General features: G+C 71.3%; 98 protein-coding genes, 1 tRNA gene, 2 pseudogenes and 1 riboswitch (2 of these 102 only partly in view). Of the genes and pseudogenes, 53 read left to right on the forward strand and 48 right to left on the reverse strand.

The features are described from left to right. The 3 genes in view from OG272_RS13975 to OG272_RS13985 are tightly spaced (each overlapping or abutting the next) and all read right to left on the reverse strand, a layout consistent with a single transcriptional unit that may run on beyond the window. Window positions 1-1058: the 5' portion of a prenyltransferase gene (locus OG272_RS13975; RefSeq protein ID WP_327729987.1), read on the reverse strand. Its footprint begins 22 nt before the window's first position; only the first 1058 of its 1080 coding nucleotides appear in the window; its start codon is at window positions 1056-1058; the stop codon falls past the left edge of the window. Then, window positions 1055-1819 (reverse strand): class I SAM-dependent methyltransferase, encoded by a 765-nt coding sequence (locus OG272_RS13980; RefSeq protein WP_326583190.1) that lies wholly within the window; start codon window positions 1817-1819, stop codon window positions 1055-1057. The genes OG272_RS13975 and OG272_RS13980 overlap by 4 nt, the downstream gene beginning before the upstream one ends. Continuing rightward, entirely contained in the window at window positions 1813-3261 is a 1449-nt protein-coding gene (locus tag OG272_RS13985) for a glycosyltransferase family 4 protein (protein WP_328222890.1), read from the reverse strand. Before OG272_RS13985 ends, OG272_RS13980 begins: the two co-directional genes overlap by 7 nt. A 217-nt stretch (window positions 3262-3478) precedes the next feature. Between OG272_RS13985 and OG272_RS13990 the strand changes: the two genes are divergently transcribed. Beyond that, window positions 3479-4114: a TetR family transcriptional regulator gene (locus OG272_RS13990; RefSeq protein ID WP_327729985.1), complete on the forward strand. Its 636-nt coding sequence runs from the start codon at window positions 3479-3481 to the stop codon at window positions 4112-4114. A gap of 345 nt (window positions 4115-4459) precedes the next feature. Here OG272_RS13990 and OG272_RS13995 read toward each other — a convergent pair whose 3' ends face one another. The 3 genes from OG272_RS13995 to OG272_RS14005 form a co-directional block, all read right to left on the reverse strand. After that, the gene (locus tag OG272_RS13995; protein ID WP_327729984.1) at window positions 4460-5326 is read right to left on the reverse strand and encodes a tetratricopeptide repeat protein; all 867 of its coding nucleotides are present in this window, start codon (window positions 5324-5326) and stop codon (window positions 4460-4462) included. A gap of 69 nt (window positions 5327-5395) precedes the next feature. After that, the gene (locus OG272_RS14000) at window positions 5396-5629 is read right to left on the reverse strand and encodes a ferredoxin (protein WP_326583186.1); all 234 of its coding nucleotides are present in this window, start codon (window positions 5627-5629) and stop codon (window positions 5396-5398) included. A 2-nt stretch (window positions 5630-5631) separates the two neighbouring features. Further along, complete coding sequence (locus OG272_RS14005) at window positions 5632-7182, reverse strand: aldehyde dehydrogenase (RefSeq protein ID WP_405893494.1); 1551 nt, start codon at window positions 7180-7182, stop codon at window positions 5632-5634. Between the two features lie 203 nt (window positions 7183-7385). Between OG272_RS14005 and OG272_RS14010 the strand changes: the two genes are divergently transcribed. Continuing rightward, window positions 7386-8414: an MBL fold metallo-hydrolase gene (locus OG272_RS14010; RefSeq protein WP_328222894.1), complete on the forward strand. Its 1029-nt coding sequence runs from the start codon at window positions 7386-7388 to the stop codon at window positions 8412-8414. 166 nt (window positions 8415-8580) lie between these two features. On the opposite strand, the gene OG272_RS14015 is transcribed toward OG272_RS14010, so the two are convergent. Then, window positions 8581-9735 (reverse strand): phosphotransferase family protein, encoded by a 1155-nt coding sequence (locus tag OG272_RS14015; protein ID WP_405893497.1) that lies wholly within the window; start codon window positions 9733-9735, stop codon window positions 8581-8583. Window positions 9736-9783: 48 nt separating this feature from the next. Next, window positions 9784-9918: riboswitch (cobalamin riboswitch) on the forward strand. A gap of 116 nt (window positions 9919-10034) precedes the next feature. On the opposite strand from OG272_RS14015, the gene OG272_RS14020 reads away from it, so the two are divergent. From OG272_RS14020 to OG272_RS14050, 7 genes are all read left to right on the forward strand, one after another. Then, a complete protein-coding gene (locus OG272_RS14020) occupies window positions 10035-11474 on the forward strand; it encodes a prenyltransferase/squalene oxidase repeat-containing protein (protein WP_405893499.1) in 1440 nt (479 codons plus the stop codon). A gap of 119 nt (window positions 11475-11593) precedes the next feature. Further along, window positions 11594-12481 (forward strand): SCO2322 family protein, encoded by an 888-nt coding sequence (locus OG272_RS14025; protein WP_405893501.1) that lies wholly within the window; start codon window positions 11594-11596, stop codon window positions 12479-12481. A 372-nt stretch (window positions 12482-12853) separates the two neighbouring features. Beyond that, complete coding sequence (locus OG272_RS14030) at window positions 12854-14029, forward strand: energy-coupling factor transporter transmembrane component T (protein ID WP_405893503.1); 1176 nt, start codon at window positions 12854-12856, stop codon at window positions 14027-14029. Beyond that, window positions 14026-15858 (forward strand): ATP-binding cassette domain-containing protein, encoded by a 1833-nt coding sequence (locus OG272_RS14035; RefSeq protein WP_327729977.1) that lies wholly within the window; start codon window positions 14026-14028, stop codon window positions 15856-15858. Before OG272_RS14030 ends, OG272_RS14035 begins: the two co-directional genes overlap by 4 nt. Next, window positions 15855-16664, forward strand: a complete 810-nt coding sequence (locus OG272_RS14040; protein ID WP_326583179.1) for an ECF transporter S component — start codon at window positions 15855-15857, stop codon at window positions 16662-16664. Before OG272_RS14035 ends, OG272_RS14040 begins: the two co-directional genes overlap by 4 nt. 311 nt (window positions 16665-16975) lie before the next feature. After that, window positions 16976-17425 (forward strand): transglycosylase SLT domain-containing protein, encoded by a 450-nt coding sequence (locus tag OG272_RS14045; protein ID WP_326583178.1) that lies wholly within the window; start codon window positions 16976-16978, stop codon window positions 17423-17425. 253 nt (window positions 17426-17678) lie between these two features. Next, window positions 17679-18407 carry a hypothetical protein gene (locus OG272_RS14050; protein WP_405893506.1) on the forward strand — a complete coding sequence of 243 codons (729 nt, stop codon included), beginning with the start codon at window positions 17679-17681 and terminating at the stop codon, window positions 18405-18407. Between the two features lie 73 nt (window positions 18408-18480). Here the strand turns inward: OG272_RS14050 and OG272_RS14055 are convergent, their stop codons facing one another. Further along, window positions 18481-20928, reverse strand: coding sequence for a PQQ-binding-like beta-propeller repeat protein (locus tag OG272_RS14055; RefSeq protein ID WP_405893508.1), 2448 nt, complete (start codon window positions 20926-20928; stop codon window positions 18481-18483). A 460-nt stretch (window positions 20929-21388) separates the two neighbouring features. On the opposite strand from OG272_RS14055, the gene OG272_RS14060 reads away from it, so the two are divergent. Both OG272_RS14060 and OG272_RS14065 read left to right on the forward strand, forming a co-directional pair. Next, window positions 21389-22237, forward strand: a complete 849-nt coding sequence (locus OG272_RS14060; RefSeq protein WP_326583174.1) for a helix-turn-helix transcriptional regulator — start codon at window positions 21389-21391, stop codon at window positions 22235-22237. Beyond that, window positions 22197-22418 carry a DUF397 domain-containing protein gene (locus tag OG272_RS14065; RefSeq protein WP_405893510.1) on the forward strand — a complete coding sequence of 74 codons (222 nt, stop codon included), beginning with the start codon at window positions 22197-22199 and terminating at the stop codon, window positions 22416-22418. Before OG272_RS14060 ends, OG272_RS14065 begins: the two co-directional genes overlap by 41 nt. Here the strand turns inward: OG272_RS14065 and OG272_RS14070 are convergent. Continuing rightward, complete coding sequence (locus OG272_RS14070; RefSeq protein ID WP_327729973.1) at window positions 22401-26171, reverse strand: helix-turn-helix domain-containing protein; 3771 nt, start codon at window positions 26169-26171, stop codon at window positions 22401-22403. The two genes, OG272_RS14065 and OG272_RS14070, sit on opposite strands and share 18 nt — an antisense overlap. 510 nt (window positions 26172-26681) lie before the next feature. Further along, window positions 26682-27851: a steroid 3-ketoacyl-CoA thiolase gene (locus OG272_RS14075; protein WP_326583171.1), complete on the reverse strand. Its 1170-nt coding sequence runs from the start codon at window positions 27849-27851 to the stop codon at window positions 26682-26684. A gap of 248 nt (window positions 27852-28099) precedes the next feature. Between OG272_RS14075 and OG272_RS14080 the strand changes: the two genes are divergently transcribed. Next, complete coding sequence (locus OG272_RS14080; RefSeq protein ID WP_328222903.1) at window positions 28100-29335, forward strand: cytochrome P450; 1236 nt, start codon at window positions 28100-28102, stop codon at window positions 29333-29335. A 179-nt stretch (window positions 29336-29514) separates the two neighbouring features. Here the strand turns inward: OG272_RS14080 and OG272_RS14085 are convergent, their stop codons facing one another. Then, a complete protein-coding gene (locus OG272_RS14085) occupies window positions 29515-31560 on the reverse strand; it encodes a bifunctional glycosyltransferase 87/phosphatase PAP2 family protein (protein ID WP_328222904.1) in 2046 nt (681 codons plus the stop codon). A gap of 271 nt (window positions 31561-31831) precedes the next feature. Between OG272_RS14085 and OG272_RS14090 the strand changes: the two genes are divergently transcribed. Both OG272_RS14090 and OG272_RS14095 read left to right on the forward strand, forming a co-directional pair. Next, the gene (locus tag OG272_RS14090; protein ID WP_405893512.1) at window positions 31832-33160 is read left to right on the forward strand and encodes a DUF2330 domain-containing protein; all 1329 of its coding nucleotides are present in this window, start codon (window positions 31832-31834) and stop codon (window positions 33158-33160) included. Between the two features lie 113 nt (window positions 33161-33273). Next, entirely contained in the window at window positions 33274-33945 is a 672-nt protein-coding gene (locus OG272_RS14095; protein ID WP_326583162.1) for an O-methyltransferase, read from the forward strand. 27 nt (window positions 33946-33972) lie between these two features. Here the strand turns inward: OG272_RS14095 and OG272_RS14100 are convergent, their stop codons facing one another. Further along, the gene (locus tag OG272_RS14100; RefSeq protein ID WP_326583161.1) at window positions 33973-34368 is read right to left on the reverse strand and encodes a hypothetical protein; all 396 of its coding nucleotides are present in this window, start codon (window positions 34366-34368) and stop codon (window positions 33973-33975) included. 118 nt (window positions 34369-34486) lie between these two features. Between OG272_RS14100 and OG272_RS14105 the strand changes: the two genes are divergently transcribed. Beyond that, window positions 34487-34900 (forward strand): DUF1992 domain-containing protein, encoded by a 414-nt coding sequence (locus OG272_RS14105; RefSeq protein ID WP_326583160.1) that lies wholly within the window; start codon window positions 34487-34489, stop codon window positions 34898-34900. A 191-nt stretch (window positions 34901-35091) separates the two neighbouring features. Here OG272_RS14105 and OG272_RS14110 read toward each other — a convergent pair whose 3' ends face one another. Both OG272_RS14110 and OG272_RS14115 read right to left on the reverse strand, forming a co-directional pair. After that, on the reverse strand, window positions 35092-35697 hold the full coding sequence (locus OG272_RS14110; RefSeq protein ID WP_326583159.1) for a hypothetical protein: 606 nt from the start codon (window positions 35695-35697) through the stop codon (window positions 35092-35094). A 5-nt stretch (window positions 35698-35702) separates the two neighbouring features. Further along, on the reverse strand, window positions 35703-36461 hold the full coding sequence (locus OG272_RS14115; RefSeq protein ID WP_405893513.1) for a hypothetical protein: 759 nt from the start codon (window positions 36459-36461) through the stop codon (window positions 35703-35705). A gap of 156 nt (window positions 36462-36617) precedes the next feature. Here OG272_RS14115 and OG272_RS14120 point away from each other — a divergent pair, with 156 nt between their 5' ends. After that, window positions 36618-37130, forward strand: coding sequence for a GNAT family N-acetyltransferase (locus OG272_RS14120; RefSeq protein WP_326583157.1), 513 nt, complete (start codon window positions 36618-36620; stop codon window positions 37128-37130). Here the strand turns inward: OG272_RS14120 and OG272_RS14125 are convergent. Then, window positions 37105-39291, reverse strand: a complete 2187-nt coding sequence (locus OG272_RS14125) for a DHA2 family efflux MFS transporter permease subunit (protein ID WP_405893514.1) — start codon at window positions 39289-39291, stop codon at window positions 37105-37107. The two genes, OG272_RS14120 and OG272_RS14125, sit on opposite strands and share 26 nt — an antisense overlap. Window positions 39292-39503: 212 nt before the next feature. Next, window positions 39504-40187, reverse strand: a complete 684-nt coding sequence (locus OG272_RS14130; RefSeq protein ID WP_405893515.1) for a hypothetical protein — start codon at window positions 40185-40187, stop codon at window positions 39504-39506. Between the two features lie 13 nt (window positions 40188-40200). Here OG272_RS14130 and OG272_RS14135 point away from each other — a divergent pair, with 13 nt between their 5' ends. Both OG272_RS14135 and OG272_RS14140 read left to right on the forward strand, forming a co-directional pair. Beyond that, window positions 40201-40956 carry a peptidoglycan-binding protein gene (locus tag OG272_RS14135; RefSeq protein ID WP_405893516.1) on the forward strand — a complete coding sequence of 252 codons (756 nt, stop codon included), beginning with the start codon at window positions 40201-40203 and terminating at the stop codon, window positions 40954-40956. 129 nt (window positions 40957-41085) lie between these two features. Further along, complete coding sequence (locus OG272_RS14140) at window positions 41086-41406, forward strand: antibiotic biosynthesis monooxygenase (protein ID WP_326583154.1); 321 nt, start codon at window positions 41086-41088, stop codon at window positions 41404-41406. A gap of 337 nt (window positions 41407-41743) precedes the next feature. On the opposite strand, the gene OG272_RS14145 is transcribed toward OG272_RS14140, so the two are convergent. Then, window positions 41744-42118: a helix-turn-helix domain-containing protein gene (locus tag OG272_RS14145; RefSeq protein WP_328222911.1), complete on the reverse strand. Its 375-nt coding sequence runs from the start codon at window positions 42116-42118 to the stop codon at window positions 41744-41746. Window positions 42119-42188: 70 nt separating this feature from the next. Here OG272_RS14145 and OG272_RS14150 point away from each other — a divergent pair, with 70 nt between their 5' ends. Next, complete coding sequence (locus tag OG272_RS14150) at window positions 42189-43109, forward strand: NAD(P)-dependent oxidoreductase (RefSeq protein WP_405893517.1); 921 nt, start codon at window positions 42189-42191, stop codon at window positions 43107-43109. A gap of 198 nt (window positions 43110-43307) precedes the next feature. Here OG272_RS14150 and OG272_RS14155 read toward each other — a convergent pair whose 3' ends face one another. Both OG272_RS14155 and OG272_RS14160 read right to left on the reverse strand, forming a co-directional pair. Continuing rightward, window positions 43308-43976: an HAD family hydrolase gene (locus OG272_RS14155; RefSeq protein ID WP_328222913.1), complete on the reverse strand. Its 669-nt coding sequence runs from the start codon at window positions 43974-43976 to the stop codon at window positions 43308-43310. A gap of 165 nt (window positions 43977-44141) precedes the next feature. Further along, entirely contained in the window at window positions 44142-44729 is a 588-nt protein-coding gene (locus OG272_RS14160; RefSeq protein WP_405893518.1) for a TMEM165/GDT1 family protein, read from the reverse strand. Window positions 44730-45360: 631 nt separating this feature from the next. On the opposite strand from OG272_RS14160, the gene OG272_RS14165 reads away from it, so the two are divergent. From OG272_RS14165 to OG272_RS14185, 5 genes are all read left to right on the forward strand, one after another. Then, complete coding sequence (locus tag OG272_RS14165) at window positions 45361-46005, forward strand: HNH endonuclease family protein (RefSeq protein ID WP_326583149.1); 645 nt, start codon at window positions 45361-45363, stop codon at window positions 46003-46005. 86 nt (window positions 46006-46091) lie between these two features. Next, entirely contained in the window at window positions 46092-47741 is a 1650-nt protein-coding gene (locus OG272_RS14170; protein WP_328222915.1) for an alkaline phosphatase D family protein, read from the forward strand. Window positions 47742-48312: 571 nt separating this feature from the next. After that, window positions 48313-50310, forward strand: a complete 1998-nt coding sequence (locus OG272_RS14175; RefSeq protein WP_405893519.1) for an FAD/NAD(P)-binding protein — start codon at window positions 48313-48315, stop codon at window positions 50308-50310. Window positions 50311-50396: 86 nt separating this feature from the next. After that, window positions 50397-50852 (forward strand): DoxX family protein, encoded by a 456-nt coding sequence (locus tag OG272_RS14180; protein WP_326583146.1) that lies wholly within the window; start codon window positions 50397-50399, stop codon window positions 50850-50852. Between the two features lie 288 nt (window positions 50853-51140). Continuing rightward, complete coding sequence (locus tag OG272_RS14185) at window positions 51141-51752, forward strand: VTT domain-containing protein (protein ID WP_326583145.1); 612 nt, start codon at window positions 51141-51143, stop codon at window positions 51750-51752. 205 nt (window positions 51753-51957) lie between these two features. Here OG272_RS14185 and OG272_RS14190 read toward each other — a convergent pair whose 3' ends face one another. Beyond that, entirely contained in the window at window positions 51958-52185 is a 228-nt protein-coding gene (locus tag OG272_RS14190; RefSeq protein ID WP_326583144.1) for a DUF2277 domain-containing protein, read from the reverse strand. A gap of 186 nt (window positions 52186-52371) precedes the next feature. Here OG272_RS14190 and OG272_RS14195 point away from each other — a divergent pair, with 186 nt between their 5' ends. Beyond that, complete coding sequence (locus tag OG272_RS14195) at window positions 52372-53298, forward strand: ketopantoate reductase family protein (protein WP_405893520.1); 927 nt, start codon at window positions 52372-52374, stop codon at window positions 53296-53298. A 356-nt stretch (window positions 53299-53654) separates the two neighbouring features. Here the strand turns inward: OG272_RS14195 and OG272_RS14200 are convergent, their stop codons facing one another. Next, a complete protein-coding gene (locus OG272_RS14200; RefSeq protein WP_326583142.1) occupies window positions 53655-54581 on the reverse strand; it encodes a LysR family transcriptional regulator in 927 nt (308 codons plus the stop codon). A gap of 145 nt (window positions 54582-54726) precedes the next feature. Between OG272_RS14200 and OG272_RS14205 the strand changes: the two genes are divergently transcribed. Beyond that, window positions 54727-55053, forward strand: a complete 327-nt coding sequence (locus OG272_RS14205; RefSeq protein ID WP_326583141.1) for a hypothetical protein — start codon at window positions 54727-54729, stop codon at window positions 55051-55053. A gap of 63 nt (window positions 55054-55116) precedes the next feature. On the opposite strand, the gene OG272_RS14210 is transcribed toward OG272_RS14205, so the two are convergent. After that, window positions 55117-55188: transfer RNA gene (locus OG272_RS14210), tRNA-Val, on the reverse strand. A gap of 329 nt (window positions 55189-55517) precedes the next feature. Between OG272_RS14210 and OG272_RS14215 the strand changes: the two genes are divergently transcribed. The 3 genes from OG272_RS14215 (at window position 55518) to OG272_RS14225 (ending at window position 58711) form a co-directional block, all read left to right on the forward strand. Further along, window positions 55518-56258, forward strand: a complete 741-nt coding sequence (locus OG272_RS14215; protein ID WP_327729957.1) for a DUF4097 family beta strand repeat-containing protein — start codon at window positions 55518-55520, stop codon at window positions 56256-56258. 447 nt (window positions 56259-56705) lie between these two features. Continuing rightward, window positions 56706-57974 (forward strand): hypothetical protein, encoded by a 1269-nt coding sequence (locus OG272_RS14220; protein WP_326583139.1) that lies wholly within the window; start codon window positions 56706-56708, stop codon window positions 57972-57974. A 92-nt stretch (window positions 57975-58066) separates the two neighbouring features. After that, window positions 58067-58711 (forward strand): DUF4383 domain-containing protein, encoded by a 645-nt coding sequence (locus tag OG272_RS14225; RefSeq protein WP_326583138.1) that lies wholly within the window; start codon window positions 58067-58069, stop codon window positions 58709-58711. Window positions 58712-58739: 28 nt separating this feature from the next. Here OG272_RS14225 and OG272_RS14230 read toward each other — a convergent pair whose 3' ends face one another. The 3 genes from OG272_RS14230 to OG272_RS14240 all read right to left on the reverse strand — a co-directional run bounded on the left by OG272_RS14230 (window position 58740) and on the right by OG272_RS14240 (window position 63449). Then, entirely contained in the window at window positions 58740-59882 is a 1143-nt protein-coding gene (locus tag OG272_RS14230) for an amidase domain-containing protein (RefSeq protein WP_405893521.1), read from the reverse strand. A 106-nt stretch (window positions 59883-59988) separates the two neighbouring features. Next, window positions 59989-61275 (reverse strand): hypothetical protein, encoded by a 1287-nt coding sequence (locus OG272_RS14235; RefSeq protein WP_405893522.1) that lies wholly within the window; start codon window positions 61273-61275, stop codon window positions 59989-59991. A 47-nt stretch (window positions 61276-61322) separates the two neighbouring features. Next, on the reverse strand, window positions 61323-63449 hold the full coding sequence (locus OG272_RS14240) for a transglycosylase domain-containing protein (protein WP_405896019.1): 2127 nt from the start codon (window positions 63447-63449) through the stop codon (window positions 61323-61325). 470 nt (window positions 63450-63919) lie between these two features. Between OG272_RS14240 and OG272_RS14245 the strand changes: the two genes are divergently transcribed. Further along, a complete protein-coding gene (locus OG272_RS14245) occupies window positions 63920-64141 on the forward strand; it encodes a zinc ribbon domain-containing protein (RefSeq protein WP_328222921.1) in 222 nt (73 codons plus the stop codon). A gap of 156 nt (window positions 64142-64297) precedes the next feature. Next, window positions 64298-65005, forward strand: coding sequence for a DedA family protein (locus OG272_RS14250; protein WP_405896020.1), 708 nt, complete (start codon window positions 64298-64300; stop codon window positions 65003-65005). A 19-nt stretch (window positions 65006-65024) separates the two neighbouring features. On the opposite strand, the gene OG272_RS14255 is transcribed toward OG272_RS14250, so the two are convergent. The 3 genes from OG272_RS14255 to OG272_RS14265 all read right to left on the reverse strand — a co-directional run bounded on the left by OG272_RS14255 (window position 65025) and on the right by OG272_RS14265 (window position 69761). Then, a complete protein-coding gene (locus OG272_RS14255) occupies window positions 65025-65843 on the reverse strand; it encodes an HAD family hydrolase (protein ID WP_326583133.1) in 819 nt (272 codons plus the stop codon). Then, complete coding sequence (locus OG272_RS14260) at window positions 65843-68533, reverse strand: phosphoribosyltransferase (protein WP_405893524.1); 2691 nt, start codon at window positions 68531-68533, stop codon at window positions 65843-65845. Before OG272_RS14260 ends, OG272_RS14255 begins: the two co-directional genes overlap by 1 nt. A 61-nt stretch (window positions 68534-68594) precedes the next feature. Further along, window positions 68595-69761: an HpcH/HpaI aldolase/citrate lyase family protein gene (locus OG272_RS14265; RefSeq protein ID WP_328507337.1), complete on the reverse strand. Its 1167-nt coding sequence runs from the start codon at window positions 69759-69761 to the stop codon at window positions 68595-68597. Window positions 69762-69951: 190 nt separating this feature from the next. On the opposite strand from OG272_RS14265, the gene OG272_RS14270 reads away from it, so the two are divergent. Further along, window positions 69952-70785, forward strand: a complete 834-nt coding sequence (locus OG272_RS14270) for a TerD family protein (protein ID WP_327729951.1) — start codon at window positions 69952-69954, stop codon at window positions 70783-70785. Between the two features lie 154 nt (window positions 70786-70939). On the opposite strand, the gene OG272_RS14275 is transcribed toward OG272_RS14270, so the two are convergent. The 6 genes from OG272_RS14275 to OG272_RS14300 form a co-directional block, all read right to left on the reverse strand. Next, window positions 70940-71677 (reverse strand): Tellurium resistance, encoded by a 738-nt coding sequence (locus tag OG272_RS14275; RefSeq protein ID WP_326583129.1) that lies wholly within the window; start codon window positions 71675-71677, stop codon window positions 70940-70942. Window positions 71678-71786: 109 nt separating this feature from the next. Beyond that, window positions 71787-72932: a DUF475 domain-containing protein gene (locus tag OG272_RS14280; RefSeq protein WP_326583128.1), complete on the reverse strand. Its 1146-nt coding sequence runs from the start codon at window positions 72930-72932 to the stop codon at window positions 71787-71789. Between the two features lie 125 nt (window positions 72933-73057). Continuing rightward, window positions 73058-73633: a TerD family protein gene (locus OG272_RS14285; RefSeq protein ID WP_033527290.1), complete on the reverse strand. Its 576-nt coding sequence runs from the start codon at window positions 73631-73633 to the stop codon at window positions 73058-73060. Between the two features lie 140 nt (window positions 73634-73773). Then, window positions 73774-74349, reverse strand: coding sequence for a calcium homeostasis/redox stress adaptation protein (locus OG272_RS14290; protein WP_326583127.1), 576 nt, complete (start codon window positions 74347-74349; stop codon window positions 73774-73776). Window positions 74350-74462: 113 nt separating this feature from the next. Next, a complete protein-coding gene (locus OG272_RS14295; protein WP_405896021.1) occupies window positions 74463-74921 on the reverse strand; it encodes a peroxiredoxin in 459 nt (152 codons plus the stop codon). A gap of 175 nt (window positions 74922-75096) precedes the next feature. Next, window positions 75097-75534: a DUF3052 domain-containing protein gene (locus OG272_RS14300; RefSeq protein WP_326583126.1), complete on the reverse strand. Its 438-nt coding sequence runs from the start codon at window positions 75532-75534 to the stop codon at window positions 75097-75099. Window positions 75535-75948: 414 nt separating this feature from the next. Here OG272_RS14300 and aceE point away from each other — a divergent pair, with 414 nt between their 5' ends. After that, window positions 75949-78696 (forward strand): pyruvate dehydrogenase (acetyl-transferring), homodimeric type, encoded by a 2748-nt coding sequence (gene aceE, locus OG272_RS14305; protein ID WP_326583125.1) that lies wholly within the window; start codon window positions 75949-75951, stop codon window positions 78694-78696. A gap of 97 nt (window positions 78697-78793) precedes the next feature. Next, entirely contained in the window at window positions 78794-79549 is a 756-nt protein-coding gene (locus OG272_RS14310) for a potassium channel family protein (protein WP_326583124.1), read from the forward strand. Window positions 79550-79725: 176 nt separating this feature from the next. Here the strand turns inward: OG272_RS14310 and OG272_RS14315 are convergent, their stop codons facing one another. Both OG272_RS14315 and OG272_RS14320 read right to left on the reverse strand, forming a co-directional pair. Further along, on the reverse strand, window positions 79726-80031 hold the full coding sequence (locus OG272_RS14315) for a small hydrophobic protein (protein WP_327729950.1): 306 nt from the start codon (window positions 80029-80031) through the stop codon (window positions 79726-79728). Window positions 80032-80417: 386 nt separating this feature from the next. Next, window positions 80418-82065, reverse strand: a pseudogene (locus OG272_RS14320) (MFS transporter); the annotation flags it as partial. Window positions 82066-82165: 100 nt separating this feature from the next. Between OG272_RS14320 and OG272_RS14325 the strand changes: the two are divergent. The 3 genes from OG272_RS14325 to OG272_RS14335 all read left to right on the forward strand — a co-directional run bounded on the left by OG272_RS14325 (window position 82166) and on the right by OG272_RS14335 (window position 85091). Further along, a complete protein-coding gene (locus OG272_RS14325; protein WP_326583121.1) occupies window positions 82166-82837 on the forward strand; it encodes a TetR family transcriptional regulator in 672 nt (223 codons plus the stop codon). 115 nt (window positions 82838-82952) lie between these two features. Further along, window positions 82953-84161: an alpha/beta hydrolase gene (locus tag OG272_RS14330; RefSeq protein WP_326583120.1), complete on the forward strand. Its 1209-nt coding sequence runs from the start codon at window positions 82953-82955 to the stop codon at window positions 84159-84161. 75 nt (window positions 84162-84236) lie between these two features. Then, entirely contained in the window at window positions 84237-85091 is an 855-nt protein-coding gene (locus OG272_RS14335) for a DUF4429 domain-containing protein (RefSeq protein ID WP_326583119.1), read from the forward strand. A gap of 186 nt (window positions 85092-85277) precedes the next feature. Here OG272_RS14335 and OG272_RS14340 read toward each other — a convergent pair whose 3' ends face one another. Both OG272_RS14340 and OG272_RS14345 read right to left on the reverse strand, forming a co-directional pair. Beyond that, window positions 85278-86291 (reverse strand): aldo/keto reductase, encoded by a 1014-nt coding sequence (locus tag OG272_RS14340; protein ID WP_405893530.1) that lies wholly within the window; start codon window positions 86289-86291, stop codon window positions 85278-85280. After that, window positions 86288-86782: a MerR family transcriptional regulator gene (locus OG272_RS14345; RefSeq protein WP_405893531.1), complete on the reverse strand. Its 495-nt coding sequence runs from the start codon at window positions 86780-86782 to the stop codon at window positions 86288-86290. Before OG272_RS14345 ends, OG272_RS14340 begins: the two co-directional genes overlap by 4 nt. Before the next feature lie 96 nt (window positions 86783-86878). Here OG272_RS14345 and OG272_RS14350 point away from each other — a divergent pair, with 96 nt between their 5' ends. The 3 genes from OG272_RS14350 (at window position 86879) to OG272_RS14360 (ending at window position 90218) form a co-directional block, all read left to right on the forward strand. Further along, window positions 86879-87355 carry a GNAT family N-acetyltransferase gene (locus tag OG272_RS14350; RefSeq protein ID WP_328507333.1) on the forward strand — a complete coding sequence of 159 codons (477 nt, stop codon included), beginning with the start codon at window positions 86879-86881 and terminating at the stop codon, window positions 87353-87355. Window positions 87356-87374: 19 nt separating this feature from the next. Then, window positions 87375-88202, forward strand: coding sequence for a serine hydrolase domain-containing protein (locus OG272_RS14355; RefSeq protein ID WP_326583116.1), 828 nt, complete (start codon window positions 87375-87377; stop codon window positions 88200-88202). Between the two features lie 126 nt (window positions 88203-88328). Next, the gene (locus OG272_RS14360; protein WP_405893533.1) at window positions 88329-90218 is read left to right on the forward strand and encodes a protein kinase domain-containing protein; all 1890 of its coding nucleotides are present in this window, start codon (window positions 88329-88331) and stop codon (window positions 90216-90218) included. Between the two features lie 7 nt (window positions 90219-90225). On the opposite strand, the gene OG272_RS14365 is transcribed toward OG272_RS14360, so the two are convergent. Beyond that, window positions 90226-90885 (reverse strand): pirin family protein, encoded by a 660-nt coding sequence (locus OG272_RS14365; protein ID WP_405896022.1) that lies wholly within the window; start codon window positions 90883-90885, stop codon window positions 90226-90228. A gap of 173 nt (window positions 90886-91058) precedes the next feature. On the opposite strand from OG272_RS14365, the gene fasR reads away from it, so the two are divergent. From fasR to fabF, 5 genes are all read left to right on the forward strand, one after another. Continuing rightward, window positions 91059-92261, forward strand: coding sequence for a fatty acid biosynthesis transcriptional regulator FasR (fasR, locus tag OG272_RS14370; RefSeq protein WP_326583114.1), 1203 nt, complete (start codon window positions 91059-91061; stop codon window positions 92259-92261). A gap of 89 nt (window positions 92262-92350) precedes the next feature. Further along, the gene (locus OG272_RS14375) at window positions 92351-93265 is read left to right on the forward strand and encodes an ACP S-malonyltransferase (RefSeq protein WP_326583113.1); all 915 of its coding nucleotides are present in this window, start codon (window positions 92351-92353) and stop codon (window positions 93263-93265) included. A 13-nt stretch (window positions 93266-93278) separates the two neighbouring features. After that, window positions 93279-94310: a ketoacyl-ACP synthase III gene (locus OG272_RS14380; protein WP_326583112.1), complete on the forward strand. Its 1032-nt coding sequence runs from the start codon at window positions 93279-93281 to the stop codon at window positions 94308-94310. A 102-nt stretch (window positions 94311-94412) separates the two neighbouring features. Further along, window positions 94413-94661, forward strand: coding sequence for an acyl carrier protein (locus OG272_RS14385; RefSeq protein WP_152168415.1), 249 nt, complete (start codon window positions 94413-94415; stop codon window positions 94659-94661). Between the two features lie 102 nt (window positions 94662-94763). Then, window positions 94764-96035, forward strand: coding sequence for a beta-ketoacyl-ACP synthase II (gene fabF / locus OG272_RS14390; protein WP_327729940.1), 1272 nt, complete (start codon window positions 94764-94766; stop codon window positions 96033-96035). A 73-nt stretch (window positions 96036-96108) separates the two neighbouring features. Here the strand turns inward: fabF and OG272_RS14395 are convergent, their stop codons facing one another. Next, a complete protein-coding gene (locus OG272_RS14395; protein ID WP_326583110.1) occupies window positions 96109-96603 on the reverse strand; it encodes a DUF3145 domain-containing protein in 495 nt (164 codons plus the stop codon). Between the two features lie 285 nt (window positions 96604-96888). On the opposite strand from OG272_RS14395, the gene OG272_RS14400 reads away from it, so the two are divergent. Then, on the forward strand, window positions 96889-97788 hold the full coding sequence (locus tag OG272_RS14400; protein ID WP_326583109.1) for an SGNH/GDSL hydrolase family protein: 900 nt from the start codon (window positions 96889-96891) through the stop codon (window positions 97786-97788). Window positions 97789-97851: 63 nt separating this feature from the next. Further along, a complete protein-coding gene (locus OG272_RS14405; RefSeq protein WP_405893534.1) occupies window positions 97852-98847 on the forward strand; it encodes an aldose epimerase family protein in 996 nt (331 codons plus the stop codon). Between the two features lie 43 nt (window positions 98848-98890). Here the strand turns inward: OG272_RS14405 and OG272_RS14410 are convergent, their stop codons facing one another. Further along, a complete protein-coding gene (locus OG272_RS14410; protein WP_405893535.1) occupies window positions 98891-101356 on the reverse strand; it encodes a glycoside hydrolase family 3 protein in 2466 nt (821 codons plus the stop codon). A gap of 111 nt (window positions 101357-101467) precedes the next feature. Here OG272_RS14410 and OG272_RS14415 point away from each other — a divergent pair, with 111 nt between their 5' ends. After that, entirely contained in the window at window positions 101468-102076 is a 609-nt protein-coding gene (locus OG272_RS14415) for a TetR/AcrR family transcriptional regulator (RefSeq protein ID WP_405893536.1), read from the forward strand. 3 nt (window positions 102077-102079) lie between these two features. On the opposite strand, the gene OG272_RS14420 is transcribed toward OG272_RS14415, so the two are convergent. Further along, window positions 102080-102469, reverse strand: coding sequence for a RidA family protein (locus OG272_RS14420; RefSeq protein ID WP_405893537.1), 390 nt, complete (start codon window positions 102467-102469; stop codon window positions 102080-102082). A gap of 58 nt (window positions 102470-102527) precedes the next feature. Here OG272_RS14420 and OG272_RS14425 point away from each other — a divergent pair, with 58 nt between their 5' ends. Both OG272_RS14425 and OG272_RS14430 read left to right on the forward strand, forming a co-directional pair. Next, a complete protein-coding gene (locus OG272_RS14425; RefSeq protein WP_405893538.1) occupies window positions 102528-103607 on the forward strand; it encodes a LysR family transcriptional regulator in 1080 nt (359 codons plus the stop codon). 207 nt (window positions 103608-103814) lie between these two features. Further along, a complete protein-coding gene (locus tag OG272_RS14430; protein WP_405893539.1) occupies window positions 103815-105059 on the forward strand; it encodes a pyroglutamyl peptidase in 1245 nt (414 codons plus the stop codon). A gap of 39 nt (window positions 105060-105098) precedes the next feature. On the opposite strand, the gene OG272_RS14435 is transcribed toward OG272_RS14430, so the two are convergent. Both OG272_RS14435 and OG272_RS14440 read right to left on the reverse strand, forming a co-directional pair. Next, on the reverse strand, window positions 105099-105926 hold the full coding sequence (locus tag OG272_RS14435; protein WP_327729936.1) for an EI24 domain-containing protein: 828 nt from the start codon (window positions 105924-105926) through the stop codon (window positions 105099-105101). 93 nt (window positions 105927-106019) lie between these two features. Beyond that, window positions 106020-107222: a GDSL-type esterase/lipase family protein gene (locus OG272_RS14440; protein ID WP_405893540.1), complete on the reverse strand. Its 1203-nt coding sequence runs from the start codon at window positions 107220-107222 to the stop codon at window positions 106020-106022. Window positions 107223-107445: 223 nt separating this feature from the next. Here OG272_RS14440 and OG272_RS14445 point away from each other — a divergent pair, with 223 nt between their 5' ends. Continuing rightward, window positions 107446-109077 (forward strand): IS200/IS605 family accessory protein TnpB-related protein, encoded by a 1632-nt coding sequence (locus OG272_RS14445; RefSeq protein WP_405893541.1) that lies wholly within the window; start codon window positions 107446-107448, stop codon window positions 109075-109077. Between the two features lie 46 nt (window positions 109078-109123). Here the strand turns inward: OG272_RS14445 and OG272_RS14450 are convergent, their stop codons facing one another. Both OG272_RS14450 and OG272_RS14455 read right to left on the reverse strand, forming a co-directional pair. Beyond that, on the reverse strand, window positions 109124-109702 hold the full coding sequence (locus OG272_RS14450; RefSeq protein ID WP_327729933.1) for a WHG domain-containing protein: 579 nt from the start codon (window positions 109700-109702) through the stop codon (window positions 109124-109126). A gap of 82 nt (window positions 109703-109784) precedes the next feature. Next, a complete protein-coding gene (locus tag OG272_RS14455; protein WP_327729932.1) occupies window positions 109785-110864 on the reverse strand; it encodes a protein kinase family protein in 1080 nt (359 codons plus the stop codon). Window positions 110865-111253: 389 nt separating this feature from the next. On the opposite strand from OG272_RS14455, the gene OG272_RS14460 reads away from it, so the two are divergent. Further along, window positions 111254-112432 carry a Cmx/CmrA family chloramphenicol efflux MFS transporter gene (locus OG272_RS14460; protein ID WP_327729931.1) on the forward strand — a complete coding sequence of 393 codons (1179 nt, stop codon included), beginning with the start codon at window positions 111254-111256 and terminating at the stop codon, window positions 112430-112432. Next, window positions 112429-112848, forward strand: a pseudogene (locus tag OG272_RS14465) (helix-turn-helix domain-containing protein); the annotation flags it as partial. The gene OG272_RS14460 and the pseudogene OG272_RS14465, both read left to right, overlap by 4 nt. A gap of 249 nt (window positions 112849-113097) precedes the next feature. Here the strand turns inward: OG272_RS14465 and OG272_RS14470 are convergent. Together OG272_RS14470 and OG272_RS14475 are read right to left on the reverse strand one after the other, a co-directional pair. After that, window positions 113098-113637, reverse strand: coding sequence for a GNAT family N-acetyltransferase (locus OG272_RS14470; protein WP_405893543.1), 540 nt, complete (start codon window positions 113635-113637; stop codon window positions 113098-113100). Continuing rightward, on the reverse strand, window positions 113622-114778 hold the 3' portion of the coding sequence (locus tag OG272_RS14475; RefSeq protein WP_327729929.1) for a helix-turn-helix transcriptional regulator. The gene runs 106 nt beyond the window's last position; 1157 of the gene's 1263 nt are visible here — the last part of the coding sequence; its start codon lies off the right edge, out of view — the gene reads right to left on this strand; it ends in the stop codon at window positions 113622-113624. Before OG272_RS14475 ends, OG272_RS14470 begins: the two co-directional genes overlap by 16 nt.

Here is a 114778-nt window from a genome sequence, read left to right on the forward strand (position 1 = left end):
AAGTCGTCCAGCCCGCGCGGCAGGCGCTCCCCGCCGAAGACCGCGCATGTCGCCTCGTCGCCGCCCAGCGCGGCGACGGCCAGCAACAGGGATCCCGCGGTCCAGGAGGTGAGTTCCTCGGGCCAGACGGCCTGGTCCTCGAAGACGTACCCCGTCCAGTACAGGCCGGAGTCCGCGTCGCGGAGGTGCTGGATCGACTGGAGGATCTCCAGGGCGCGGTCGGACTCGCCCATCGCCCAGAGGGCCAGGGCCAGTTCGGCCGACTCGCCGCCCGTCACCCACGGGTTGGGGATCACGCAGCGGACACCGAAGCCGGGCACGACGAACCGGTCCCACCCTTCCTCGACACGGGACTTGGCCTCGGTGCCGGTGAGCGCGCCGCCGAGCACCGGGTAGTACCAGTCCATCGAGTAGCGGTCCTTGTCGAGGAACCGCTCGGGGTGCCGGCGTATCGCGTGCCGCAGCGCGCCGACCGCCAACTCCCAGTCCGGCTGCGGCTCTTCGCGCTGATCGGCGATCGCGAGCGCACAGCGCAGCGCGTGATGGATCGACGAACTGCCCGTGAGCAGGGCGTCGTTCACCGGCGTGCCGTCGTCCTCGCGCTTCCAGCCGATCTGGCCGCCCGGCTGCTGGAGCCGCAGGACGCACTCGATCGCCGCGTGGACGGCGGGCCACATGCGGTCGAGGAAGGTGTCGTCGCCGGTGGCGAGGTAGTGGTGCCAGACCCCGACGGCGATGTACGCGACGAAGTTGGTCTCGCGGCCCCGGTCGGTGACCTCGGCGGCGTCCCCGTCGGCGTACGCGGCGTACCAGGAGCCGTCCTCGTTCTGGTGCCGGCGCAGCCACTCGTAGGCGCGCTCGGCGGCCTCGTGCTCGCCGGCCGCGTCCAGGGCCATGGCGGCCTCGGTGTGGTCCCACGGGTCGAGGTGGTGCCCGCGGAACCACGGGATGGCACCGTCCGCCCGCTGCACCGCGAGGATGCCGCGCACGGTGGCGGCGGCCTGCTCGGCGGTGAGGACCCCGGGCAGGACCAGGTGTTCTGTCCGGGGCGTCGTCACTTGGTGTCCGCCCCGGCCTTGGTCCCGGCTTCCCCGGAGATCCGGGGAAGGTGCGGTTTGGTCGCGTAGGCCACGAAGCTCTTGCCGATCAGCGGGTTCAGCGCCTCCTCGGCGACCCGGGTGGCCAGCGGCTTCTTCATGATGTCCCAGACCAGCAGCTTGTGGTACGCCCGCACGGGCAGCGCCTTGTCGTTGTCGACGCCGAACGCGCACTTCAGCCACCAGTACGGCGAGTGCAGGGCGTGCGCGTGGTGGGTGCCGTACGGCTTGAGGCCCGCTTCGCGGATCTTGCCCAGCAGTTCGTCCGCCTTGTAGATGCGGATGTGGCCGCCCTCGACCTCGTGGTACGCGTCGGAGAGCGCCCAGCAGACCTTCTCGGGGCCGTAGCGCGGGACGGTGATGGCTATGCGGCCGCCGGGCTTCAACACCCGGACCATCTCGGCGAGTACGCCCTTGTCGTCGGGGATGTGCTCCATCACCTCGGAGATGATGACGACGTCGAAGGACTCGTCGGGGAAGGGCAGTGCGAGGGCGTCGCCCTCCATCGCGGTGGCGGTCGCGCCCTCCGGGGCCTCCCCGGCCTCCTTCATCGCCGCGAACCACTTGGCGACCTCGCGGATCTCCTCGCCGTTCTGGTCGAGGGCCACGACCTGGGCGCCGCGCCGGTAGCACTCGAAGGCGTGCCGGCCCGCTCCACAGCCGAGATCCAGGACCCGGTCCCCCGGGGCGAGCGGGAACCGGGAGAAGTCGACGGTCAGCACGTGGCCCTGCTTTCGCGGTTGGTTTCGCGGTTTGCTTCAACTGCTTCTTCGACGGCGTCGACAGCCTCGTGGGCCGCTTCGGCGTCATGGGCTGGAAGGGTCCGGTCGGCCGCCGGGCGCCCTTCGGCGCGGGCGATCGCCTCGCGGTAGTGGGCCACCGTGCCCTCGGCGGCCCGGGCCCAGGTGAACCGCTGGAGCACCCGCTCGCGTCCCGCGCGGCCGAGCCGCCGCCGGAGTGCGGGGTCACCGAGGAGCCGGCTGAGCCCGGCGGCCAGGGCGCCCGGGTCGCCCGGGGGCACCGCGAGGCAGGTCTCGCCGTCGGGTCCGGCGACCTCCGGTATGGCCCCGCCGGTCGTGGCGACCAGCGGCGTACCGGTGGCCATGGCCTCGGCGGCGGGCAGCGAGAACCCCTCGTACAGCGAGGGGACGCAGGCGACCTCGGCCGAGCGGACCAGGTCGACCAGTTCGGCGTCCGAGATGCCCTTGACGAAGTCGACGGCGCCTTCGAGGCCGTACCGCTCGACGGCCTGGGCGACCGGGCCCTCGGTGGGCCGCTTGCCGACGACGACCAGGTGGGCGGTGGGGTGCTCGGTGCGCACCTTGGCGAGCGCCTCGACGAGGAAGACGAGCCCCTTGAGCGGCACGTCGGCGCTGGAGGTGGTGACGATCCGGCCCGGCACCTGGGCCACGGCCGGATTCGGCGAGAAGAGGTCGGTGTCGGCGCCGATGTGCACGACGTGCATACGGTCGTCGCGTACGCCGAGGTGGTCGACGATCTCCTGGCGGGAGGTGCCGGAGACGGTGAGCACGGACGGCAGTCGCCGCGCGACCCGCTTCTGCATGCGGGTGAACGCGTACCAGCGGCGTACGGACATCCGTCGCTGCCAGCCCTCGGCCGCGTCCAGCTCCAACTGCCGGTCGACGGTGATGGGGTGGTGGATGGTGGTGACGAGGGGCGCGCCCACGTCCCCCAACAGCCCGTAGCCGAGGGTCTGGTTGTCGTGGACGACGTCGAACTCGCCGCGCCGGGCGCGCAGATGGCGGCGGGCGCGGAGGGAGAAGGTCAGGGGCTCGGGGAAGCCGCCGGTCCACATCGTCGCCACTTCGAGGGCGTCGACCCAGTCGCGGTACTCGTCCCGCTTGGGGGTGCGGAAGGGGTCGGGCTGCCGGTAGAGGTCGAGGCTGGGCAGTTCGGTGAGCGTGATCCCGCCCGGGCCGTCGGCCGGGACGGCGTCGTCGTCGAGCACCGGGTAGGGCTGGGAGCCGATCACCTCGACCCGATGGCCGAGCCGTGCCAGCTCGCGCGAGAGATGCCGTACGTAGACGCCCTGTCCCCCGCAGAACGGGTTCCCTTTATAGGTGAGGAGCGCGATGTCGAGCGGTCGCCCGCCGTCCGCAGCGAGGTCATGCCGAGACCCCGCCTGACTGGCCTCAGCGGTCACTCCTGGCCCCCTTCTCACTGCGATTTCCCGTGAGATTACGACGAGACGGTAATCTAGAACAAGTTTCAGAGTTGATCGTTCAAGAGGCTCTGAATCTACCGGCTGGTAGAACCGCTGTGAGGGGTGGATCAGGTGATTCACGCCACGGCAGGCGCCCTGGCATGCTATTTGATCGCATACCCTCACCGACCGTCACGACTGTCACGGAACGAGACCCATGCCTGCGGAAGTCAAGGTGGAAGCCAGCACCGCGCGGGCGGACTCACCGCCCCTCACGGAGCGGCAGGAGGCCCGTCGGCGCCGCATCCTGCACGCGAGCGCCCAGCTGGCCAGCAGGGGCGGTTTCGACGCCGTACAGATGCGTGAGGTCGCCGAGTCCTCGCAGGTCGCCCTCGGCACGCTCTACCGCTACTTCCCCTCCAAGATCCACCTGCTGGTCGCCACCATGCAGGACCAGCTGGAGCACATGCACGGCACGCTCCGCAAGAAGCCCCCGACCGGGGAGACGGCCGCCGAGCGCGTGGCCGAGACCCTGATGCGCGCCTTCCGCGCCCTCCAGCGCGAGCCCCACCTCGCCGACGCCATGGTCCGCGCGCTCACCTTCGCCGACCGCAGTGTCAGCCCCGAGGTCGACCAGGTCTCCCACCAGACCACCGCGATCATCCTCGACGCCATGGGTCTGGAGAACCCGACCGCGGAGCAGCTGTCGGCGGTCCGCGTCATCGAGCACACCTGGCACTCGGCCCTGATCACCTGGCTCTCCGGCCGCGCCTCGATCGCCCAGGTGAAGATCGACATCGAGACGGTGTGCCGGCTGATCGACCTGACGGCTCCGGACCGGCAAGCGATCTGACGCACCCGGACCGGCAAGCGACCTGACGACCCCGGACCGACAGAAGAACGCGGGCCCCGATCGGGGCCCGCGCACACGAAAAGACCTACGAGACGGGTTCCCTGCGCCGGCATTACCCGGATCAGGTGCTGGGGTCGCCGTCCGGCCCTGTCCTGCTGCCTTCCGGCCTCTCAGCCCGACCGTCGACGTCGGCACCGGCGGATCTGCTACCTCGCGCCCATGTCGGCTACTCCGGTCGGCTCCCTCACTCGCCTCGTAGGCTGATTTCTACGATAGAACACTCATACGGGAACACAACCCCCTGAAGGGAATTTTTTTCGCGTATCGGACAGCCGGGGGGTGCCTCTAGCCCATGACCTCCAGGCCGCTCCAGCTCCGTCCGATCGCTTTCTCCCCCGCCCACCGGTCGAGCAGACCCCGGGCCTCGTCCTCCGGGGCCGCCAGACAGACGCGCTGGGCGCCCTCGTGGGCGGTGCGGGGCTCCTTGTGGAGGGTGCCCTCGCTGCAGCAGGCGCAGTGCGTCGTCAGGCCGCTCGCGGGCTCCGCGCCGAAGTCGTGATCGGCGAACAGGGCGATGAGGGCTTCCAGGTCGGCCGGTTCGCCGGCCGCGACCGTCACCTGGAGCGTGGGCAGCTCGGACGGTTCGAAGAGGAGCAGTTCGTCGAAGACGGGGTAGGTCGAGCCGTCGACGACGCGTTCGCCGTTGGGCTGGCCGTCGTGCAGGACGATCTCACCGTAGCGGCGGCCGCCGGTCACGGGGACGTTCACCACCCGGCCGCGCGTCGGGCACAGCCGCTCGATCCACACCACCTCGCGTTGGCCGTGGGTGTCGAGGCGCACGCAGGCGTGGCCGAAGCGGCCGTCGATCTCGCCCTCACCGGCCGGGAGTTCGAGGCCGAAGCCGGTCCAGGCGTCGCGGGCGACGGCCCAGTCGCGGCGGATCGTGGCCGCTATGCCGAGGTTCCAGTACGCGGGGTCGCCCTCGCCGCGCGGTGCGCGGGCGGCGGCCTGGACGCCGAGCTCGTACGCCTTGTCCCAGTTGCGCAGGAACTTGTGGCCGAGCGCGGCGTCATACCACCACTCCGCGCTCGGCTTCTCGTCCGGGAAGTGGGCGAGCACCTGTTCGTAGAGGTCGGCGGCGCGCTGCCACTCCTCGGCCTCCCAGGCCGCGTACGCCTGGTTGATCAGCTCCTTGGCCTCGGACTTCCGCACGTTCCCCGCCCTGCTCTCCCGATCGTCGTTCCGCCGATCGTTCCTACGCCGAGCGCAGAGCGTAAACCCCTACTCCTCCGGCGGGAACACCGGCTCCCCGCTGCCCAGCAGGGCGATCGCGATCGCCTCCACCGGGCAGCCCTCGGCCGCCTTCAGGATGCGTTCGTGGGCGTCGGTGTCGGGGGCGACGGGGTGGGACTGCATCGCGGAGTCGAGGCGGAAGGCGTCCGGTGCGAGGTGGGTGCACTGGGCGGAACCGATGCAGAGGGCGCGGTCGACCTCCACGTGCCAGCGGTCGCCCATGCCTACGCCTCCCCGGCCGCGGATCCGTCCGCCGTCCCCGCCGCCGTTCCCGCCGCCGTTCCCGCCGCCGTTCCCGTCCCTCCGGCCGCCGCGACGGGGGGCTCGTACCCGGCCGGGAGATGGATCATCTTGTGCTCCAGGTACTCGCCGTAGCCCTCGGGGCCGAACTCGCGCCCCAGGCCGGAGTTCTTGTAGCCGCCGAAGGGGCCGAACATGTCGAGGCTGAAGGTGTTGACGGAGTAGGTGCCGGTGCGGACCTGGCGGGCGATGTCGATGCCGTGCTCGTCGTCGGCGGTCCAGACGCTGCCGCTGAGACCGTAGTCGGAGTCGTTGGCGATGCGTACGGCCTCGGCCTCGTCGCCGTACGGGAGGAGGCAGATCACCGGGCCGAAGATCTCCTCGCGGGCGATGCGCATGGAGTTGTCGACGTCGCCGAAGAGGGTCGGTTCGACGTACCAGCCGCGCTCCAGACCGGCGGGACGGCCGCCGCCGGTGAGGATCTTGGCGCCCTCCTCCTGGCCGATGCGGATGTAGTCGAGGCTGCGGCGCTGCTGGCGCTGGGCGACCAGGGGGCCGAGTTCGGTGGCCGGGTCGAGGGGGTCGCCGACCTTCAGCGCGGAGGCGGCCGCCGCGAAGGCCTCGGCGAACTCGTCGTAGCGGGAGCGGGGGACGAGGATGCGGGTCTGGGCGACACAGGCCTGGCCGTTGATCATCCAGGCGAAGGGGGAGATGCCGTCGACGGCCGTCCGCGCGTCCGCGTCCGGCAGGATCACGGCCGCCGACTTGCCGCCCAGCTCCAGCGTGACGCGGGTCAGGTTGCGGGCGGCGACCTCCATGACCCGTTTGCCGGCCGCGACCGAGCCGGTGAAGGAGACCTTGTCGACGCCCGGGTGCCCGACCAGGTACTCGCTGACCTCGCGGTCGGCGGGAAGGATGGACAGTACCCCTTCGGGTAGGCCGGCCTCGGCGGCGATCTCCGCCAACAGGTAGGCGTCCAGGGGGGTTTCGGGTGACACCTTGAGGATCGCCGGGCAGCCGGAGAGGAGGGCGGGGGCGAGCTTCGCGGCGGCGGTGAACTGCGGGACGTTCCAGGGGACGACCGCCGCGACCACCCCGACCGGCTCGCGCCGGACGAGGATCTTGCCCAGCACACCGTCCCGCCGCTCCTCGTACGTGAAGCCGCGCGCGGTCGTGATCGCCGCGTCCCACACCATCATCGACGCGAGCGCCTGCACCATCACGCTGGAGGTGAACGGGGTGCCGTTCTCGGAGCTGATGATCCGGGCGAACTCCTCGTGGCGTACGGCGAAGGCGTCCTTGATCCGGGTGACGACCTCGATGCGTTCGTCGAGGGTCATGCGGGGCCAGGGCCCTTCGTCGAACGCCTTCCGCGCGGCGGCCACGGCCCGGTCGACGTCCGCCCGCGAGGCGTGCGGGACGCGGCCGATGACCTCCTCCGTGTGCGGCGAGACCACCTCGATGACGTCCGTGCCCAGGGGGTCGGTCAACTCCCCGCCGATGAACAACTGTCCGTGTTCCACGAGTTCGGTCATGGCCGACTGCCTCCCGGAGCCAGTTCTCTTCGCCGGCAAGTTCTCTGACGATCCATCAGATTGATTGGGACAGGGAACTGATACCAGTTCCGGTGAGAGGAGTCCACGGAACGCACACCGATCGTCCCGACCTCCCGGTGGAACTCGTTCTAGTTATAGTGGGCGGAGCGCGGCGATCGGGGCATCGACGACAAGGGGAACGCATGACACAGGTGCACGATCACGGCGGAGGCGTACGGTCCGTCGAGGTCCCCATCCCGGACAACCCGCTCGGCCACACGCTCGTGTACGTCGTCGACACCGACCGCGGACCGGTCCTCGTCGACACCGGCTGGGACGACCCGTCCTCGTGGGACACGCTCGCGGCGGGCCTGACGGCGTGCGGTACGTCGGTCGCGGAGATCCACGGGGTCGTGATCACGCACCACCACCCCGACCACCACGGTCTGTCGGGCGCGGTGCGGGAGGCGTCCGGGGCGTGGATCGCGATGCACGCGGCGGACACGGCGATCGTCCGGCGCACCCGTGGGACCGGCCCGGACCGCTGGTTCTCCTACATGACGGACAAACTCACGGCCGCGGGCGCCCCCGAGGAACACCTCGCCTCTCTCCGCACCCCTCGCCGCCCCCGCGCCCTGCCGGGTTTCTCCCCCGCGCTCCCCGACCGGGAGATCGTCCCCGGCGAACTCCTCGGCCTCCCCGGCCGCCGCGTCCGCGCGATCTGGACGCCGGGGCACACGCCCGGCCACGTCTGCCTCCACCTGGAGGAGGCGCATCCCTCCCGACTCCCGGGCCACGGACGCCTGTTCTCCGGGGACCACCTCCTCCCCGAGATCAGTCCGCACATCGGCCTCTACGAGGACCCGGACGACGACACGGTCACCGACCCTCTCGGCGACTACCTCGACTCCCTGGAACGCGTCGGCCGTCTCGCCCCCGCCGAGGTCCTCCCGGCCCACCAGTACGCGTTCACCGACGCCGCCGCCCGCGTACGGGAGTTGCTGGCCCACCACGAGTCCCGCCTCGCCGACCTGCTCGCCCTCCTCGCCTCGCCCCTCACCCCCTGGCAACTCGCCGAACGCATGGAGTGGAACCGCCCCTGGCCCGACATTCCCTTCACCTCCCGCAACATCGCGGTCTCCGAGGCGGAGGCGCATCTACGGCGGCTGGTGAAGCTGGGTCGGGCGGAGGCGGTGGAAGGGAGCAACCCCGTTACGTATGTGGCGGTGTGAGGGGGCGTTCATCGGGACTGGCGTCCTGGGGGTGGTGACGCTGTCGCGGGCGCGTGCGGTGCGCAGGCATCCGGCCGGCCGTGCCCTCAGGCCGTCGTCGCCTCAGGCTGTCGTCGCCTCAGGCCGTCGTGCCCTCAGGCCGTCGTGCCCTCAGGCCGTCGTGCCCTCAGGCCGTCGGCCCCGGATCCGTGAGGGAACGGATCAACTCCTCCGCGACTCCCATGAGTTCCACTTCGCGCATGGTCATCGTCGGGTTGGCCGCCCGGCGTCGCCTCGCCTCGACGAGGCCCTCTTCCGTCAGGGCGGAGGGGCCGTCGTGCTGGTGGGCGAGGAGGGAGACGAGGGTGGCGCGGGCCATCTCCGCGCGGAAGTCGGCGGAGTCGACGGCGACTTGGGCGAGGATCATCGCGGAGATGCCCCAGTCAAGGCCGGGCGGCCCCTCCTCGGCGGTGCTCCAGTCGATGACCTGGGGACCCTGGGGCGTGACGATGACGTTCTCGGGGTGCAGATCCAGGTGGAGGACGCGGGTGGCCGGGGCGCGGGGCGACGTGGAGGGGGTGTCGTCGTCGCGGGGCGACACGGAGGGGGTGTCGTCGTCGCGGAGTGCGGAGGGGGCGTCGTCGTCGCGGGGCGCCGAGGTGGCGTGGCCGTCGCGGGGCGCCGAGGGGGCGTGGCCGTCGCGGGGCGCCGAGGGGGCGTGGCCGTCGCGGGGCGGGAGGGCGTGGAGGGCGTGGAGGAGGCGGGCCAGGGTGGCGCCGGTCTGCGCCGGGTCCAGCAGGCCGGCGGCGACGGCCTCCAGCATGGTCGGGCCGGACAGCCGCTCCAGCACCATCTCCGTACGGGTCGCCGAGCGCACGCGCGGAACGGGGTAACCGTGGCTCCGCACGTACTCCATGACCTCGGCCTCGGCAGCCGCGTCACCCCAGTCGTCACGGTAACGCCGCAGCACCCAGGCCGCGGTGGGGCCGCCCGGCCGCCCGGGGCCGTCGACTCCGAGGCGGTTGCCAGGGCCTCCGGGACCGCCGGGGCCGTCGACTCCGGCACGGCTGCCCGGACCTCCGGGACCGCCGACTCCGGCACGGCTGCCCGGACCTCCGGGACCGCCGACTCCGGCACGGCTGCCAGGGCCGCCGGTGACGTCGCGTCGGCCGGGTTCGGTAGGGCTGTCGGTTGCGTCACGGGCGTCCCGTACGGCGAGGGCACCGGCGGTGCCCTCGCCGGTGACGGCGACGGGCGCTTCCGTCGCGGACTCGCCTTCGTCGGCGTGGAGTTCGTACACGTCGGCCGTGCGCCCCGACCCGAGCAGTCTCCCCGTACGCATGGCGCGAACCTATCCCGGCGCACAGACGGCCCTCAGGCTTTTGGCTACCGACAGGTAGAGTGACCGGGTCGTCATCACACCCGTACAGGGGGAAGCCGGTGCAAATCCGGCGCTGACCCGCAACCGTGAGCCGACCCCGGCAAGGGGGCGGCGAGTCGGACTGCCCTGTGCGGAACCGTGACCGGCTCGCATCACCGGCGGCCCGCCGGTGTACGGCACCGTCGAGGAATACGGAGCCGAGCCGCCCGGCGCTTCGCCGTGCCGCCCGGCTCCCCGTCAGGGAGAGGCAGCCGCCGATCATGAATGTCCGCCGCAGCGCAGCGGTAGTCGCCGTACTGGCCGTCACAACCGGGCTCGGTACGGGACTCGGTACGGGACTCGGTACCGGCTTCGCGCCGGTGGCCCTCGCCAATGACGCGACCTCCGCATCTCCTGACGCGACTTCCGCATCTTCTGAGGCGGCTTCCGATGTCTCCGCCGCTCCCTCCGCCTCGGCGTCGCAGGCGACCCCCACCGGTCTGTACGGCTCCACCGACCCCACGTACGACGGTGTCTGGCGGCAGTCCCTCGCCCTGCTCGCGCTGGACACCGTGGGGGAGAAGCCGGGTGCCGGGGCGGTGGAGTGGCTCGTCGGGCAGCAGTGCGCGAGCGGGGCGTTCGCGGCGTACCGGGCCGACGCCACCGCGCCGTGCGACGCCAAGACTGCCGTCGACACCAACAGCACGGCCGCCGCGGTGCAGGCGCTCGCCGCGGTCGGCGGGCGGGACGCCGAGGCCGGGCGGGCCGTGCGGTGGCTGAAGGAGAACCAGAACAAGGACGGCGGCTGGGGCTACACCGCCGGCGGGCCCAGCGACGCGAACTCGACGTCCGTCGTGATCGGCGCGCTGACCGCCGTGGGCGGCGCCCCCGAGAAGCAGGAGAGGAACGGCAACTCCCCCTACGACGCCCTCCGCGCCCTCGCCCTCCCCTGCGGGGATGGGAAGGACGGGGAGGACGGGGAGAAGAAGGGCCGGGGTGGCGCGGATGGCGCGGATGGCGCGGATGGCAAGGGTGAGGGGAAGGACGCCGGCGCCTTCGCCTACCAGCCCGACAAGAAGGGTGGTCTCGCCGCGAACGCCGATGCCACGGCTGCCGCCGTGCTCGGCAGCCTGGGTGAGGGCTTCGTGGCCGAGGGAGAGAGTGCGGCGGGGACTCGGGCGGCTTTCGCCGGGGAGTGCGTCGCGGGTGACTCCCCCGAGGATCTGGCCCACAACGGGGCCGTCCACCTGGCCGGTGTCCTCGCCGCCGACGGTTACCTGAAGTCCGCGCTCGCGGGGGCGGAGGATCAGCCCGACCACGGCAACACCGCCGACGCGGTCGTCGCGCTCGCCGCCGCCGGGGATGCGGACGCGACCGAGAAGCCGCTCGCCTGGCTGGAGAAGAACTACGGTGCCTGGGCTGCCAAGGCCGGGCCGGCCGCGTACGCCCAGCTCGTCTTCGCCGCGCATGCCTCCGGCGAGGATCCGCGCGACTTCGGCGGCGCCGACCTCGTGGCCCAGCTGAAGGACACCGGTCCGGCGCGTGACGTGGACGACTACTCCTCCGTGCCGCACGACGACGCGGCCGCCGGGGAGGAGGACGGCGACGGTCTCGGTGCGGGTGCGGGTGCGTGGTGGGCGATCGGGCTCGGGCTCGCCGCCGTCGTCGCCGTCGCTGTGGGGGTCGTCGGGGTCGTGCTGAGGAAGCGGCGGCAGGCGTGACCGGCCGCCGGAGGGCCGCCGCGCGGCGGTCGACTGCCGTGGCGACGGGCGCGATGTCGGTGGGCCCGACTTCGATGGGCCTGACTTCGATGGGCCCGACTTCGATGGGCCCGACTTCGATGGGCCCGACTTCGGTGGACGCGTGGCCGTTGAGCCCGTCGGCGCCGAGTGCGATGCCGGCGGGCGCGGTGCGGTCGGCGGCGCTTCCGCTCCCGTCCGCCGCGTTGCCGTGGAGCGCGCCGTCGACGGACGCGAGGTCGTCGGTCTCGGCGCTCGCGCCCCGGCCGCGCGGTGTGTTGCTCCTGCTCTGCGGCGTCCTGCTCGTGCTGGGGAGCGTGGGGCTGGCCCATGCAGCCGCCTACCGCTACTGGTCCTTCTGGGAGCGGGACGGTTCGGCCTGGGCGTTTGCCACGCAGGGGCCGTCGACCGCGCGGCCGTCCGACGGGGACGTGCAGGGGTTCCGGTTCGCCGTCAGCCGGGACTCCGCGGATGCGGCGCGACCGCGTGGAGCGGCCGACTTCGCCGCGATCTGCGGCGGTACGGCCGCGCGGGGCGGGGAGAAGCGGGTCGCGCTGGTCATCGACTTCGGTACGGCGGCGGACGCGCCGGCCGGTGAGACGCCTCCGGCGGCGCGTACGGCCTGTGCGCGGGTGCCGGACGACGCGACCACGGCCGAGGCGTTGGCCTCTGTCGCGAAGCCGCTCCGGTACGACACGAACGCGCTGCTCTGCGCCATCGTCGGCTATCCGGGGAAGGGGTGTGGTGAGGCGGTCGCCGTCGACGGCGGCACCGATACCGATACCGAGCCCACCGCCGACGCCCGTACCGACGCCCCGAGTTCGCCGCCCGCAGCCGCCTCCGACGAGGGAGCCAAGGGAGCCGAGGGAGCCGAGGGAGCCGAGGGAGCCGAGGGAGAGGGGCCGTCCGTCGGGCTGTTCGTGGGCGTGGGGGTGGTCGCCGCGCTGGGAGCCGCGGCGGTGTGGCAGGCGCGGCGGCGCCGGGGGTAGGGCGCAATGCGGTGGTTCACAGGGCGCCCGAGGGCGGCGTCGTCCGGGGGGCGGTTCCGCGACTCGGCGGTACGAGGTGCCGTCGCGCCCACCCGTGCCGCCCCGACGGCACGACTGCCCGCACGTACGACGGCGAGAGATACCGACCCGGCGGCCCATCGGCCCGCGCCTGGGACGGAACACGAAACCGGCCCGGCGGCACAGCCCCCCGCGGCTACGACCGTGGGCGGAACCTACCCGGCGACACGTCAGCCCCCACCTGGGACTGCGCGCGACACCGCCCCGGCACCGCGACAACCCACGACCGAGACGGCCCGCGACACCGCCCCGGCGCCGCGACAGTCAACGGTCCGGGCGACCCGGAACGCCGGTGTGCACCCGCTCGCCTGGTGGCTGTGGGCGCTCGGGCTCGCCACCGCCGCGTCGCGTACCACCAACCCCCTGCTCCTCGCCCTTCTCATCGCGGTCGCCGGGTATGTCGTGGCGACGCATCGCACCGACGCCCCCTGGGCCCGCTCCTACGCCGCGTTCGTGAAGCTCGGGTTGGCGGTTCTGGTCGTTCGGCTGGGCTTCGCGGTCGTGCTGGGGTCGCCCATCCCCGGGACGTACACCCTGTTCACGCTGCCCGAAGTGCCGCTGCCCGGCTGGGCGCAGGGGATCCGGCTGGGTGGCCGGGTCACGGCGGAGGGGCTTCTGTTCGCGCTGTACGACGGGCTGCGGCTGGCCGCCCTGCTGATCTGCGTCGGTGCCGCGAACGCCCTCGCGAACCCGGCGCGGCTGCTCAAGTCGCTGCCGGGCGCCCTCTACGAGGCGGGTGTCGCCGTGGTGGTGGCGATGACGTTCGCGCCGCACCTGGTGGCGGACGTCCAGCGGTTGCGGGCGGCCCGACGGCTGCGCGGGCGGCCGGACCGGGGCGTACGTGGGCTGCTGCACGTCGGACTGCCGGTGCTGGAGGGCGCGTTGGAGCGATCGGTCGCGCTCGCCGCCGCGATGGACTCGCGCGGCTACGGCCGTACGGCACAGGTCCCCGCCCGGGTCCGCCGGACGACCGCCGCGCTCACCCTCGGCGGGCTGCTCGGCGTCTGCGCGGGAACGTACGGCGTCCTGACCGCCGAGGGCGGCACCTACGGCCTCCCCGTACTGCTCACCGGGCTGGCCGCCGCGCTCACGGGCCTGCGGCTGGGCGGCCGTCGCTCACCGCGCACCCGCTACCGGCCCGACGTGTGGGGCGGGCGCGCGTGGCTGGTGGCCGGGTCCGGCGTGACCGTCGCCGTACTGCTGATCGTCCTCGCCTCGTACGACTCCGCCGCCCTCCACCCCACCGTCGTCCCCCTCACCCGGCCGGACCTCCCCCTCCGGCCCGCCGCCGCCATCCTGCTGGGCCTGCTCCCCGCGTTCGTCGTACCCGGCCCGCCGAGGCCCGCCGCCCCATCCGGCCCTCCGCCGAACACCGCCCCACCGACACCCGCCCCACCGACGCCCACTTCGGACTCCGCCCCCTCGGCGCCCACCCCGAACTCCGCCCCGCCGACGAAGGAAACCGCATGATCCGCTTCGAGGATGTCTCCGTGACGTACGACGGAGCGGCCGAACCCACCGTCCGGGGCGTCGACTTCGAGGTCCCGGAGGGCGAACTCGTGCTGCTCGTCGGCCCGTCGGGCGTCGGCAAGTCGACGGTGCTCGGGGCGGTGAGCGGGCTCGTGCCGCACTTCACCGGCGGCACCCTGCGCGGCCGGGTCACGGTGGCCGGGCGGGACACCCGTACGCACAAGCCACGTGAACTCGCCGACGTGGTCGGCACGGTGGGACAGGACCCGCTGTCCCACTTCGTGACGGACACCGTCGAGGACGAACTCGCCTACGGGATGGAGTCGTTGGGCATAGCACCGGATGTCATGCGGCGCCGGGTGGAGGAGACGCTCGACCTGCTGGGGCTCGCCGCGCTCCGCGACCGTCCCATCGCCACGCTCTCCGGCGGCCAGCAGCAGCGCGTCGCCATCGGGTCCGTCCTCACCCCGCACCCGCGCGTACTCGTCCTCGACGAGCCGACCTCCGCACTGGACCCGGCCGCCGCCGAGGAGGTCCTGGCCGTGCTCCAACGACTCGTCCACGACCTCGGCACGACCGTCCTCATGGCCGAACACCGCCTGGAACGCGTCGTCCAGTACGCCGACCAGGTCGCCCTCCTCCCGGCCCCCGGCGACCCACTGACCCTGGGCACCCCCGCCGAGATGATGGCGATCTCCCCGGTGTACCCCCCGGTGGTGGACCTGGGCCGCCTGGCGGGCTGGTCCCCCCTGCCCCTGACGGTCCGAGACGCCCGCCGCCGATCGGGACCCCTACGGGAAACCCTGGCCACGCACACTCCGGCCGCCACCCACGCCCTGAAGGGGCGCGGGGAACTGCGCGACCAGCCACGACCCACCCGCACCCCGCCCACAACCGAACCCCCCGAGCCCTCCCCGGCTCCGACACCCCCACTCCTCCGCCGCCTCTTCCGCAAACCAGCCACACCAACCACCCCTGACACTCCTCACACCCCTGACACCCCTGACACCCCCTCAACTCACGCCGCCCCGGCGGTGGTCGACGCCCTCCACGTCCACCGCGGCCAAGTCCACGCCCTCACCCACGTCACCCTCACCGTCACCCCCGGCGAGACGATCGCCCTCATGGGCCGCAACGGCGCCGGCAAGTCCACGCTCCTCTCCGCCCTCGTCGGCCTGGTGGCACCGGCGGCCGGTTCGGTGCGCGTGGGCGGGCTGACGCCCCACCGCACGGCGCCCAGGGACCTCGTACGCCGCGTGGGACTCGTACCGCAGGAACCCCGCGACCTCCTGTACACGGACACCGTCGCGGCGGAGTGCGCGGCGGCCGACCGGGACGCGGGGGCCGAGCCGGGCACCTGCCGGGCGCTCGTCTCCGAGTTGTTGCCCGGGATCGGGGACGACACGCACCCTCGCGACCTGTCGGAGGGGCAGCGGCTGGCCCTCGCGCTCGCGGTCGTCCTCACGGCCCGCCCGCCGCTGCTCCTCCTCGACGAGCCGACCCGGGGTCTCGACTACGCGGCCAAGTCCCGCCTGGTCACGACCCTGCGCGCCCTCGCAGACGAGGGCCACGCCATCATCCTGGCCACCCACGACGTGGAACTGGCCGCCGAGCTGGCCCACCGCGTGGTGATCCTCGCCGACGGCGAGGTCGTCGCGGACGGCCCCACCCCCGAGGTCGTCGTCGGCTCCCCGTCCTTCGCCCCCCAGGTGACGAAGATCCTCGCGCCGCAGCCGTGGCTGACCACGGCCCAGGTACGACGTGCTCTGCGTGCGGCGGGACGGGCACGGCCGCGGCAGGGCGCACCCACCCCGGGGGAGCAGCCATGAGCCGCCCCGTCCCCCTCTCCCCCCGCACCATCGCCGCCCTCCTCCTCGTCAGTCTCATCGGGGCCGCGGCCTTCGGCTGGCCCTTCTTCGCGGACCCCGGGTCGCAGGTGACCGCGCACGCGAAGGACGCCCCCTGGTTGTTCGCGGGACTGCTCGTGCTGCTGGTCGGGGTCGTCGGCGCGACACTTTCCGAGGCCGGGCTGGGGGCGAAGGCGGTGGCGATGCTCGGGGTGCTCGCGGCGACCGGCGCGGCGCTGCGCCCCATCGGGGCCGGGACCGCCGGAATCGAGCCGATGTTCTTCCTGATGGTGCTGAGCGGCCGTGTCCTCGGTCCCGGCTTCGGCTTCACGCTCGGCGCGGTGACGATGTTCTCGTCGGCGCTGCTCACGGGTGGGGTGGGCCCGTGGATGCCGTTCCAGATGCTGTCGATGGGCTGGTTCGCGATGGGCGCCGGACTGCTGCCGGGCGCACACCGTCTGCGCGGCCGTGCCGAACTCGCCCTGCTTGCCGTCTACGGCTTCATCGCCGCCTTCGCGTACGGCACGGTCATGAACCTCTACGGCTGGCCCTTCATCGACACGCTCGCGTCGAACATCGCCTTCGACGGGGCGGCCGGCCCGGCCACGAACCTCGCGCGTTTCGTCGCGTACTGCCTGGCCACGTCCCTCGGCTGGGACCTCGGCCGCGCGGTCGTCACCGTCGTCCTGACCCTCACCCTCGGCACCCCGGTGCTGAAGGCACTGCGCCGGGCCACCCGCAGGGCCGCGTTCGAGAGCGCGGTCACCTTCACCCCGCCCGTCCGATGACGGACAGGTGACGCCCCGTCCACCGTCCGTCGCACGAGCCGTGAACCACCCCACAGGACGCACGTCACATACGAAGCGGGCTCGTAGATCGAAGTACGTGACATGCACACGGTGTTATGTGGGCTGACCTGCGGCGTGAGAGCCACGTCACAGGAGGGGCCCCTGGCGCGCATACGACTTCCACTAGCAAAAGGGGTCATTGCGGACGGCCGCTCCGGCTGTTTCTCTGGATGAGTCGCAACGGCGCCGACGTGCCCACCCGGGCCTCGGCGCCGACGCACGCCCCCCACCACACCTCACGTGGTGAAGGCATGCCCGCGACGGCCACATCCCCGAAGAAAAGGATCCCCGTGACCATCTCCGTCCTCCGCCGCATCGCCTCCCCGAAGAAGGCCCTCGCCGGTGCCACCCTGGCCGCTGCCGCCACCGGTGCCCTGCTCGCCGCCGCGCCCGCCCAGGCCGCGTCGGACGCCTCTCAGGCCCAGGCTGTCGCGAAGAAGATGATCGCGGACTCGGCCCAGTACCAGTGCTTCTCCAACATCGTCGACCACGAGAGCGACTGGGACGTCAACGCCACGAACTCGTCCTCCGGCGCCTACGGCCTGGTCCAGGCGCTCCCCGGCGCGAAGATGGCCTCCGCCGGCTCCGACTGGAAGACCAACGCCGCCACCCAGATCAAGTGGGGCGTGGACTACATGAAGGACCGCTACGGCAGCCCCTGCGGCGCGTGGAACTTCTGGCAGGCCAACAACTGGTACTGATCAGCACTCACGCTTGATCAGCAACCGGCACAGCTTTCCCAGCCGAAGGCGGCGGCCCCCGACCCCCGGGCCGCCGCCTTCGCCGTACACGCCGCCGAGCGGCCCGGCGCCCAGAGCCGTTTCTTCGGGCACTGTCCCGGCAGGCAGTGCCCGAAGTGACAATTCCGCCTGGACCCGCGCGCCCGTAGCTTCGTCGCGACACCAAGAACAACAAGCGCACCAGTAACAACTGGTGTGACGAGGGGAATTCGCCGTGCGCAACCACAGCAACCGCATCGCCGCGACCGCGATCGCCGCAGCCACCTCCATCGCCCTGCTCGGCGGGTCCGGCCAGGCGTTCGCCGCCGGGCAGGCCGAAGGCGTGGCCCCCAAGGCGCCCGCGAAGCTGACCGTGGCCGCCTACAAGAGCTGGCTGCAGAAGGCCCCGGGCGCCTCCGACACGCGCAAGGCGTTCGGCAAGCTGCCCTCGGCCAAGCAGAAGGCGTTCGTCGGCTATCTGCAGAACGCCAAGGTGTACAGGGCGTTCAGCGTCACCCAGCACGGCGACACCCCCGGCCTGGCCAAGCAGAAGACGGTCCGTTACAACAAGGACGTCGTCTTCACCGGCCGTACGGTCGCCGCCTCCCGCCCGGGCAAGACCACCAAGTCCATCACCCTGACGGTCACGACGACCGAGCGGATCTTCAACATCCCGGTCACCTCGGTGACCACGGAGTTGACCTACCAGACCACCAAGCAGGGCAACGTGACCGGCAAGGGCACGAAGGCGAGCCACCGGGGCGCGAACTTCAACGCCGCCTTCGCCATCAAGCCGTCCACCAGCCGCCTCTACGCCGAGGCCAACATGATGGACGGCCTCACCACCTGGACGGCCACGCCCAAGTTCAAGAGCGCCGGCACCAAGTCCCTCAAGAAGGACCAGGTCGTCACCGGCTACGGCGACCACGCCTGGTCCTCCACCCTCAGCAACCTCGCGAGCTGACGCCCTCCCCGAGGTCCGCGCCCCGGCCGCCGCAGGCGCCTCCCCATGCCCCGAGGCTCACGTCGGCCGGTTACTACGTCACCGCGTACAGGACGCCGTTCTGGCTGCTGATGTAGACCACTCCGTCGGCGAAGGCGGGCGTCGAGTACACGGGGCTGCCGGTGCGGAATTTCCACCGCTGTTCGCCGGTGCCGGCGTCCACGGCATACAGGTTGCCGTCCCCGCTGCCCACGTAGGCCATCCCGCCAACGACAGTCGGCGCGCTCAGGCCGTGGGTTTTGACGATACGGGATCTCCATCGCTGCGTGCCGGTGCCGGCGTCCACGGCGGACAAGTCGCCGTTCCCGTCACCCAAGTAGACCGTCCCATCGACGACCGTCGGCGCGCTCACGTTGACGGTAGCGAATTTCCATCGCTGCTTGCCGGTCGCGGCGTCCAGCGCGTAGAGGTTTCTGTCCCCGCTGCTGATGTAGACCACGCCGTCGACGACGGCCGCGGCTGATTCCAGATAGCCGGGGGTGGCGAATTCCCACCGCTGCTTACCCGTGTCGGCGTCCACCGCATACGCGGTGCCGCTCAAACTGCAGGCGTAGACCACCCCGTCGACAACGGTCGGCGACTCCTCGACTCGGCTGTGGGTGGTGAATTTCCACCGCTGCTTGCCGGTGCCGGCGTCGACCGCGTACACGTAGCCGTCTTCGTAGTCGTTGCCGCCTCCGCCGAAGCGGTACGTGACATCGCCCCCGCCGCCGACGTACACCACGCCGTCGACGACAGTGGGCGACGAGCTTCCGCCCTTGCCTGTGAGGAATTTCCACCGTTGCTTGCCGGTGCCTACGTCCACCGCGTACAGGTTGCTGTCCTCACTGCCCACGTAGACCGTCCCGTCGGCGACAGTCGGCTTCGAACTCACGTCCGCACCGGTGGTGAACGTCCACCGCCGTACGCCGGTTTCGGTGTCCAGCGCGTACAGGTCGTCGGTGTCGCCGCCGATGTAGACGACGCCGTCGGCGACGATCGGCGACGCGAACACGAAGTCGCCCGTGGCGAATCTCCACCGCTCCACGCCGGACGGGGCGGCGGGAGTGGGCGTGGGAGATGCGCTGGGTCTTCGGCTGGAACCGGGCAGGACCTCGGGCTCTTTGGCGGAGGAGTCGCCGTCGCTGAGCTTCCAGCCGGCGAAGCCGAGTCCTGCGATGGCGGCCCCGCCGAGGCCGCGCAGGGCCCGTCGGCGGGTCGGCCCGGCCGGGGGCGCGGCCGGGCCGCCACCGGATACTGCCGCCTCCGGGCTCTTGGGCGAGGGCTCGGCTTCGGGTGTCTCGGCTTCGGACGTCTCGGCTTCGGACGTCTCGGTCAGTGCCGCCGACGTGGGAGCCGGTACGGAAGCGGGGTCGGGCTGCCGTGCCAATGCTGGTGCCGGCGCGGGTGCCGGTGTCGGCGCTGATGCCGGCGCTGATGCCGGTGCTGGTGCTGATGCCGGTGTCGGTGCTGGTGCTGGTGCTGGTGCTGGTGCTGGTGCTGGTGCTGGTGCTGGTGCTGGTGCTGGTGCTGGTGCTGGTGCTGGTGGGACCGTGGGCCCGTGCGTGGTGGTGCGTGAGTGCAGGGTCGCGGCGACCGGTGCGGGGAGCCAGCCCGGCTGGGTGGGTGTGTGGGTGACAGCCGCTGCGGCGGCGGCCACTCCGGCGGCCTCAGCCTTCCCTGCCTCCTCGGCGGCAGCCTCCGCCAGCTGTTCCAGCAGCACCGCCACCGCCGGACGCCGGTCAGGTTGCTTGGCCAGGCAGCGGGCCACCACGGGCCGCAGAACGGGCGGGAGTTGGTGCAGGTCGGGTTCCTCGTAGACGACGCGGAAACTCAGGGCATGCCCCGAGCCGGTCCCGAACGGCCCCGATCCCGTCGCGGTGAATGCCAGCACCGCCCCGAGGGAGAAGACATCGCTGGCGGGCCCGATCGGCTTACCGGTCAGCTGCTCGGGGGACATGAACCCCGGCGTGCCCACCACCATGCCGGTTCGGGTCAAAGCGCTGGCCTCGTGAGCCACCGAGATCCCGAAATCGATCACCCGTGGTCCGTCCGCCGCGAGGAGGATGTTCGACGGTTTGAGGTCCCGGTGGACCACATCGGCCGCGTGGATCGCCTCCAGCGCCTCGGCGAGGCCGGCGCCGAGAGCCAGCACCGGGCCCTGCGGCCAGGGCCCGTGCGCGGTCACGGCATCGCCCAACGCGACGCCCGGCACATACGCCGTCGCAAGCCATGCCGGCGACCCGTCCGGATCGGCGTCCACCACACCGGCGGTGAACACCCCGTTGACTCGTCGGGCGGCGGCCACCTCCCGGGCGAACCGGCGCCGGAACTCGCCGTCCTCGGCCAGTTCGGAGCGCACCACCTTCACCGCCACCGCCCGGCCGCCGGGCGAGCGCCCCAGATACACCCGGCCCATTCCGCCCGCACCAAGCCGCGCCACGATCCGGTACCGCCCGACCTGCTCCGGATCCCCCGCTTCCAGCGCCTCGAACGCCTCCACCGCACCCCCTGACCTACCCCACGCCCCGGGCCCTTCCGAAGATCCCACATCATCCCCGACTCGCCCGCCCCGCGCACTACCGTCAGCCACTGTCGTCACCCCGGCACTCGAACCACACGGTCTTGCCGCCGGCGAGCCGGTGCCCCGCCCCCGCTTGTCCGCCACCGCGTCCAGCAGCACGAGGCCCGACGTTGGCGAGCAGCTCGGTCACGCCAGTTCGACGGCGTCCGTCAGCTCCGCCATCTCCCGGTCGTTCTATCGACCGGACGATGCGGCGGATGTGATGCGCGGAGTGCTCACCCACGGTGAGGCAGATCCGGTACTGGGCGGGCGGGGCGCCCGGAAGAAGGGGGAAAGTATGCGTTCACCCCACAAGACCGACTCGACGCGACTACGGTCAGCAACAGACCATACACATTCTGTTAAAGAGTGAGTTGAAGCTCAGAAGAGGGGACCGCACGTGACCCAGATCCACACCCTCGATCCCGGCGCGTCACCACTGGACTACTACGGCTACGAGCTGCGGCGCTGCCGCGAGACGGCGGGCCTGACGCAGAAGCAGTTGGGGGAGATCCTCGGGTGCGCCACGTCCCTGGTCGGACAGATCGAGACGGCGAGGAAGTGCCCGACGCTGGAGTTCAGCGAGCGGGTGGACGTGGCGCTGGAGACGGGCGGGATGCTGTCCCGGCTCGCCGTCCTGGTGATGCGCCATCAACTTCCGGTCTGGTTCCAGCAGGTCGCCGAACTGGAGGCACGCGCCGCCGGGATCTACACGTTCCACACGCACATGGTCCAGGGCCTGCTCCAGACCGAGGCCTACGTCCGTGCCGTGCTCGGTGCCCTGGACGCGACGGACCTCGACGACCGGACCGCCGTACGACTGGCCCGTCAGCGCGTCTTCGACAAGGAGGAGCCGCCCGTCCTGTGGGCCGTCCTCGGTGAGGCCGCGCTGCACCAGAGGATCGGCGGGCCGGAGGTCATGCGGGGCCAGCTGCTGAAACTGCTGGCCTTCGAGAACAACCCCCGGATCAACGTCCAGATCCTGCCCTTCGAGGCCGGGGCGCACGCGGGACTGACCGGCCCGTTCAACCTCTACCGCTTCGACCGCGACCCGGACGTCGTCTACACGGAGGGCTACGGGAGCGGGCATCCGACCGCCGGATTGGACACCGTCAGGGACTGCTCGCTTCGTTACGATCATCTGCAGGCCGCCGCCCTCTCCCTCAGGGACTCGGCGGAGCTGATCCGACGGGTGATGGAGGGCCGTCATGGAGAGCAACGCCGTCCCGGCGGGCACCCGGTGGCGTAGGTCGCGCCACAGCAGCGACCAGGGCGGCGACTGCGTGGAAGTCGCCGCAGCCCCCTCGCCCTCGCCCTCGCCCACCGTCGCCGTTCGCGACTCCAAGAACCCGGTGGGCCCCCGACTCACCCTGACGCCCGCCGCGTTCAGCGCCTTCCTCGGCTGGGTCTCGTCAGCACACACCGCCTGATTCCTGGTCCGGCAGATACAGGGCCCGCTCCTGCCGGGTGAGTTCGCGGTGGACGGCTCGGCAGATGCCGGTGACCGCCTCGGCCGGGAGAGGCAGGGCGGCGTCCCACAGGCGCAGGCGGTCGGCGTGGTCGCCGACCGCGAGGGTGCGGCCGTCGGGGCTGAACGCCAGCCTCGCCGCGCCTCCTCCGGGGAAGGTCGCACGGGCGTACCGCGTGGTGGTGTCCCACAGCCGTACCGTGCTGCCGGCGGCCGTGGCGAGCGTACGGCCGTCGGGGCTGAACGCCAGCGCGACCGGGCCCTCCGTGAGGCTCACGGTGAGGGTGGCGTCGAGGTCTCCCGTACCGGTGTTCCACAGCCGTACCGTGCCGTCGGAGTTGGCGGAGGCGAGCGTGCGGCCGTCCGGGCTGAAGGCCATGGACTCCACCTGCCGGAACCACCTGAAGGGGTCGTCCTGCGCTCCCTCGGGCGTGGGGCGGCCGTCGGGTTCGGTGAGCGTGGACCGGACGCGTCCGGTGGCGGGGTCGCGCAGCCGGATCTCCCCCTCCTCTCCTCCGGTGGTGGCGAAGACGTCGCCCGTGGGGCTGAACGCCAGCGGCGAGCCCTCCTCGACCTTGGGGAGTTCGACGCGGGGACGCCCGGTCCCGGTGTCCCACAGCACGAGGCCGTCGCCCACCGTCACCAGTGTCCGGCCGTCGGGGCTGAACGCCATCCCGTTGACGAACCGGCCGGGGAGGGTGATCCGCTGGCGGCGGGTGCGGACGTCCCACAGCTGTGCCCGGGCGTCGTCGGTGAGGGCGAGCGTCCTGCCGTCGGGGCTGAAGAGGACCGGCCCCGCATGGGTCAGCCCCTTGTCGATCACGGCTCGTGTGCGGCGGGTGGCCGTGTCCCACAGCCGTACCGAGGCGGTGGTGTCCCTGAAGTCGGCGCTCATCCGGACGCTGCTGGTGGCGAAGGTGTCGCCGTCGGGGCTGAACGTCACCGACTGGAGGTCTCCGCCGGGGACGTCCAGCGTGGCGCGGGGGCGGTTCGTGCCCACGTTCCACAGCCGGATCCCGACGTCGCCGCCGCCGAAGCTGTCGGCCTCGTTGCCCGTCGCCAGTTCGTTCCCGTCGGGGTCGAACGCCACCGACATCACCGGGCGGGTGTGGCCGGTGAGCGTGGTGTCGGCGCGTCCGGTGGAGAGGTCCCACAGGCGTACCGTGCCGTCGTAGCTGCCCGCGGCCAGGGTCCTGCCGTCCGGGTCGAACGCCATGGACTCGACCCGGCTGCTGGCGCTGGTGAGGGTGGTCCGCTGCTTGCCGTCGGCCACGTCCCACAGGTGGACGGTGCCGTCCTCGGTGCCCGTGGCCAGGGTCTTCCCGTCGGAGTCGAACGCCAGTGAACTGACCACGCCGGTACTGCTCTTGAGGGCGAACAGCACGCGGCCGGTGTCCAGGTCCCACAGGTGCGCGGTGTGGTCCCGGGTGCTGGTGGCGAGGGTGCGTCCGTCGGGGGAGAACGCCACCGCCATCTCCAGACCGGTGGGGCCCTGAAGGGTGGTCGCGACGCGGCCGGTGGCCACGTCCAGCACCTGCCCGGCCTCCGTGACGGCCAGCGCGCGTCCGTCGTGATCGAAGCCCACCGCCGCCATGTTGTCGTCGTCGGGGTCGCGGACGGCGACCGAGGCCCGTACCCGTCCGGTGTCCAGGTTCCACAGCCGCGCGTCGTCGCCGTGGCTGGTGGCGAAGGTCCTGCCGTCCCGGCCGAAGGCCACGGTGCGTACCAGGTCGGGGCCGTCCGCGTCCGCACGCCCGGCGAGCACCTTCCGGGTACGTCCGGTCGCCGGGTCCCACAGCCGTACCGTGCCGTCGAAACTACCGCTGGCGAGGGTCTTTCCGTCGGGGCTGTAGGTCAGGGCGGACACGGTTCCGGTGTGGCCGGTCAGCCGGCGTTCCAGAGGGACGGCCGCGGCGGCGTACAGGCTCCGGGTGGCCTCACGGGTGGGGCTCGTCCGGTACGCCTTGATGGCCAGCAGCGAGGCGAGGTCGGTGTCGCTGTCCAGCAGGGCGGCGGACTGGGCGGCCAACTGCCGTGAGAGTCCCGCACGTTGGGCGTCCAGGGCGCTCTGGCGCTGCCAGTAGGCCACCGTCGTGGCGGTCAGCGCGAGGGCCAGGAGGCAGGCGAGGGAGGTGACGAGGACACGCAGGCGGCGGGTGGTCCGGGCGCGGGCGCGTTCCTCCTGGTCGAGGGCGGCGAGGCCCTCGGTGAGGAAGGCGGCTTCCTGGTCGGTCAGGTCGTCGGTGTGGCGGGGGCCCGCGAAGTACTCCCGCGCCGTCACGAGCCGGCTCCCCCGGTACAGCGCGCCCGCGTCGCGGCCCAACTCCTCCCAGGCGCGGGCCGCCTCGGTCAGTTGCCGGTGGGCGCGCAGGCGGTCCCGGTCCTCCTCGATCCATCCGCGCAGGCGGGGCCAGGCGGTGAGGAGCGCCTCGTGGGCGACTTCGACGGTCGGCCCGTCGAGGGTGAGGAGGCGGGCCCGGGTGAGCGCCTCCAGCACCTGGGCGACCTCCTCCCGGCCGGTGCCCGTGGTCTCCAACTCGGCCCGGTCCGCGGGCCGGCGCGTGTCGGGCGTGCCGTCGCCCGGGGAGATCAGCCGCAGCAGCACCCGGCGGGCCGTGGCCGCCTCGCCCTCGGTGAACCGGCTGTGGACGTCCTCGGCGGTCTTGGCGATCGCCCCGTCCAGGCCGCCGGCCGCCTCGTACCCGGCGAGGGTCAGCGTCTTGCCCCGGCGTCGCCGCCAGGTCTCCAGCAGGACGTGCGACAGCAGCGGCAGCCCGCCGGGCGCGTCGGTGATCTCCTCGACCAGCCGGGTGGTCAGCGCCCGCTCCACGGTCAGCCCGGCGGCCGCGGCCGGTTTGACGACGACCTCGCGCAGCTCCGTCGAACTCATCGGCCCGGCCAGCAGATTGGCGTCGCCCAGCGCCTCGGCCAGCTCACGGTGCTCGGCGCACCGGCCGTAGAAGTCCGCGCGCACCGCCACCAGCACCCGCAACCGGTTCTCCGGGTCACGCGCGGTCAGCAACAGGTCGATGAAACGGGCGCGTTCGGCCGGGTCGTGGCAGAGGGTGAAGACCTCCTCGAACTGGTCGACGACCACGAGCCGGTCACCGGTGCCGGTGCCGTCGCCGGGTCCGCTCCCCTCCCGCAGCAGCTCATGCGTGCGGGACAGCTGATCGCCGGGCGTCAGGATCCGGATCGCGGACGGTCGCAGGTCCGGCTCCTCGGACTCCCGCAGGACGGGGATCAGACCGGCGCGCAGGAGCGAGGACTTGCCGATGCCGGAGGGGCCGAAGACCGCCGCGAACCGGCGGCGGCGCACCAGGTCCACGAGGTCGGCGGTGAGCCGGTCCCGGCCGAAGAAGAGTCCGCTGTCGTCGGTCTCGAACCGGGCCAGCCCCCGGTACGGCGGCTCGGCGCCCGCCCCGTCGTTCTCCGGGTCGAAGGCGGCGGCCTCCTCGACGGCCTGGTGCCACCGGATCTCCCACTCCGCCGGGTCGCCGCCGCAGGCCCGTACGAAGGCCAGGGCCACCGGCAGCGTGGGCAACTGCTCGCCGCCCGCGGCCTGGGAGAGGGTGGTGATCGAGTAGCCCGCCTGCTCGGCCATCGCCCGGTAGGTGAGACCGCCCGCCTCGGTCCGCAGTTTCCGCAACTCGAACGCGAACCGCTGCACCGGCCCGGCCCCCGGATCGACCGGCACCTCACGACGACCCGCCACCGCGCTGTTCCCCTCCCACCGCACCCACACCGTCCCGGACAACCAACGTACGCATTCGGCCACCCAAGCGGAGAGATCGCGTCCGGCCATTGTTTGGCAGGCTCGACCCCCCTGCCTAACAATGCGCGACCCGGTGGAATCAGTGGTGTGGGCGGTACGGGGGCCGCGCACGACGGGGGACGGAGCGGCACGCCCACGGGGGACTTGCCGCTACGGGGGAAAGGGGCGGCACGACCAGCCGCCACGGGGGAACGAGGCGGCACGGGGGACGGGCCGCCACGGGAAAGGGCCCTGCTGGCCGCGGGACGACCAGCAGGGCCCTTTCGGTCTCCGGACGCCGGCCGCGGAACAGCCGGACAGCCGGACAGCCGGACAGCCGGACAGCCGGACAGCCACCGAACCACAGTCGGCCGAACCGCAGTCGGCCGAACCGCAGTCGATCGAACCGCAGTCGATCGAACCGCAGTCGATCCGACCACAGTCACCGCACCGCGGTCGACCGGCGGCGGGTCACAACCGCTGAATGATCGTCCCGGTCGCCAGCCCGCCCCCCGCACACATCGTCACCAGAGCGAACTCCTTGTCCGTCCGCTCCAGTTCGTGCAGCGCGGTGGTGATGAGCCGCGCGCCCGTCGCACCCACCGGATGCCCTAGAGCGATCGCTCCGCCGTTGACGTTCACCTTCGCGAGATCCTGGTCGAAGACCTGCGCCCAGCTCAGCACCACCGACGCGAAGGCCTCGTTGATCTCGACCAGGTCGATGTCCTTGAGCGACATCCCGGCCTTCCCCAGCACGGCCTTGGTCGCGTCGATCGGCCCGTCGAGGTGGAAGTGGGGGTCCGCGCCGACCAGCGCCTGGGCGACGATCCGCGCCCGGGGCCGCAGCTTCAGCGCGCGGGCCATCCGCTTCGACGCCCACATGATCGCCGCCGCGCCGTCGCTGATCTGGGAGGAGTTGCCCGCCGTGTGGACGGCCGTCGGCATGATCGGCTTCAGCCGGGCCAGCGCCTCCATGGACGTGTCGCGCAGTCCCTCGTCGTGGTCGACGAGCCGCCACATGCCCTGTCCGGCGCCCTGCTCCGCCTCGGTCGTCGGCACCTGGACGGCGAACGTCTCCTTCTTGAACCGTTCCTCGGCCCACGCGGCGGCGGCCCGCTCCTGCGAGACGAGCCCGAGGGCGTCCACGTTCTCCCGGGTGAGCCCCCGGTGGCGGGCGATCCGCTCCGCCGCCTCGAACTGGTTCGGCAGGTCGACGTTCCACTCCTCCGGGAACGGCTTCCCGGGCCCGTGCTTGGACCCCGACCCGAGCGGCACCCGGGACATGGCCTCGACCCCGCAGCTGATCCCGACGTCGATGACGCCCGCCGAGACCATGTTGGCCACCATGTGCGAGGCCTGTTGCGAGGAGCCGCACTGACAGTCGACCGTCGTCGCGGCGGTCTCGTACGGCAGGCCCATGGTCAGCCAGGCCGTGCGCGCGGGGTTCATGGACTGTTCGCCGGCGTGGGTCACCGTGCCGCCGACGATCTGCTCGACGCAGTCGGCGGGGATGCCGGTGCGGCCGAGGAGTTCACGGTAGGTCTCGCCCAGCAGGTAGGCGGGGTGCAGGTTGGCGAGCGCTCCGCCGCGCCTGCCGATGGGGGTGCGTACGGCTTCGACGATCACGGGTTCCGCGGCCATGGGGATTCCTCTCAACGGTTACCCGCGCGGCGCGGGGCGTCCCGGCCCGGCCCGCCACGCAGAACTAGTACGCGTTCTAGTTCTCTTGAGCAGTCTGCTGAGCCCGGCTCCGGGACCGCAAGGGGCGTGCGGCAACTGAAAAGCCGACCGAAAGGCCGACTGAAGGGCCCGTACCCCTTGCTAGTTGTAGAACCCGTTACTACGGTCACCGCAATTCCCTGTATCTGATGCTCCGTCAGGAGTCGCCGATGCCCTGTCCAGCGCTGCCCGACGGGTTCGACTTCACCGACCCCGACCTGCTGCACCACCGTGTCCCCCTCCCGGAGTTCGCCGAACTGCGCCGTACGGAACCGGTCCACTGGATCCCGCAGGCACCCGGCATCGCGGGCTTCGCGGACGAGGGCTACTGGGCCGTCACCCGGCACGCGGACGTCAAGTACGTCTCCACGCACCCCGAGTTGTTCTCCTCGACGGTCAACACCGCGATCATCCGCTTCAACGAGCACATCGAGCGCGACGCGATCGACGCCCAGCGCCTGATCCTGCTGAACATGGACCCGCCGGAGCACACCCGGGTCCGCCAGATCGTGCAGCGCGTGTTCACCCCGAGGGCGATCCGCGCGCTGGAGGACAACCTGCGCCACCGCGCCCTGAACATCGCCCGGGAGGCGGTCGCCCACGCCGGCCCGTTCGACTTCGTCACCGAGGTCGCCTGCGAACTCCCCCTGCAGGCCATCGCCGAGCTGATCGGCATCCCGCAGGAGGACCGCATCCGGATCTTCGAGTGGTCGAACCGGATGATCTCCTACGACGACCCCGAGTACGCCATCACCGAGGAGGTCGGCCAGGAGTCGGCGATGGAACTCATCGCCTACGCCATGAACATGGCCGCCGACCGCAAGCAGTGCCCGGCGAAGGACATCGTCACCACGCTGGTGGCCGCCGAGGACGAGGGCAACCTCACCTCCGACGAGTTCGGCTTCTTCGTGCTGATGCTGGCGGTCGCGGGCAACGAGACGACCCGCAACGCCATCACCCACGGCATGCACGCCTTCCTCACCCACCCCGACCAGTGGGACCTCTACAAACGTGAGCGCCCCGCGACGGCGGCCGAGGAGATCGTCCGCTGGGCCGCCCCGGTCAACTCCTTCCAGCGCACCGCCACCCAGGACGTCGAACTCGGCGGCAAGCCGATCAGGAAGGGCGACCGCGTCGGCATCTTCTACGCCTCCGCCAACCACGACCCGGACGTCTTCACCGACCCCGACACCTTCGACATCACCCGCGACCCCAACCCCCACCTCGGCTTCGGCGGCGGAGGCCCGCACTTCTGCCTCGGCAAGTCCCTGGCCGTCCTGGAGATCGACCTCATCTTCAACGCGATCGCCGACGCGATGCCGAACCTCAGGCTCGTGGGCGAGCCCAGCCGACTGCGCTCGGCGTGGATCAACGGGGTGAAGCACCTGCAGGTCACCACCGTCTGACAGCACCGGCCCCCGCACTCGGGCCGACGGCCTCCCGGCGCCGTCGGCCCGTCCCCGGTGGCGCTCCCGTGGCCGCATGTCGACGCATGCCCGTTCGGTCGGCCAGGACCGCCCTCGAATCCCTGGCGCCGGCACCGGTCTCTCGCGTATGCAGGACGGACCCTGCAGGGCCCTGGCCTCTACCCCTCGCCCTTGCCTCCGCCGCCGCGCTGGACGGCCGTGGAGAGTCCGCGGGTGGCCGGTGGCCGGTCGCGCGGTTCCCCGCGCCCCTGGCGGGGCGCGGTGGTGCGGGGACCTGTCAGGAGGTACGTCAGGCCGAAGCCCGCGCCCACGACGGCCGCGCCGCCGACCGCGTCGAGGATCCAGTGGTTGCCGGTCGCGACGATCGCCAGGGCCGTGAAGAAGGGGTGCATCAGGCCCAGTACCCTCATCCACACCTTGGGCGCGACCAGCGCGATCGTCAGGCCGCACCACAGGGACCAGCCGAAGTGCAGGGACGGCATCGCCGCGTACTGGTTGGCGAGTTCGGTCAGCTTGCCGTAGTCCGGCCTGGAGAAGTCCTGGACGCCGTGGATGGTGTCGATGATGCCGAGGCCGGGCATCAGGCGCGGCGGTGCCAGCGGGTAGAAGAAGAAGCCGACGAGCGCGAGGACCGTGGTGAAGCCGATGGCCGTGCGGGCCCAGCGGTAGTCGGCGGGGCGGCGCCAGTAGAGGACGCCGAGGACGGTCAGCGGGACCACGAAGTGGAACGAGGTGTAGTAGAAGTCGAAGAAGTCCCGCAGCCAGCCGATCCCGACCACCGTGTGGTTGAACCAGTGTTCGATGTCGATGAACAGGGCCTTCTCGGCGGCCAGGACCTGCCCGGCGTGCTCCTCGGCGGTGGCCCGGCTGCCGGTGGCCTCCAGGCGGGTGCGCTGGTAGGCGGCGTACGTGACGCGGATCAGCAGCAGTTCGAGGAGCAGGTTCGGGCGGGTGGCCACCCGGCGCAGTAACGGGGCCCAACTGAAGCGGGTCTCCGCCTTCGGGGCGTACTCCGTGGGGATCGGCGCCCGGTAGTACTCCGAGGTACGGGACAGGAACGGCACGACGAGGGCGGCGGTGAGCGCGGCCAGCAGGACGACGTCGTCGCGCACCGGGTGCAGGACGCCCACGTTCGGCACCATCATCTTCGCCGGCAGCGTCATCACCAGGACGACGGCCACCGGCCACACATACCGTGACGAGGCCTTCTTGCCGACCCGGCCGACCACCGCGAGCAGCACCCACAGCAGCTGGTGCTTCCAGGACGTCGGCGAGACGGCGACCACGACACAGCCGGTGAGGGCGACGGCGAGCAGCAGCTGCCCGTCGCGGGCGTAGTGGATGGCCCGCCGCATGCCGAGTACGGCGACGGCGGCGGCCAGCGCGAAGAAGACGACGATCTCCAGCGGGCCCGTAAGGCCCAGCCGGAGCAGCATGCCGTGCAGGGACTGGTTGGCGAGGTCGTCCGCCCGGCCGCCGAGGCCGACGCCGGCGAGGTGGTGCACCCAGTAGGTGTACGAGTCGTGCGGCATCGCGGCCCAGGCCAGCGCGGTGGCCCCGGCGAACGTGATCCCGGTGCTCGCGGCGGCCCGCTTGCGGCCGGTGAACCACAGCAGCGGCACGAACAGCAGCACGGTCGGCTGGAAGGCCGCGGCGAGCCCTATGAAGACTCCGCTGGTGCGCTCGCCCCGGACCACGAAGCAGCCCGCCAGGACGAGCAGGACGGGGATGATGCTGGTCTGGCCCAGGTACAGCGTGTTCCGCACCGGCAGCGACAGCATCAGCAGGGTGACCGCGACGGGCGCGGCGAGCAGTGCCGTACGGCGGGTGACGGGCTGGGGCAGGGCGCGGGCGGCGACCAGGCCGAGGGCGACGACCAGCAGGAGGGTGCCGAAGGTCCAGCCCCAGCCGAGCGCCTGTTCCGCCATTCGGGTGAGGGGCTTGAGGACGAGGCCGCCGAAGGGCGTGCCCGTGAAGCGCGTCGAGTCGTACAGCGAGCCGTTGACATGCAGGACGCCGCTGGGTCCGACCCAGGTCTCCAGGTCCGTCAGCCGCTCGCCCTTGGGTGTGTTCAGCACGACCGCGACCTGCCGCACCGCCAGGATCGCGGCGACCAGCCACAGCACGGCCCGGACGGCCACCAGTCGCGCCGCCGTCAAGCCCGTACCCACGGCACCGCCCGGTCTGCTCTGCTCCGTCGCCACGCGCCGTCGTCCTCCCGCCCCGTCGACGTCCCCCCGAGAAGGCTCGCACTGTCCTCGTCGTGAGACGCGGGCAACCCGCTCTTCACCTGAGAGTCGCCCTTGTTTTGTCCGGATGACGATAGTGCGCGGAAGGTCGCCCGCACGCTCAAGGGCACGACGCGGATCACGGATGCGCATCACGGGCAGGGTCGTGACAGGCCACTGACAAAGACCTGGAAGCATGGCTCCGAGCAGGGCGGCACGCCGGCAGGTCAGCGGGAGGGCACGGGGGATGAAGGGTTTCGTACGGGGGCGCGCGCGTCCGGCGGAATGGGCGCACGGGAGGCGCGGGGCGCGCGAACGGCTCCTGGTGGTCGTCCTCGCCCTGCTGGGGCTTCAACTGGCATCGCTCGTGGCACCGGCGTACGCCTGCGGCTGCGGCGCGATGGTGCCGGACGACGGGCGGAACATGTCGGTGAACCGCGAGCGGTCCGTGGTGCGCTGGGACGGCCGCGAGGAACAGATCCTGATGAGCCTGACGGTCTCCGGTGACGCCCGGACGGCCGCCTGGATCATGCCGGTGCCGAACCGGGCCACGGTGAAGCTCGGCGACGCGGCCGTCTTCGACCGGCTCGACGAGGAGACCGCGCCCGTGCACGAGAGGCGCGAGTACTTCTGGCCGCGCTCGCACGACTGGCCGTTCGACATGTTCGAGAGCGACGGCATGGCGGGGGACGCCGCGCCCCGGGACCCGCGGTCCTCGGTGGACGTCGTCGGCCGCGAGCGGCTCGGCCCGTTCGACGTGGCCCGGCTGACCGCCACCGACTCCGGCGCCCTCGGCGACTGGCTCGACGAGAACGGCTTCGCGCTCCCGGACCGGCTGGACACGGCGCTGGAGCCGTACGTCCGGCGGAAGTGGGAGTACGTGGCGATCAGGCTGGCGCCGGAGGACTCCGAGGGCTCCGAGGGCTCCGCCGCGAGCACCCCGCTCTCGGGCACCCTGGACCCGCTCCACCTCACCTTCGCCAGCGACGAGCCGGTCTACCCGATGCGCCTGTCCCGCCTGGCCGCCACCCCGCAGGCCCTCGGCCTGTACGTTCTCGCCGAGCACCGTATGGAGCCCGGCTCCGCGATCGGCGGGAACGAGCCGGAGGTGACCTTCGCGGGACGCCTGGGCGCGCCCGTCGGCACGCTCGGCGACCTCACCGCGGGCGGCACGGACTTCCTCACCGCCGTCGAGCAGGACTTCCCGCGGCCGGAGCTGATCTCCGGCGATCACACGCTGCGGCGGGCCGCGGCCGACGACACCTATCGAAAGGTCATCTACGTGGACGAGATGTGGACCGTGTGGGGCATCCCCGGCTGGCTGGTGTCGTTCGGCATCGGCATCGCCGTACTGGCGATCAAGGCGGTGGCCGTCGCGATCGTGCTCAAGCGCAACGCGAAGCGGCAACTGCCGCCCCTACCCCCGCCGGGCGCGGTCTTCATGCCGCCGGGCGCCTACCCGCCCGGTGCGCCGATGCCGCCGGGGGCGTACCCGCAGGGTCCGCCTGCGCCGATGCCGGTGCCGGTGCCGGTGCCGGTGCCGCCGGCGGATACGAAGTCCGCACCGAACGACTGAAACACACCCCGGAACCGCTGACAGGGGGCCCGCCCCGCGCCTATATTCATTAGCGCACCTACTTAGCTGTTCTAAGTAACTGTCCTGATGAAAGGCGCGGGAGGCACAGCTTCATGAGCGAGTCGCGGACCTGGGACGACGTCGACGTCTACTTCACCACCCACCTCGCCCCGGACGACGAGGCCTTGGAGGCGGCGCTGCGCGACAACGAGGCGGCCGGACTTCCGGCCATCGACGTCGCCGCCAACCAGGGGAAGTTCCTGCACCTCCTCGCCCAGATCCAGGGTGCCCGCCGCATCCTGGAGATCGGCACCCTGGGCGGCTACAGCACCATCTGGCTGGGCCGGGCGCTGCCCGCCGACGGCCGGCTCATCTCCCTGGAGTACAGCGCCCGACACGCGGAGGTCGCCTGCCGCAACATCGCGCGCGCCGGGCTCGACGGGCTCGTCGAGGTACGGGTCGGCCCCGCCCTGGAGTCGCTGCCCAAGCTGACCGACGAGAACCCCGAGCCGTTCGACCTGGTCTTCATCGACGCGGACAAGGCCAACAACCCGCACTACGTGGAGTGGGCCCTCAAGCTCACCCGGGCCGGCAGCGTCATCGTCGTCGACAACGTCGTACGCGGCGGCCGGGTCGCCGACGCCGACAGCACCGAGCCGGACGTCCGCGGCACCCGGGCCGCCATCGAACTCATCGCCACGCACCCGAAGTTGAGCGGGACGGCGATCCAGACGGTGGGCACCAAGGGGTACGACGGGTTCGCGCTGGCCCGGGTGCTGGACTGAACCGGGTGCGGCGGGGCGGCGGCTCCGTCAGGCCTCGTGGTAGAAGCCCACGTTGACGCTGCGGGGGCCCGTGCGGTCGTAGATGACGAGTTCGCCGGAGCTGCCGTGCGGGAGCTTCGCCGTACCGCCGTACGGGAGCGGCGAGGGCTGGTGGTTGAGCAGGGTCAGCCGCACCTCGGAGGAGGGGTCGGCGTGCGAGCCCCGCAGCCAGGTGACCTGCCAGCTCCCGTCCGGGCCGCACAGGAACTCCAGATGCACACGGGAGACGAAGAGCCAGTCGTCCGGTGTCGCGAGCCGGCACACCGCCCGATCGCGGCCCACCCGGAGCACGCCGCCCGGCTCGCTGGGCGCGTCGGCCATCTGCATGCCGGCCGTCGCCCCGGCGTCCGCCTCGGAGACCGAGGCCATGGTGAGTTCGAGCACGTACCGCTCCTAACGGGTCAAACTCCAATTGTCGCTGCGCACGGCGCGTTTGGCGCGCCGCCGCCGCATGATAATTCGCCGGATCGTCCTGTTGTGCGGGCTCCGGCACAATGGAGGCATGACCGAGCGAAAGCCACCCGGTGTCAGCTTCGAGTCCTTCGTCGACAAACAGATCCGCGAAGCGGAGGCGCGCGGCGACTTCACGGCCCTCCCCGGCGTGGGCCGACCGCTTCCCGACGACGACACGACCTACGACGAACTCTGGTGGATCAAGCGGAAGATGGCCCGCGAGGGCCTGTCGGTCCTGCCCCCGACGCTCGCCCTGCGCAAGGAGGCGGAGGACGCTCTCGCGGCAGCCGCCGAGGCCCCCTCCGAAGGCGCCGTCCGCAGGATCGTCACCGAGATCAACGCCAAGATCAGCGAGATGATGTTCAAGCCACCACCTGGACCGCCGCTGGGCCTGAAGCCGTACGACGTGGAAGTGGTCGTACGGGAATGGCGTGAGCGCCGGGAGAGTGGGCGGAGCGCCTGAGGAACCCGGGTTGATGTGCCGTGGGGCGGCCGCGGGCCGGGTGCGCTGATCGCGCGGTTCCCGCGCCCCGGAAGGCCTGGCCCGTCACGAGGCGCGCGACGCCGCCCCGGCCGGCCCGGCTCCGCGCATACGTGAGACCGCGCCCCGGGGCACGACCCGGAGCGCGGTCTCGGCGTTCGCCGCTGTCGGTCTCAGAGCCGCAGCAGCCGTTCGGTCAGCTCCCGGTAGTCGCGCAGGGCGAGGCGGAGCTGTTCGGTGTCGGTGGTGTCCGCGCGGCCGTCGGCGGTGGTCTGCCAGGAGTCGCGCAGGGTGCGGCGACGCCGGGTCACCGCGTCGGTGAAGCGGGCGGCCGCCTCTTCGAGGACGTGATCGGCCTCCTCGACGGCCGACCTGGGCCCGTCGACGAACTCGCCGACCGCGTGCTGCAACCGCAGCGTCAGCTTGTCGCTCTCGTCATGGGGCAGCAGCGGGGATCCGGAGGACCCGGAACCGCCCGTGGGCGCCTGGGCGTGACCCTCGCGGGCCACCGGGCCGGGGCCGTCGCCGACACCCGGTGTCCTGCCGCCGTTCGGCCCCTCGGCCCGGCCTCCCGTACCCGTACGGCCCGCCGTGGTGTCGTGGCCCGGCACGACCGCGGCCCGGGTGCCCGTGGCGCCCGCGGTGCCTGCCGTGTCCGTCGCCCGGGTGCCCTGCGGAAGCCCGCCGCCCTTCACCCCGTCACGCCTCGCGTCGGCGTCCCGCGTCTCGCGCGGACCGCGTTCGCGGATGCCCTCGCCCCTCGTCACGTCGTCAGTCATCCCCCTCAACTCCCCTTCGCGTGGCGCCTGGTGAGCGCCCATGGCAGATGGGACCGATGGCGGCCGTCGGCGGCCGCACCGTCGTGCTCGTCGCGTCGCGCCGTTCCTTCGCGGTGGGCCGGGCCCTCGCGCCCGGCCGTTCCCTCACGGTCCGCCCGGGCGTCCCGGCGGTCCGGGGTCACCAGGTCCTCGAACAGGGCGCGGGCCTCGACCATGGCCTCGCGCATCTCCTCGGTACCGGTACCGGTGCCGGGGCCGGCGCCGTTCGCGGTGCCCGCGCGGCCCTGGGCGGTGTCGCCGGTGGTGTGCGCCGCGAGGTGCACCCGTCGGTAGCCGTGCACATGGTGGGCGTGGTGGACGGAGAGCGCCTCCAGCTGGGTCTCGTAGTGGCCGCCGTCCGGGAAGCCCCGGGCCCCGGCCACCTCGGAGAGCAGCCGGTCCGCCTCGGCGACCGCCTCACGGGGCGAGTCGACGAAGCGTTCCTGGGCGGCCGCCCAGCGGGACTCGTACCGTTCGCGCTCCGCGCTCGGCAGCGCCCGCTTCTCCAGCGAGCCGTGCCGCTTCACCCGCTCCGCGAGTTCCCGGGCGGCGGCCCGCTCGTCGCCGTCATGGCGGGCCACGGTCCGGTCGTACTCGGGTCCGAAACGCCGCTTCAGCGATCCGCCGGCACCCGCACCGCGGCGGGCGCGCTGGGTCAGGACGGCCGCTACAACGACCACGGCCGCCACGATCACGATCAAAGCGATGATCAAGCCTGTGGACATGAATGCCTTCCAGAGTCCTCGGCCCGGGCGTCTCGCCCCGTCGGGCCGTTTCGCACCGGGTTGCCCGATCCCGTTGGTTCAAACGGCAAGCGCGGAGCGGGACAACGGCGTAAATCGTTTGCGGGCCACACGCCCCCGCTCCCGACAATGACCGGCATGACCCGCATGACGACCACCTGGTCCGTGGAGGACGAGCCCCACGACTCCCCCGTCGCCGCCGCGCTCTGGCGGGCGTACTACACGGAGGTCAGCGACCGCTGGTATCTGCTGCACGAGGGGCGCGTCACGGACCCGGACGAGTTGGAGCGCGAGGTCGCGGCGGACACCGGGGCGTACCTGTCACCGCCGGACGGGGTGCTCCTGGTGGCCCGCTACGGGGGCGAACCGGTCGGCACGGCGGGGGTACGGCTGACGGACGCCGCGACGGCCGAGCTGAAGCGGGTCTTCCTGCTGGCGGAGGCACGCGGCAAGGGCGGAGCCGCCCTCCTCGTCACGGCCGCCGAGGACGCCGCCCGCGCCCTCGGCGCCGAACGGATCGTCCTCGACACCCGGGGCGACCTGGTGGAGGCCCGCGCGCTCTACGCCCGGCTCGGCTACGAGGAGAGCGCCCCGCACAACGACCACGAGTACGCGGACCACTGGTTCACGAAGAGACTGACGTGGACGTAGGAGCCGCAGGGGGCGTGGGCGGCGTACCGGAGGTCGTCGTGGTCGTCGGCCGTCGGGTGATCGCTCCCTCGTGGTGCGGGCGTTCCGCGTCCGAGCCGCAGAGTTCGGCGTTGAGTTCCTCGACGAGGCGGACGAGGTCGGTGGGGCGGTCGGGGCCCCACCAGTCGCCGAGGAGTTCGGCGAGGGAGTCCTCGCGGGCCTTGGAGAGCCGCTCGGCCGCCACCTGGCCGCTGTCGGTGAGGACGAGGTCGATGCCGTCGCGGCGGGCGAGGCGGCGCTCCTCGACCTGCCGGGTCGCCGCCATGATCACGTCGAGCGGGACGGCGCTGCGTTCCGCGAGCACGGCGGGCTCGGCCCAGCCGTACCGCCGGATCCGCAGCAGCAGCCAGCTCGCGGCGGGCAACAGGTCGTAGCTGGCCCGTGCGGTGATCTTCCGGTAGATCTCGCGGCGGCCCTCCCGGGACCCGAGCACCGACAGCGCCCGGCACACCTCGTCGTACGACGACCGCTCGACGGGGTTGCTGGCGAGCGTCTCCGTGGCATCCGGCGCCGTCACGGACGCCCGCAGCCGGTCCTCGCGCAGGAACAGGGCGAGGACGAACCCGACGACGGCGACGGGGGCCGCGTAGACGAAGACGTCGGTGATGGAGGAGGCGTAGGCGTCGAGGACGGAGGGGCGCAGCGCGGCCGGGAGTTCGGCGATCTCGCGCGGGTCGGCCTTGAGCCCGTCCACGCTGACGCCGGACGGCAGCGAGGCCCCGTCGAGGGCGTCGGTGAGCTTGTCGCCGAGGTGCCCGGCGAAGACCGTACCGAAGACCGCCACCCCGAACGAGGCGCCGATGGACCGGAAGAAGGTCGCGCCGGAGGTGGCGACGCCGAGGTCCTCGTACGAGACGGCGTTCTGCACGACGAGGACGAGGACCTGCATGACGAGGCCGAGCCCGAGCCCGAAGACGAAGAGGTACGCGCTCATCTCGCCGTCACCGCTGTCCGCGTCGAGCTGGTGCAGGAGCAGCAGGCCCAGCGTGGTGACGGCCGTGCCGACGACGGGGAACACCTTCCAGCGGCCCGTGCGGCTGACGATCTGCCCGGAGACCGTCGAGGACAGCAGCAGCCCGAACACCATCGGCAGCATGTGCACACCCGACATGGTCGGCGACACACCGTGCACGACCTGCAGGAACGTCGGCAGGTAGGTCATCGCGCCGAACATCGCGAAGCCGACGACGAAGCTGATCACGGCGGAGAGGGTGAAGGTGCGGACACGGAACAGCTTGAGGGGCAGGACGGGTTCGGCGGCCCGCCGCTCGACGGCCACGAACACGACGACGAGCAGGACGGCCAGGGCGGAGAGGCCGATGATCTGCGGCGAGGTCCAGTCCCAGGTGGTGCCGCCGAGGGAGGCGACCAGGACCAGACAGGTGGCCACGGAGGCGATGAGGAAGGTGCCGAGGTAGTCGATGACGTGCCGCTCGGCCTTGCGCGGGATGCGCAGCACGGCGGCGATGACGAGCAACGCCACCGCTCCCACCGGCAGGTTGACGTAGAACACCCAACGCCAGCTCAGATGCTCGGTGAACAGCCCGCCGAGCAGCGGGCCGAGCACGCTCGTCGCACCGAAGACCGCGCCGAAGAGCCCCTGGTAGCGCCCGCGTTCACGCGGCGGGACGAGATCCCCGACGATCGCCATCGACAGCACCATCAGCCCGCCGCCACCGAGCCCCTGCAGGGCCCGGAACCCGATCAACTGGGGCATGTTCTGTGCCATTCCACACAGCGCCGACCCGATGAGAAAGATCACGATCGCCGTCTGGAACAGCCTCTTCCGGCCGTACTGGTCGCCGAGCTTGCCCCACAGCGGGGTCGCCGCCGTCGCGGCCAGCATGTACGCCGTGACCACCCACGACAGGTGCTCCAGCCCGCCGAGGTCGCTCACGATCGTCGGCAGCGCCGTCGACACGATGGTCTGATCGAGTGCCGCCAGCAGCATTCCCAGCAGCAGGGCCCCGATGGAGACCATCACGCCACCGGGCACACCTTCGGCGACGGGCACGCCGTGCCCGCGGGGGCCGGGCGGGGGCGTGCGTCCGGCGGTGTCGTCGGCGGTGTTCGCGGCCTCGTCGCCGCCGTCGGCGGTGGCGTGGTCGATGTCGTCGGTCATGCAGACCTCCCGAGCTCCCGAGGGTCTCGTACAGCGTCCCCAGTGTCCTCTTCTTCCGCGTCCACTACATCGTGGTGGGTGTGACCGGTTATGGCCTGTCGAGGCGATCCGGAACCCCTGATTCCCGGGGCGCCTGGGAGATTCTGTGTCGATCGTTTGCTTAAACTCTGGAGTCTTCGCGGGGAGGAACGACACGTGAGTGAACCGACCAGTCACATATGCCCGGAATGCTCCACACCCCGGGCCTCGGACGGCACGCCGTCCTGCGCGTGCGGCCGCCGCGCGTCCGAGGCCCTTCTCGAAGCCCGTACGGCCGAGGCGGCGGCCGCGGAGGACTTCGACCCCCTCCGGATACGCCCGTACGTGGAGCTGGGCGACGAGAACGACGGGCCCCTCGAAAGCCCCCGGCGCCCCGGAACCCCCGGCGGCGACGCAGCCCTGACGACGCGGCAGGAGCGGGTGGAGCACGGGCCGGGCGGAACTGGGCCGAGTGGGTCGGGTTCCCCCTTGCCGGGGCCCGACCCGACGTCGACGATCGCCATGCCGGTGACCACGGCGGCGACCGCGGCGGCGACCCCGACCGGGCCGGACGTGGCGGACGTGCGGCTGTTCGACCAGAGGGACGAAAAGCCCGGCGGGGGCGGACCCGACGCGTCGCACACGACGAGCGCGTCGAGCGTCTCCTCGCCCCAGGCACTGTTCCCGACCCCGCCGTCACCCTCGCCGTACGCGTCGTCCTCGCCGTACGCGTCGCCCTCGTCACCCTTCTCGGCACGCCCACCCTTCTCGGGCCCGGCGAGCCCTTCGGCTCCGGTGGCGCCCTCATCCCCCTCTTCGGCATCGTCATCCCGGTCGGGCCCGGCCGGCCCGACGCCATGGCCGGCGTCGGGGGCCACGTCGACGGCTCCCGTGCCCTTCGCATCCGATGCCTCCGCCGGCCCCGACCGCCCTTCCCCGCACTCCCTCTCCCCCTCCCCCTCCCCCGCCTCGCCGTCCGCGGGGCGCCCCGGGCGTCGACGCCGTCGCCGTACGGGACTGATCGCCACCCTCGCCGGGACGGCCGCCGCGGGGGTGATGGCCGCCGCCGGACTCGCGAGCGGACTCTTCTCGTACGACGCCCCCGAGCGGGACCGCGCGCTGCCGGACGACCTGCGGGCGAGCGCGCCGGACACGTCGCCCGACGGGGAGGCGTCGCCGGTGGAACCGCCGGCGGAGGGCGGGGGCGGGGCGCCCGCACCGGCGCCGCCGGGCGGCGGGGCCGCGTCGCCGAGCCCCACGAAGAGCCCCTCCCCTTCCCCTTCGCCGTCGCAGCCGTCGGGCTCGCCGTCGGCGTCCGCCTCGGCGAGCCCGACGCAGAGCGCGCCCAGCGCCGGCGCCGCCGGCGGCTCGTCGGCCGCCGGCGCGGACGACTCGGACGACAGCCGGCTGGTGGTGCCCCAGACGCTCCGCGTCGGCGACGACGACCCCGAGGTGACCGAACTCCAGCTCCGGCTGAACCAGTTGGGCCTCTACAACGGCGACATCGACCAGAACTACGACAGCCAGGTCGAACAGGCCGTCCTCTTCTACCAGAGCAGCCGTGGGATCACGAAGGACAAGGAAGAGCCGGGCGTCTACGGCCTGGTGACCCGGGAGCGGCTGGAGTCCGAGACGAAGGAGCCGTGACCGGCGGGGCGGCGGGAGCGACTGGACGGCGGCGATAGGCGCACGGGGGCGGCAGGGCCGAAGGGGGCCGAGTTCGGCCGACGGGAGTCGGGCGGTGCCCCTTCGTCCCGCGTGATGCAGGATGAAGCCATGAGTATCGTCAAGATCAACGTCCTCACGGTTCCCGCTGAGCAGCGTGAGGTGCTGGAGAAGCGGTTCGCCTCCCGCGCCGGGGTGGTCGAGAGCTCGGACGGCTTCGAGTGGTTCGAGCTGCTGCGCCCCGTCGACGGCACCGACAACTACCTCGTCTACACCCGCTGGCGCGACGAGGACGCCTTCCAGGCGTGGATGGAGGGCCCCATGAAGCAGGCCCACCAGGGCGGCGGCGACCGCCCCAGGCCCGCCGCCTCCGACTCGACCGTCTGGACCTTCGAGGTCCTCCAGCAGACGGGCCCGAAGAACGAGGCCTGACGCCGCCGCCCCACACGGCTCACCCGAGCCATCGCCATCGCCATCGCCCCCGTCCAGCAACTGCGCCGGCGCAGTTGCTGGACGGGGGCGAACCGGCATCAGGACGAGGGACGCCAGGCTCTCGTCGGGAAGTCGCCCGCCGAAGGAACGACCTGAAGGAACGACCCGGAGGAACGACCCGGCCGATGCTCCCTCGTTCCCCATAAGTACCCACCTTTTTGTGGGTACTTGGCGGAAGGCGGCCGTCGGGCGACCCTTGTGGTGAGGGAGCGGCCGAAAGGTCGCGTGACACCGATCAGGGGACGGAAGACGGACACGATGACGATGATGTGACGGTTCAGGAGGCGGACCGGGACGCGACCTCGGCCTCGCCCTCGACCCCGGTGAGCGTCTCCAGGCGTCGGTGCCCCCAGTCCGACAAGGGCCCCAGCGCCGAGGAGAGTTCACGGCCGAACGGGGTCAAGGAGTACACGGTCTTCAGCGGCAGCACGTCGTGCACCTCCCGGTGCACGAGCCCGTCGGTCTCCATCTCGCGGAGTGCCTGGGTCAGCACCTTCTCGCTGAGGCCCGGCAGCAGCCGACGCAGCTCACCCGGACGGTACGGACCGGACTCCAGCAGCCAGAGCAGCGACGTCTTCCACTTTCCCTCGATCACGGCGATCGCCGCGGTGACCCCACAGACATTCGGGTCCTGGGCACGCTCGCGCGTCATTCTCGCTCCCCCTCGCCCCATTCGTCGCGCATCGACGAACCGACCAACTTCCCACAGGAGTCACCGAGTCATGCCCGCACACACCGAAGAGCCCACCACTACCGCCGGCACAGCCACTCCCGCTCCCACCGTCACCGTACTCGGCCTGGGTCCGATGGGCCGGGCCCTCGCCGGCGCCTTCCTGGACGCCGGGCTGCGGACCACGGTCTGGAACCGTACGCCGGGCCGGGACGGGGAACTGCTCGCGCGGGGCGCCGTCGGCGCCGGGTCGGCCGAGGAGGCGGTGGCGGCGAGCACGCTGACCGTCGTCTGCGTGGTCAACTACGACGCCTCGGACGCGGTACTGCGCGGCCCGGAGGTCGCCGGGGCGCTCAAGGGCCGCACGGTGGTCAACCTGACCGCCGACACCCCGGACCGGGCCCGCTCCACCGCCGCGTGGGCGGCCGAGCACGGCGTCGACTACCTCGACGGGGCGATCATGACGCCGACGCCGACCATCGGCACCCCGGACGGCGTCTTCCTCTACAGCGGCTCCGAGGACCTCTACCGCGCCCACCGGCCCGTGCTGGGCGCGTTGGGCGGCACCCACACCCACCTCGGCGAGGACATCGGCCGGGCGGCGACTTTCGACATCGCGCTGCTCGACCTCTTCTGGACCTCGATCGCCGGCTACACCCATGCCCTGGCGCTGGCCCGGGCGGAGGGTGTCACCGCGCGGGAGCTGACCCCGTTCGCCCAGGGGATCGCCGCGATCCTCCCGCCGCTCTTCGAGGAGGGCGCGAAAGAGGTCGACAGCGGTCGGCACTCCGGCGAGGGCAACCCGCTCACCTCGGCCGTGTCGACCATGGCCCACGTCGTCCAGGTGTCCGAGTCCCACGGCATCGACGCGAGTGTCATGCGGGCGGCCGAAGGCTTCGCCCGCCGCGCCATCGCCCTGGGCCACGGCACCGACGGCTTCACCAGGCTGACGGACGTCCTCGACCGCCGTTAGGCGGGCGGCGATCCCGCTGCGGGGCCGATGCCCGCCACCCCGACGGCCGCCACCCCGACGGCCGCCGACCGGCGGTCCCGGAGGGGTGGCGGGGCACCGGCCCCGCCGCCCGCCGTCTCACCGCCCGCGGTCTCCCCTTCAGCCGTCTCCCCTTCAGCCGTCTCCCCTTCAGCCGTCTCCCCGTCAGCCGTCTCCCCGTCAGCCGTTCACGTGCAGCCGGATCGTCCCGTCGTCGGCCACCTCGACCCGCACCGCCGTCAGGTCGGGCACCACCACGTCCGGACCGTGGGACCGCGCCCGCTCCCCGACCCCCACGACCCGCATCCCCGCGGCGCGTCCGGCCTCGATCCCCGCCCCGGAGTCCTCGAAGACGACGCAGTCCTCGGGGGCGATGCCCAGTTCGGCGGCCCCCTTCAGGAAACCCTCGGGGTCCGGCTTGCTCGCGCCGACCGACTCGGCGGTGACGCGCACCTCGGGCAGCGCCAGCCCGGCCGCGCCCATCCGTGCCGTGGAGAGCGCGACGTCCGCCGAGGTCACCAGGGCGTGCGGCACACCGCCGTCGACGAGGGACGCGAGGAACTCGGGTGCGCCGGGTATCGGGACGACGCCGTCCACGTCGGCGGTCTCCTCGGCCAGCATCCGCACGTTGTCCGCGAGGTTCTGCTCCATGGGGCGTTCGGGCAGCAGGACGGCCATCGTGGCGTACCCCTGGCGGCCGTGCACCACCTTCATGATCTCGGCGCCGTCCAGCCCGTGCCGCTCGGCCCAGCGCCGCCAGACGCGTTCGACGGCGGCGTCCGAGTTGACGAGGGTGCCGTCCATGTCCAGCAGGAGGGCGCGGGCGGTCAGAACGGTGGTGGCCGTCATCAGCAGCTCCAAGGCACGACAAAAAAAGGGGGGCCATAGCCGTCAGACCCGGCGAGGCGCCCCGGAAGGAACAAGGCGGCCCCGCCCACCGGTCAGGGAATGCGGGCGGGAGCCACTTTGTTCCTCTACGGTACAAAACAAACGGGGGCGCCGCCACCCCCTCACTCATCCCGCCACGGCCTCCCACAGACTCCACACACCGAGCCCCACCATCAGCACGGCGGCGACCTGCGTGATCAGCTTCAGTGGCACCCACTTCATCAGCGCCTTGCCGCCGACGATGCCGAGCCCGGCCACGGCCCACAGCGCGAGGACCGCCCCGAGACCGACGGAGAGCGGATCGTCGTACCGGGCCGCGAGGTTCGCCGTCATGATCTGCGTGAGATCCCCGAACTCGGCGACCAGGATGAGCATGAAACCCGCCCCCGAGACCTTCCAGAAGCTCTGGTTCTCGGGCCGCCGGACCTCCGCGGCTCCCTCGGCCCCGCCCTTCGTCCTCAGCAGCACCGCCGCGCCACCCAGGAAGAGCACGCCCGTCAGCGCGTGCACGACCTGCTGCGGCAGCAGGGTGAGGACGCTGCCCGCCGCCACCGCGAGCGTGACGTGGACGGCGAACGCGGCGGCGACACCGGCGAAGACGTACGAGGCGCGGTAACGGGTGCCGAGGACGAGACCGGCGAGCGCGGTCTTGTCGGGGAGTTCGGCGAGGAAGACGACGCCGAAGACGAGCGCCGTGACGCTGAAGCTGATCAAGGTTCCTCAATCGGTCGGGCCACCCCACCGAGAGAAATCATCCGCTGACGCGACACCTCGGCACGGCAGCACACGGTCCGTCCGCGCCGGACGGCACGGACGATGCACTGCTTGCCGAAGGTCTCGCTGGCCGGTCCTGCTCAACAGGACCCGCCTCCGGGCGCCGGCTCAGACGAGCTGAGCAGTATGTCGACGGTCCGGCGAAGAGCTACTCCCCTTCTGCGCGGTCCATGGTACGCGGGGCGCGTCAGGGGTGGGGATGCCGGGCTGTCCGCCGGGCTGTCCGCCGGGTGCGGGTCGGGTGAGGGCCGGTCGCGGTTCCCCGTGCCCCTTGACGGGACGGGTCCCGCCCGGGGTCCTTCAGGGGGCGCGGGGAACCGCGCGAGCATGGCCGCTCCGACGTGAGGACGTGCGTCCGTCCGACGGTCCGAACCACCCGCGCCCGCACCCCGGTCCCGGCCGCCCTCCCCCCGGAGGCATCACCGCCCGCGCCTGTGAATCACGACCGCAACCCTTGTCGTGTCATGCGCACGTCACTAGCTTCTCACCAGACGCACATCCGCCGGTAACACCGCGACGCGACCCTTCAATCGCTCGCACCCCAACGCCCCCGGCTCCACAAGGAGTTCACATGCGCAGGTTCTACGCGCGTCGACGAGTCAGCATACTCGCGGCGCTCAGCGGATTGATAGCCTCCGTGGCACTCTTCAGCGCCCCCACCGCCTCCGCCGCGCTGCCCACCCCGGTCAGCGCCTCCACCGCCCGCTCCTACCTCGCCACCCTCACCGTGACGACCGAGGACCGCACAGGGTACAACCGGGACCTGTTCAACCACTGGATCACCATCAGCGGCACCTGCAACACGCGCGAGACGGTCCTCAAGCGCGACGGTACGAACGTCGTCACCAGCTCCGCCTGCGCCGCGACCAGCGGCTCCTGGTACTCCCCGTACGACGGCGCCACCTGGACCGCCGCCTCCGACCTGGACATCGACCACCTGGTGCCGCTGGCCGAGGCCTGGGACTCCGGCGCCGACAGCTGGACCAGCACCCAGCGCCAGAACTTCGCCAACGACCTGACCCGCCCGCAGCTCATCGCCGTCACGGACAACGTGAACCAGTCGAAGAGCGACCAGGACCCCGCCGAGTGGATGCCCTCGGTCACGTCCTACCGCTGCACGTACGTCCGCGCCTGGGTCCAGGTGAAGTACTACTACGACCTCTCCGTCGACTCCGCGGAGAAGAGCGCCCTCACCAGCTACCTGGCGAACTGCTGAACCCTGTCGAACAAAATGGCCCGGAACCTCCCCGTTCCCCTCCGTCGTTCCGTACCGTACGGGGCGACGGAGGAGAGTGATCGCTGATGGCGGGGCTTCGCCTGGGACCACTGCTGAGATATGTGGACGGCTCGTCCGCGACCGTATGGGTCGAGGCGAGCCGTCCATGCGTCGCCGAAGTGCGCTGCGCCGGCGGCGGGCGCGGCGAGGCCCGCACCTTCCAGATCGCCGGCCACCACTACGCGCTGGTCCCGGTGACGGGTCTCGCGCCGGGCACGGCCTCGGCGTACGAGGTGCTCCTCGACGGCACACCCGTGTGGCCGCCGCCCGAGTCCCCTTTCCCGCCCTCCGAGATCCGCACCCCCGCCGAGGGCGACACCGTCCGGGTCGCCTTCGGCTCCTGCCGATGGGCCGCGCCGCCCGCGGGTGAGCCGGACCCGGTGGGCCCGGACGCCCTGGACACCCTGGCGGACCGCCTGGCCACCGAACCGGGCACCGAGCGTCCCGACGTACTCCTCCTCCTGGGCGACCAGGTCTACGCGGACGAGACCTCCAAGGCCACCGGCCGCTGGCTCGCCGCCCGCCGGAACCTGGCGGACCCGCCGGGCGACCAGGTGGCGGACTACGAGGAGTACACCCACCTCTACTACGAGTCCTGGCTCGACCCCGAGATCCGCTGGCTGCTCTCCACCGTCCCCAGCTGCATGATCTTCGACGATCACGACGTCGTCGACGACTGGAACACCAGCGAGGCCTGGCTCGCCGACATGCGGGCCACCCCCTGGTGGCGCGAGCGGATCCTGAGCGGCCTGATGTCGTACTGGGTGTACCAGCACCTCGGCAACCTCTCCCCCGCCGAGCTGGCCGCCGACCCGGTCCACGCCGCCGTACGCGCCACCCCGGACGGTACGGACGCGCTGCGTGCCCACGCCGCCGAGGCCGACCGGGAGCCGGCCTCGGTCCGCTGGAGCTACCGGCGGGACTTCGGGCGCGTGCGGGTCCTGATGCTCGACAGCCGGGCCGCGCGCGTCCTGGAGGAGGGGAACCGCTCCATGCTGAACCCCGGCGAGGCACGGTGGCTGCGCGACCAGGCACTGGACACGCCCGGCTCGTACGACCATCTCCTCATCGGCACCTCCCTGCCCTGGCTGCTGCCCCACCTCGTGCACGACGCCGAGTCCTGGAGTGCGGCCCTGTGCCGGGGCGAGCGCGGGGACCGCTGGGCGCGGTTCGGGGAGAAGCTGCGCCAGGGCGCCGATCTGGAGCACTGGGCGGCCTTCCCCGACTCCTTCGAGTCCCTGACCCGGCTGATCGCCGAGGCGGGCTCGGGCGCCGACGCCCCGGCGACCGTCCTCGTGCTCTCCGGGGACGTGCACCACGCGTACGTCGCCGAACCGTCCTGGCCGGAGCCCGGCGGTCCCGACGCCCGGGTCCTCCAGCTCACCTGCTCCCCCGTGCACAACTCCATCCCGCTGTCGATAAAGCTCGGCTTCCGCTTCGGGTGGAGCGGGACGGGGCGGGCGCTCGGCCGGTGGTTCGGGCGGCACGGGCGGGGTGCGCGGCCGTCGATCGACTGGCGCAGGACGGACGGCCCCTGGTTCGGCAACCACCTCATGACGCTGACGCTGCACGGCCGTTCGGCGCGGCTGCGGCTGGACCGCGCGCGGGCCCGGCGGGGCAGCAGGGCACGGCTGGAAACACGGTCGGATTCGGCACTCACCGTTCCTGTGGACTGAGCAGGAGTGGGTCCTGTTCGGCCGCGCGCCCCGAACGGTCTTGGGCGAGCTGGTCCCCGGTGTACTCGACCCGGGGGCGGCGACACGCATCCTGTGCGTGGTCCGGGCCCGGGAGGCCCCCGCGGCCGGAGGCCGCTGATGAACCAGCCCTGCGCGACCTGGCCATATGGGTACGGCCAGAGGCGACGGGGAGGCCCTGAACCATCCTCTGGTGGAGCAGGGCCCCGCACGCCGACGCCGTACCCGGTGTCCCAGGTCGCACGACCACGTCAGCCCGATCAGCCCAGGGCACCGCAAGCTCACAAGTGGACGATCACACGAGCGAGCTAATTCGACCTCGTGCGCACTCTGCGGCAAGCAGCTACCACCCCTAATCCACCGATTGCGCACGGTTGTTGCCCCTGTTGTCCGAGATGCTCGTGAGGCATGCCACACCTGGCGCGCCTGATGGGTCCCTGGGCTCTGTTCCCGTGGTGTACGGCGGCATGATGAGGCGGACCGTCCGCTTCCCGGCGGGCGGTCCGCCGCACCGCGCCCCACGATGCGCCCCACACGCACGGGAGTTACCCCCTTGCCGGACATTCCAGGTTTCTCAGGGATCAGTGACATCGGCGTCGCCCTGGTCGGCGCCGGCCCGCGCGGCACCAGCGTCCTGGAACGCCTCTGCGCCTCCGCGCCCGAACTGCTCCGCCCCCGCACCCGTCTGACCGTCCACGTCATCGACCCCGCGCCGCCGGGCCCGGGCCAGGTCTGGCGCACCACCCAGTCCCCCCACCTGCTGATGAACACGGTGGCCTCCCAGGTCACCCTCTTCACCGACGACAGCGTGGACTGCTCGGGCCCGATACGCCCGGGCCCGAGCCTGTACGAGTGGGCGGCCGGCGCGGCGGACGGGCGGGACGCGGCGGACGGGTGGGGCGGGTTGGGGCCGGACGACTATCCGACGCGGGCCCGGTACGGCCACTATCTGGAGTGGGTGTTCGCCGAGGTGGTGCGCGGCGCGCCGCCCGAGATCCGGGTCGTGGTCCACGGCACCCGCGCGGTCCGCCTCGACGACGGCCCCGACGGCGGTCAGCGACTCACGCTCGCCAGCGGCCGCGTCCTCACCGGCCTCGCCGCCGTGGTCCTCACCCAGGGCCACCTCCCCACCGTCCCGGACCGGGCGGAACGGGACCTGGCCGGGTACGCCGCCCGCCACGGCCTGCGTCACTTCCCGCCCGCCAACCCGGCCGACCTCGACCTCTCCCCCGTCGCCCCGGGCGAACCCGTCCTCCTGCGCGGCCTCGGTCTCAACTTCTTCGACCACATGGCCCTGCTGACGACCGGCCGGGGCGGCCTGTTCGTACACGACGCCGAGGGCGGCCTGCGGTACGAGCCCTCCGGCCGCGAACCCCGCCTGTACGCCGGGTCCCGGCGCGGCATCCCGTATCAGGCGCGCGGCGACAACGCCAAGGGCCCCTACGGCCGCCACACCCCGCTCGTCCTGACCCCCGAGGTCATCGCGGGCTTCCGCAAGCGCGCGGACTCCGGTGAGGCGCCCGACTTCCTGGCGGACATATGGCCGTTGGTGGCGAAGGAGGTCGAAACGGTCTACTACGAGGCGGTGTTGGGGGCATCGGCGCACTCGGCCTCGACGACGTGTCGCGACTCCCGCAGCGGTCTTCGCGACCACGCCCCCGCCTCCTTCCGCGACCTGTTCCTCGCCGCGCCCCACCGCTCCCCCCAAGAGGGCGCCGTTCTCGACGAGTTCGGGATCGCGGAGGGGGACCGGTGGTCGTGGGACCGGGTGTCGCGGCCGTACGCGGGACGGGAGTTCACGGACGCGGAGGACTGGCGGGGCTGGCTGCTGGGGTATCTGCGCGAGGACGCGGCGCAGGCCGCGCTCGGGAACGTCGACGGGCCGGTGAAGGCGGCCCTGGACGTGCTGCGGGACCTGCGGAACGAGCTGCGGCTGATCGTGGACCACGGCGGGCTGGCGGGCGGGTCGCGCCGGGAACATCTGGACCGCTGGTACACACCGCTGAACGCGTTCCTGTCGATCGGTCCGCCCCGCAGCCGGATCGAGGAGATGACCGCGCTCATCGAGGCGGGCGTGCTGACCGTACTCGGCCCGCGCCTCGACGTACGGCCGGAGGAGGGGGCCTGGCTGGCCCACTCGCCCGACGTGCCGGGGTCGGCGGTCCGGGTGACGACGGTGGTCGAGGCCCGTCTGCCGGAGCCGGACCTGCGCAGAACCGCCGACGACCTGCTCGCCGACCTGCTGGCGACGGGAGGGTGCCGCCCGCACCGGGCGGACGGGTACGAGACGGGCGGGCTGGACGTGACCCCTCGCCCCTACCACCTGATAGACCGTCAAGGTGTGGCGCACCCACGGCGGTTCGCGTTCGGCGTCCCCACGGAGGGCGTGCACTGGGTGACGGCGGCGGGCGCCCGGCCGGGGGTGGATTCGGTCACACTTTCGGACGCGGACGCCGTGGCGCGAGCGGCTCTACGTGCGACGACACCCGCGAGAACTCCCCGAACGCAGGTAAAGAGCTGGCCAGATGTTGAACTTGCAAGCATCGATTAGGACTGCCTACCTTGGGTGACTCGTCGGTAATAACCGTCCCCACCGGTCCCACAAGGACCGGGTCACTACCGAAGGAGTCCCCCACCATGACCGGACGCCTCAACAGCGCCCAGCCATACGCCCTCGGACTGTTCCGCATCGTCATCGGCCTGCTCTTCACCTGCCACGGCGCCCAGAGCCTCTTCGGCGTCCTGGGCGGCGCGGACGGACAGGGCGCCACCGTCTCCGCCGGCGCCTGGCCCAACTGGTACGCGGCCGTCATCGAACTCGTCGGCGGCGCCCTGGTCCTTCTCGGCCTCGGCACCCGCTTCGCGGCGTTCATCGCCTCGGGCGCGATGGCCTACGCGTACTTCAAGGTCCACCAGCCGCAGGCCCTGTGGCCGGTCGAGAACGGAGGCGAGGGCGCGGCCCTCTACTGCTGGGCCATGTTCCTCCTGATCTTCACCGGCTCCGGCGCGCTCGGCCTCGACCAGCTCTTCGCCAAGCGCCAGGCCACGTCCTCGGACAAGACCGACAGGAGCAAGGCCCCCGTGGCGGCCTGACCTCCCCGGTCACCGCTTCGCACACACGGGCCGCCGGGGGCACCACTCGCCTCCGGCGGCCTCGGCCGCTCTCCCGCCTGTCCCCCCAGCCCCCTCATACGCCGTTCCCGCACCGCTGTCGCCGAACTGGCACCGAACCGTCCGAGCGAACTGTCCGAGCGAACTGTCCGAATGAACACGGTGTGACAGACACATGAGCCCCTGCGGGCCGTCTGTCATACCCGGGGCGTACGCTGTTCGGCTGTCACGGGTCACCGTGCCGTCGGGGGAAAAACAGGAGAGTGCTCGGTGCTTGAGAGTCTGGGTTGGCTGGCCGCCGGCCCATGGATCTACGCCGTCGTGGGCGTGTCCATCGTGTTGGACGTGTTCCTCCCGGTCCTCCCGAGCGGTGTCCTGGTCGTCGCGGTGGCCACGGCGGCCGCGGCCGAGACGGCGGCCGGCGCGATGGCCCGCGAGGTGCCCGACATCCTGGTGCTGATGCTCTCGGCGGCGACCGCGTCCGTGCTCGGTGACCTGGTGGCGTACCGACTGGCCTGGCGGGGCAGTGCCCGACTCGACCGCGCCATCGCCCGCTCCCGGCGCCTGACGACCGCGCAGGAACGTCTCGGCGCCGCGCTCGCAGGGGGTGGCGGCCTCCTGGTCGTCGTCGCCCGCTTCGCCCCCGCCGGCCGCTCCGTCGTCTCCCTCGGCGCCGGCGCCGCCCGCCACCGGGCCCGCGACTTCCTCCCCTGGTCCGCCGTCGCCGGACTCGCCTGGGCCGCCTACAGCGTCGCCCTCGGCTACTTCGGCGCGCAGTGGCTCGGCCCCACCTGGATCGCGACCGCCGTCTCCTTGGCAGCCCTCTTCGGCGCGGGCGCGGCCGCGGCGTACTTCATGCGCCGCCCCCGCGTCGGCGACTGACCTCCGGCCGCGGAAGAAGTGGTTGTTCGCCGCCCCTGAAAAGCACAGGGCGCAGCCCCTGCTTTTCAGGGGCGCGGGGAACTGCGCGACCAGCCCCCACCGGACCCGCGCACACTCACGCACCCAGGCCCCCAAGCTCCCTCGGGGTCGAAGGGGCAGCGCCCCTGGAGTATGGGGACGGGTAGGGGCGGCGGGGGCGAAGAACCTATCCGGCCCGCCGCGGAGCGCCCCGCACCTCCAAGCCGTCCAGCAACTCCGCCGTGGCCGCCGCGATCTCGTCCACCGCGCGGTCGAAGACCTCGCGATTGTGGGCGGCGGGCGCACGAAAGCCGGAGACCTTGCGGACGTACTGCAGGGCGGCGGCACGGATGTCGTCCTCGGTGGCCTCTTCGGGGAGGACGGGCGGTCGAAGAGTCTTGATACTGCGGCACATGCACCCAGTCTCCCGCGGAGGCCCGCACAACCCCAGGCCGTAGGGCGGCAGCTCACCACACCTCCCAAGCACATCCCAAGCACCTCCTTGGGTATCAGCAAGTTTCCCCGAGGATTGACTCCACCCTCCACCCCTTGTGATCATCACCGAGGCCGGCTCGACCCGCCCGGCAGAAACGAGGGGACCATGACGAAGGAACGGCTCACGGTGGCGGTGCTGGGCCCCGGCGGCGTGGGCGGACTGCTCGCCGCACTGCTGGCCCGCGCCGGGAACCGGGTGATCTGCCTGGCCGGAGAGCGGACCGCGCAGACCCTGGAGAAGGACGGCGTCCAGGTGAGGAGCGCCCGCTTCGGGGACTTCACCGCCCGCGTGGAGCCCGCGACCGAGCTCCGCGAACCGGTCGACGCGGCCCTGATCACGGTCAAGCACACCACCCTGGCGACCGCCCTGGACCGGCTCCCGGCGACGGCACTGGGCCCCGAGGCCCTGGTCGTACCGTTCCTGAACGGCGTCGAGCACCCTGCACGCCTTCGCGCCCACTACGGCGACGCCGTCCCCGTCGCCCCCGCCGCCATCCGCGTCGAGTCGACCCGCATCGCCCCGGGCGTCATCGAGCACGGCGGCCCCCTCGCCGAGGTCGACCTGACCGGCGACACCGTCCCGCGCGATCGCCTCAACTCCCTTGCCGGAGCCCTGGAATGGTCCGGCGTGGGCGCCCGCGTGCTGCCGGACGAGACGGCCGTACTGTGGGCGAAGATGTCGTTCCTGGCCCCGTTCGCCCTGCTGACGACCCGTCACGGTCTGCCCCTCGGCGAGATCCGCACACACCACCGCGAGGAGCTGACCGCCCTGGTGGAGGAGACGGCGGCGGTCAGTACGGCCTGCGGCGCCCCCGTGGACCCGGCCGAGACCCTCCGCCGCTACGACACCTTCCCACCCACCACCAAGTCCTCCATGCAACGCGACGCCGAGGCCGGCCGGCCCCTCGAACTCGACGCGATCGGCGGGGCGTTGCTCCGCGCGGCCGACCGGCACGGCGTAGGGGCGCCCGTGGCGACCAAGGTGGTGGAGGAACTGCGGACGGCGGCGGAAGCGCGGACGGCGAGCCACTGATCCGGGAGAGGAGCCCTTACGGTCGGCCACCGGCCCGGCGGTGGGCCACAGAGGGCGGTTCCACAGACGGTGGGCCACCGAGCCGGTGAAGGCACCGCGGGCGGCGGACCCCCGATCCGGCGGCGGAACCACGGGTCGGCAGGCCACCGGGCCGACCGACGCACTCCACGCCACAGGCCTCCGAGCCGGCCACCCGGCCCCGGCATGGCCGGCCGACCGGCCTCGCCCGGCCCGGGTTGTGGAACGCCGTGGACTTCGATGACGGCTGCTGCCGCGAACCCGCCCGGCCCGGCACCTGGTACCGGCAGCCCGGCCCACCCACGCCCCCAGCCCAACTCCCCACCCACCCCCCGGCTTCACCCCTCGACCGCCCGCACCCCGCCCCCCACCCGCACCGCGTGCCGGGCCACCGTGTCGGCGAAGGCGCGGGCCGGGGGTGACAGCGCCTCCCAGCGTCGTACGGCCCAGCCGACGGTGAGCGGGGGCAGGTCGGGGACCGGGACGAAGCGCAGCCCGGGGTGGCCCGGGCCGGTCCAGCCCGGGAGCGCGGGGACCACGGCGTGACCGACGCCGAGTTCGGTGAGGAGGATCGCGGTGTCCCAGTCGGCGACACCGGCACCGGAGGAGCTGACGGAGATGCCCAACTCACGGTAGGCAGCGCCGAGATGGGCGTACGAGGTGGAGTTCTCCGGCAGCCCGATGAGCCGCATCCCGTCCAGCTCCCGGCCCTCCACCCGCTCCCGTCCGGCGAGTTCGTCGTCGGCGCGGACGGCGAGCACCCAGGGCAGCTCCGCCACGGCCCGCTGCTCGATGCCACGGACGGCGGGCCCGAGGGTCACCCACGACAGGTCGAGATCCCGGGACGGGTCGGCCAGCGCGTCGCAGCACCCGGCGCTCGACCGTACGGTCTGGAACTCCAGGCCCACGTCCGGGTAGGCACGCCGGAAGTCGACGATGCCCTGCGCCATGAAGTGCCGCACGGTCGTGCCGCCGGTGGCGATCCGTACGACACCGCCGTCGCCCCGCACCATCTCGGCCAGCCGGCGCAGCGCGAGGTCCAGCCCGGTGATGCCCTCGGCCGCCGCCTCCTGGAGCACCCGCCCGGCCCGGGTGGGCACGACCCCGCGGGCCTGGCGCTCGACCAGCCCGACGCCGACCTCCCGCTCCAGCCGCCGTACGTGCTGGCTCACCGCCGACTGGGTGCAGCCCAGCTCACGGGCCACCGCACTGAGGCTCCCGGCCCGGCACACGGCGACGAAGACACGGAGATCGTCGAGAGTCATGGCCCGACGATACCCAAGGTTGAGCTTGGGTGATGAGGCCACCCTCAAGCCCTTCCTCAAGGGCATCCACCCGTTCGGATGAACCCGGGCCCGAAGTGACAGAAGGAACTCGCATCCCAAAATCGAACAGGCGTACCATTGCCGCGTGGCTAAGACCTATGACTTCCCCAGTGACCTCCTCGCCGGTCAGGAGGAGCTGCATCAGGTCCGGGCCGAGCTCCTGGCACTGCTGAAGCGGCTGCCCTGGTCGGTCGAGCCCCTGGACGGTTTCAGTGACGACAACGGCTGGCGGAAGGTCGAGCGCCCCGCCTCGCCGGGCTGGACGCCCGACGAGCAGGCCGAGGTGGAGAAGCTCCGCGAGCGCGAGCGGGAACTGGCGGTGTTCGTGAGCTGCCACCGCTTCTGGGCCGAGGTCGCCGCCGAGGAGAAGGTGGAGGCCCGCACCCGCCTGAAGCACGCCCACGGTTCCTGAGACGCGGAGGACCCCGGGCACGCGAAAGACCCCGGCCGTGATCGGCCGGGGTCTTCGTCCCGGTGGGCATGGACGGTTTCGAACCGCCGACATCCTGCTTGTAAGGCAGGCGCTCTACCCCTGAGCTACACGCCCGAGTACGAGTCGACAGCCTACATCGCCCGAGGGCATGCCCCGCAAACGCGCATTCGGCCCGCGCCCGGGCCGTCCCGGGGGTTATCCCCACCTCTGATCCGGGAGCCGCCCGGATCCCCCCGAACTCCCCCGCTCCGTACGGTCGAAGGACAGCGAAGGCAGCGAAGGACGGCCGGCGAAGGACAGTCGGTGCAGGACAGTCCGGGACGACGGAAGACCGGCCCCAGGGGGAGATCGTCATGACACGCACGGCACGCACGGTTGGCACAGCACGCACGGCACGCACGGTTCGTACGGTTCGTACGGTTCGCAGGTCACGCGCGGGAGCGGTGGCCGTCGCCGGGCTCGCCGTCGTGCTCATGGCGTCCGTCGCCGCGTGCGGGGCGGACGCCGGGGAGGACCGGGACCCGGAGCACCGGAGCTTCGCTCTTGAGGGCCGGACGCTCACGGTCGACTCGGACGACTCCGCGCTCGAACTGGTCGCGGCGGACGTGGACGAGGTCGAGGTGACCCGGTGGTTCGAGGGGCGGGTCATGGTCGGCGGGAATCCGCGGGTGACCTGGGAGATGAAGGACGACCGGCTGAAGCTGCGGGTGGAGTGCTCGGGCATGGTCGCCGACTGCGCGGCCAAGCACCGGATCGAGGTGCCGCGCGGAGTCGCCGTCGCCGTGCGGAGCGACGACGGGAGTGTGACCGCGAAGGGCCTCGCGGAGCCGCTGGAGGTCCGGTCCGCCGACGGTGCCGTGCGGGTCAGCGACTCCACCGGGCCCCTGGAGCTGCACACCGACGACGGTTCGGTGCGTGCGCTCGGTGTCGAGTCGCGGAGCGTCAAGGTGAGCACGAAGGACGGTTCGGTCAAGCTCGAACTCGGCGTCGTACCGGACCTGGTGGAGTCCCGCAGCGACGACGGCTCGATCAGTATCGGGCTGCCGCGCGACACGTCGTACCGGGTCGAGACCGGGAGCGACGACGGTTCCGTGGATGTCTCGGTGCCCCGTGACGAGGACAGCTCCCATGTGGTGACCGCCCACACCGAGGACGGATCGGTGAAGGTGCGGACCACGGACTGAGAGCCGTCGGGGAAGCTCGAACCGATCGACCCGTGTTTTCGTCCTTGACCGGTGGGAGAATGGCACCGGTCAGGGTGGATGACAGCACGGGAGAGGGATGTGACGGCGACACCTGCAGAGCCGCACTCGCCGATTGTGCCGAGCGCACAACAACCCCACAGCCGTGCACCACGACCAGCACCCGCACCCCCGCCACTGCCCGCGGCCGACCCCAGGCCGCGTTCGACGGACAGCCCTGCGCCGCAGCAGTCGGGGTCGGGAAGCCCCGTAGCACGGCAACCCGGTACCCACGCGCCGCGGCCCCGAAGCCACGCGCCGCAGCCCCGGAACCCCGCGCCGCAGCCCCCGAGCCACACGGCGCAGCCCCCCGGAGCCCGGCGTCCCCTTCGGCGCTCGGCCGGTCGGGACGCCGTCGTCCTCCTCGCTCTTCCCCTCCTCGCCGCGCTCGTGCTGCCCGCGGCCTTCGCCGGGGGCGGGACGCGACGGTGGTTCGGGGGCCGCGCGGAGGGGCAGCGGGCCGAGGCGCAGGCGGCGAAGGACGCCGCCGCCGCGGCGTTCTACGAGCTGGACACCGCGCAGCGGGATCTGCGGATCTCGATAGAGACGATCACGGCGGTGGACGACTCCCCGGGCGCCCGCCGGGCGGTCTCCGGCTTCGAGGCGCTGGGGCGGCGGATCGACGAGGCCAGCAGCCAGTACATCGACGCCGTCGACGCCCATGACCTGGACCGGGACGACCTGGAGGCGTCCGCGGCTTCCCGGGCCCGGACCGAGCTGACCGCGGCCAAGGACGAGCTGGGGCGGGTCAAGCAGGAGCTGGACCGGTTCGCCCAGGGCCTCGGGCCGCTGCTCGGCAAGGCCGAGACCCAGCTGGCCCGGCTGGCCCCGGCGGTGGAGCGTGCCCGGCAGGGCCTGCTCGCCGCCTCCAACGCCCTGGACGCCGTACGGGGTTCGGGGCTGAAGGCCGACGACCTCGCCGCCCGGCTCGCGGCCCTCGCGCCCGAGCTGACCAAACTCAATCAGGGCGCGGGACAGCACGGCGTACCGGAGACGCTGGAGCGGGCCGACCGGGTCGTGCGCGAGGCGGAGGCGGTACGGGCGGAGGCCGAGCGGCTGCCGGAGAAGGCCGCCGAGATCGACCACCGGCTGGTGTCGCTGCGCACCCGCGCGGAGGCGCTGGGCACCCGGGCGGGGCAGGTGCCGCAGGTGCTGAGCGAGCTGCGGCGGCGGTTCGTGGCGGCCTGCTGGCAGGACCTCCAGCAGGTGCCGGACCAGGCCGCCCAGGACGTCGAGCAGGCCCAGCTGAAGCTGCGCGAGGCGCGGGCCGCGCGGGACGCCCAGCGCTGGCCGGACGCGACGTCGCTGCTGTCGACGGTACGGGCGCTGCTGAACCACACCGACGAGGAGGTCTCCGCGGCCGGTGACCGGCTGCGGCGGCTGAACGCCGTGCAGAAGGACCCCCAGCAGGAGATCGACCGGACCCGGTTCGCCATCCGGGACGCCCAGCGCCTCGCGATGACCGGCCGTTCCACCCCCGATCCGCGCCACGCCCGACCGCTGGACGACTCCGTCGGCCGGCTGGACCGCGCGATCGCCACGCTGGAGGGCCGCCACCCCGACTACTGGCACTTCCTGACCGAGACCGAGGCAGTCCGGCAGAACGTGGCCCGGGTCGTCGATCTGATCCGCAAGGAGCGCGGGGCGGGCAGTACCTGAGGCGCCCGAGGCCACTGGGTTGCCCGGCGGAGCCCCCCGGCGGATGCTGAAGGGGTACGCAGTCCTCCGCTCACACCCGATGGGAGGCGGACATGGCCACGCATGCCACGCACACGGTGCGTCCGAAGGGCCGGCACGCGGGTCCCCGGCGGCGGATCAGGATCGACGAGCACCTGCCCGTCGACCACCGCCTCAGCAGGGTCTACCGGGTCGGGGCGGGCCTGATGGGCCTGTTCCTGCTGGTCTTCGGCATCCTGGGCCTCATCGACAAGGTGGGCTGGTTCGACACGAACGGCGACGAGGTCGTGGGGCTGAACACCAACGGCACGCTGAGCGTTCTGTCGATCGCCGTGGGGCTGCTGCTGCTCGTCGGGATGGTGATCGGCGGCAACGTCGCCTCCACGCTGAACATGACGCTGGGCGTCCTGTTCATCCTGAGCGGCTTCGCGAACATGGCGCTGCTGGACACCGACTCCAACTTCCTGGCGTTCCGCATCCAGAACGTCCTCTTCAGCTTTGTCGTCGGCATCCTGCTGATGACGTTCGGGATGTACGGCAGGGTCGGCACCGCGCTGCCGCACGACAACCCGTACTGGCGGGCCCGCCACCCGGAGGAGGCGGACCGCGAGGTGCGGCGCAGGGCCGGTGTGGGGATGGCGAAGCTGGAACGGGCCGACGCCCTCCCCGAACCGGAGTCCGGAGCGGAATCCGGGTCGGACGGGAAGGGCGCCGGCTGACACCTGGTCGGGCCCGGGGGCCCGGGGCTCAGGTGCGGTACGCGTAGTAGTTCGCGGTCGGGTACGAGGCGATGATGCTCGCGACCGAACGGCGGTACGTGTCCGCGTCGTGGTACGTCAGGTACGGGACGCCGCTGGAGCTGCGGTAGGTCGTCATCATGGAGTGGTCCTTGGACCCGTCCGCGTTGAAGTCGACCTGCAGCACGTCGCCGATGTCCATCTGGTAGACGTTCGCGAGCGCGGTGGTCCGCTTGGCGGTCTGGGTGAACCAGGACCACTCGTTGACGCCGATCCAGGCGTCGGCCGTACCGTTCGACGCGTAGTACCAGGTGTCGTACTCCTCGGGCGTGACCGTGGAGATCTGCTTCCAGCCGCCCGCCAGGAGGCCCTGGCTGAGGTAGTTGGTGCAGTCGCCGCCCGCCGCGTTGTACTTGCGGTACGCCGAGTTGTAGTTCTTCCAGTACTTCTCGGTGTACGTCGCCATCGCGTTGTAGTTGTAGGCGCCGCCCGTGAGCGTCTTCGGCTTGGCCACCGGGTTGCGGGTGGTGGCCGCCTTGGGGGCGCTGATGATCGCCATCGGCGTACGGCTCAGCTTGGCGTCCGCCGCCGGTGCCACCGGCTCGTTGATGCGGGGCGCGCCGCCGTCCGTGGAACGCATGGCGGTCAGCTGCCACGTGCCACCGGCCTGGGCGGTGAAGGTGAGCACGTGGTGCGCCTCGAAGCCCGTGGAGGCGGGCTCGTCGCCGCGTATCTTCTTGTACTTGAGGGTCGTGGTCTCGGTGACCTTGACCGTGGCCTTCTGGCCCTTGACCTTGGCGCTGTCGACGGTGACCTCGGTGTCGGCCGAGGTATAGGCCTCACCAAGGTCGGCCAGGCGGGACTTGGTGCCGCGCAGGGCGGTCAGCTTGCCGTCCTCGGCCTTCTTCTGGCCGGAGGACAGCTTCACTCCGCCGGTGGGCTTCAGCGACTTGCGGGCGGCCTTGCCGCCGAGCAGGACGGCCGTGCGGTCGGTGAGCACGTTGTCCGCGACGCGGCCGAAGGCGTCCTTGGTCGCGCTCGTGACCTTGGGCGTCGAGGCGGCGGCGTGCGCGCCGGTGACAGGCAGCAGCGCGGAGGCCAGCACGGCCGCCGTGAGGGTCGAGCCTGCGAGGCTCAACGTCCTTGATCTCACTGGGATTCTCCTTGACCCCGGGTTGGTCTTACCCGGGAGCGAATCTTTACATGACCTCCTCAAGTGAAGTGAGGCCGGGGGGCATAACAAGTGGGCAACTGTGCGTTTATTTCACGACCGTCGCCCAGTCGTCCGGCGCCTGGGCGGGATCGAGTCCGCGCAGGTTCGCCAGGGTCTCCGGGGTCTGGACGTCCATCCAGTCGGCCAGTTCGTCGAAGGACACGCACTTCACGTCCTTCTTCACGCACACGGTCTTGATGACCTCGTCGACGGCGTTCATGTAGATGCCGCCGTTCCACTGCTCGAAGTGGTTGCCTATGAGCAGGGGTGCCCGGCTGCCGTAGTACACGCGGTTGAAGCCGGCCATGTAGGTGTCGATGGTCTCCTGCTGCCAGGTCGGGTACATGGCCGGATCACCCTCGGTCTGGCCCTCCGACTGGTTGTAGAGGAAGTTGAAGTCCATCGACAGCGCCTGGTACTCGTCGTTGAACGGGAGCATCTGCAGCGGGAAGTCCCAGATGCCGTTCTTCTTGCCGGGCCACACCTGGAAGGCGCCCGGGGAGCTGGCGTCGTAGCGGTAGCCGAAGTCCTTGACGGCCTTCAGGAGGTTGCCCTGGCCCTCCAGGCAGGGGGCGCGGCCTCCCTTGATGGCGTCGATGCTGAAGGGCAGCGGGTCGAGGTCGGTGTCGCCGGTGTTGGTCTTCCAGTTCGCGACGAAGGAGTTGAACTCCTTGATCTCCTGCTTCCACTCCGCGACGCTCCAGTCGTTGCCGCCCTTCTCGCCGCAGAAGTGGCCGTTGAAGTGGGTGCCTATCTCGTTGCCCTCCTTCCACGCCTTGCCGAGCTGTTCCAGGGTGGTGCGGACGTGTTCGTCGGTGGGGTAGCTGATCGCGGCGGCGCCCTTGTCGTGCTGGGGCGGGTCGTAGAGGTCCCGCTTCTCCTTGGGCAGCAGGTAGATGCCGGTGAGGAAGAACGTCATGTGGGCGTCGTACTTCTTCGCCATCTCCCGGTAGTGCTGGAAGAGGTTGTCGTCGCCGGCGAGCGCGCCGTCCCAGGAGAAGACGACGAACTGCGGCGGCTTCTCGCCCTTCTTGAGCGGTACGGCCTTCAGCCGCCCCTTCTGCGGGCCGGTGTAGGAGGTGGAGCCGTCCCCGATGACCTTGGTCTTCCCGTCCCACCGGGGCGCCGAGTTCTTCGTGGACCCCTTGTTGCCACTGCCGGCCGACGACGCGGTCGGCGCGGTGTCGGTCGCACGGTTCAGCACCATGTAGCCGCCGACCAGCGAGGCGACGACGAGGAGGGCGGCCAGGGTCAGGAACTGCGGGCGGGTGGTGCGGCGCGGCGCACGGGCTTTGCGACGGCGGCCCTTGTGCGGCTTGCTGCCAGGGTTCATGTACGGCTCATTCTTCGAGGGTGGCGGGTGCGGGTGCTCATCGGTGGTCAGCCGATACTCATCGCACTGGACCAGATGTCGTAGGGGACTCCGGAGTTGGCCTTTCCGGCGATCCCGTCGAGCGGCAGCGGCTCCAGGCTCCTGGCGAGGTCGATGCGGTAGACGACGACGGCGGTCGACACGTCCTCGGCCGTTCCGACATACCAGGCGGCCTTGTCGTCCTGCGTGGTCCCGCCCTTGGCGGCCACCTCGAAGGAGGCGGCACCGGGCGAGGCGGGGTGGTCGGCGCGGTAGGCGTCCGTGAGCGCCGAGGTGACCTCGGCGGCCACCTTGGCGCCCACCGCGCGCTGCGGCTTCGGGGTGTTCAGGGCGACCCTGGACCCGTTGTGGGTCACCTTCCGCACGGAGTACGGCTCGGTGTGCTTGCCCAGGGCGGCGAAGGTGCTGTAGCCGCTGGCCATGCGGATCGCGCTGGGCGTGGCGCTGCCCACGGAGAGCGCGGGCACCTGGGCCCCGAAGCTGGAGGAGAGCAGTCCGGCCGCCTCGGCGGTGTCGCGCACCTTGTCCAGGCCGGTGTCCATGCCGAGCTGCATGAACGGTGTGTTCACCGATCCGGCGAGCGCGTCGTGCAGGGTGATGGGGCCCCAGGACCTGTTGCCGTCGTTGTGGGCGGAGACCTGGTCGCCGTCCCGGTCCCAGTACGGCCCCTCGGGGGTGCTCACCGGCACGGCGTCGTTGCCGTCGTAGATCGTCTGCGGGGTGACAGGTGTAGCCCCGCCGCCCCGTTCCTTGACGACACCGTGTTCGAGGCCGGCGGCGTAGACGAACGGCAGGAAGGCAGAGCCGGACGGGACGGTGGTCGCGTTCGACTCGTTGAAGCCCTGTCTGCGGTGGTCGGGGCCGCCGTAGACGGCGAGGATCCGCCCGTCGGAGGCGACCGAGGAGGCCCCGAAGTGGGCGGTCTTCGCCTTCTTCGGTTCGTCCTTGCGCACCTGTTTGCGCGCCTTGGTGACGGCGTCGGTCAGCTCGGTCTGCCGGTCCTTGTCGAAGGTCGTGTAGATCTGGTAGCCGCCCCGGTCGAACTCCTGGTCGGTGAGGTTCGCGGCCTTCTTGGCGTACTGGGAGGCCAGCTGCACCAGGTAGTCGCTCTGCTTGCCGGTGTCGTACTGGTTCGACTGTCCGATGGGCTCGGGGAACTTCGTGTACGTGGCGCGCTCGGCCTTGGACAGCTTCCCGATGTCCACCATCCGGTCCAGGATCCACTCCCAGCGCTCGACCGCCCGCTTGTGGTTGGCCTTGCTCAGGGTGGGGTCGTAGAGACCCGCGCCCTTGAGGAGGGAGGCGAGGACCGCGGCCTCGCTGACGTTCAGCTCGCTGACGTCCTTGCCGTAGTACGCCTGGGAGGCCCGCTGGATGCCGTAGGTGCCGCGGCCGAACCAGCTGGTGTTGAGGTAGCCCTCCAGGATCTCGTCCTTGCTCATCTGGTTGTCGAGCTTGAGGGCGAGCATGGCCTCGTCGAACTTGCGGCCGAGCGAGCGGTCCTGGGTCAGGTAGACGTTCTTGACGTACTGCTGGGTGATCGTCGAGCCGCCCTGGGTGTCACCCTCGCCGACGGTGCGCACCAGGGCGCGGGTGATGCCGCTGACGGAGATGCCGGGGTCGGAGTAGAAGCTCGCGTTCTCCGCCGCGAGGACCGCCCAGCGCACGTCCTCGGGGACGTCCTTCAGCGGCATCGCCTGGCGCCGTACCCAGCCGGTACGGGCCATGGGCGTGCCGTCGGACCAGAAGTACACGTTGTCCTGCTGCGTGGCGAAGGTGTTGAGGTCGTCGGGTATGTCCGTGGCAGCGTAGGCGACGGTCAGTAGCATGGTGCTGGCGCCCAGGGCCAGCCCCGCGGCCCCGAGCGACTGCCGCCAGGACGGCACCCAGCGCCGCCAGTCCGTACGGTCCGGGCGCGGGTACCGCGGACGCAGTCGGCGGGCGAAGGGCACGAAGGGGTCCAGTCGCGCGCCGGCGACAGCGGTGAACCTGGCCAGAACCGACGGCCTGGGCGCCTTGCGTCGGCCCCTCTTCCCCGCCTGCGGCTGCTCCTGCGGGCGGTCGAACGCACCCGGCTCGGGCAGGCGCAGCTGCATGGTCTCGTCCGCCGGGGCGGGCGGGAGCTTCAACTGCATGGTGAGGTCGGACTCCGACACCTCCGCGCCGCGCCCCTTCGCCGGGACACGCCGACGGCGCGCGCGGCCTTCGCCCTCGGAACCGGTCATGTCCTCCGGGCTAGTCACGGCGAGCTCCCCCGCGCGGGCGGCCCGAGCGATGCGCGGCACTTATTCGGCCGTGCTCGGCAACCTTCCGCCCGCGCACGGCGACTATTCGACCAGGAGACGTGGCCCCCGATCGCCAAAGGACAGCAGTCACTCCTGTCCCCCCTCCCCACTTGGCATCGCCCGTGTGGACGGTCACAGCCGCCACACCCGCGGCCGTGAGTCCCCTGTTCCCCCGGCCTTCCGGCCTCCACACAGCGACCACAAATTATCAGGCACTTTCACAACTGCTTCGGTCGGTAGCGTGAAAATTTGGCCAGTGTGACCGACCAGCCAAAACCCAGGCCCCTTGCCGCCCCGCGGATGCCGGTTAGCCTGGGCCCATGCCTCGCTACGAGTACCGCTGCCGGACCTGCGGCGACACCTTCGAACTGAGCCGCCCGATGGCCGAATCGTCCGCCCCCGCGGACTGCCCGGTGGGCCACTCCGACACGGTCAAACTTCTGTCGACGGTAGCCGTCGGCGGCTCGGCCACCGCGTCCGCACCCGCGCCCCGGGCGGGCGGCGGCGGGGGCGGGTGCTGCGGCGGCGGCTGCTGCGGTTGATCAACACACTTCGATCAACGGCCTCGGGTCCGAGAACGTTCACCGGTCCCGCGGCCGACCACGAACATTAACCGGTCTCTCAGCTCCGCCCCGGGCGTTCACCGTTCCCTCAGGCTCTCTTCAGCTTCGCTCGCCTAGCGTGCCCCCATGACAGCCATGCAAGCGGAGTCGATGAGCGGCGCGCCCCTGTGGATCATCGGTCTGATGGATCTCCTGGGTGCGCCGGGCGCGGGCCTCGCCGTCGCGCTGGAGAACCTCTTCCCGCCGATCCCCAGCGAGGTCGTCCTCCCCCTCGCCGGCTTCGCCGCGAGCACCGGGCAGATGAGCCTCTGGGCCGCCCTGCTCTGGACCACCGCCGGCTCCGTCGTCGGCGCCCTCGCCCTCTACGGCGTCGGCGCCCTCCTCGGCCGCGAACGCACGGTCGCCATCGCCGCCAGGCTGCCCCTCGTCAAGGTCTCGGACATCGAGAGGACGGAGGCCTGGTTCCTCCGGCACGGCACCAAGGCGGTCTTCTTCGGCCGCATGATCCCCGTCTTCCGCAGCCTGATCTCCGTCCCGGCCGGCGTGGAACGCATGCCCCTCCCCGTCTTCACCCTCCTCACCACCCTGGGCAGCGCCCTCTGGAACACGGTCTTCGTCCTGGCCGGCTACTTCCTGGGCGCCAACTGGACGGAGGTGACGGCGATCGCCTCGACGTACTCGCGGATCGTGCTGGGCGGAGCGGCCCTGGCGGTCCTGACCTTCGCGCTGGCCCGCTTCCTGAAGAGGGGCAGGCGCAGCCGCCCCTCTTCAGGGGCGCGGGGAACTGCGCGACAAGCCACGACGGACCCGCAGCCCGCCGACCACAGCACCCCCACCCCCTGACCGGCACGGGTAAAAAACCTCACCGTTCCCGCGAGGCCCGCAAGAACTCCCGAAGAATCCGCTCCCCGGCCACCACACCCCGCTCGGGCAGCGCACTCACCGCAGGCCCGACAAACCCCTCGTCCGCCAACTCCCCATGCCCGGGCCGCCAGGCCCGATCCGCGGCGAGCAACAGATCCGCATCGAGCAAGGAGTCCCCCGCGGCCAACGTCAACTCCACCCCGGTCCGCCGCGCGACCTCCCGCATGGCCGCGGACTTCGTGAGCGGCTTCGGCACGGCGTAGAGCTTGCGCCCCTGGAGCGACACGGTCCAGCCCCGGTTCTCGGCCCAGACCGCGAAATCCTTCACCCACTCCTCGGGGAGCAGCTCGCGCTCGACGACGAGATAGACGAACAGTTCCTCCGCGACCCGGTGCTTGCGCACCCACGCCGGGTCCGCCGTCGCCTCCAGACGGTCCCGCACCTCGGCGAGCGGCGCGCACTCCTGCGCGAGCCGGGCGGTGACCCGCTCGTGCCAGGCGACGTCCGTGACGCCGTCCACCAGCAGATGCCCGCCGTTGGCGCAGATCGCGTACGTCGGCTCCGGCCCCGGCAGATTGATCCGCTGGTACTGCTTGCGCGTCCGGGTCGTCGTCGGCACGAAGACCGCCGCGTCCCCCAGTTCGGCGAGCAGCCCCGCGGCCGTCTCCGTCATGTACGACAGCGGCCTGCTCTCGTGCACCTCGACGGTGAGCAGCCGGGGTGCCCGCGCGTCCGGCATGGTCAGCGCGAGCGCGGCGGCGGAGTAGATGAGCGTACGGTCGAGGTCGCTCGCGACGAGAACCCGAGGACCCGGCATCAGACCGCCACCGCCCTGCCGTCGGCGCCGGTCGCGCCCCGCGTGTATTGCGGGTGGATCAACCCCACGCACGTGTACGGCAGTTCGGCCACCTCTTCCACCGGTACCCCTCTCTGTTCGGCGAGCAGACGTACGTGGTCGAGGTCCGCGCCCGCCCCGGCCCGCGCGAGGATCTTCCACGGTACCCGGCGGAGCAGCACCCGAGTGGTCTCCCCGACACCGGGCTTGACCAGGTTGACGTCGTGGATGCCGTACTCCTCACTGATCCGCTCGACGGCCGCCCAGCCCTCCCAGGTGGGCGTGCGGTCGTCCGCGAGCAGTTCCTTGGTGCGGGCGTCGACGGCGTCCACGACATCGCCGAAGCGATCGGCTATGGCGTCCAGGAAGTCCACCGACACATCGACGCCGGCCAACTCCCGGTAGAACTTGGCCCCGTGGAAGTCGTCGGGTCCGACGAGGTCGGAGCGCAGCACGGTCCGCGAGATGAGCCCGGAGACGGTGGAGTTGAGGCAGGCGGACGGAATGAGGAAGTCCTCGCGCGTGCCGTACGTCCGCACACACGACCCCGGGTCGGCGAGCACGGCGATCTCCGGGTCGAACCCGGTGATGCCGTCGGTCTCCTCGAACTCCGTGAGTGCGGCGGCGAGTTCACGGGTGATCGCGCCCTTGCCGGTCCACCCGTCGACGAACACGACGTCGGCGGGGTCGTGATGAGCCGCGAGCCACCGCAGCGCGTTGGCGTCGATACCGCGCCCCCGTACGATCGACACGGCGTAGTGCGGCACCTCGACCCCGTGCCGGTACCGCGCCCACCGCCGCATCAGCACACCCACCGGTGTCCCGGCCCGTGCCAACGACACGATGACGGGCCGCGGAGACCGCTCCGCCAGCACGGTCTCGGTCACCACCCCCACAGCCAGCGCGATCCGCTCGGCGGAGGCGTCGAGCGCACTGTGGAAGAGGGCCTGGTACTGCTCGCTCGGCTGGTACTCGACCGGCAGGGACTCCGCGTAGTGCGCGCCCCCACTCTGGATGGCCTCCTCGCGCTCCTCGGTCGGCGCCTCCAGCGTCACATCCGAGAGGTCCCGCAGCAGCCAGCCCACGTCCTCGGGCGCATAGGAGGAGAAGGCGGGACCGCGCAGGGGGTCGGGGAGCATGGAGGGCCTTTCGGTGACGGGCGCAGGCGTGGGCGGGTGGGGTTCGGTGGCGGCGGAGGGCCCGCGTGCTCCGGCCGAGGCCGAGGCGGCCGCGGTCGAGGCGCCGCGTGTCGCCGACGCCACCTCGGCCGGCTCGGTCACCGCGGTCCCCTCGAACCGCCGGCCTCCCTCGTCCGCCACGGTGGCCCTCGGGCGGGCCGGTGCTTCCCCGCGGTGCCGGACCGGCGGGACGTACGACGGCACCACGGCGAGCAGCACGTTCGGTGTGTGGGCGGCGAGGGTCGCCGGCAGGCCGTTGTCGGCGTGCAGTGCGGCCGTGTCCGCGACCGAGTCGACGACTGCGACGACCGCGTCGAAGCCCCCGCTGGCCACGTTGTACGCGTACCGCTCCCCCGGCCCGTCCGCGGGGTCGTCGTGCGCGGGGAAGACGATGCGGCTGCGTATCGCGTAGCCGGGGTCGTCGACGGCGAGGACGGGCGACCGCGTGGTGGTGGAGAACCGTACCTCCAGCCCGGCCGCCGACTTCTCCAGCTCCCGTGCGAGCGCCAGCGGCGCGTACATCAGCTCCTCGAAGCCGAGGACGAGCACCCGGCGGGCCTCCGTCGGCAGGGCCTCGGCGAGACGCGCGGCCATGGCGGGCAGAGCACTCTCCAGTCGTGCGCGATGCGCCGGGGTGAACCCGTGCCGGCCCCCGTCGGGCACGCCGGCCGGCCAGCCCAGCTCGACGCGCGTGACCTCCGCCGCCGAAGTCCCCGTGACGGCCGCACCGGCACCCGCGCCCGGCGGCCCGGCGGCCCCCTCGTACTCCGCGACGAGCGCCTGTCCCTTCTCCAGGACCCCCTCCGGCAGCCGCACGGTCCCCTTCGCCGTGGCCACCAGGTCCACCCGCGCCCCGATCTCGCGGGCGAACTCGTCCAACCGCCCCTGGTCGGCCGCCGACCGCATGTCGACCAGCGCCACGACGACGTACCGCCTCCGCGGATACCGCTCGTGCAGCGCGCGAATGGTGTTGAGGACCGTGTTCCCGGTGGAGAACTCGTCGTCGACGAGCACCAGCGGCCCCCGCCCCGCGAGGAGCGAGGGGTCCTCCGGCAGCAGCAGATGCGACGTCGCGTGGGAGTGGGACTCCTCGAAGCCGCCCGCCCGGTCGACGCCCTCGACCGGACGCCGGGTGGAGTGGAGGTAGGGCGCGTCGCCCACCCCGTCCGCGACCGAGTGCCCGAGCCCGGTGGCCGTCTCGGCGTATCCGAGCACGACGGCGGTCCGCGCCCCGGCCTCCCCCAGCAGCTCCCGCACCCGGCGGCCCAGCGCGAACCCGTGCCCGTGCACGACGGACGGCGACTGGGGCACATGCTTGCCGAGGACGTTCGACACCAGCAGATGCGCCCGCTTGGGATTGCGCCGCAGCGCGAGCCCCAGCAGGCCGCTCAGCTCCTCGTCCCCGACCAGTTCGACCCCGAGCCGCTCACCGACCCAGGCCCCGGACCAGACCCCGCCGGACGTGCCGGTCGGGTCGTTCGCTGCGTTAATCATCGATTCCTTAGTCGGTACGGCATGAATCATGAATGCGGACGTCTGTCGGTGGTGGGGGACGTCAGTCGGGCAGACCCGCGGCCAGCAGATCCACGAACCCGATGTCCTCGTTGGCGACGCCGAACACCTCGGCGCGCTGCAGCACCCTTTCCGCCCAGGCGCGGTGCGGCTTGACCTCGTTCATCTTGTTGCGGGAGGCGGACCGCAGGACACCGCCCCCGTTGCGGTCCGGCCGCACGATGTCCTGGGCGTCGCCGAACTCCTCGTGGCTCACCACGGACAGCGCGTGCACCGGCAGGACGTGCGAGGGATGGATGCAGGTCTTGCCGAGCAGCCCGTTGGCCTGGTCGAGGGAGATCTCGCGCAGCAGACCGTCCAGCGCGTGCTCGATGAGCGACTCGCGCAACTCCCCGGCCCGGTTCGCCAGGAAGGGACTCGTGCGCAGCTGCGGCTTGAACATGCGCTCCTGGACCCGGAAGTACTCCCACACCGGCCCGGTCACCGTGAACCCGGTGCCGTCGGCGCGCCCCAGCACGTTGACCACGTCCGCGATCACGGAGGCGACGATCTGGACGTCGTACGCGGTCATGTCGGGCGGGCGGCGCAGGGCGTAGGAGGAGCAGAAGTCGGTGACGCCGAGGCGCAGCGCGAGGACGCGGTCACGGTACTTGTCGACGGTGTGGGCGATGCCCTGGAGCGCCTCTACACGCGTCTCCCTGTACATCAGCTCGGGCGACTCGAGCACCGGCATCCCGAACAGCCGCCGCCCGCTCTCGGCCTCGGCGGCGGTGAGCGCCTCCAGGAAGGCGATGCCCCGCTCCTCGGTGAACTTGGGGAACACGAACCCGGACAGCAGCCGTACGGACGGGCCGAAACGGCGTACGAGGTCGGGTATCTGCTCGGGGTGGCGCACCCGGATGAACAGCAGCGGAGGCTCGACGTCCGGCCGCCCGGCGAGGTCGGCGAACTGCCGGACGAGGTTCTCCTCCGCGCCCAGGACCTCCGCGTCGTCGATGGAGTCCTCCAGGCACAGCACCATGGAGACCACGCCACGCCCGGCCTGCTTGACGATGTCGTCGGCCAGCCGCTCCCGGGTCGCCGGGCTGTAGAGCGTGGCGCCCAGCGCGGCGGCGAGCACGCGGGCCGGGGAGTCGGCGTCGAAGACACCGGGCTCCCGGTGGAAGAGGCGCTGCCGCTCCTCAGGGGCGATGTGCCCGAAATGACGCATGTGATTCCCCCGTGGTTGCTAGGCGTCCGGCCACGATCGTGGCCGGTAATAGTACGTACAAATGTGTGACATCAGTTCCCGCCGGGCGTGAAGTTCTGGTAACCCGACCATGTCGGGCGTGGGACTGTTTCACCGACGGTTCGACGCCCCCGCGTTGTCGTGATCAGGACCGAGAGGGCAGGATGACCGCATGACGCACGCGATGCTGAAGGGGTCGAACGTCCCGATCGAAGCCACGGCGGTCCGCGCCGTGCTGCGCTGGGCGCCCGGGCAGGGCGCCCCGGTGGTCGACGCCTCGGCGCTGCTCCTCGGCCCCGACGGCCGCGTACGGTCCGACGAGGACTTCGTGTTCTACAACCAGCCGCGCCACCCCTCGGGCAAGGTGTGGCGGCTCGGCCAGAAGCGCGTGGCCGAAGGCCTCACCGACACGATCCAGACCGACCTGGCGGGTGTCGAGTCGGCCGTCAGCCAGATTCTGCTCGTGGCCTCCGCCGAGGACGTCTCCTTCGGCCGCGTACGGTCCCTGCGCATCCTGCTGTACGACGCCACCGTCGCCGACGCCGAACCGCTGGCGTACTTCGACATCAAGCCCGAGACCGGCGACGAGACCGCCCTCATCTGCGGCGAGCTCTACCGCCGCGGCGGCGGCTGGAAGTTCCGCGCCCTGGGTGAGGGGTACACCAACGGCCTCCAGGGCCTCGCCACGGACTTCGGCATCTCGGTCGACGAGTCGGCTGCCGCGGCGGCCGACCAGACCGACACGACCCAGACCCCGGCCCCGGCCCCGGAGATCTCGGGCCCCCTGCCGCCCGAGCAGCCCCCGACCGGCGTCCCGTCCCAGCCCGCGTACGGCTACCCTCCGGCGGCCCCCACGCAGCAGCCCGCCCAGCCGGCGTACGGCTACCCCCAGCCGACCCCCGCCACCGCCAACGGACCGGCCTACGGCTACCCGCAGCCCACGGCGGCGGCCCTGGACCCCAACTTCCGCCTACCGCCGCAGGGCCCTCAGTTCATCGGCCGCTGAGGGCCTTACGGCCGGGGGCGCCAGGAGCTTTTCAGGGGCGCGGGGCTGTGTCGGCATGCGGCTCCGCCGCGTGGGCGCGACAGGCCACGAACGACCCGCAGCCGCCGACGCACCTGGTGCCCCGAGCTCGGAGGCGAACCGGCCAGGACCAGCGTCAGCGCTCCGCCTTGGTCTTGTATCCCCGCCCCCACTGCAGCCCCCACCCGTACAACCGGTCGAGCTCCGCCTGGAAGCCGTAGACGAACTTCACTTCCCGGCGCACCGTGATCTCCCCCTTGACGTTCTCTATCAGCACCACCGCACACGACCGTGCCTGCGGATGCCTCTCGTCCAGGCCTATCTCGATCCGCGGCCCGTTGCTCGGATACAGCGTCACCACCGCGTGCGTACGGTCGAACGCCGGCGTCTGGTCGTAGATGTAGACGAACACCAGCATCCGCCTGAAGTCGTCCCGGTGGTCCAGGTTGATGTACATGGTCTCGCCGGACCCCGACCCGAACCGGTCGTCGCCGCTGAGCCGCATGTACGGCGGTTCGTTGATGTCACCGAGGAAGCCGCCCAGCGGCTGCACGACCCCCTTCGTCCCGTCGGCCAGCTCATAGAGACAGCCGAGGTCGAGGTCGACGTTCACCATGCTCTGGCTGTGCGCCTGCACCTCCTCCGGCCTGAGCGCCTTGAAGGGGTGCCGCAGCACGCTCTGCCGCTTCGGCCCGCCGATGTCGGACGTCCGCATCCGCCAGGACAGGTTGACGCGCAGATGGCCCGCCGCCGCGTTCTGCTTGGAGAGGGACACCTTCTGGTGCCGCTTGGTCAGTTCGATCGCGTTGGTCGCCGCGTTGCCCGCGTCGAACTCCGAGGCCCGCCCGCGCCAGAGGTTGTCCAGGAAACTCATGCCCGCCCCACAACTGCCGTGTCGTCGCGTCAACCACCAGCGGGGCGGCCGACGAGGACGCGTCCTCGTCGGCCGCCCCGCTCAGAGCGTTCCCTCACCCCGCGGGTGGTCACACCCCGGAGGAGACCTCCGCCTTGTCGGCGGCGTCAGCTTTTCCCTCTTCGGCCGCCAGCGCCTTGTTGCGGCGGACGGAGGACCAGAAGGACCAGCCGATCAGGACGACACCGATGAGACCGGTGATGATCTCGTTGATCTCGTACTGGATGGTGATGAGGAGGATCGCGGCGAGGGCGCCGATCGCGTAGTGCGCGCCGTGCTCCAGGTAGACGTAGTCGTCGAGGGTGCCCTGGCGCACCAGGTACACGGTCAGCGACCGGACGTACATCGCGCCGATACCGAGGCCCAGCGCCATCAGGACGATGTCGTTGGTGATGGCGAAGGCGCCGATGACACCGTCGAAGGAGAAGGACGCGTCCAGGACCTCCAGGTACAGGAACATGAAGAACGCGGCCTTGCCGGCGAGGGCGACGGCCGAACGCGGCTTGCCCTCGCGCGCCGCCGCTTCCTCTTCCTCGTGCTCGCGCTCCTCTTCCTCCTCCAGCTTGTTCTCGAAGTAGCCGGAGAGACCACCCACGATGAGGTAGGTGATGAGACCCGCGAGTCCGGAGATCAGGACCGTCTGCGCCTTGTCGACATGGGTGCCGCCGTGCTGGTGGGCGTTGGTGGCGAAGGTCATCGAGGTGACCAGCAGGACGATCATCGCGATACAGGCCGACAGCATGTCGATCTTGCCGAGCTTGGACAGCGGACGCTCGATCCAGCCCAGCCACTTGATGTCCCGGTCCTCGAAGATGAAGTCCAGGAAGATCATCAGCAGGAACATACCGCCGAAGGCCGCGATCGACGGGTGGGCGTCGGTCACGTACTGCTGGTACTTGTCCTTGTCGGTGAGCGCCAGGTCGACGGCCTCGATCGGACCCAGCTGGGCGCTGATGGCGACGATCACGACGGGGAAGACCAGCCGCATGCCGAAGACGGCGATGAGGATGCCGATGGTGAGGAAGATCTTCTGCCAGAAGGCATTCATCTTCTTCAGGATCCCGGCGTTGACCACCGCGTTGTCGAACGACAGCGAGATCTCCAGGATGGACAGGATCGCGACGAGCCCGAGCGCCGTCCATCCGTCGTAGAGAACCGCTACTACCAAGCCGAGCGCGGTGACCGCGAACGACCAGCCGAAGGTTTTCAGAACCACTGGCTACCCAATCGTGTGTGTACGGGGTTCCCCCGCGCCGCGCGCGGCTTTACGAACTTTTGAACCCGAAGTCTAGTCGGGCACCCCTCGCACCCCACACGGCCCCGGCTTTTGCGCTTATAGCGCTACGAGACGTTCACTCCGAAGTCGAGTGCGATGCCTCGCAGACCGGACGCGTACCCCTGCCCCACGGCGCGGAACTTCCACTCTCCGCCATAGCGGTAGACCTCTCCGAAGATCATCGCGGTCTCGGTGGAGGCGTCCTCGGAGAGGTCGTAACGGGCGAGCTCCTGGCCGTCGGCCTGGTTGACCACACGGATGAAGGCATTGCTGACCTGGCCGAAGGCCTGGCCCCGGTTCTCGGCGTCATGGATGGAGACCGGAAAGACGATCTTGTCGACGGTGGCCGGCACCCGGGAGAGGTCGATGATGAGCGACTCGTCGTCGCCGTCGCCCTCACCGGTGAGGTTGTCGCCGGTGTGCTCGACCGAGCCGTCCGGGCTCTTGAGGTTGTTGTAGAAGACGAACCACTCGTCCCCCAGCACCCGGCCGCCCTGACACAGCAGTGCGCTGGCGTCGAGGTCGAAAGGGGCTCCGGTGGTGGTCCGGACGTCCCAGCCGAGCCCGACCAACACTTGAGTGAGGTTCGGCGCGGCCTTGGAGAGGGAGACATTGCCTCCCTTGGCGAGTGTGACGCCCATGGTGCTGGTCCTCCCCGATTTTCGAGCTTCAGTTGCTCAACTGTTCAGTTGTCCCGTACGAGCGCGTCCGGCGCCGCCATCGGTGATGACAGCGGCGCCGGACGTGGTGAGCCGGTGTTTCAGGGGACTTCCCCCTTGACTCAGACGTTCACACCGAAGTCCTGGGCGATACCGCGCAGGCCCGAGGCGTAGCCCTGGCCGATGGCGCGGAACTTCCACTCGGCGCCGTGCCGGTAGAGCTCGCCGAAGACCATGGCGGTCTCGGTGGAGGCGTCCTCGGAGAGGTCGTAACGGGCGATCTCCGCCTCGCCCGCCTGGTTCACCACGCGGATGAAGGCGTTGCGGACCTGGCCGAAGGACTGCTGACGGTTCTCGGCGTCGTAGATCGAGACCGGGAAGACGATCTTCTCGATCTCGGCCGGGACGCCCGCGAGGTTGATCTTGATCTGCTCGTCGTCGCCCTCGCCCTCACCGGTGATGTTGTCGCCGGTGTGCTCGACCGAGCCGTCGGGGCTCTTGAGGTTGTTGAAGAAGACGAAGTTGGCGTCGCTGCTGACTTTGCCTGACGATTCCAGCAGCAGGGCGCTGGCGTCCAGGTCGAAGTCGGTGCCGGTCGTGGTGCGGATGTCCCACCCCAGACCGACGATGACCGCGGTCAGGCCCGGTGCCTCCTTGGTCAGCGATACGTTGCCGCCCTTGCTGAGGCTGACTCCCACGAGGTCCTCCGTTTGGTTTCAGGGGCGGGGAGCCCCGTCGTGCGATGGTGTCGGATCAACGTGTCGATCCTAGTGACGGGTTCCCGTTCCCCGAAGGGCTTGGAACCGAAGAATCACAGGGTGTCGAGGGCGGCGAGGTACTCGTTCAGGTCGCGGGCGTCGGGAAGGGCGTTGACGACCGACCAGCGGACGACGCCCTCCTTGTCGACGATGAACGTGCCGCGCACCGCGCAGCCCTTGTCCGCGTCAAACACGCCGTACGCGCGGGAGACCTCGCCGTGCGGCCAGAAATCCGACAGCAGCGGGTACTCCAGGGCCTCCTGCTCCGCGAAGACCCGCAGTGTGTGGATCGAGTCGTTCGACACGGCCAGCAGCTGCACGTCGTCGTTCACGAACTTCGGCAGGTTGTCCCGCAGCTCGCACAGCTCCCCGGTACACACCCCGGTGAACGCGAACGGGTAGAAGAGCACCACCACGTTCTTCTCGCCCCGGAAGTCCGAGAGCCGCACGGTGGCGCCGTGGTTGTCCTTGAGCTCGAAGTCGGGCGCCTTGTCACCGACCTGGATCGCCATGATCTTCCTGAGTCCCTTCATGGACTGTTCGGGTGGCCCAGCCTACGCAGGAGAAACGGCGCGCCCCCCGCCGGGCCCGGAAGGGGTACCGACGAGGGGCGCGGGGAACTGCGCGACAGGCCACGACGAAGCCGCGACCGCCGGCGCGCAGAACCCTCGGGCTCTTGAGCGACGCTTATTTCTTCGTCTTGGCCGCCTTCGGCGTCACCAACCGGCTGCCGCTCCAGTCCTTGCCGACGCTGACGCTCTTCGACGCGGACAGTCCCGCGGTCGTCGCGGCTTCGGAGACGTCGCTGGGCTCCACATAGCCGTCCCGCCCGGTCTTGGGCGTCAGCAGCAGAATCGAGCCACCCTCCTCGATGTACGTGGTGGCGTCCACCAGTACGTCGGTCAGGTCGCCGTCGTCGTCTCGGAACCACAGCACGACGGCATCGGCCACGTCGTCGTAGTCCTCGTCGACGAGCTCACTGCCCACGACTTCCTCGATGGACTCGCGGAGCTCCTGGTCGACGTCGTCGTCGTAGCCGATCTCCTGGACCACCTGCTCGGGCTGGAACCCCAGCCTCGCGGCAGGGTTCGTCCGCTCCTCCGCGTGGTCCGCGGTCGCGCTCACGGGTTGCCTCCTGATCATGTTCGGATGGGGTCGCCCCCTGGGGAATCAGCCACGCGCGTGCGCGAAGCATTGGCCGTAGTCCACACGGGCGGGACCGATCGCGCAAGTACCCAGCCTTTCAGACCGCCGAAACGGTGACGATCCGGGCCGTGTCACCGCAACTCTCTGCGCGGATTCTCAGCCTCGCGTGACACACGCCACACCGTTCTGCCCGTTTTGCGCATTCGGCAACCATCTGGGGGTACGAGCATCGAATAGCTTTACTACCTTTGTCGAGCAGGCGACCCCCCTGGTTACCCCTCGGTAGAGGTGACGTTTGCGTCCCCGAGGTACACGATGGGGGACGGTGCAGGCACCTAGTGAACACCCATGAAGAACCCCTGAAGAGCGGCCCTCTGACAGCTAAGGAACAGCGTGGCTTCCGGATCCGATCGCAATCCGATCATCATTGGCGGCCTTCCGAGTCAGGTCCCTGACTTCGATCCCGAGGAGACCCAGGAGTGGCTCGACTCGCTCGACGCCGCCGTGGACGAGCGCGGCCGTGAGCGCGCGCGCTACCTGATGCTCCGGCTCATCGAGCGGGCCCGTGAGAAGCGCGTGGCCGTGCCCGAGATGCGCAGCACGGACTACGTCAACACCATCCCGACCAAGGCCGAGCCGTTCTTCCCGGGCAACGAGGAGATCGAGCGGAAGATCCTCAACGCGACCCGGTGGAACGCCGCCGTCATGGTGTCGCGCGCCCAGCGGCCCGGCATCGGCGTCGGTGGCCACATCGCGACCTTCGCGTCCTCCGCCTCCCTCTACGACGTGGGCTTCAACCACTTCTTCCGCGGCAAGGACGAGGGCGACGGCGGCGACCAGATCTTCTTCCAGGGCCACGCCTCCCCCGGCATCTACGCCCGCGCGTACATGCTGGACCGGCTCGACGACCAGCAGCTGGACGCCTTCCGCCAGGAGAAGTCGAAGGCGCCGTACGGCCTGTCCAGCTATCCGCACCCGCGGCTGATGCCGGACTTCTGGGAGTTCCCGACCGTGTCCATGGGCCTCGGTCCGCTGGGCGCGATCTACCAGGCGCGGATGAACCGGTACATGGAGGCGCGCGGCATCGCCGACACCTCCAAGTCCCATGTCTGGGCGTTCCTCGGCGACGGCGAGATGGACGAGCCGGAATCACTCGGCCAGCTGACGATCGCCGCCCGCGAGGGCCTCGACAACCTGACCTTCGTGGTGAACTGCAACCTGCAGCGCCTCGACGGTCCGGTGCGCGGCAACGGCAAGGTCATCCAGGAGCTGGAGTCGGTCTTCCGGGGCGCCGGCTGGAACGTGATCAAGCTGGTCTGGGACCGCTCGTGGGACCCGCTGCTCGCGCAGGACCGCGACGGTGTGCTGGTCAACCGCATGAACACCACGCCGGACGGCCAGTACCAGACGTACGCCACCGAGACCGGCGCGTACATCCGCGACCACTTCTTCGGTGACGACCACCGGCTGCGCGCGATGGTCGAGAACATGACCGACGACCAGATCCTGCACCTGGGCCGCGGCGGCCACGACCACCGCAAGATCTACGCGGCGTACAAGGCGGCCCATGAGCACAAGGGCCAGCCGACGGTCATCCTGGCGAAGACGGTCAAGGGCTGGACGCTGGGCCCGAACTTCGAGGGCCGCAACGCCACGCACCAGATGAAGAAGCTGACGGTCGCCGACCTCAAGGGCTTCCGTGACCGCCTCCACCTGCCCATCTCCGACAAGGAGCTGGAGTCCGGCGTGCCGCCGTACTACCACCCGGGGCGGGACTCGGAGGAGATCCAGTACATGCACGACCGGCGCAAGGGGCTCGGCGGGTACGTCCCGACGCGTGTCGTGCGCGCGAAGCCTCTGCCGCTGCCCGAGGACAAGACGTACGCGAGTGTGAAGAAGGGGTCCGGTCAGCAGTCGATCGCCACGACCATGGCGTTCGTACGACTGCTGAAGGACCTCATGCGGGACAAGGAGATCGGCAAGCGGTTCGTGCTGATCGCGCCCGACGAGTACCGCACCTTCGGCATGGACTCGTTCTTCCCGAGCGCGAAGATCTACAACCCGCTGGGCCAGCAGTACGAGGCGGTCGACCGCGATCTGCTGCTCGCCTACAAGGAGTCGCCGACCGGGCAGATGCTGCACGACGGCATCTCCGAGGCGGGCTGCACGGCCTCGCTGATCGCGGCCGGTTCGGCGTACGCCACGCACGGCGAGCCGCTCATCCCGGTCTATGTCTTCTACTCGATGTTCGGTTTCCAGCGCACCGGCGACCAGTTCTGGCAGATGGCCGACCAGCTGGCGCGCGGCTTCGTCCTGGGTGCGACCGCCGGCCGTACGACACTGACCGGTGAGGGCCTCCAGCACGCGGACGGGCACTCGCAGCTGCTCGCCTCGACGAACCCGGGCTGTGTCGCGTACGACCCGGCGTTCGGGTACGAGATCGCGCACATCGTGAAGGACGGTCTGCGCCGGATGTACGGCGAGACCGCCGACGGCAAGCCGGGCGAGGACGTCTTCTACTACCTCACCGTCTACAACGAGCCGATCCAGCACCCGGCCGAGCCGGCGGACGTGGACGTCGAGGGCATCCTCAAGGGCATCCACCGCTACCGGGCGGGCGAGGCGGGCTCGATCCCCGCGCAGATCATCGCCTCCGGTGTCGCGGTGCCGTGGGCGGTCGAGGCGCAGCGGATCCTGGCCGCCGACTGGAACGTGAAGGCGGACGTCTGGTCGGCGACCTCCTGGAACGAGCTGCGCCGTGAGGCCGTCGACGTGGAGCGGCACAACCTGCTGCACCCCGAGGAGGAGCAGCAGGTCCCGTACGTGACGCGGAAGCTGGGCGACGCCGAGGGGCCGTTCGTGGCCGTCTCCGACTGGATGCGGTCGGTGCCGGACCAGATCTCGCGGTGGGTGCCGGGCACGTACCAGTCGCTGGGCGCGGACGGCTTCGGCTTCGCGGACACGCGGGGCGCGGCCCGGCGCTTCTTCCACATCGACGCGCAGTCGATCGTGGTCGCGGTGCTGACCGAGCTGGCCCGCGAGGGCAAGGTCGACCGTTCGGTGCTCAAGCAGGCCATCGACCGGTACCAGCTGCTCGACGTGGCGGCGGCCGACCCGGGGGCCGCGGGCGGCGACGCGTAGCCGTTGCGCTCGGCCGAGTTGTTCACAACGGCCGGCGGTGTCAAGGGGTGGTGAACCGGTGGGTTCACCACCCCTCCACGTTTTCTACGATGCCGCCATGAAACAGCTATCGGTCTCGGCGCAGGTGCGTTGGGAACAGCAGACTCAGCGGCCGCTGTTCGGCCTGGCCCTGGTGTTCGCCGTCGCGTACGCCGTGCCGATCGTCCGGCCGGACGCGAGCGACCAGGTGGTGTGGTGGTGCGAGGCCGCCGAGTGGGTGGTGTGGGCCGCGTTCGCGCTCGACTACGTCGTCCGGCTGGCGCTCACCGAGCAGCGCCGGGAGTTCGTGCGGACCCGGTGGCTGGACCTGGCGGCCGTGCTGCTGCCGATCATCCAGCCGCTGCGGCTGCTGCGGGTCGTGGCGACGTTGCTGCTCGTGGGGCAGCGGGCGCGGATGGCCTCGCAGATACGGCTCACGACGTACGTCGGCGGGGCGGTCGTCGGGCTGTTGATGTTCGGGTCGCTGGCGGTGCTGTCCGTGGAGCGGGACGCTCCCGGCGGGAACATCGACACGCTGGACGACGCCGTGTGGTGGTCGTTCACGACGATGACGACGGTGGGGTACGGCGACCATGCGCCGACGACCGGGCTGGGGCGGGTGTTGGCCGTGGGGCTGATGCTGTCCGGGATCGCGTTGCTGGGTGTGGTGACGGCGAACATCGCGGCGTGGTTCATAGCGCGGTTCGAGAAGGACGACGCGGAGGAGCGGCGGCAGACGGCGGCGATAACGGAGCTGGCGGAGGAGGTTCGGTTGCTGCGGGCGGAGGTGGCGTCCTTGCGGTCTTCCGGGGCTGTGCCCGAGCAGCGCCGATGACCGTAGGAGCGGCAGCGCGTCGGCGGGTGCGGGTTCGTCGTGGCTTGTCGCGCAGTTCCCCGCGCCCTTGAAAGATCCGGGCGAGCCCGGCGCTTTCAGGGGCGCGGGGAACTGCGGGAGCAAGTCCACACAACCCGCACCCGCCGACGTGTCCCGAGTCTTCTCTCACCCCGGGGTCAGAAGAAGCCGGCTCCCGGCGTGGCCGTGCCCGCCAGCCAGATGATGGCCAGGACGGTGTCGATGGCACCCAGAACGACCGCGACGATCGCGGGGACGGGGCGGGCGCCGGACCAGGTGCGGTTCATGGCCAGCCAGCCGCAGAGGATCGCTACCGGGCCGAGGATGATGCCCAGCACGAAGAATCCCGCGACCGCGCAGATGACTCCGATGATCCCGAGGGTCGCGCGATCCGGCCCGCTCCGTGACCACGTCCGGCCACGTGATCGGGGGTGCCTGCGCGTACCGTGTCCGAAGCCCGCCATCGTCAACAACTCCCTGAACCTCGCGGTCAGTTCGAGTACATGACGGCGAGTACCCCGGCAGTGTGGTTGAAACCAGGGAGAGTTGTCGGACTTGTCCGCGGCGCGCTGTCCCCCTCCGGCCAGCGCGCCGCGGACCGACGGTCCGCTCCCCTGTGTCGTACGGCCCTGCCGTACGGAGGACTTGACCCACTTCGGCCCCTCCCCCCACCGTGGCGGGAGGATTCCTGGCTCACGCTGCTCGGCCGCTCAGCGAGCGGCCGAGTCCTACGCGATCGACACCAGCCGGGTTGGCACCGGCCCGGTCGCCCCACTGTGGCCCGGGGCGCCCACCCGGTACGAGCGATCTTTAGCCTTGTCACCCTGATAGGCGAACGCGGGCGCAAACCCGCGCGTGAAGCAGTGGCGGAGCTGTCAGATGTGCGCCGCTCCGGCGCCCGCCTCCGCGTTCTCGCCGCGCTTGGTCAGGAACGCCACGAGGACGGCGATCGCGGCGACGCCGGCGGCGACGAGGGACGCCAGGCTCATGCCGGACATGAACGTGTCGTGCGCGACGGTGGTGATCTTCGCGGCGATCTCCGTCGTGCCCTCGGCCATCGGGGGGACACCGACCTGGACGGCCTCGGAGGCCTGGCCGAGCTGGACCTCGGTGAGCGGCGGGAGACCGGCGTCCGTCCAGTTGCCCGGCAGGTCACTGTCGACCTTGGAGGCCATCACGGCCCCCAGCACGGCCGTACCGAGGCTGCCGCCGATCTGCATCGCGGCCTGCTGGAGACCGCCGGCGACACCGGACAGCTCCAGGGGCGCGTTGCCGACGATGACCTCGGTGGCGCCGACCATCACCGGGGCGAGGCCGAGACCGAGGAGCGCGAACCAGAGGGACATCAGGGCGCTGCCGGTGTCGGTCTCCAGCGTCGACATGCCGTACATGGCGATCGCGGTGAGCGCCATGCCGCCGGCCAGCGGGATGCGGGGTCCGGCCTTGGTGATCAGCGCGCCGGCCAGCGGCGAGCCGACGATCATCATGCCGGTGAGCGGAAGGAGGTGTAGACCCGCGTCGATGGGGCTCATGCCGTGCACGTTCTGGAGGTAGAACGTCACGAAGAACAGGCCGCCCATGAAGGCGATGGCCATCAGGACCATCAGGACGACACCCGCCGACAGCGGCACGGAACGGAAGAGGCCCAGCGGGATCAGCGGCTCCTTCACCTTCGTCTCCCAGAAGGCGAAGAGGGCGAAGAGGGCGATGGAGGCGACCAGGAAGGTCCAGGTCAGGCCGTCGCCCCAGCCCCACTCCGGGGCCTTGATGAGGGCCCAGACCAGGCAGAACATGGCCCCGGACAGCAGGGCGATGCCGAGGACGTCGAAGGAGCGCGGGGCGTTCTCGGCGCGGTGGTCCAGCAGAATCCAGGCGCCCAGCGCCACGGCGAGGACGCCGACGGGGACGTTGATCCAGAACACGGACTGCCAGCTGACGTTCTCCACGAGGAAGCCGCCGAGGATCGGGCCGCCCGCGGTGGAGGCGCCGATGACCATGCCCCAGATGCCGATCGCCATGTTCAGCTTCTCGGCGGGGAAGGTGGCGCGCAGCAGGCCGAGCGCGGCCGGCATCAGCAGTGCGCCGAACAGGCCCTGGAAGACGCGGAAGACCACCACGAAGGCGACCGAGTCCGACAGGCCGATGGCCCCGGAGGCGGCGGCGAAGCCGACCACGCCTATGAGGAAGGTCTGGCGGTGGCCGAAGCGGTCGCCCAGCTTGCCCGCGGTGATGAGGGTGACCGCCAGCGCGAGGAAGTACGCGTTGGTGATCCACTGGACCTCGGCGAAGCTCGCCTTGAGGTCGTCCGCGATGACCGGGTTGGCGATCGCCACGATGGTGCCGTCGAGGGCGACCATCATGACGCCGACGGCCACGGTGAGGAGGGTGAACCAGGGGTGGCCGCGCAGGCCCCGGCCCTGGTTCGTCGTCGGGTCCGACGGGACGACTGGCGCCTTGTCCCCCGGTCCCGTCTTGTCGACAGTGGTCTGACTAGTCATACGCGCGAGACTAATGACAGCCACTGACAGTTGACAAACCAGTTCACAAGTCGGTAACTGTCACGTCACTCGCCGCAGGGGCGGGTGGAGACGAGGGTTCATGGAGACGGCGGCCACGGCGGCGACGACCGAGGAGCGGCCCGGACTGCGCGCACGGAAGAAGCAGCGCACCCACGACGCACTGCTGCGGGCGGCCCTGGAGCTGTTCACGACCCAGGGGTATGAGGCGACGACGGTCGACGAGATCGCCGAGGCCGTCGACGTCTCGCAGCGCACCTTCTTCCGCTACTTCGCGGGCAAGGAGGAGGCCGCCCTCGCGGTCATCGACCTCACCCAGGAGCACTTCCTGGCGGCCGTGCGCGCCCGGCCCGCGGACGAGGCCCCGCTGGAGGCGATGCGCAACGCCGTCCTGGAGGGCTGGGACGCCATCGGCGAGGCCGTCGAGCAGGTCGTTCCCGTCGACCTCTATCTGCGGGCGTACGGCATGGTCGAGTCGACGCCCGCACTGCTGGCCGCGCATCTGCGCCGCGCGGACGAGGTGGCGCGGGAGATGGAGCGGATCGTCGCCGAGCGCGAGGGACTCGACGTCGACACCGACGCCCGGCCGCGCGTGGCGGTGGCCGTCTTCGGCGGTGTGATGAGAGTCACTGAGCGCATGTGGGCCCTGGGGGGCGATCTCAGCATGGAGGCGATGCGGGAACTGACGACCGCACACCTGGACGCCGTACGGCCCTCGTTGGCCGAGAAGTGGCGTACTGGCCGAAACGCTTAGGGAACGGCATCATCGGGATCTTCTCTGCGCACCGCACGGAACGGGCGTGATCGAAACGTGATCCCTCTCACTCGGTTAACGCGAGACCCTTCCGTTCTCTTAGTGTGTCCTTTCAGTGACTTCCTTCGACTCCTCCCCGCAACTGAACGTCTGGCGCGCACTGCTGGCGCTGGCCGTGGTTTTCGTGATGCTGGCGACCACCGGCTGGACCGCGATCCGCAGCCATCGAGAGGAGTCGCCGCTGCAGGCGTCGCTCTCCGCGTGGCGGCACGGGCACCTCGGCGGCCGCGAACTGCCGGACGTCGACTCGTCCCCGCACCGCCTGGCCGCCTTCTTCGCCTCGCTCACCGCCCCTCAGCGCACCGGGCTCGCCCATCGCTATCCGCTCGCCGTCGGCAACATGAACGGTGCCCCCGTCGAGCTGCGTTACCGGGCCAACCGCATCGCGCTGAAACAGCAGAGCAGGCGTGAGCGCACACGCATGCACGACCAGCGGCTGTCCGAGACCGGCCGGTACGAGGCCGGCCGCCGGATGCACCGCTTCGACATGCTGGCCGTGAAGAAGCGGCACATCCTCGCCTTCGACCCCGACGGCAACGGCCGGGTCGCCGAGGTCTTCGGCAGCCTCGACAAGGCCGAGCGCGTCTCGGTCGTCGTCCCCGGCGTCGACACCAACGTCATCAACTTCCAGCGCACCAAGCGCCGGTACTCCGCGCCCGTCGGCATGGCCAAGTCGCTCTACAAGGCGGAGCGCTCGGCGAGCCCCGGCACGCGGACGGCCGTGATCGCCTGGGCCGACTACACCGCGCCCGACGGCCTCGGCCTCGACTCGGCCACCGCGCTCCGCGCCGAACAGGGCTCGGTCCGGCTGAACGCGCTGGTGCGGGGCCTGCCCGGCCGTTCCACCGTCGCGCTGGTGTGCCACAGCTACGGCTCCGTGGTGTGCGGGGTCGCCGCGCCCTCGCTGCCGTCGCGGGTCACCGACATCGCGGTCGCGGGCAGCCCCGGCATGCGTGCCGAGACGGTCGGGCAGCTGCGGACGGCGGCCCGGGTGTGGGCGATGCGGGACGCCGACGACTGGGTCCAGGACGTGCCCTATCTGGAGGTCGGCGGGCTCGGCCACGGCGCCGACCCGGTCTCCTCGGAGTTCGGGGCGCGCATCCTGTCGGCGGCCGACGCCCAGGGACACAGCGGCTATTTCGAGCCCGGCACCGAGAGCCTGTACAACTTCGCCGACATCGGCATCGGCGCGTACGAGTCGGTGCGGTGTGCGCGGGAGGACGACGCGTGTCTGGCGGGTCTGTCCGACAGCGCTGCGGCCTGACGCGCGTAGAGGAGGGTAAAAGTGCGGTTCGCCTCGGTCGGGACTTCCCCGCGTCGCCCGCATACGATGAGCCGCATGGGTGACGTACTGGCCGGATTTCATGCCGCCTGGGAGTTCGAGTCCGACTCCGTGCTCATCCGCTTCGAACGGGGGATTCGTACGCCGAAGCTCTTCCAGGCACTCGGTGAGCGGCGCGTCCCCCTGGAGGCGATCGCGGGGGTTTCACTGACACCCGGGAAGCGGGGCACCGTCGTACTGCGTGTCGTGCCGCGACCGGGCGCCGATCCGTTGATGGAGGCGGCGGCGGACCAGCTCAAGGAGGGGTCCGACCCGTACCGGCTGGTGCTGCCGGCCGAGCGGGAGACGCTCGCGGAGTACTACGCCGACGAGCTGCGGGCACGGTTGACCGAGTCGGGGCCCGCCGATCGTTTCCTGGTGGCGGCGCCGGAAGTGCCGTTGCAGTTCAAGGCGTACGACGGGAAGGCGTCGTTCGACGGGCGGTCCGTGTCGTTCCGGTGGTCCTGGACGGGGGCGTCGTCGGCGAAGTGGAAGGCCGGGGACCAGAGTTTCCCGGTCGGTGCCCTGAGCGGGGTCGAGTGGCGGTCGCCGGAGGTGTTCGAGGGGTATCTGCGGTTGGTGCGACGCGATGCCGCCGGTGAGCAGCCGCCTCAGCCCGACCATGATCCCGCCGCCGTGGTGTTCGGGCTGGGCTATGGGCCGGTGCACGAGTCGTTGCCGTTCGCCGCGGCTGTGCTGGCGGCGGTTCGCTCCGCGGGGCCCGTGGGTGTGGCTGCGGTCGAGGCCGGGCCCCGGCGGGATCCGGCCGACATCGCCGACCGGATCCGGCATCTTGGGGAGTTGCACGAGGCGGGGCTGGTGACGGACGAGGAGTTCAGTGTGAAGAAGGCGGAGTTGTTGGCCGAGCTGTAGCTACTCGCCGTCCGGGGATGGCGTCGCTGCCGGGTGCGGGTCCGTCGTGGCTGGTCGCGCCCACGCGGCGGAGCCGCATCGACACAGGCCCGCGCCCCTGAAAGCAAAAGCCCTCGCCGCCCCTGACTGAACAGTCCGCGTCGCCCCTGCTGAACACTTCGCCTCGCCCCGTCTGAAGGCTCCGCCCTACTCCCTTCCTGCCGACGTGAACCCCATGTCCGCGTACCGGTCGCCCGCCACCTGTGCCGCTATCGGTTCCAGCAGGGCCAGGTCGTCCTCGGTCAGGGAGATCCTCGTGGCCTCCGCGTTCTCCTCCACCCTGGACGGCCTGCGGGTGCCCGGGATGGGGACGACCGGCAGGTCGTGGACGGCGGACCGCTGCTGGACCCAGGCCAGGGCGATCTGGCCCGGGGTGGCGTCGTGGGCCTCGGCGACCTTGCGGACGGGGGCCAGGAGGACCGCGTTGGCGGCTGCGTTGTCGCCGGTGAAGCGGGGCTGCTGGCGGCGGAAGTCGTCGGCGGTGAGGTCTTCGGCCTTGGCGAAGGAGCCGGTGAGGAAGCCTCGGCCGAGGGGGGAGTAGGCGACGAGCGTGACGTCGAGATCGCGGGCCGTGGGGACGACGTTCGGCTCGATGTCACGGCTGAAGAGGGACCACTCGGACTGCAGGGCGGCGATGGGGTGCACGGCGTGGGCCGTGCGGAGTTCGGCGGCCGTGACCTCGCTCAGGCCCAGCTGCTTGACCTTGCCCTCGCGGACCAGCTCGGCCATGACGCCGACGGTCTCCTCGATGGGGACGCTCACGTCGCGGCGGTGCATGTAGTAGAGGTCGATCACGTCGACGTCGAGGCGGCGCAGGCTCCCCTCGACGGACTCGCGGATGTACGCCGCGTCGTTGCGGATGATCCGCTTGGTCGGGTCGTCGGGGTCGATCGCCAGGCCGAACTTGGTGGCGATGACGACCTCGTCGCGGTGCGCCTTGAAGAAGGGGGAGAGGAACTTCTCGTTCTCCCCGGCGCCGTACGCGTGCGCCGTGTCGTAGAGCGTGACGCCCAGTTCCAGCGCGCGCTCCAGGGTGGCCCTGGACTCCTGCGCGTCCGAGGGGCCGTACGCGAAGCTCATGCCCATGCAGCCGAGGCCCTGCCTGCCGACCTCCGGCCCGTCGGTGCCCAGCCGTGTCCTCGCGATCCTGCCGTCCGTCATGAGGCCCTCTCCGACGCCAGGGCCTGCCCGGCGTCAGCGTAGAAATTGATCTTCCGGTCGAGCACGTTCAGGGTGTCCTGGAGTTCGGCGATCCGGGACAGGACGTCCTGCCTGGTCGCCTTGAGCAGTTCGAAGCGCTCGGTGTAGGTGTGGTCGCCCTCGCGGACGAGCTTGGCGTACCGGACCATGTCGGCGACCGGCATACCGGTCAGCCGGAGCTTGCCGACCAGGTCGAGCCAGTCGAGGTCACGGTTGCGGTAGCGGCGCTGGCCGGTGTGGGAGCGGTCGATGTGCGGCATCAGCCCGATCCGCTCGTACCAGCGCAGCGTGTGCGCCGTCAGACCGGTGAGGTCGACGACCTCGCTGATCGTGTACAGGTCCTGCCCGTCCGGCCGCCGCGGCTTCAGCGGCGGGCCCGCGCAACTGTCGGTACTGGCGGCACTCGTGGCACTCGTGGCACTCGTCGTACTCGTGGTCTCCATCACCGTCATGACCACCACGCTAAAACCTTGGAGTGCACTCCAAGCAAGCGAATCCGGTGAGAAATCATGAGGACGTGACGTGATCCCGCTGGTTAGCGTGCGGGCATGAGTCTCGTACGGCGGGCCGCGGCCGAGGACGCGGCGGAAGTGCTCCGGCTGCGCCAGGTGATGATCGACTCGATGGCGAGCGGGGGGCCCGGCGGCTCCACCGACTGGCACGCCGAGTCCCTGCCCACACTACGCCGCCGACTCGCCGATTCCGACGGGGAGTTCGCGGCCTTCGTCGCCGACCATCCGGAGCGGCCGGGCGCGCTCGCCGCCCTGGTGGTGGGGACGATCGAGTACCGGATCGGGCGGGCGAACAACCCGCGCGGCGCGGTCGGGCACGTCTTCAGCGTGGCCACCGACCCGGAGTGCCGGCGCCGGGGCCACGCCCGCGCCTGCATGGAGGCCCTGGTCGACTGGTTCCGGGAGCGCGGTGTCGGATACGTCCATCTGACCGCTTCCACCGAGGCCGAGCCGCTGTACGAGTCGATGGGTTTCCGGCGCAGGTCCGACCCCTTGATGCAGCTGGACCTCTGAGCCGCTTAGGCTCGTGGCCATGTCTCTGCAGAGCCTCGCCTTGATCGAGAACTGGCCGGTTCCCACGGCGGCCGCGGCCGTCGTCCGGGCGGACGGCACCGTCCTCGGGACCCACGGGCCGCTCGGCCGGCGGTTCGCGCTGGCCTCGGTCACCAAGCCGCTCGCCGCGTACGCCGTCCTGGTGGCGTACGAGGAGGGGGCGATCGAGCTGGACGAGGCGGCGGGGCCGGCGGGGTCGACCGTGCGGCATCTGCTGGCGCACACCTCGGGGCTGGCCTTCGACGAGCACCGGGTGACGGCGCCGCCCGGGGAGCGGCGGCTGTACTCCAACGCCGGGTTCGAGGTGCTCGGGGACCATGTGGCCAAGGCGGCGGACATCCCGTTCGCGGAGTACGCGCGGCAGGCGGTGCTGGAACCGCTGGGGATGACGTCCACCTCCCTCGACGGTTCCCCCGCGAAGGACGGCGTCTCGACCGTCGACGACCTGGTGCGGTTCGCCGCCGAGGTGCAGGCACCCCGGCTGCTGGACCCGCGGACCGTCGCGGCGGCGATGACCGTGCAGTACCCGGGCACGAAGGGCGTCCTGCCGGGCTACGGGCACCAGAACCCCAACGACTGGGGGCTCGGCTTCGAGATCCGGGACTCCAAGGCACCGCACTGGACGGGCACTTCGTCGTCGCCGCGTACCTTCGGGCACTTCGGGCAGTCGGGGACCTTCCTGTGGATCGACCCCGTCGCCGGGCTGGCGTGTGTCGCGCTGACGGACCGGGCGTTCGGGCCGTGGGCGGTCGGGGCCTGGACCCCGTTCACGGACGCTGTGCTTGCGGAGGTCGGGAACGGTGCCTGATTCGTGAAGGAAGCGACAACTCTTCGACGGAAGGCGCGGGTGCCCGGTCCGATCGGCCCCGGGCACCGCTCCGTCGGCTAACCTCCCCCGTGCACAACAGCCGCACAGCTTTCGGGGGGTAGAACCATGGGCGAGGTTCGCGCGGGCGGGCAGTTCCGGCCGTTGGAGGCCGGTGACCCGACGACCGTGGCGAGCTACCGGCTCGCGGCACGGCTCGGCTCGGGCGGCATGGGCACCGTGTACCTGTCGTACACCCCGGGCGGGCACCCGATCGCGTTGAAGACGATCCGGCCCGAGCTGAGCGAGGACCCCGAGTTCCGCCGCCGGTTCCAGCAGGAGGTGCGGGCCGCCCAGCGCGTGCAGGGCCTGTACACCGCGCCCGTCCTCGACCACGACACCGAGGGCACGCAGCCGTGGCTGGCCACCGCCTACGTGCCCGGCCCGTCGCTGCACGCGGCGGTCGCCGAGCACGGTGCGCTGCCGCTGAACTCGGTCCTGCTGCTGCTCGCCGGGGTCGCGGAGGCGCTCTCGGTCATCCACGGCGCGGGCATCGTCCACCGCGATTTGAAGCCCTCCAACGTGTTGCTCGCCGCCGACGGGCCCCGTGTCATCGACTTCGGCATCGCGCGCGCCGCCGACGCCACCGCCCTGACCGGCACCGGCGTGTCCATCGGCACGCCGGCCTTCATGTCGCCGGAGCAGGCGGCCGGGAAGCCGGTCACGCCCGCGTCGGACATCTTCGCGCTCGGCCAGGTGGCCGCGTTCGCGGCACGCGGGTCCGGCGCGTACGGCGACGGCCCCTCGCACGCCGTGCTGTACCGGATCGTCCACGAGGAGCCCGACCTGAGCGGTCTCGCCGACGAACTCCGGTTCATCGAGCGCTGTCTGGCCAAGGACCCGGCGGACCGCCCCTCCCCCGCGGAGGTCGTCGCGCTCTGCCAGGAGGCGTCGCCCACCCCGCTGGTGCAGTCGGGCTCCTGGCTGCCGGAGGCGATCGGCGCCGACATCACCCGGCGGGTCTCGGCCTCGGCGGAGCTGCTGGCCGAGCGGAACAAGGCCGCGGAGGCCCCGACCTCGGCGACCCTGCCCCCGCCGCCCACCGCACCGGTGACCCAGCTGAGTTCGCCGTCCGTGGACCACGGCGCGCAGACGATCTTCGCGGCGCCGACGACGCACTCCGGGCCGACGACCCCGCCCCCGCCGGGCCCGGCCGGGCCGCCGTCGACGCCGTACGCTCCGCAGTCGGGGCCGCACACGGTGCCGACCGGGCACCAGGCGCCGTACCCGCAGCAGGCGCCGTACCCGCAGCCGGGGGCGTGGCAGCAGCCGTACCCCCAGGGACATCCCCAGGGACATGCGCAGGGCCATCCCCGTCCGCTGCCCCTTCCTCCGCCGCGCCGCAGCAACGTCGGCAAGTGGATCGGGATCGGCGTCGCGGCGGTGTTCGGTCTGGGGCTGCTCGGCAGCTGCGCGTCGCTGGTGAAGGGCCTCACGGATTCGTCGAGCGGCTCGTCGAGCAGTTCCTCCGGCGGCACGTCGACGGGTTCGGGCGGCAGTTCCGCCGAGTCCTCCGAGTCCGAGCCGAAGGCCGACCCCAAGCCGGTCACGTTCAAGGGCATCAACATCCCCGGCGACTACTACGTGCGCTTCGCGGACTCCCCGCCCAAGCCCCTCGACAGCGACGTCGGCGGGGCGTACGAGGACGACGGGGACTTCTACTACTACTCGGACTCGCTGTTGGGTGAGAAGCGGCTGGGCAGCAGCAGCCAGAAGCTCGTCCTGCTGAACAACACCCAGAAGGGCTCCCTCGAAACCTGCCGGAACGAGACCCGGTACTCGGACTACGTCAAGATCGGCCAGGTGGCCAAGGGCTCCCAGATGTGTGTGCGCACCGACTCCGGCCACATCGGCCTGGTCACCTTCCAGGGGTCGGCTCCGAGTGGCGACCCCAGTGACTACGTCTCCGTGGACATCACGGTGTGGCGCAACGCGGAGGAGCCGACCACCGACAACTGACGGTCCGTCACTCGCCGAGCTCCCAGACCAGCACCTCCACCGGGGCGGTGACGGCGACCAGTTCGAGGCCCTTCTCCTCCTCGGCCCGCACGGAGTCCCCGGGCTCCAGCTCGTGCGGCCCGAGCCGCACGGCACCCCGTACGACGTGCACGTACGCCCGCGCCGCGTCCGGCACGGCGGTCCGCTCCCCCGCCGTGCCCAGCCGCCGGACGTGCAGCATGGCGCCGGCCTCGGGAACGGCGTACGGGGTGGAGTCGGCGATGCCGCGGACGATCTCGTACGCGGGGTCGCCGCCCGGGTCCAGCGGGGCCAGCCACATCTGCACGAAGGTCAGCGGCTCGGAGCCGTCGTTGCGCTCGACGTGCCGTACGCCGCCCGCCGAGCTGAGCCGCTGGACGTCGCCGGGGCGGACGACCGTCTCGTGGCCGGTGGTGTCGCGGTGGGTCAGCTCGCCCTCGACGACCCAGGTGACGATCTCGGTGTGGCTGTGCGGATGCTCGTCGAACCCCGCGCCGGGAGCGAGCCGCTCCTCGTTGCAGGCGATCACCGCGCCGAAGCGGAGATTGTCGGGGTCGTAGTGCGCCCCGAAGGAGAACGCGTGCAACGAGGCGATCCCGGCCTCCCGATCCCCACCGGCATAGCGCGTACCGGCACGCCGCAGCTCCATCACGCACCCACGGTATCCCCAGAGTGGGGCGTTCGAGGACGAGGCCGTCCAGGCCCGAAAGCGGGGGTCCGGGGGCGGCAGCCCCTGGCAGACACGCGCCCCCGGGCAGACGCGCACCCCCGGCCCACACACCCACGGCGCAGCCGAGCGCAGCGATAAGGCAGTCTTGTCCCGTGCCCGAACCCGAAACCAGCAGGCCCGAATCCGCACCGTCCGTCCACGCGCACGTCGCGACCTTGAAGCGGCTGGAGAAGTCGTCCGGAAGTCTCGCCGCGCAGGCCATCGCGCGGATGGACGAGACGCTGCCCTGGTACCGGGCGATGCCGCCGGAGAACCGGTCGTGGATCGGACTGGTCGCCCAGGCCGGTATCGCCGCGTTCACGGAGTGGTTCCGGCGTCCGGACGCCCCGCAGGCCATCTCGACGGACGTGTTCGGAACCGCGCCGCGTGAACTGACCCGGGCGATCACGCTCCGGCAGACCGTGGAGATGGTGCGCACGACCATCGAGGTCATGGAGTCCGCCATCGACGAGGTGGCCGCCCCCGGCGACGAGAGCGTGCTCCGCGAGGCCCTGCTCGTCTACGCGCGGGAGATCGCCTTCGCGACCGCACAGGTGTACGCGCAGGCCGCCGAGGCACGCGGCGCCTGGGACGCCCGCCTGGAGTCCCTGGTGGTGAACGCGGTACTCAGCGGCGAGGCCGACGAAGGCGCGGTGAGCAGGGCCGCCGCGCTCGGCTGGAACTCGCCGGACCATGTCTGCGTGGTACTCGGCACCGCCCCGGACGGCGACAGCGAGCTGACCGTGGAGGCCATCCGGCGTGCGGCCCGGCACGCCAAGCTCCAGGTGCTCACCGGTGTGCTGGGCGACCGGCTGGTGGTGATCGCCGGTGGCGACAACGAACCGTTGCAGGTCGCGAAGTCGCTGATCGGCCCGTATGCGGCGGGGCCGGTGGTGGCGGGGCCGATCGTGCCCGACCTGCTGGCCGCGACCCGGTCCGCGCAGGCGGCGGCCGCGGGACTGAAGGCCTGCTCGGCGTGGCAGGACGCGCCGCGCCCCGTTCTGGCGGACGATCTGCTTCCGGAGCGCGCGATCGCGGGCGACCCCAGTGCGCGCGAGCAACTGGTGGAGGAGATCTACAGACCGCTGGAGGAGGCCGGCTCGGCTCTCCTGGAGACGCTCAGCGTCTATCTGGAACAGGCCTCAAGTCTTGAGGGCGCGGCCCGGATGCTGTTCGTCCATCCCAACACCGTGCGCTACCGGCTCCGACGTGTGACTGACGTCACCGGCTGGTCGCCCTCCGATGTACGCTCTGCCTTCACCTTGCGGATCGCGCTGATCCTGGGGCGTCTGGTGGATGGGGATCTCCAGCTCTAGGGTTTTGTCGGAGAGCTACAAAACCCCCTCGTGTTCTTCGTCCCTGTCCTCACGGGCGGCGTGAGCCGTCCCCAAGAGAGAGTGTGAGAGTGCTCGTACTCGTCGCTCCCGGCCAGGGCGCCCAGACGCCCGGCTTCCTGACTCCTTGGCTCGACCTCCCCGGTGCCGCCGACCGTCTCGGCGCGTGGTCGGACGCCATCGGACTGGACCTCGCCCACTACGGCACCGAGGCCGACGCCGACGCGATCCGCGACACCGCCGTGGCCCAGCCGCTGCTCGTGGCGGCCGGACTGCTGTCCGCCGCCGCCCTCGGAGACGTCGCGCCCGGCGCGGTCGCCGGCCACAGCGTCGGCGAGATCACCGCCGCCGCGTTCGCCGGTGTCCTCGACGACACGGCCGCGCTGACCCTCGTCCGCACGCGGGGCCTGGCCATGGCCGAGGCCGCCGCGGTCACCGAGACCGGTATGTCGGCGCTGCTCGGCGGCGACCCCGAGGTGACGATCCCGCACCTGGAGCGGCTGGGGCTCACCCCGGCGAACGTGAACGGCGCGGGCCAGATCGTCGCCGCCGGCACCCTGGAGCAGCTGGCCGCCCTGGAGGCGGACAAGCCCGAGGGCGTGCGGCGCGTGGTCGCCCTCAAGGTCGCCGGCGCCTTCCACACACACCACATGGCCCCCGCCGTCGACACCCTCGCCAAGGCCGCCGAGGAGCTGTCGCCCGGGGACCCCACGGTCACCTACGTCTCGAACAAGGACGGGCAGGCCGTCGCCACCGGCGCCGAGGTGCTCTCCCGTCTCGTCGGTCAGGTCGCCAACCCGGTCCGCTGGGACCTGTGCATGGAGACCTTCAAGGAGCTGGGCGTGACCGCGCTCGTGGAGGTGTGCCCCGGCGGCACGCTCACCGGTCTCGCCAAGCGCGCGCTGCCGGGCGTGCCGACGGTGGCGCTCAAGACTCCCGACGACCTCGACGCCGCTCGCGCCCTCATCGCCGAGCACCTGAACTAGGAGCCCTGGAGCTATGTCGAAGATCAGGCCGAGCAAGGGTGCCCCGTACGCGCGCATCCTCGGCGTGGGCGGTTACCGCCCGGTCCGGGTGGTGCCCAACGACGTGATCCTGGAGAAGATCGACTCGTCCGACGAGTGGATCCGCTCCCGCTCCGGCATCGAGACCCGGCACTGGGCGAACGACGAGGAGACCGTCGCGGCCATGTCGATCGAGGCGTCCGGCAAGGCGATCGCCGACGCCGGGATCTCCGCCGAGCAGATCGGCGCGGTCGTCGTCTCGACCGTCTCGCACTTCAGCCAGACCCCGGCCGTCGCCACCGAGATCGCCGACAAGCTCGGCACGGCCAAGGCCGCCGCCTTCGACATCTCGGCCGGCTGCGCGGGCTTCGGCTACGGCCTGACGCTCGCCAAGGGCATGGTCGTCGAGGGCTCGGCGGAGTACGTCCTCGTCATCGGTGTCGAACGCCTGTCGGACCTGACCGATCTGGAGGACCGGGCCACGGCCTTCCTCTTCGGTGACGGCGCCGGCGCGGTCGTCGTGGGCCCCTCCGAGGAGCCGCACATCGGCCCGACGGTGTGGGGTTCCGAGGGCGACAAGTCCCAGACGATCAAGCAGACGGTGCCGTGGAACGAGTTCCGGATCGGCGACGTCGACAAACTCCCGCTCGACAGCGAGGGCAACGTCAAGTTCCCCGCGATCACGCAGGAGGGCCAGGCGGTGTTCCGCTGGGCCGTGTTCGAGATGGCGAAGGTCGCTCAGCAGGCGCTGGACGCGGCCGGGATCAGCTCGGACGACCTGGACGTCTTCATTCCCCACCAGGCCAACGAGCGGATCATCGACTCGATGGTGAAGACACTCAAACTGCCGGAGCACGTCACGGTCGCGCGTGACGTACGCACCACCGGCAACACCTCGGCCGCCTCGATCCCGCTCGCGATGGAGCGGCTCCTGGCGACCGGCGAGGCGAAGAGCGGCGACACCGCGCTCGTCATCGGCTTCGGGGCGGGTCTCGTGTACGCCGCGACGGTCGTTACCCTCCCCTAGGCACCGCTTCGGATCTTGTGGTCCGGCGCGGGAAAAACGCACCACCTGCCGCTGACGCGGCGGGCCGCCAACCCTCTGGAAATCTACGAAGGAGCGCCTCACATGGCCGCCACTCAGGAAGAGATCGTCGCCGGTCTCGCCGACATCGTGAACGAGATCGCCGGCATCCCGGTCGAGGACGTCCAGCTGGACAAGTCCTTCACCGACGACCTGGACGTCGACTCCCTGTCCATGGTCGAGGTCGTCGTCGCCGCCGAAGAGCGCTTCGACGTCAAGATCCCGGACGACGACGTCAAGAACCTCAAGACGGTCGGCGACGCGACCGAGTACATCCTCAAGAACCAGGGCTGATCCGGCGGATCGGGTCCGGCCCGGTCCTTGCGGAGCAGTCCGTTTGCCCCGCCACCCGGCGGTGGCGCCGCTGAATCCTCGTAACCGTTGGAGAAAATTCCCGTGAACTCGACCAATCGCACCGTGGTCGTCACCGGTATCGGCGCAACCACACCGCTGGGTGGCGACGCGACTTCCACCTGGGAAGGGCTGATCGCCGGCAAGTCCGGTGTCGGACCCCTGGAACAGGAGTGGGCCGCCGACCAGGCGGTCCGTATCGCCGCACAGATCGCCGTGGAGCCGTCCGAGGTCATTCCCAGGCCGCAGGCCCGCCGTCTGGACCGCTCGGCGCAGTTCGCGCTGATCGCGGCCAAGGAGGCGTGGGCCGACGCCGGTTACACGGAGACCTCGGCCGACGAGGGCGCCGTCGACGCGGACCGTGTCGGCGCGGTCATCGCCTCCGGCATCGGCGGTGTGACCACACTGCTCGACCAGTACGACGTGCTGAAGGAGAAGGGCGTACGCCGCGTCTCCCCGCACACCGTGCCCATGCTGATGCCCAACGGCCCGTCCGCCAACGTCGGTCTGTACGTCGGCGCGCGCGCCGGTGTGCACACCCCGGTCTCCGCCTGTGCGTCGGGCGCCGAGGCCATCGGCTACGCCATCGAGATGATCCGCACCGGCCGCGCCGACGTCGTGATCGCCGGTGGTACCGAGGCCGCCATCCACCCGCTGCCGATCGCCGCGTTCGGCAACATGATGGCGATGTCCAAGAACAACGACGACCCGCAGGGCGCCTCCCGTCCGTACGACACCGGCCGTGACGGCTTCGTCCTCGGCGAGGGTGCCGGTGTCGTCGTCCTGGAGTCGGCCGAGCACGCGGCGGCGCGGGGTGCCCGGGTCTACGCCGAGGCCGTGGGCCAGGGCATCTCCGCCGACGGCCACGACATCGTGCAGCCGGAGCCGGAGGGGCGCGGGATCGCCCACGCCCTGCAGAACCTGCTCGACCGTACCGACCTGGACCCGGCGGAGATCGTGCACGTCAACGCGCACGGGACGTCGACGCCGGCCGGTGACATCGCCGAGCTGAAGGCGCTGCGGAAGGTGTTCGGTGACGACACCGACCACTTCGCGGTGTCCGCGACGAAGTCCATGACCGGGCACCTGCTCGGTGGGGCCGGCGGTGTGGAGACGGTGGCGACGGTGCTCGCGCTGTACCACCGGGTGGCTCCGCCGACGATCAATGTGAACGACCTCGACCCCGAGGCCGAGGCCAACGCCGACATCGTGCGGGGCGAGGCCCGCAAGCTGCCGGTCGAGGGCCGCATCGCCGCGCTGAACGACTCGTTCGGCTTCGGCGGGCACAACGTGGTGCTGGCGTTCCGGACGGTCTGACGCCGTCGTAGTCGTACGAACGTGTAGGGCCCCCACCGGACGGTGGGGGCCCTACACGTGTGCCGAGCGGCCGTCACACCACCTGGTGCAGCCAGCGCACCGGGGCGCCCTCGCCCGCGTAGCGGAACGGCTCCAACTCGTCGTCCCAGGGCTTGCCCAGGAGTTTGGCGATCTCGGCCTCGAGGTCGGTCTCGCCGCGCTGGGAGCGGGTCAGGGCGGCGCGCAGGCGGTCCTCGGGGATGAGGATGTCGCCGTGGATGCCGGTGACGGCGTGGAAGATGCCGAGGTCGGGGGTGCAGCTGTAGCGCTCGCCCTCGGCGGTGACGCAGGGCTCGGCGGTGACCTCGAAGCGGAGGAGGTGCCAGCCGCGCAGCGCGGACGCGAGCTTGGAGGCGGTGCCGGCCTGGCCCTGCCAGGAGAACTCGGAGCGCCAGGTGCCCGGGGCGGCCGGCTGGCGGATCCAGTCGAGGTTCACGCGTGTCCCGAGAACACCCGCGACGGCCCACTCGACGTGCGGGCACAGCGCACGCGGCGCGGAGTGCACGTACAGGACTCCACGTGTCGTCACCGGGGCCTCCACAGGGCAGGGCATCTTGCGATTCGACGGATCGGCAGTGGCAGGGCGGCCACGGGGCGAGGCTACCGTGCGGCGGGGTAAGGAGTGTGACGTACCGTCGGAGCCAGCGCCGGGAAGAACTCGGGTTTCACCCGAGGGGACGCCTGTGCGGTACGGAACGGTTGCACCTTTCGCCGCACCGTTCTCTCCGTTCTCGTCGGGCTTCCGTGTCGGGAACTCTCGCGCGTTGTCATGGGTGGGAACTTGCACGTGTAGGACCGACGAGGGGACCAGGGGATGCGGAAGCGACGCCACCGTTCGAGGGCGGTGTTCGGCGTGGCCTTAACGGCGGTCCTGCTGGCCGTGACCGGCTGCGACGCCACCGGTGGCGACTCCCCCGGCCCCGAGGGCACGGGGCCGAAGGCCAGGCCCTCCGCGTCGCCCACCCCCGCCTGGGACAGCACCCCCGAGTCGCTGGCGGCCGTCGGCGACTCCATCACCCGTGGCTTCGACGCGTGCAAGGTGCTCTCCGACTGCCCCGAGGTGTCCTGGGCGACCGGCGGCGACGCCTCGGTCGACAGTCTCGCGGTACGGCTGCTGGGCGCGGCCGGAGCGGCCCAGCGCAGCTGGAACTACGCGGTGACCGGGGCCCGGATGGCCGACCTGCCGAGCCAGGTGGCGCGGGCGGTGCCCCGTAGGCCCGAGCTGGTCACGGTGATGATCGGCGCGAACGACGCGTGCCGCGCGACCGCCGCGGACATGACCCCGGTCGCCGACTTCCGCGCCGACTTCGAGGACGCGATGGCGACCCTGCGGGACAGCCTGCCCAAGACCCAGGTGTTCGTGGCGAGCGTGCCGGACCTGAAGCGGCTGTGGTCCCAGGGCCGTTCGAACCCGGTCGGCAAGCAGGTCTGGAAGCTGGGCATCTGCCCGTCCATGCTGGCCGACCCCGACCTCCTCACCACGGCGGCCGGCCAGCGGCGCGACGCCGTCCAGGACCGGGTGGAGGCGTACAACGACGTCCTGCGCGAGGTGTGCGAGAAGGACCGCCACTGCCGGTACGACGGGGACGCCGTCTTCGACTACCGCTTCGGGCAGACCCAGCTCAGCCAGTGGGACTGGTTCCATCCGAGCGTGAACGGGCAGGCCCGGCTGGCGGAGATCGCCTACCGGATCGTCAGCGCGGAGGAGTCGTGACCTGGGGTTCTGTCGTGACGTCTGCCGTGACCTGGGGTCATTCCGTGGCCTAGGGTTTCGCTCATGAGCGAACTTTTCGGCACACTTTCCGACGGCACGCCCGTTCACCGCTGGACGCTGGAGCGGGGCGGCACCCGGGTGCGGATCCTGACGTACGGCGGGATCGTGCAGTCCGTCGAGGTCCCCGGCCGTGACCGGCGGCCGGCGGACGTGGTGCTGGGGTTCGCCGACCTCGACGGCTACCTCCGCCATCAGGGGCCGTTCTTCGGGGCGCTCATCGGCCGGTACGCCAACCGGATCGCCCGGGGGCGGTTCACCCTCGACGGGCACACGTACGAGCTGGAGTGCAACAACCCGCCGAACGCGCTGCACGGTGGTCCGCGCGGCTACGACAAGCGGGTGTGGGACGCGGAGGCCGTCGACATCGCGGGCGCGGCCGGCGTACGGCTGTCGCGGGTGAGTCCGGACGGGGAGGAGGGCTTCCCGGGGCGGCTGGAGGTCTCCGCCACGTACACGCTGGACGTGGACGGGAGTGCGCTGCGGATCGCGTACGAGGCGGTCACCGACGCGCCGACCGTCGTGAACCTCACCAACCACTCGTACTGGAACCTCGCGGGGGCCACCGCCGGGAGTGCGGGCGGGCATGAGCTGCGGATCGCCGCGTCGCGGGTGACGCCGGTGGACGCGGATCTGATTCCGACGGGTGAACTGGCGCAGGTGGAGGGGACTCGGTTCGACTTCCGGGCGGCCCGGAAGGTGGGGGCCGGGTACGACCACAACTTCGTGCTCGACAAGGGGGTCACGGAAGCCGCCGAGGTGGTGGCCGAGCTGTGGGAGCCGGGGTCGGGGCGGGTGTTGACGGTGGCGACCACCGAGCCGGGGATGCAGCTTTATACGGCGGATCACTTGGAGGGTCCGTTCGGGCCGGGGGACGGGATCGCCCTGGAGACCCAGCACTTTCCCGATGCGCCGAACCGGCCGCGGTTTCCGAGTACGGAGCTGCGGCCGGGGGCGGTGTATCGGTCGGAGACGGTTTATGGGTTCGGGGTGCGTTCGTAGTCGGCCGCCGGTGGGTGGGGGCCGGTCGCGCCCACGCGTCCCCCTAGGCTTCGATCGTCGCCGTCACGCGGCGGTCCGCGATCGAGCGGCCTGCCTCCACCTCGTACGAACCCTTCACGTACGCCCATGAGTTGGATGCCTCGTCCCAGATCTCCAAGGCCCGGCGCGGGAGTTCGATGACGGCCTCCGTCGTCTCGCCGGGGGCCGCCTCCACCGTGGCGAAGCCGGCCAGCCAACGGGTCGGACGGTTCGCGTCCGGTGTCGTCGGAGCCAGGTAGAGCTGGATGGTCTCCCGGCCCGGCCGGTCGCCCGTGTTGCGGACCCGTACCGTCGCCGTCGTGCCCGTCACGGCGAGGGACTCGTACGTCCAGTCGGTGTAGCCGAGGCCGTGTCCGAAGGGGTACGAGGGGGTCTCGGCGTGCCTGTCCCAGGCTCGGTAGCCGATGAAGACGTCCTCGTCGTAGGGGAGTTCGCCGTCGGTGGGGGTCACCCGGGTGACGGGGGCGGCCGGGAGGTAGCCCCAGGTGGTGGGGAGGCGGCCGCCGGGCTCGTGGGTGCCGGTGAGGACGTCGGCGAGGGCGGCGCCGCCGTCCTGGCCGGGGAACCAGGTGAGGAGGACGGCGGCCACGTCCTCGCGCCACGGGAGTTCCACCGGGGAGCCGGAGTTGACGACGACGACGGTGTCGGGGTTGGCGGCGGCGACGGCGCGGACCAGGTCGTCCTGGCGGCCGGGGAGGCGGAGGTCCTTGCGGTCGAAGCCCTCGGACTCGACGCGCTCGGTGGTGGCGACCACGACGACGGCCGTGTCGGCGGCGCGGGCGGCCTCGACGGCCTCGGCGATCAGGTCGTCGGGGTCGCGCCGCGGCTCCTGGTGGCAGAGCGAGAAGGCGATCATGGTGATCGGGGCGTCGGTGGGGAGCTCCACGACGTGGGTGAGGGAGACCGGCACCGGGGTGCCCGCCGTCAGTTCGATCCGGGCCTGGGGGACGGGGGCGCCGAAGAACGACACGAAGGGGTCGTCCGTGTCGGTGGTCTGGACGTCGTCGAAGTGGGTCGTGCCGTCGACGGTGAGGGTGAAGGCGCCGAGGCCCTTGATGCCGAAGGTGTGCGTGCCGGTCTCGCGCGGGACGAAGGTGCCGGTCAGCTCGACGGTGTGCAGGGTGGCGTGGGTGACGCCGTCGGGGAGGTCCGTGCCCACCCACTGGAGCTGGCCGCTGGGGACGGAGCCGGTGCCGAGGACCGTGCCGGTGCTGTCGCGGCAGACGGCACGGAGGGTGAACCCCTTGTCGGCGACCGCCAGTTCCTCGTTGGGGTCCGCGCCCACGGCGTACGTCAGGTCGGCTTCGGGGAGGGCTGCGGTGAGGCCGTCGAGCGGGGAGACGACGTGGGAGGGGAAGACGGTGGCGGAGCCGCCGCCGAGGACGCGGGCGTCGCGGGCCGCGGCGCCGATCAGTGCCACCTTGGCGCCCGGCTTCAGGGGGAGCGCGGGCGGTTCTCCGTTCCGTGCCTCGTTGCGGACGAGCACGAAGGAGCGGCGGGCGATCTCGCGGGCCAGGGCCTCGCCGTCCACGGTCGCGGGCGGCTCGGCGACCACCGGGTCGGCGCCCTCCAGGATGCCGACGCGGGCGGCCAGGCGCAGGACCCGGCGGACCGCCTCGTCGACCTCGGCCTCCGTGACCTCGCCGGCGCGGACGGCGGTGGCCAGGGGCTCGCCGTAGACGGTGGCCGGGCCGGGCATGGCGACGTCGAGGCCGCCGGTGAGGGCGCCGGTCGTGGAGCGAGCGGCCAGCCAGTCGGAGACGTTGAAGCCGTCGAAGCCCCACTCGCCGCGCAGGACCTCGTTCACGAGGTAGCGGTGCTCGGTCATCGTGGTGCCGTTGACCGTGTTGTAGGCGGTCATGATGCCCCACGGGTGGGCGTTCGCGACGATCGCCTCGAAGGGGGCCAGGTAGAGCTCGCGCAGGGCGCGTTCGGAGACGAGGTTGTTCACCGTGAAGCGGTCGGTCTCGGCGTCGTTGGCGACGAAGTGCTTGACCGTGGTGCCGACTCCGCCGGACTGTACGCCGGCCACATAGCCCGAGCCGATCTCGCCGGTGAGGTACGGGTCCTCGCTGTACGCCTCGAAGTGACGGCCGCCGAGCGGGGAGCGGTGCAGGTTGACCGTGGGGGCGAGGAGGACGTGGACGCCCTTGCGGCGGGCCTCCTGGGCCAGCAACACGCCTGCCCTGCGCGCGAGTTCGGGGTCCCAGGTGGCGGCGAGGGCGGTCGGGGAGGGGAGGGCGACGGACGGGTCGTCGGCGGTCCAGCGCACCCCTCGTACACCGATGGGGCCGTCGGACATCACGAGGGAGTCCAGGCCGATCTCGGGAAGCGCGGGCAGGGTCCACATGTCCTGGCCGGAGAGCAGCCTCGCCTTGGCGTCCAGGTCCAGCCTGGCGAGGGCCTTCTCCACGGCCGCTTCGCGTGCCTCGTCGGCCGGGGTGGGGTTCGTGCCCGGGGTTGCCGCCATCGCGGTGCCTCCTCGTCGAGTCCTTCTGTCGCCCCATCGTGCATCCATTACCTGTAGATCGGTAGGTTTCGTTATCCTGCTGTTACTTTTCCCGCTGTTCGGTGGGGTCGGATGCCGTACGGTGACGGCATGAGCGGTACCAGCGGGACCAGGAGCGTCAGGGGTGAGGAGCGGCGCGCTGAGATCGTGCTGGCGACCCTGGAGGTGATCGCCGAGCGCGGCTACCGGGGCGCGAGCATGGCCGCGGTCGCCGAGCGCGTCGGGCTCACCCAGCAGGGGCTGCTGCACTACTTCCCCACCAAGGACGCGCTGCTCGTCGCCGTCCTCCAGGAACGCGACCGGTGGGACGCCGTGCCCGACAGTCCGCTGCGGCTCGACCTGCTGGGCTCCCTCGTCGAGTACAACGCCATGCGGCCCGGCATCGTGCAGACCTTCTCCGCGCTGCTCGGCGAGAGCGTCACCGAGGGGCATCCCGCGCGGGAGTTCTTCACCGAGCGGTACGGGAGGGTGCGCGGCTCCATGGCCGAGGTGCTGCGCGCCGAGTACGGCGACCGCCTCCCGAGCGGGCTCACGCCGGAGCGGGCGGCACCCCTGCTGGTGGCCGTCATGGACGGCTTGCAGTACCAGTGGCTGCTGGACCCGGCGGCCGTGGACATGCCGGGGGCGTTCCGGGACTTCCTGGGGCTGCTGGGCGAGGACACGGACGCGGGCACGGGCTGAGGGTCAGGTGCTCGCGGGCACCGCCGCCACCACCTCGATCTCCACCCGGGCCTCCGGCCTGAAGAGCTTCGGCACCTCCATCGTCATGCTCGTCGGGGGCGTGCTGGTGAGGAACCGGCTCCGTACGGCGCCATATTCGGGGAGTTCGCTGATGTCCGTCAGATAGGTGCGGATGTTGATGATGTCGGCGAGGGTGGCGCCGTGGGCGTCGAGGAGGGCGGCGATGGTCTCGAAGGCGGCGCGGCTCTGGTCGGCCAGGGTGGCACCCTCGCCGATCTGGCCCGAGAGGTACAACAGGGCGCTTTCGTCCGCGAGTTGGACCCTTGCGACCTGCGAGTAGTAGGGGCTGAGCGGCTGGGGCGCGGAGGCCGGGTTGCCGAGGGTGATCTCCATGGCCTCGACGCTAGGTCCGGCGGCGGAATGCGACAAGCGAATGTCTAGCATGGCCACCATGCATGACGCGCATGGATCGGATGGCTCGTCCTCGTCCTCGTCCTCTTCCTCGCCCTCGCCCCCGCCTCCGTCCCTGCCTCTGCCCCCGTCCTCGGCTTCGGCTTCGGTTTCGGTTTCGGCTTCGTCCGGGGGCGGTCCCGCCGACGCCTTCAACGTCCCCGATCTCTCCGCCTTCTGGCTGCGTGTGTTCCTGGAGGTCGCGCGGCACGGGTCGTTCACCGTGGCCGCGCGGTCGCTCGGGTGGACGCAGTCGGCCGTGTCGCGGCAAGTCGCCTCGCTGGAGGCTGCGTTGGGCGGGTCCGCGCTGTTCGACCGATTGCCGCGCGGGGTGCGGCTCACGGAGGCGGGGCGGGCGCTCGTACCGCATGCCGAGGCTGTCGTGGAGCGACTCGGGCGGGCGGAACGGGAGTTGGCGGCGCTGCGGGAGGCGGCGGGCGGACGGCTGCGGATCGGCGCGTTCGCCACGGCGGACGCGGCGCTCGTGCCCCACGCCATCGCCGCCTTCCGCACCCGGCATCCCGGCGTACGGCTCACCCGGGAGGAGGGCTTCACTCCCGCATTGCTCGATCAGCTGGCCTCTGGAGAGCTGGACTTGGCGATCGTGTCGACGACGAGACGGGTGACCCTCGAAGCGTACGACCTCCATCACCTCCTCGACGAGTCCCTGTACGTCGCCGTCCCCGCCGGTTACCCGCTCGCGGGCCTCCCTTCGGTACGACTCCCCCAACTCGCCGACGCCGACTGGATATCCGGCGACTCCCGGCCCGAGGGCACGCTCCTCGACGCGGCGCTGCGGCACGGATTCCGGCCACGGATCGCGCATGTCGCCGTGGAGTGGATCGCCAAGCTGGGGTACGTGGCGGCCGGGCTCGGGGTCACGCTGGTGCCGGCGCTCGCCGCCGAGTCCGTACGGCCCGACATCGTGCTGCTGCCGGTGGTGGACGAGGCGGCGCCCGGGCGGGCGGTGTACGCGGCGACGGCTCGCGGGGGCGCGCCGTCGCCCGCCGCGCGCGCGTTCCTGGGTGCCCTGCGGGAGGCGGCAGCGCGGATTCCGGCGGCGCGAGGTGCCGCCACCTGAGCCACGCGGCATGGCGTGCGCCCCTTCCGTCACGCGATACTGCCGTCGTCCGGAGCGACATCCCCGCAGCGCGGCAGCGACGGAAGGACCCTAACTCCCTTGATATCCCCGATGTCCCAGACGTCTCAGACTTCCACGGCCTGCCCTGCCTCCCCGATCTCCCCGGCTTCTCCAGCCTCCCTTCGCGCCCGGCTCGGCGGGCCCGGGATGCGCGGGGCGGCCGTCGGGCTGGCGGCCCTGCTGGCGGGACTCTGTGCCCCCGCCTCGGCTTCGGCCTCGGCCTCTTCGGCGGAGCCCCCCACCGTCGAGGAGCAGCGGCTCGACCGGGCCGTGCCCCAGGAGATCCTGCGGCGGTCCGGATTCGACGCCGTGGCACCGGAGTTCGAGCGGGCGCTGGACGGGGCGCGGTCGTACGCGCAGGCCGAGCGGATCGTCGTACGGCAGGGTGCGGGGTTGTGGACGCGGGCGGTGGACCGGGCGCAGGGGCGGGGCCCGGCGGGCGGGGATCTGAGCCGGGACGACGACCGGCCCTTGTACTGGGCGCGGTTGGGGATGACGCGGGAAGTGCGGGGGTGGGAGCCGGAGTTCGGCCTGAGTGATCCTCAGAGGGCGGCGCTGCTGCGCAAGTTGGAGCGGTCGTCGCGCGGGCAGGACTCGCTTCGCTACCCCCGGGGCGGCAAGAATGTGAAGCGGATCCTCGTCACCGGGTTCGATCCGTTCACGCTGGACCGGGACGTAAGGATCTCCAACCCGTCCGGGGCGACGGCGCTCGCTCTCGACGGGACGGTGATCAGGACCGCCGACGGACTCACCCGCGTCGAGACCGCCGTCTTCCCCGTCCGCTGGCAGGACTTCGCGGACGGCACCGTCGAGCGCACGCTCCGGCGGCAGCTGCCCCGCGTGGACCTCTTCACGACCGTCAGCCAGGGCCGGGTCGGCCGTTTCGACGTGGAGCGGACCAACGGCGCCTGGCGCGGCGGCTTCGCCGACAACGACACCATCGGCCGCACCGGGACCATCCCGGTGGCCGACCCCGCCACCCAGCCCCAGTGGACGACCACGACCCTGCCGTACGCGGACATCGTCGCCGCGAACACCGGCCGCTTCCCGGTGTACGACAACACGAGCGTGACCGAGATCCCGGCGGGCGGCACGGCGCCGGTCGTACGCCCGGACGGACCGACGCCGGGCTCGACCGCGCGGGCCGGAGGCGGCGGCGACTACCTCTCCAACGAGATCGCCTACCGCGCGACGCTCCTGCGCGACCGGCTGGGGCTGGGCTCCTCCCTGCCGGGCGGGCATGTGCACACGCCGGTCCTGCAGTTCGGGGCCGGCAACACGGATCCGGCGACCGGGACGGTGACCGATGCCGAGTTCGTACGGAACCGGCTGGACATCATCGCGCAGGTGCGGGCGATCGTGACCGTGGCGATCAGCCGCTCGACGGGGTGAGGGAACCCGGAGCGCGGACCGCGACGGCGAGGATCCCCTTCACGCGCCGACTTCGGGCTTGCGGAACATGGGGTTCGGGTGGCCGGTGGGAGGAACCTGGTTCCGCTCGTCCTCGCCGGTCGTCTCCTCGCCCAGCAGGTCGCGGGCCATGAGGGTGGCGCCCGCGACCGCGCCCGGCATCAGGAAGACGGCGACGAACGGCACCAGGAAGGCGAGGGCCAGCGGGGTGCCGAAGCCCCAGATCAGCGTCTTGCGGGTGCGCAGGAGGGCGAGGCGGTCGCGGAGTTCGACGCGGCGGCGCTGGAGGGCCACCGCGGTCAGCTCCTCGGTGAGGAAGAAGCCGGTGACGAAGAAGCCGATCACGGGGACGACCGTCTGGCCGATGAACGGGACGAAGCCGAGGGCGAAGAGCAGGACGGCCCACAGGAGCGCCCGCGCGACGATACGGAGGCTGTCCCGGGCCGAGACCCACAGCTCCTGCCACAGCGGCAGGCCGGACTCCGGTGCGGTGCCGTCCGGTGAGACGTCCCGGTCGACCTTCTCGGAGAGGTTCTCGTAGAAGGGCTGGCCTATGAGGAGCGTCACGGCCGTGAAGGTGATGACCGCGAGCGCCAGGGCGAGGGCGAACAGGACGACCGTGAGGAAACCGCGGAAGAGGCCCGGCCAGGGGCTGGACCAGTCGTCCGCGAAGGGGGTGGCCCAGGTGACGAAGTCCGGGCCCCAGACGGCCAGGGCCACCAGGGCGCCCATGTAGAGGACGAGGGTGATGAGGCCGGGGACGAGCCCGAAGCCGTATTGCCTGCCGTGTCGGGCCACCCAGCGTTGGCCTTGGACGAGGTACTGGAAACCCACCCCTAGATCGCGCATGGGGCGCACTTTACCGAGAGGGGATGACGGAGGGCTTCGGTGGGAGCGTCCGTGCGGTGGTGCGGGGCCGGTCGCGCGGGTTCCCCGCGCCCCTCAGGGCGCGAAGGGGCCGTGGGCGGTGAAGGCCAGTTCCGCGAAGCGTTCTCCGATGTGGCGGTGGGTCTCGGCGTCGGGGTGGAGGCCGTCGGGGAGGGGAAGGGTCGTGGCCTCGGACTCGCCGTAGAGGGCGAGGCCGTCGAGGTAGTGGAGGTGGGGGTCGTCCTTCGCGCGCCGGGCGACCAGGGCCGAGAGGTCGTCGCGGATGACTCGGAGCGTCAGTTTTCCGGGCGTGAGGTCCTCCGGGTCGCCCATGGCGCGGAAGCGCAGGCGGCCTTCGGCGAGGTCGGTGAAGTCGGGGGCGCTGGGGCCCGGGGTGTCCTCGTGGATGGGGCAGAGGATCGGGGAGACGACGAGGAGGGGTGCGGTGGGGTGGCCGTCGCGGATCGTGTCGAGGAAGCCGTGGACGGCGGAGGTGAAAGCGCGCAGCCGCATCACGTCGTGGTTCACGAGGTTGATGCCGATCTTGACGCTGATCAGGTCGGCGGGGGTGTCCCGCATGGCGCGGGCGGTGAAGGGGTCCAGGAGGGCGCTGCCGCCGAGGCCCAGGTTGATCAGTTCGACGCCCGCGAGGGAGGCTGCGTGGGCGGGCCAGATGGCGGTGGGGCCGGCGGCGTCGGAGCCGTGGCTGATCGAGCTGCCGTGGTGCAGCCAGACCCTGCGACCCCGGTCGGGGGCGGGCTCGACGGGGGCGTCGGTGCGCAGGGCGAGGAGTTCGGTGGTCTCGTTGTGCGGGAGCCAGATCTCGATCGTCTTGAGGCCGGCGGGGAGGTCCGTGAAGGTCACGGTGCCGGGTGGGCCCGGACGGAACTCCTCCGTACCGGCCGTCATGTCGATGGTGATGGTGTTGCCGTCCGGCACGCTCGCCCGGCCCGTCAGGCGGCCGTCGACGAGGAGGTCGTACAGGCCGTCCGGGCGGGGCGGGGCGCCCACATAGCTCCGCTTGGTGCGCAGGGCGTCGAGTTCGACGGCGGTGGCGCGGGTGCGGAAGACCAGTCGTACGCCGGAGGGCTGGGACTCGACCATCGCCAGCTGCGGATCGGCGCACTGCGCACGGGCCCGGGCGGGCAGCCGGTGCGGCAGCACGCCGTGCTCGGTGCGCTCCAACTCCAGGGCGCCGCGCAGGAGGTCGGCGGTGATGGGGGTGGTGGTCCAGGAGCGCTGCGGGCGGTCCCGGTGGTTCTCGTGCTGTGGGGGCATGGCTCAACCTGACGATCGGTGGGGGTTTGGAGCTGCTGTCGCTGGAGTGGGTTCAAGAACGTTGTGGTGAGTGGGAGTGAGTGCTGGAGGTCGGTGTCGTGTCGCGTGCCTCGGTCGTGGGGCCGGTTTCAGTCGGGAACTGACGTTCCCTCATCGCATGCGTGACCTTCATGGGAGGTGCTCGTTGCCCATAGCGACGGGATCTTCGGGTGGGGGTGACGGGATGGGTGTGCTGCGGAGTGTGGGGGCGCCGTTCGTCGCGTCCGTACCGTCTGGTGTGGCTGTCCGGACCCGCCTCAAGCAGCTGACGCCCGGGGATGAGAAGGTGCTGCGCCTGGTGGGCGCACATCTGGGGTCGCTGGCCTCGAAGGACCTCAAGACCCGCTGCCGGGACGGCCTGGACCACTCCGCTGAGACATGGGCGGTGCGTAAGCGGGAGCTGACGCCGCTGTCGTCGTCGCGGTGGGCGGGGGCGATCACCAAGGCCACGCACGACCAGTGGGCGCTGGCCCGGCGCTGCCAGCTCGCGCACATCCAGAACCTGGAAGCCGGCATCCGCACCATCGAGGACCGGCTGTCCCGGCCGGTCGGGCAGAAGGGAACCAAGAAGGCGCCCGGGGGTTATCGGTCCCAGCGGGAGTGGCATGCGAAGTCGCGTCGTCTGCGGGTGCTTCAGGACCGGGTGGCTGCCACGCGGGCCGAACGTGAGGCCGGAGTCGTGCACGTGGTGCGCGGCGGCAAGCGTCTGGCCCGCACCCGCCACCACCTGGAGACGGCCCAGCTCACCGAGTCCGCGTGGCGTGGGCGGTGGGAGGCGGAGCGCTGGTTCTGTCAGGCGGACGGGGAGTCCGGCAAGCGCTACGGCAACGAAACCATCCGCATCAGCCCCGACGGCGAGGTGAGCATCAAGCTGCCCGCCCCGCTGACGCATCTGGCGAACGCCCCGCGCGGCCGGTACGTCCTGGCGCGCCGGGTCGCGTTCGCGCACCGGGGCGGCGAGTGGGCGAACCGCGTCGCAGCCGACCGGGCGATCGCCTACCGCATCCACTACGACACCGGCCGCGACCGCTGGTATCTGACCGCCTCCTGGCAGATCCCGCCCACCCCCACCCTCCCCATCGAGGCCGCGCTCGCCCACGGAGTGATCGGCGTCGACATGAACGCGGACCACCTGGCCGCCTGGCGCCTCGATGTCCACGGCAACCCGACCGGCAGCCCGCGCCGCTTCTTCTACGACCTGACCGGCACCGCCGAACATCGCGACGCCCAGGTCCGCCACGCCCTGACCCGCCTCCTGCACTGGGCCCGCACCTGTGGGGTGAAGGCGATCGCGGTCGAGGACCTGGACTTCGCCGCCGAGAAGACCCGCGAGAAACACGGACGCCGCACACGCTTCCGTCGGCTCATCTCCGGCATGCCCACCAGCAAGCTCCGCGCCCGCCTGGCCTCGATGGCCGACAGGACAGGCATCGCTGTCATCGCCGTCGACCCGGCCTACACCAGCCGCTGGGGCGCCCAGCACTGGCAGAAACCCCTCACCAGTACCACCCGTCAGACCACTCGCCATGATGCTGCCGCCGTGGCGATCGGAAGGCGCGCCCAGGGACACCCGATCCGGCGACGGACGACACCGCCCCCACAGCACCGGAGCGATGCGGTGGGGCATCGGACCGTCCAGGCCCGACCGGAGGTTCCTGGGCGTGAGGAACCCCGCCCCCGCATTCCCGGACCACGGACACGATCTGTGCGCGCCGGGTGCGGAGCGAACGCGGGCAACCAGAACGCCCAGCACCGTCCGGGGCGTTCGGCTGAGCATGGGTTCTGGCAACAGGACTCACTCCCGCTCGGTCTCTAGGAACGGTGGACTGTCCGGCGGTTACGTGGCGTGGGCGGCACGGCCGTCAACGGGGCGGAGGGGCGGGCCAGTTGCGCAGCAGGGCGTCGAGGGCGTCGAGGATCCGGTCCCAGCTCTCCTGCGAGTCGGGGGCACTGTGGCTGAAGCCGCCGGCCGCCTCCAGGCTGACGTAGCCGTGGAAGACGCTGCCCAGGAGCCGGACGGCGTGCGTCTGGTCCGGCTCGGTCAGGTCGTAGCCGCGCAGGATCGCCCTGGTCATCTGCGCGTGTCTGCCGCCCGCACTGGCCGCGGCCGCCTCGGGATCCAGCCTCAGCTGGGCCGCCGCATAGCGGCCGGGGTGTACGCGGGCGTAGTCGCGGTACACGTTCCCCAGCGCCGCCAGCGCGTCCTTCCCGGCCCGTCCGGCGAGCGCGGCGGTGCCCCGGTCGGCCAGTTCCTCCAGGGCGAGCAGGGCGATCCGGGTCCTGAGGTCCTGGGAGTTCCGCACATGCGAGTACAGGCTCGCGACCTTCACGTCGAACCGCCGCGCCAGCTCCGACACGGTCACCTCGGCGAAGCCGATCTCGTCGGCCAGCTCCGCGCCCGCCCGGGCCAGGCGTTCCGGGGTGAGCCCTACGCGTGCCATGACCGTGACACCGCCCTTTCGTTCGACGGCACCGATTATGCAGTTGCCTAAATCCTTTAGGCAACTGCATATTTCCCTTAGGTCAGAGGAGGAGCCCGCGCAGCTCCTCCCGCGGGTACGGGGTCTGTCTGCTCTCCTCCCCCAGACGGTGGAAGAAGTCCGTCATCACCGTGGTGAGCGGGGCGTACCGGGTGATCATCGCCGCGGCCGTGTCCGGGATGCCGGTGGGGCGCTCGCCCTGGGCGTACGCGCGTATCCGGGTCTCGCGCTCGTCCCGGCCGTGGCCGTACAGGTCGGTGACCAGCCACTTCACCAAGTAACTGAGCGCGTAGCAGCGGTCGTAGCCGCGATGGCGGTCAAAGAAGGCGGTCTCCTGCGGGGACAGGTCGAAGCGGGAGGAGAGGGCGAGGCCGTAGTCGGCGAAGTAGAGCCGGTGACCGTCGGTCAGGATGTTCTGGAAGTGGGCGTCGAAGTGGAGCAGGCCTCGGCTGTTCATGAACGAGATGCCGGCGGCCAGTTCCCGTTCCACCAGGGCGCAGGCCCGGTCCGCGGTCCCGGCGTCGGCGGTCGTCTGTTCGCCCAGCCACTCGTGGAGGGTCCGCGGGAAGAACTCCAGGAACAGCGCGACGCTCGCGGACGACGTCCGGCGGGCGTCGATGCGGTGGCGTACGCCGGGGTCGCCGCCCCAGTGGGCGACGGCCCGTTCCGTGTCGGCCAGTTCCTCGGGGAGGGGTGTGGAGCCCGGCACCACCCGCCAGTGATGCATGAGCGGGAAGCCGTCGTACTCCCCCGCGAGCGCCCAGTTCGTCGTCATGGTGTGGACGGCCAGTTCCCGCCAGGCGCCGAAGCCGGGGCTGCCGACGGCTCCGACGCCGTACTGGCAGGAGAGCGGGAGGCGGAAGAGGTTCGCCGTGGAGTGGACGTTCTCCGGCCGCCGCTCAAGGTCCGTCAGCGGCACACGCTTCACGAAGACGGGGATTCCGTCGATCTCCAGCAGGGCCGACGTCCCGCCGATGCCGGAACCGATCGGGGCCGCCGTGTCGAGGAGTTCGGCCAGGGCGCGGTCGCTGTGCAGGGCCAGGGCGGTGGAGACGGCGCCGTGGGTGGTCAGGCGCGCGACGCGTGAGGTGTCGGACGGGCGTGAGGTGTCGGAAGGGTTCACCGCCGATTCGTAACACCCGAAGGCGGCCCGGGTCGTCCCCTCCTGGCCATCCGGCTCGATCGGCATCCCCGGCGGGCGGCTGGGGAGGCTGGTCCGCCGGCTGGTCTTGGTGGGGTGGTCCAGGTGTTGCGGGACATGACGTTGGTTGCACAGTCCAATGCCGGTGAAACCGAGGTGCCTCGACGAGCATCAGTCGGGTACCGTGCGGGCCATGTCGAGTCCTGAGTCAGACAAGGCGGGGGCTTTCGGTCACGCCGTCAGCCCCCTGAACCACTGAGCTCGTAGCCCTGTCGTCGCACCGCATTCTGCGGGCGGGCGAGGGTGCCCTTGGGGCTGGCCGCGGTGACGAGATGACCTTCTCGTGCTTCTCCTCACCTCGGAGCCACTCGATGCCTCTCCCGCTGTATCTGCTTGCCATGGCGGTCTTCGCCATGGGCACCTCGGAGTTCATGCTCGCCGGCCTCCTGCCGGACATCGCCTCAGATCTCGATGTCACAGTCGGGACAGCAGGCACGCTCACCTCGGCCTTCGCGGTCGGCATGGTCATCGGTGCTCCCCTTGTGGCCGCGCTTGCCCGCAACTGGCCCAGGCGCTCCAGCCTTCTCGGGTTCATCCTCACCTTCGCGGCAGCTCACGCCGTGGGCGCCATCACCACCAGCTTCCCGGTCCTGTTCGCCACCCGGGTAGTCGCCGCACTCGCGAACGCAGGGTTTCTCGCCGTCGCTCTCACGGCTGCCGCCACGCTGGTCCCACCCGACAAGAAGGGACGTGCGCTGGCCGTGCTGCTGTCCGGCACCACGGTGGCCACGATCGCCGGTGTCCCTGGCGGGTCGGTACTCGGCACGGTGCTCGGCTGGCGGACCACATTCTGGGCCGTCGCCGCTCTCTGCCTGCCTGCAGCTCTCGGCATCCTCAAGGCAATCCCGGCGGGACGTGTGAAGCAGGAGGCGACTGGCGAGCCAGCCTTGCAAGCGGAGCTCGCCCAGCTCACAAGGCCGCCGTTGATTCTGGTGATGCTGCTCGGCGCGCTGGTGAACGCAGCCACGTTCGGAAGCTTCACCTTCCTCGCCCCCGTCGTGACCGACGCGGCCGGGCTGGGAGAATTGTGGATCTCTGTCGTTCTGGTGCTCTTCGGTGCCGGTTCCTTCGCCGGGGTCACCATCGCCGGCCGACTGTCCGACCAGCGTCCCGGTCTGGTCATCGCAGTCGGCGGCCCGCTGCTGCTCATCGGCTGGCCGGTCCTGGCAGTGCTGGCCAACAAGCCGGTCGCCCTGTTCGCCCTCGTGTTCGTGCAGGGCGCCCTGTCGTTCGCGCTGGGCAGCACCCTGATCACACGGGTCCTCTATGAGGCCGCAGGAGCCCCGACCATGGCTGGCTCGTACGCGACGGCCGCACTCAACGTCGGCGCCGCCGTCGGACCCCTCATCGCCGCGACCACCCTCGGCACCGCAGTCGGAAATATCGGGCCTCTGTGGTCGAGCGGGTTCCTGGTCGCTGTTGCGCTGCTCATCGCATTCCCTCTTCGCACAGTGATCGCGGCCGGCCGGAGCGCCGAGGTGCTCCAGTGACGCATGCGAACGCTCCTTTGACCATTGAGGGACGCCGACGGCTCGTCGAACGCTGCCGCGCCCGTCCGATCGCCCACGTCGCTGCCGAGGCAGGCGTCCCCCGGGCCTGCCTGTCCAAGTGGAAGAACCGCTACGACCCGTACGGCGAAGCCGGACTCTGGGACCACCCGAGTGTCCCGCACTCCTCACCGACCCAGACCCCGCCCGACGTCGTCGAACGGATCGAGCAGCTGCGGCGGGACAACAAGTGGTCCGCCCGCAGGATCACACTCGAACTCACGGAGCAGGGCGTACGCATCAGTGAACGTACTGTGGGCCGGTAGCTGGCGCGTCTGGGCATCAACCACCGCCGGTTCCTCGACCCCGACGGCTCGGCCGACCGGCGCCCGCAGAAACAGATCGTGGCCCGCTACCCGCTGATCGACGTGTTCCATGGAACAGTACGCATCACTCCAGAGCAATATCCGAAAACGCCGTGCAACCGTTGCCATCGCGGGGCCTGATGCCGTGGTCAGGGCGGCGAGCGAATTCGCTGACAAGGTCAGAGACATGAAATGACCTGGCGCACCACAACCCCCGCCGACCCAACTACAGCCGCCATATGGAACATCACTCGGACGCTTCAGCAAAGGCGGCACGGGCCGCACTGGAGGACGAGGGCAGACCTAGCTGAGGGGCAACTCCGCCAGCATCACGGCGTAGACGGGGGAGTCCGGGAAGGGCTGCCGTTGCCCGACCTTCCGGAAGCCCCAGGACTCGTACATCGCCTGCACGCGCGGGTGCTCGGTGTCGACGAGCAGGACCACCAGGTCCTCGTCCCGCTCGCCCAGAAGGGCCCGGGTCACCAGTTCAGCCGTCCCGGTCTTGCGCCACTCCGTACGGACGGCCAGCTCGGAGTAGGAGAACGTCCGGTCCTGCTCCGGCGCCGGGTGGAGATGCTCGCGCCACCACTCGCGGTACGGAGTGGACGGGGCGCCGTAGGCGAACGCCACCGCCTCGTCGCCGTCGAAGGCGATCACGCAATCGAAGTCCGGATTACCGCCCCAGTGGTCGACGAACCAGGGGAAGCGCTGGTTGAACTCGTCATCCATCGCATCCACGTAGGCGTCGGCGTGCACGTCGATCAGTGCCTGACGGATCTGCGCCAGGTCCTTCTTACTGAAGCGGCGTACGACCAGATCAGCGGCACTCAAGCTCTGCTCCATTCGGCTCGGTAGCGGTCTCCCCACTCTCGGGCGGCCCCGGCGTCCGGCGCAAGCGTGATCAGGTCACGGTAGAAGTCGCCGAGGAGGGAGCGCATCCGGCCTGGGATGGGGGCGCCCGTCATCAGCTCGAATCCGTTCGACGCGGTGGAGCACGCCTGGTCGATGTCCCGCTGGTGGAGCTGGGCGAGAGCGAGCCGTGTGGTGGCCAGCGCCCGGTTCCTGCGGAACTGCTTGGGGATCGCGCCCAGGGCCTTGTGGGAGGCCGCCTCGGCCTCTGCCGCGTCCCCGATCCGGTCCCGGACGATGGCTGTCATGGCCGTCAGCTCAGCCGGGCCGTAGAAGGCCATCCAGCTCGGACGGGGCTGGTCCCGGTCCACCTTGCCCAGGGCCTCCCGTGCGTGCCCCAGGGAGCGCAGGGCGGCCTGACGGTCGCCGAGGTTCGAGTGTCCGATGGCCGTGCGGGCGTGGGCGAGGGAGGCGAACATCGGGTCCCGCTTGGTGATGCCCGTGGCCTGAGCGGCCAGGCCCGAGTCGATGGCCTCCGTGAGCGCCCCGCGCTGGTGGGCCAGCATCGCGTAGGAGTTCCAGACCCTCATCTCCGCCACGGGGTCCTGGGCCATCCTGGCCAGGTACAGCGCCCGCCCCAGGAGAGCCTGGGCCCGGTCGGCCTGCCGGGCGTCGAGAGCGCTCCATGCGGCCGTGGCGGTGTAATCGGCAGCGATCGAGAAGAGCCGGAGCCGGATGCGCTGGGTGGCGCCGAGCTTCTGCTTGTCCAGGGCCTCGGCCGCCCCGGACAGCGCGGCTCGCTCCAGGCCCTCGTGGCCTCCCCTGGTGTCATCCAGTTCCATCAGGGCGTCCAGGCCGGAGCGGAGCCGGAGAACGTCAGAGGTGCCGACCTGCGGAGGCGCTCCGACGAACGGCACCGCAGAGGCGGCGGTTCCGGTGGTGGCGGTGAGGAAGTTCCTGCGCTCCACTGGGGACTCCGGTTCGGTGGCGGGGCGTTGTCTTCGCGCCGGAGGGCTGAACCCCAGCTCCTCGGCCATACATCCGAATACTGCCTCTAACGCCTCACGCTGCTTGGGGTGGGGCCACTGGGATTTTCCGGTCAGCCAGTTGCGGATCGTCCGGTCGCTGACCGTTC

Source organism: Streptomyces sp. NBC_00104 (genome assembly GCF_045160825.1).
In the GTDB taxonomy this organism is placed as follows: Bacteria; Actinomycetota; Actinomycetes; order Streptomycetales; family Streptomycetaceae; genus Streptomyces.

Bases quoted from the DNA above. Each gene is read 5' to 3' on its own strand.
- OG272_RS14295 (WP_405896021.1), bottom strand. From the start codon at position 74,921: ATGGCGATCCAGGTCGGTGACAAGGCGCCCGACTTCGAGCTCAAGGAC.
- OG272_RS14125 (WP_405893514.1), bottom strand. From the start codon at position 39,291: ATGACCGACGACATCGACCACGCCACCGCCGACGGCGGCGACGAGGCC.
- OG272_RS14245 (WP_328222921.1), top strand. From the start codon at position 63,920: ATGCCTCGCTACGAGTACCGCTGCCGGACCTGCGGCGACACCTTCGAA.
- OG272_RS14410 (WP_405893535.1), bottom strand. From the start codon at position 101,356: ATGGCGGCAACCCCGGGCACGAACCCCACCCCGGCCGACGAGGCACGC.
- OG272_RS14225 (WP_326583138.1), top strand. From the start codon at position 58,067: ATGGCCACGCATGCCACGCACACGGTGCGTCCGAAGGGCCGGCACGCG.
- OG272_RS14385 (WP_152168415.1), top strand. From the start codon at position 94,413: ATGGCCGCCACTCAGGAAGAGATCGTCGCCGGTCTCGCCGACATCGTG.
- OG272_RS14355 (WP_326583116.1), top strand. From the start codon at position 87,375: ATGTCTCTGCAGAGCCTCGCCTTGATCGAGAACTGGCCGGTTCCCACG.
- OG272_RS14380 (WP_326583112.1), top strand. From the start codon at position 93,279: ATGTCGAAGATCAGGCCGAGCAAGGGTGCCCCGTACGCGCGCATCCTC.
- OG272_RS14265 (WP_328507337.1), bottom strand. From the start codon at position 69,761: ATGCGTCATTTCGGGCACATCGCCCCTGAGGAGCGGCAGCGCCTCTTC.
- OG272_RS14035 (WP_327729977.1), top strand. From the start codon at position 14,026: ATGATCCGCTTCGAGGATGTCTCCGTGACGTACGACGGAGCGGCCGAA.
- OG272_RS14065 (WP_405893510.1), top strand. From the start codon at position 22,197: ATGGAGAGCAACGCCGTCCCGGCGGGCACCCGGTGGCGTAGGTCGCGC.
- OG272_RS14435 (WP_327729936.1), bottom strand. From the start codon at position 105,926: ATGCGCGATCTAGGGGTGGGTTTCCAGTACCTCGTCCAAGGCCAACGC.
- OG272_RS14020 (WP_405893499.1), top strand. From the start codon at position 10,035: ATGAATGTCCGCCGCAGCGCAGCGGTAGTCGCCGTACTGGCCGTCACA.
- OG272_RS14010 (WP_328222894.1), top strand. From the start codon at position 7,386: ATGACACAGGTGCACGATCACGGCGGAGGCGTACGGTCCGTCGAGGTC.
- OG272_RS14105 (WP_326583160.1), top strand. From the start codon at position 34,487: ATGACCGAGCGAAAGCCACCCGGTGTCAGCTTCGAGTCCTTCGTCGAC.
- OG272_RS14200 (WP_326583142.1), bottom strand. From the start codon at position 54,581: ATGACTCTCGACGATCTCCGTGTCTTCGTCGCCGTGTGCCGGGCCGGG.
- OG272_RS14180 (WP_326583146.1), top strand. From the start codon at position 50,397: ATGACCGGACGCCTCAACAGCGCCCAGCCATACGCCCTCGGACTGTTC.
- OG272_RS14415 (WP_405893536.1), top strand. From the start codon at position 101,468: ATGCCGTACGGTGACGGCATGAGCGGTACCAGCGGGACCAGGAGCGTC.
- OG272_RS14440 (WP_405893540.1), bottom strand. From the start codon at position 107,222: ATGCCCCCACAGCACGAGAACCACCGGGACCGCCCGCAGCGCTCCTGG.
- OG272_RS14250 (WP_405896020.1), top strand. From the start codon at position 64,298: ATGCAAGCGGAGTCGATGAGCGGCGCGCCCCTGTGGATCATCGGTCTG.
- OG272_RS14120 (WP_326583157.1), top strand. From the start codon at position 36,618: ATGACCCGCATGACGACCACCTGGTCCGTGGAGGACGAGCCCCACGAC.
- OG272_RS14195 (WP_405893520.1), top strand. From the start codon at position 52,372: ATGACGAAGGAACGGCTCACGGTGGCGGTGCTGGGCCCCGGCGGCGTG.
- OG272_RS14190 (WP_326583144.1), bottom strand. From the start codon at position 52,185: ATGTGCCGCAGTATCAAGACTCTTCGACCGCCCGTCCTCCCCGAAGAG.
- OG272_RS14235 (WP_405893522.1), bottom strand. From the start codon at position 61,275: ATGAACCCTGGCAGCAAGCCGCACAAGGGCCGCCGTCGCAAAGCCCGT.
- OG272_RS14360 (WP_405893533.1), top strand. From the start codon at position 88,329: ATGGGCGAGGTTCGCGCGGGCGGGCAGTTCCGGCCGTTGGAGGCCGGT.
- OG272_RS14115 (WP_405893513.1), bottom strand. From the start codon at position 36,461: ATGTCCACAGGCTTGATCATCGCTTTGATCGTGATCGTGGCGGCCGTG.
- OG272_RS14430 (WP_405893539.1), top strand. From the start codon at position 103,815: ATGCGCGGGGCGGCCGTCGGGCTGGCGGCCCTGCTGGCGGGACTCTGT.
- OG272_RS14040 (WP_326583179.1), top strand. From the start codon at position 15,855: ATGAGCCGCCCCGTCCCCCTCTCCCCCCGCACCATCGCCGCCCTCCTC.
- OG272_RS14470 (WP_405893543.1), bottom strand. From the start codon at position 113,637: ATGGAGCAGAGCTTGAGTGCCGCTGATCTGGTCGTACGCCGCTTCAGT.
- OG272_RS14400 (WP_326583109.1), top strand. From the start codon at position 96,889: ATGCGGAAGCGACGCCACCGTTCGAGGGCGGTGTTCGGCGTGGCCTTA.
- OG272_RS14015 (WP_405893497.1), bottom strand. From the start codon at position 9,735: ATGCGTACGGGGAGACTGCTCGGGTCGGGGCGCACGGCCGACGTGTAC.
- OG272_RS14325 (WP_326583121.1), top strand. From the start codon at position 82,166: ATGGAGACGGCGGCCACGGCGGCGACGACCGAGGAGCGGCCCGGACTG.
- OG272_RS14425 (WP_405893538.1), top strand. From the start codon at position 102,528: ATGCATGACGCGCATGGATCGGATGGCTCGTCCTCGTCCTCGTCCTCT.
- OG272_RS14150 (WP_405893517.1), top strand. From the start codon at position 42,189: ATGCCCGCACACACCGAAGAGCCCACCACTACCGCCGGCACAGCCACT.
- OG272_RS14025 (WP_405893501.1), top strand. From the start codon at position 11,594: ATGGGCCCGACTTCGGTGGACGCGTGGCCGTTGAGCCCGTCGGCGCCG.
- OG272_RS14095 (WP_326583162.1), top strand. From the start codon at position 33,274: ATGAGCGAGTCGCGGACCTGGGACGACGTCGACGTCTACTTCACCACC.
- OG272_RS14405 (WP_405893534.1), top strand. From the start codon at position 97,852: ATGAGCGAACTTTTCGGCACACTTTCCGACGGCACGCCCGTTCACCGC.
- OG272_RS14170 (WP_328222915.1), top strand. From the start codon at position 46,092: ATGGCGGGGCTTCGCCTGGGACCACTGCTGAGATATGTGGACGGCTCG.
- OG272_RS14000 (WP_326583186.1), bottom strand. From the start codon at position 5,629: ATGGGCGACCGCTGGCACGTGGAGGTCGACCGCGCCCTCTGCATCGGT.
- OG272_RS14345 (WP_405893531.1), bottom strand. From the start codon at position 86,782: ATGACGGTGATGGAGACCACGAGTACGACGAGTGCCACGAGTGCCACG.
- OG272_RS14350 (WP_328507333.1), top strand. From the start codon at position 86,879: ATGAGTCTCGTACGGCGGGCCGCGGCCGAGGACGCGGCGGAAGTGCTC.
- OG272_RS14340 (WP_405893530.1), bottom strand. From the start codon at position 86,291: ATGACGGACGGCAGGATCGCGAGGACACGGCTGGGCACCGACGGGCCG.
- OG272_RS14450 (WP_327729933.1), bottom strand. From the start codon at position 109,702: ATGGCACGCGTAGGGCTCACCCCGGAACGCCTGGCCCGGGCGGGCGCG.
- OG272_RS14285 (WP_033527290.1), bottom strand. From the start codon at position 73,633: ATGGGCGTCACACTCGCCAAGGGAGGCAATGTCTCCCTCTCCAAGGCC.
- OG272_RS14090 (WP_405893512.1), top strand. From the start codon at position 31,832: ATGAAGGGTTTCGTACGGGGGCGCGCGCGTCCGGCGGAATGGGCGCAC.
- OG272_RS14145 (WP_328222911.1), bottom strand. From the start codon at position 42,118: ATGACGCGCGAGCGTGCCCAGGACCCGAATGTCTGTGGGGTCACCGCG.
- OG272_RS14140 (WP_326583154.1), top strand. From the start codon at position 41,086: ATGAGTATCGTCAAGATCAACGTCCTCACGGTTCCCGCTGAGCAGCGT.
- OG272_RS14365 (WP_405896022.1), bottom strand. From the start codon at position 90,885: ATGGAGCTGCGGCGTGCCGGTACGCGCTATGCCGGTGGGGATCGGGAG.
- OG272_RS14075 (WP_326583171.1), bottom strand. From the start codon at position 27,851: ATGGCCGCGGAACCCGTGATCGTCGAAGCCGTACGCACCCCCATCGGC.
- OG272_RS13990 (WP_327729985.1), top strand. From the start codon at position 3,479: ATGCCTGCGGAAGTCAAGGTGGAAGCCAGCACCGCGCGGGCGGACTCA.
- OG272_RS14110 (WP_326583159.1), bottom strand. From the start codon at position 35,697: ATGACTGACGACGTGACGAGGGGCGAGGGCATCCGCGAACGCGGTCCG.
- OG272_RS14310 (WP_326583124.1), top strand. From the start codon at position 78,794: ATGAAACAGCTATCGGTCTCGGCGCAGGTGCGTTGGGAACAGCAGACT.
- OG272_RS14240 (WP_405896019.1), bottom strand. From the start codon at position 63,449: ATGCAGTTGAAGCTCCCGCCCGCCCCGGCGGACGAGACCATGCAGCTG.
- OG272_RS14420 (WP_405893537.1), bottom strand. From the start codon at position 102,469: ATGGAGATCACCCTCGGCAACCCGGCCTCCGCGCCCCAGCCGCTCAGC.
- OG272_RS14005 (WP_405893494.1), bottom strand. From the start codon at position 7,182: ATGACCGAACTCGTGGAACACGGACAGTTGTTCATCGGCGGGGAGTTG.
- OG272_RS14335 (WP_326583119.1), top strand. From the start codon at position 84,237: ATGGGTGACGTACTGGCCGGATTTCATGCCGCCTGGGAGTTCGAGTCC.
- OG272_RS14045 (WP_326583178.1), top strand. From the start codon at position 16,976: ATGCCCGCGACGGCCACATCCCCGAAGAAAAGGATCCCCGTGACCATC.
- OG272_RS14460 (WP_327729931.1), top strand. From the start codon at position 111,254: ATGCCTCTCCCGCTGTATCTGCTTGCCATGGCGGTCTTCGCCATGGGC.
- OG272_RS14315 (WP_327729950.1), bottom strand. From the start codon at position 80,031: ATGGCGGGCTTCGGACACGGTACGCGCAGGCACCCCCGATCACGTGGC.
- OG272_RS14255 (WP_326583133.1), bottom strand. From the start codon at position 65,843: ATGCCGGGTCCTCGGGTTCTCGTCGCGAGCGACCTCGACCGTACGCTC.
- OG272_RS14275 (WP_326583129.1), bottom strand. From the start codon at position 71,677: ATGAGTTTCCTGGACAACCTCTGGCGCGGGCGGGCCTCGGAGTTCGAC.
- OG272_RS14270 (WP_327729951.1), top strand. From the start codon at position 69,952: ATGACGCACGCGATGCTGAAGGGGTCGAACGTCCCGATCGAAGCCACG.
- OG272_RS14260 (WP_405893524.1), bottom strand. From the start codon at position 68,533: ATGATTAACGCAGCGAACGACCCGACCGGCACGTCCGGCGGGGTCTGG.
- OG272_RS14165 (WP_326583149.1), top strand. From the start codon at position 45,361: ATGCGCAGGTTCTACGCGCGTCGACGAGTCAGCATACTCGCGGCGCTC.
- OG272_RS14445 (WP_405893541.1), top strand. From the start codon at position 107,446: ATGGGTGTGCTGCGGAGTGTGGGGGCGCCGTTCGTCGCGTCCGTACCG.
- OG272_RS14155 (WP_328222913.1), bottom strand. From the start codon at position 43,976: ATGACGGCCACCACCGTTCTGACCGCCCGCGCCCTCCTGCTGGACATG.
- OG272_RS14080 (WP_328222903.1), top strand. From the start codon at position 28,100: ATGCCCTGTCCAGCGCTGCCCGACGGGTTCGACTTCACCGACCCCGAC.